Source organism: Paenibacillus sp. SEL3, assembly GCF_054602585.1.
In genome coordinates, this window is the sequence record NZ_CM137725.1 from 2,323,185 (window position 1) to 2,420,000 (window position 96,816).

The following is a 96,816-nucleotide window of genomic DNA, read 5'->3' on the forward strand; positions in this document are numbered from 1 at the left end:
GTGGTGGATTTTTCCCTTTCATTTTGAAAAAAACACCCGGCAGGATGCGTACCGAGAAAAATACGGCATACACCCAAGCCGGGTAAGGGATTAGAAAATAATATCAATGGCCTCTAGCACATCTTGCTCCTGTTCGGATTGCCCGTTCAGGGAAATATCCTTCAACAGCACCGAAGGCTGTTCGCAAATTTGGGTGATGATCACGAGCAGGTCCTGAGCGAAATTGTCGATCAGATTGCGCGTAAACAACTTGGTAGCATATTCAAACTGCCCGTTCATTCCCTCATCCAGCAACGAAATGACCAAGGTAAGATCAAATTGGGAAACCGTATGAGTTTCCGGATAAGATTCGATCTTGATATCCCCGAAGCTTTGAACGTTATCTTCCTTGGTTTCCAGAACAAACATGACATCGAATACAGGATTGCGGCTTTGATCTCGCGGCGCCTGCAGCTTTTTCACAAGCTCCTCGAACGGATAATCCTGGTGGTCGTAGGCCCCCAGCATCGTTTCTTTGACTTCATTCAAGTAAGCGAGGAACGTCTTCTCCCCGGACGGATAATGGCGAATCGCCAAAGTGTTGACAAACATTCCGATGAGCGGCTCTAGGTCGGCATGTGTGCGGCCCGAAACCGGCATGCCTACAATGAAGTCTTCTTGTCCCGAGTACTTGCTGAGCAGGATTGAATAGGCCGCCAATAACACCATATAAAGGGTGGCGCCGTTCTCATCGGCGATGCGCTGCAAGCTGTCGGTCATCTGCTTGTCGATGCTGAAAGGCAGCACATCTCCCTCAAAGCTGCGAGCGGCAGGTCTGACAAAGTCCGTAGGCAGTTCAAGCGTCGGCAGTTCGCCTTCCAGCACGTCCAGCCAGTAGGCTTCCTGACGTTTCAGTCGCTCTTTTACAGGTTCGGACTGCTGCCAAGCGGCGAATTCCTTGTATTGAATCCGAAGCGGTTCCAGAGTCTCGCCGTTATACAGGCGCAGCAGCTCTTCGACAAAGATGCCCATCGACATGCCATCCGTGACGATATGATGAATGTCCAGCATGAGCAGTTGCCGTTCCGCTTCCCATTCGACTAAGCCCACACGCAGCAGCGGCGGCCGCTCCAAATCAAAGACGCGCACAAAGCCGTCTACGATGCTCTTCGTTTCACTTTCCGTCGCTTTCGTATACTCGACGGCAAACTTCAAGTCCGGATAAATCCGTTGTACCGGTTCGCCGTCGACCATTTCGAAGCCGGTTCGCAAAATTTCGTGACGAGCTATCAATCCTTTGAGCGCCGCCTCGAATTGATTCCGTTCCAAGCGCCCGACGAGAACCGTCATGCCGGACATGTTGTAGCTAAGCTCGGCGCCTTCCATCTGCTGCTGGATGTACAGCCGTTTTTGCACGGAGGAAAGCGGATAGTAATCCCTCTCTTCCAGAACCGGAATGGAGAGGTGTTCCTGCCGCTCCAATTGGCTGATCGCTTCGGCCATCGCTTCGATGGTCGAGTGCCGGAACACATCGCGCAGCGGCAGGTCCACGCTCAGCTCCTTGTGCACCTTGCTGACCAGCGTCGTCGCCCGCAGGGAGTGCCCGCCGAGGTCGAAGAAGTTGTCCGTCACGCCAATCGTGACCGGCCCGAGCACGTCCTGCCAGATGGCGACCAGTTTCGCCTCCAGTTCGGTGCGCGGCGCCACGTATTCGCGGCCTGCGCTTGCTCCCCCTTCCGGCGCCGGCAGCGCCTTCCGGTCGATTTTCCCGTTCGGCGTCAGAGGCAGGCGCTCCAGCTCGACGAAGTACGACGGGATCATGTAACCCGGCAACTCGCTGGAGATCGCCCGTTTCAGGTCCGCCGCCGTCAAGCCTTCTTCCGCTGTATAATAAGCGCACAAAGCTTTCTGACCTTCTTGATCTTCCCTGACGACGACGACCGCTTCCTTCACGCCACCTACACTCAGCAGCTGCGACTCGATCTCGCCCGTCTCGATCCGGTACCCCCGGATTTTCGCCTGGTTGTCGATCCGGCCGATGAAGTCCACGTTCCCGTCCTCCATCCACCGCGCCAAGTCGCCCGTGCGGTACAGCCGCTCGCCCGCGGCGAACGGGCTGTCTACAAACTTCTCTTCCGTCAGCTCCGGACGGTTCAAGTACCCGCGCGCCACTCCGACTCCGCCGATGACCAGCTCGCCCAGCACCCCGACCGGCACCGGGTTCAGATGCGCGTCCACGATGTAGAATTTCGCATTCAGCCACGCTTTGCCGATCGGCACATGGCCTGTCTGCGGCAGCTTCGTCAGCGGCTCGTCGTAGAAGCTGGAGTCGATCGCCGCTTCCGTCACGCCGTATGCGTTGATGATCCGGAACAACGAGCCGAAGCGTTCCTGCAAGGTCCGGTAATCCCCCACGCTGCAGCTGTCCGAGCTCGTGATCAACAGCTCCATCCAGCTCATATCCAGTTGCTGCTCGTGCACGTACTCCAGGAACGGCACGATCAGCGCCGGCGTCGATTCAAAGATGGTGACCCGTTCCCGCTCCATCCAGTGGTGCAGACGAGACGGATCGATCCGGTCGTCCTTCGGCACAATCACCATCGTGCCTCCGTTGTACAGCGTCCGCGCGATATCTCCCACGAACACGTCGAACGAGAAGCTGGCCAGCTGCAGCAGCCGCACCGGGAACTGATCCAACCGGTATTCCCGCCGGTAGCCCGCCGCCGTGTTCACCAGGCTGCGGTGCTCGATCATCACGCCCTTCGGCTTGCCCGTCGTTCCCGACGTATAAATCACGTACGCCAGATCCTCCGGACGGGCTTCATGGAAGCTGTCGGCATTCGTCCGCTCCTCGCTGTACGACGCTTCGTCGTCCAGGTACAGCACCGCCGCCAGCGCCAGCTCCTCTTCGCCGAGCCAAGCTTCAGCACGCTCTCGCAGCGGCGTTTGCGTCAGCAGCACCTTCGCTCCGCTGTCTTCAAGCATGAACCGCACGCGCTCCGCCGGATAATCCGGGTCGAGCGGCACATACGCCCCGCCCGCTTTCCAGACGGCCAGCACGGCCACCAGCAAGTCCACCGAACGCTCGGCGAGAATGCCGACGATCGCCTCCCGGCCGATGCCGCTTGCGCGCAGCATAGCCGCCAAGCGGTTCGCCCGCTCGTTCAGCTCCGCATACGTCAGCCGGTCGTTCTCGTACACGACGGCCGCCTCTTCCGGCGTGCGCTCTGCCTGTTCCTCAAACAGCCGGTGGAATGCGACTGCAGGAGCCGCTTCCGGCTGCGCCGGGTTAAACGCGCCGAGAATTTGCTCTTTTTCCGCCGCCGTCAAAATGCCCAGCTCGGCAATAGTCGCCGACGGGTTGCGGAGAATGGATTCAAGCAGCTGCAAGTAGTGAGCGGCCAATTTCTCCACCGTTTCGGTTTTATAAAGAGCAGTGGCGTATTCAAACAGATATTCCAAGCCTTCCTCGATCTCCGTGACGTCCAAGCTGAGATCGAATTTAGAAACAATTTCTTCGCTGGCATACGTCGACAAATGGAGTCCGGGAAGCTGGATTTCCAAATTCTCTGTATTCTGCAAAGCAAACATCGTATCGAACAGCGGATTGCGGCTTAAATCGCGAGCTACGTTCACCTTATCCACCAGTTCCTCAAACGGATAATTCTGATGTTCAAAAGCGCCCAGCGTCGTCTCCTTGATTTCCTTCAAGTAGTCAAGGAACGTTTTACCGGCAGCCGGATAACTGCGGATGGCCAGGGTATTGACGAACATCCCAATCAGCGGCTGAACGTCGCTGTGATTTCTTCCCGCAATCGGCGTACCGACCACCACGTCTTCTTGCCCTGTATACTTATGCAATAATATTGTATAACCAGCAAGCAGAACCATGTAAAGCGTTGCGCCGTTCTCGGCTGCAAGCCGTTTCAGACCCTCGCTTTTCTCGCTATCCATAAACAATTGCAGCGTGCGGCCCTCGTAGCTCTGCATAGCCGGGCGCGGATAGTCCGTCGGCAATTCCAAAACCGGCAGCTCTCCGCGGAACATGTCGAGCCAGTAGGCTTCCTGCTTGGCAAGCTGAGCTTTCTGCTCGTCCGATTGCTGCCATACCGCATAATCTTTGTACTGAATGCGGAGCGGCTCCAACTGCTCCCCGCTGTACAAGCGGACGAACTCTTCGATCAGTACGTCAATCGAAACGCCGTCGGATACGATATGATGCGTATCGAACATTAGAATGTGCCGGTCCGGCGCCAGTTCGGCAAGGCCTACCCGCAGAAGTGGCGGCTTCGCTAGATCAAACGGACGAACGAATTGGCGCACCGTTTCTTCCGCCTGCTCCCCGCTGATCTGCACATATTCCACCTGGAAGGCAGCTTCTTCGTAAATCCGCTGAACCGCTTCGCCTTTTACCATCTCAAAGCCAGTACGCAGCGTTTCATGACGAGCTACGAGCCCGCGGAACGCTTCTTCAAACCGCTGCCGGTCGAGCTTTCCTTCGAGCAGCATAGCTCCCGGTATGTTATAGCTCAGCTCGGCTCCTTCCAGCTGGTTCAAGATATAGAGACGTTTCTGAGCGGAAGAGAGCGGATAATACTCGCTAGGTTCCGCAGCCGGAATAGCCGTGAACGAGCCGATCTCTAGCCGCTCCATAGCCGCGGCCATTTCCTCAACCGTCGAGTAGCGGAATACGTCGCGAAGCGGGAATTCAACACCTAGCTCCTTATGCATTTTGCTGACCAGCGTCGTCGCCCGCAGGGAATGACCGCCGAGGTCGAAGAAGTTGTCCGTTACGCCTACCGCCTTCTCCCGAACAAGCACATCCTGCCAAATGGCGGCCAGCTTCGCCTCCAGTTCGGTGCGCGGCGCCACGTATTCGCGGCCTTCGCCTGCTCCCCCTTCCGGTGCCGGCAGCGCCTTCCGGTCAATCTTTCCGTTCGGCGTCAGAGGCAGGCGCTCCAGCTCCACGAAGTACGACGGGATCATGTACCCCGGCAGCTCGCTGGCAATCGCCCGCTTCAGGTCCACCGCCGTCAAGCCTTCTTCCGCTGTATAATAAGCGCACAAAGCTTTCTGACCTTCTTGATCTTCCCTGACGACGACGACCGCTTCCTTCACGCCACCTACACTCAGCAGCTTCGCTTCGACTTCACCCGTCTCAATCCGGTACCCCCGGATTTTCGCCTGGTTATCGATCCGGCCGATGAAGTCCACGTTGCCGTCTTCCATCCACCGCGCCAAGTCTCCCGTGCGGTACAACCGCTCGCCCGCGGCGAACGGGCTGTCTACGAACTTCTCTTCCGTCAGCTCCGGACGGTTAAAGTACCCGCGCGCCACTCCGACTCCGCCGATGACCAGCTCGCCCAGCACCCCGACCGGCACCGGATTCAGGTGCGCATCCACGATGTAGAATTTCGCATTCAGCCACGCTTTGCCGATCGGCACATGGCCTGTCTGCGGCAGCTTCGCCAATTCCTCGTCGTAGAAGCTGGAGTCGATCGCCGCTTCCGTCACGCCGTAAGCATTGATGATCCGGAACAACGAGCCGAAGCGTTCCTGCAAGGTCCGGTAATCCGCCACACTGCAACTGTCCGAGCTCGTGATCAACAGCTCCATCCAGCTCATATCCAGTTGCTGCTCGTGCACGTACTCCAGGAACGGCACGATCAGCGCCGGCGTCGATTCGAAGATGGTGACCCGTTCCCGCTCCATCCAGTGGTGCAGACGAGACGGATCGATCCGGTCGTCCTTCGGCACAATCACCATCGTGCCTCCGTTGTACAGCGTCCGCGCGATATCTCCCACGAACACGTCGAACGAGAAGCTTGCGAGCTGCAACAGCCGCACCGGGAACTGATCTAACCGGTATTCCCGCCGGTAGCCCGCCGCCGTGTTCACCAGGCTGCGGTGCTCGATCATCACGCCCTTCGGCTTGCCCGTCGTTCCCGACGTGTAGATCACGTACGCCAGGTCCTCTGGACGGGCTTCATGGAAGCTGTCGGCATTCGTCCGCTCCTCGCTGTACGAGGTTTCGTCGTCGAGGTACAGCACCGCCGCCAGCGCCAGCTCCTCTTCGCCGAGCCAGGCTTCGGCGCGCTCTCGCAGCGCCGTTTGCGTCAGCAGCACCTTCGCTCCGCTGTCTTCGAGCATGAACCGCACGCGCTCCGCCGGATAATCCGGGTCGAGCGGCACATACGCCCCGCCCGCTTTCCAGACGGCCAGCACGGCCACCAGCAAATCCACCGAACGCTCGGCGAGAATGCCGACGATCGTCTCCCGGCCGATGCCGCTTGCGCGCAGCGTGGCCGCCAAGCGATTCGCCCGCTCGTTCAGCTCCGCATACGTCAGCCGGTCGTTCTCGTACACGACAGCTGCCGCTTCCGGCGTGCGTTCCGCCTGTTCCTCGAACAGCCGGTGGAATGCGGCCGCAGGAGCCGCTTCCGGCTGCGCCGGGTTAAACGCGCCGAGAATTTGCTCTTTTTCCGCCGCCGTCAAAAGCTCCAACTGATTCACGCGGATGTTCGGGTTAGCCGCAACCATCTCCAGTGCCCGGGCAAAATGACCGTGGATCAGCCTGATGTCTTCCTCTCTGAACGTCAGCGCATTGTACGTAAACCGCAGCAAAATATGCTCTTCCGGAATGACGGTAATGTCCAGGTCGTAGTTCGTTTGCTCCGGCGAATGGATATTAGCGATTTTCAGCGCTTCTTTGTCTCCGCCGACGACCTGCTCAATCTGTTCTTCCATCGGATAATTTTCAAAGACCATGATATGGTTGATCAAGTCGCGCTTTTGCTCGCTCAGCGACTGAATCTCGAACAGCGGGAACGTTTCGTAAGCTCCCGATGCCAGCGCTTGGTCCTGGGTTTTTCTCAAGATATCGGCTACCGTCTCCTCGGCTTTGCCTTGAATACGGACCGGGATCGTATTAATAAACAGGCCGATCATGCTTTCGATGCCCGGAATTTCCGCCGGACGCCCGGATACGACGGAGCCGAATACAACATCCTCGCTGTTGTTGTATACCTGCAGAACCAGTCCCCATACGGTCTGCATGAACGTATTGAGCGTCACCTGCTGCTGGCGCGCCACCCGCTCGATTTGCCCGGTCAGTTCCTTGCTGAGTTCCACATCGATTTCAGCTGCTTCAAAAGCGCCCTGCTTCAGCTGCGTTTTCTCCTGGGGCAGCTTGGTCTGCTGATCGTAACCCGCCAAATACTCGGACCAGTAACGCGAAGCTTTCGCGGCATCTTGAGCTTCCAGCCATTCGATATACCGGGAGTACGAGGTAACCGGAGGAAGCTCCAGCGTCCGCTTCTCGTGGAACGCGAAGTAGGTGTCGAACACTTCCTTGATCATGAAGGACATGCACCAGCCGTCCATCAAAATGTGATGGTGACTCCAGATCACATGGTAGGACTCGTCGCCCGTGCGCAAAACTGTCACGCGCATAAGAGAGCCTCGGGCAAAATCGAACTTGTTCGCTTTATCTGCGCTGACAAAATCGGCTATCGTCTTCTCCGGGTCTTCATCGCTTACCGAGCGAATATCTTTGAAGTACACTTCACACTTCCGCTCGCGGAATACCACTTGAAGCGGCTCGTCTCTCCAGCCAGTAATAAAGTTGGTCCGCAGCGCCTCATTCCGCTGCACCAGCGTATCCAATCCTTGGGTGAAGGCTTCGACATTCAGGCTTCCGTACAGATCGAAGGTCACCTGTTCGAAGTAAGCTTCCGAATCGGCATCCAGCAGGCTGTGGAACAACATCCCTTTTTGCAGCGGAGTCAAGGTGTATACATTCTCCAGTTCGCCGAGCGCCGCCGTATGTTCGGACAGCCGCTCCAGTTCTTCCACCGTCACATCTTGAAGCAGTACGTCGCTAGGCGTAAGCTCCGGCCGCTCTTTCGATACGCAATGGCTGATGACTTCACGCAAGCTCGATTGAAGCAGGGTGCCCAGGCGCTCTACCGTTTCCCGTTTATACTGGGTTTCCCCATAACGGATCGTGAGTTCCAGCACTCCTTCCGACACCATACCGTTAATATCGAGGACAAAATCCATCACTGCATTCGGGCTTGAATCGGAGCCCGGGCTGAACGGAGACGGCTGCGAGTCGCTGCTTTCGTAATCCTGGTCGAACTGACCCAAATAGTTAAAGCTGATCTCCGGCTCCAAAGCGAAGCGCTCGCCGTCACGCGACGCCGACAAATAACGCAGGATGCCGTAGCCGATTCCTTTGTTCGGAATGCGGCGCAAGCTTTCCTTAACCTGTTTCACCTGATGACCGAGCGCCTGGGCGTGACCCGGCTCCAGAACGACAGGGAATTGGCTTGTAAACCAGCCTACTGTGCGCGTAATGTCCACATCCGGCAAAATATCTTCCCGGCCGTGGCCTTCGAGATTCACCAGCACGCGTTCCCGGCCGCTCCAAGCTTGTACCGCGAGGCCAAGCGCAGCAAGCAGCAAATCGTTCATTTCCGTATGGTAAGCACGGTGTGCCTGCTTCAGCAGCTGTTCGGTTTCCTCTGCCGTCCAGCGAACGGTCACGAGCCCGCTGTCCTTCAGCTTGGATCTGCCTTGTTCAAAATCCTTCGGAAGCGGCTCATAGGTCAATTGCTCGATATGTTGCCAATACTCTCTCTCGCTTTCCATCGCCGGACCGTTCGCATAATCAGCGAGCTGTTTCGCCCACGTTTGGAATGAATCCGTTTTGAGCGGCAGACGGATCGGCTGCCCTTGCAGCGCCTGCTCATAGCCGGCAGCAAAATCCTCAAGCAGAACCCGCCAGGATACGCCGTCTACGACCAAGTGATGGATCGCGATGAGCAGGTGGTCGCCGTCGTCGCAGCGGAACAAGCCGAGCTTCACCAGCGGACCGTTTTCCAGATCGATGCTCGCTTGAATGTCATTCGCCTTAGCCTCTACCGCTTCTTTCACGTCGCCGACTCCTTTGAAATCGACAACTTCCAGATCGAACAGTGCTTCGTTCTCCCCGGCGCCACGGTTCCATGCGGTATAGCCGTTCTCGGTTTGGCGGTAAACCGTACGGAGAGCATCGTGATGCACAACAAGCTGACGCACCGCTTGGCGTAAAGCTTCTTCGTCAAAGCCTTGCTTGGAGAACTGCATGAACGCCTGGTTGCTGTGATGTACGTCAGCCGGATTTTGTTCAAAGAACCAGCGCTGAATCGGGGTCAAGATGACCTCTCCCGTCACTTCGGCCTGGCTTGCCGTTCTCTCCGCCGTTTGCAGATGCAAACTAAGGGCGGAAATCGTCGGGTAATGGAACAAATCTTTCATGACCAGCTTGTACCCCGTTTGCAAAAGACGGGACGATACCTGCAAGGCCTTGATCGAATCGCCGCCGAGCGCAAAGAAATTGTCCATCGTGCCGACCTGATCCACGCCCAGCACCGACTGCCAGACCGACGCAAGTGCTTGCTCGGCAGGAGTACGAGGCGCCGTGTATGCAGCCTCGGCACGAATGCTTCCTTCCGGCACAGGCAGCGCTTTACGGTCGATCTTCCCGTTCGGCGTAAGCGGCATTTGATCCAGGCGCATGATGCGCGAAGGCACCATATGGGAAGGCAGCGCGGCGTCCAGATGGGCCACAAGCCTTTCCAGATCGAAGCTGGAATCCGCTACGACATACCCGCACAAATATTTCTGCCCCCGCTCGTCCGTCCGGTCGATGACAAGCGCTTGACGCACGCCGGCAAAATTTTTCATGGCCGCTTCAATTTCACCAAGCTCGATCCGATAGCCGCGAATTTTAACCTGGTTGTCGATCCGGCCGATGAAGTCCACGTTGCCGTCTGGCATCCAGCGCGCCAGGTCGCCCGTCCGGTACAGCCGCTCCCCAGCGGCGAACGGGCTGTCTACGAATTTCTCCGCCGTCAAATCCTGGCGGTTCAAGTAACCGCGGGCCACACCCGCTCCGCCGATAACCAGCTCGCCCAACACCCCGATCGGCACCGGCTTCAGATTCGCATCCACGATGTAGAACTTGGCGTTCAGCCACGCTTTCCCGATCGGCACGCTGCCCGTCTTCGGCAGCTTCTCCAGCGGCTCGTCATAGAAGCTGGAGTCAATCGCCGCTTCCGTTACGCCGTAGCTGTTAATAATACGGAACTGCGAGCCGAAGCGCTCCTGCAAGGTGCAGTAATCCGCTACGCTGCACGCATCCGAGCTTGTGATCAGCAGCTGCATCGAGCTGAGGTCCAGACCCTCGGCATGCACATGCTCCATGAACGGCACGATCAACGCCGGAGTCGATTCGAACACCGTCACGGCGTAGTCGCGAATCCAGCCATAGAGGCGGATTGGATCAATTCGGTCGTCCTTCGGCACGATGACCATGGTGCCGCCGTTGTACAGCGTCCGCGCAATGTCGCCGACGAACACGTCGAACGAGAAGCTCGCGAGCTGCAGCAGCCGGATCGGGAACTGATCCAGGCGGTATTCCCGCCGGTAGCCCGCCGCCGTGTTCACCAGGCTGCGGTGCTCGATCATCACGCCCTTCGGCTTGCCCGTCGTACCAGAGGTGTAGATGACGTAAGCCAAATCGCGCGGCTTGTTCACATTCGCCGGATTCGATGCGAGATCCGCCGCTAGTACGTTCTTCTCGGCTTCTGCCGTGGCGGACATTTCGGCAGAAGCCGTTTCCGCTTGCGCCAAAGCCTCCGCCTCTGCGCCTGCTTCGCCCAAAGCTTGTACACCCACAGCCGCTCCGAGGCTGTACGTCGCGGCGTCGTCAAGCGCAAGCACCGTTTGCAGCACTAGAGCTCCTTCGCTGCGCCAAGCTTCCGCCTGCTCCAGCAGGCAGGTCTGCGTGAGCAGTACCGACGCCCCGCTGTCCGCGAGCATGTACTCGATCCGCTCCGTCGGATAGTCCGGGTCGAGCGGCACATAAGCGCCGCCCGCTTTCCATATGGCGAGCACCCCGATCAACAGCTCCGCCGAACGACCGGCCAGAATGCCGACCACCTGCTCCGGCTTCACCCCGCACGCCCGCAGTGCATACGCTAGACGATTCGCTTTGGCGTTCAGCTCCGCATACGTCAGCTTGCTGTCTTCGTAGACAACCGCCAGCGCTCCCGGAGTGCGCTCCGCCTGCTCCTCGAACAGCTCGTGGAAAGTTCTCTCTCTCCACGACTCATTCGCTTCCAAACCTGTACCCTCTGCGGCGGGTTGCTTCGCAAGAGCCGAAGACGACATGTCAAACCCGACCAGCAAATCATGCTTTTCGCTGTCCGTCAAGATATCCAAATCCGAAATCCGCGCACCCGGCTGAGCCAGGATCGACGCCAAAAGCTGCTCGTAATGACCCGCCAGCCGTTCCATCGTTTCCTGTCTAAACAACGAAGTAGCGTACTCAATCTTGCAAACCAGCTCGTTATCGGATTCCACGATATCAAGGCTAAGATCAAACTTTGCCGTCTTTTCCTCGATGTCGAACAGCGACCATTGCAAGCCTTCCAGGGTTAAATCCAAGCTTTCGTGCTTTTGCAAAGAAAACATGGTGTCAAACAGAGGATTCCGGCTTAAATCCCGGCTCACCTGAAGAGCTTCCACCAGCTCCTCGAACGGATAGTCTTGGTGCTCGTAGGCTCCAAGCGTCGTTTCCTTCACTTCCTGCAAGTAATCCAGGAACGTCCGCTCCGCCGCCGGACCCAAGCGAAGGGCCAGCGTATTGACGAACATACCGATAATCGGCTGCAGGTCGGCGTGAGAACGGGCGGCAATCGGAGTGCCGACCACTATATCTTCCTGTCCCGCGTATTTATGAAGCAATACGGAGTACGCAGCCAGCAGAAGCATGTACAGCGTTGCCCCCGAATCGCCGGCAAGCCGTTTGAGAGCTTCGCTTTTCTCCGCATCCAGCGTAAACGTGAGCGTTTGACCGTCAAACTGCTGAACGGCCGGGCGGGAGAAGTCGAGAGGCAGCTCAAGAACCGGAAGCTCGGAGCTGAATACCCCGCGCCAGTATTCCTCCTGCCGTTTGATGCGCTGGCGCTGCTCCTCGGATTGCTGCCAAACGGCGTAATCCTTGTATTGAATCCGCAGCTCCGGCAATTCTTCCCCATTGTAAAGCCGCACGAATTCGCGCAGCAGCACGTCCATGGAAAGGCCGTCGGAACCAATATGATGAATATCCAGCGCGAGCAGGAATTTCTCTTTCTCCAGTTCGATCAGCAGGGCGCGCAGCAAAGGCGGCTGGGTCAAGTCAAAAGGCTGAATGAAGCCTTCAAGAATGGCCGCAACCTGATCTTCGCTTGCTTGAAGCTTCTTGACCTTGAAAGCTACGAGCGGATGAATACGCTGAACCGGCTCCCCATTCACGATTTCAAAACCGGTGCGCAGCATATCGTGCCGGGCCACCAAAGTAGTCAGCGCCTTTTCCACTTTGACCTCGTTCAAAGCGCCTTCCAATTGCAAGGCGCTTGGGAGGTTATAATTCAGCTCCGAACTATCCAGCTGGTGCAGGACGTACAGCCTTTTTTGCGCGGAGGAAACCGGATAGTACGCTTTCTCTTCCGCTTTCGGAATCGAGCAGTGCCGCGTTTCTTCCAAGCTGGCAATAGCCCCGGCCATCGACTCTACCGTCGTATAGCGGAACACATCGCGCAGCGGAAGTTCGACGTTCATTTCCTTCTGAATCTTGCTGACAAGGTTCGTCGCCCGCAAGGAGTGGCCTCCGAGCTCGAAGAAATTGTCCAGGACTCCAATGCCGGAGTAGCCCAGTACTTCCTCCCAGATCTTCACAAGCTGGGACTCCGTCCGGTTACGCGGCGCTACGTATTCGACGCCCGTTTGTATGCCGCCTTGCGGCTCCGGCAGCGCTTTGCGGTCCACTTTACCGTTGGTCGTCAGCGGCATGCGCTCCAGCTGCACGAAGTACGACGGGATCATGTACCCCGGAATTTCCTGGGCCAGCGAGGTTCTCATTTCGCTGACCGTCAGCATCCGGTCCGCCACAAAGTAGGCGACAAGCGCCTTCTCGCCCCCGCCGTCCTGACGAGCGAGCACCACCGCTTCTTCCACGCCCTCGACGTTCAGAAGCTGCGTCTCGATTTCGTCCAACTCGATCCGGTACCCGCGGATTTTCACCTGGTGGTCGATCCGGCCCAGGTATTCGATGTTGCCGTCCGGCAGCCATGCCGCCAAGTCGCCCGAGCGGTACAGTTTCTCCCCCTCCGCAAACGGGGAATCGACGAACTTCTCCGCCGTCAGATCCGGGCGGTTCAGATATCCTCTCGCAAGGCCTTCCCCGGCCACGTACATTTCGCCCGCTACTCCAATCGGCACAGGGCGGCGGTTTTCATCCAGGACGTACACCCTCAGCGTCGGGATCGGCTTGCCGATATTGCTCTTCGCCGCCTCCATTTCGACCCACGTGATTTCCTTATACGTCACGTGAACCGTCGTCTCGGTAATGCCATACATATTGATCAGCTTCGTCTCCGGGTACTTCGTCTTGAAGCCCTTGAGCTGCAGCGGACTCAGCGCTTCGCCCCCGAAGATGACGTTGCGAATCCGCAGATCGTACGGATGGTCCGCCAAGACCTCACGCAGCAGCTGGTAGAAGTACGTTGGCGTCTGGTTCAAAATCGTGACCTGTTCGCGGCCCAGCAGCGCCAGGAAATCGGCCGGATTTTTCGCCGTCAGCGGCGGTACGATGACCAGCTTGCCTCCGTACAGCAGCGCTCCGTACATTTCCCAGACGGAGAAATCGAAGCAGAACGAGTGGAACAGCGTCCACGTGTCGGACGGCCCGAAGTCGAACAGGTTCTTGTCGTTGAACAGGAGGCGCACGACGTTCTTATGCTCGATCAGCGTTCCTTTCGGTCTGCCGGTCGTTCCCGACGTGTAGATGACATATGCCAGGTTGCTCGGCCCGGAAATCGGCTCCAGGTTCGAAGCGTCCAGCGCACCTTCGGAGTCCGCCCCTCTGTCGCCCCAAACGAAATCGTCCAATTCGAGGCGCGTTCCTGCGAAATCGGTCTTCTCGTGCAGATGCTTTTGAATCAGCAATAACGGCGCGCCCGAATCCTCGATCATGAAGCGGATACGCTCCTCCGGGTAGTCGGGATCGACAGGCACGTATGCTCCGCCCGCTTTGAGAATCGCCAGAATGCCAACGACCATATCGAGCGAGCGTTCGGCCAGAATCGCTACCAGCTGGTCCGCTTCTACTCCCGCCTCCCGCAGCTTCCGCGCAAGGCGGTTGGATCGCTCGTTCAGCTCGCGGTAGGTCAGCTGCCGCTCGTTCATGACGGCGGCCACGTTGTCCGGGTAAAGCTCCGCCTGTTCTTCGAACAAGCCGTGAATCGTCTGCTGCCGCGGGTAGTCCGCCTCCGAATCGTTGAAACCGCGCACCAGCTCGCGGATTTCCTCCTCCGTGAGCATTTCCAGCGAGGCAATATCCCCGTCCGGCGCTGCTGCGATGGTTTCGAGCAGCTTGTCATAATGTCTGGCGAACCGCTCCGCGGTCTCTTGTTTATACAAAGCCGTAGCGTACTCCAACCGGCATTCGAGCTGACCGTCCAGCTCCGAAATATCCAGGAGTAGCTCGAACTTGGATGTTTGGTTTTCCAGTGGATAAAACGATTGCTCCAGCCCCTCGATGACAATTTGCTCGCTCTCTGTATTTTGTAGGGAGAAGAACGTGTCAAAGAGCGGATTCCGGCCAGTCGCGCGCGGAATGTGAAGACTTTCTACCAAGTCTTCGAACAAATAATTTTGGTGCTCGAAAGCCCCGAGCGTGATGTCCTTGATTTCTTCCAGGTACGAAAGGTACGGCTTGGAACGCTCCGGACGGCTGCGAATGGCCAGCGTGTTGATAAACATCCCTACGATCGGCTGCACTTCTTCCTGCGTTCTTCCGGCAATCGGCGTTCCTACGATCAGATCTTCCTGACCCGAATATTTATGCATAAGGATGGTGTAAGCCGACAGCAGCACCATGTACAGGGTCGTCCCTGTCCGTGCCGCCAGCTCTTTCAGCTTCTCCGTCCGATCTTTCTCGATATAAAACTTCACGGTTCGGCCGTCAAAGCTTTGCACCGCAGGCCGCGGGAAGTCCGTCGGTAGCTCCAAGACCGGCAGCTCGCTCGACAGCTGTTCCAGCCAATACTCCTTCTGCGGCTGGAGCATCTGCCCATAAGCTTCGGAATGCTGCCAAACGGCATAATCTTTGTATTGAATGCGCAGCGGGGCCAGCTCCTCGCCCCGATACAGGCGGCTGAACTCATCGAAGAGCAGCGCTGTCGAAATGCCGTCCGAGACGATATGGTGCATATCGAACAGCAGAATGTGGCGATCCTCGGCGACTTCGATCAGGCCGATGCGGAGAAGTGGCGGCTTGGTCAGATCAAACGGGTGATAGTAAGCTTCCACCACTTGCTCCACTTCCCGCTCGCTCGCCTGGAAATAATCCACAGCAAACTCCACCTCGTCATAGATGCGCTGGACAAGCTCGCCTTGAACCTGCTCGATTCCGGTACGCAGCGTCTCATGGCGCTGAATCAGCGCACGGAACGCGTGCTCGACGCGCGTGCGGTCCAGCTTGCCTTCGAGAAGAAGCGCCGCCGACATATTGTAGCTGCGCTCGGCTCCGTCAAGCTGGCGCAGGACGTACAGACGCTTTTGTTCGGATGAAACCGGATAGTACTCGGCCTCAGCCGCCTTTGTAATCTCATACGTCTCCTGCTGCCTTAAACCGCCGATTCTTTGGGCCAACTGTTCGATCGTGGTGTAGCGGAAAACTTCCCGCAGCGGAACCTCGACTTGCAGATCTTTCCGAATCTTGGAAACCAGCGTGGAGGCCCGCAAGGAATGACCACCCAAGTCAAAGAAATCGTCTTGGACTCCAACTCGCGCAATACCCAGCACCTGCTGCCAAATGAGAGCAAGTCTTGTTTCCAGCGTTGTGCGAGGAGCCACATACTCACGGCCTGCTTCTACCTCTCCGGTCGGTTCAGGCAGCGCCTTACGGTCAATTTTACCGTTCGGCGTGAGCGGAAGCTTATCAAGAGACACCAGCCGGGCCGGGACCATATGGGCCGGCAGCTCTTGCTTCAATTGGGACAGCAGATCGCTCAGCTGCACGGAAGCATCCGCCGCCACGTAGCCGCACAAATACTTTTGCCCCTGCTCATCCGTACGGTCGGTCACCACAGCCTGCTTGACGCCCGGGAAACGCAGCAGGGCCGTTTCAATTTCGCCGAGTTCGATCCGGAACCCGCGAATTTTCACCTGATAGTCGATCCGGCCGATGAAGTCGACGTTGCCGTCTTCCAGCCAGCGGGCCAAATCGCCTGTCCGGTACAGACGTTCGCCCGGTACAAACGGGCTGTCCGCAAATTTCTCGGCGGTTAGGTCTGGACGGTTCCAGTACCCGCGCGCCACCCCGGCGCCGCCGATGACAAGCTCGCCCGGAACCCCTACAGGAACCGGCTTTAACGCGGCATCGACAATGTAAAACCGGGCGTTCAGCCAAGCTTTGCCGATCGGCACATGACCCGACGACGGCAGCTTATCCAGCGGCTCACCGTAAAAGCTGCTGTCAATGGCCGCTTCGGTAACTCCATAGCTGTTGATGATGCGGAATTGTCCGCCGAATCTTTCCTGCAGCAATCGGTAATCGGTGACACTGCAAGCATCCGAGCTGGTAATCAGCAACTGCATGGAGCTAACGTCCAGCCCTTCTTCATAAATATGCTGCATGAACGGCAGGATGAGCGCAGGCGTCGATTCGAATACCGTAATGTTTTGGTCCCGAATCCAGCCGTATAAGAGGTTCGGATCAATCCGGTCATCCTTCGGCACAATCACCATCGTGCCTCCGTTATACAGCGTCCGCGCGATGTCTCCGACGAACACGTCAAACGAGAAGCTGGCCAACTGCAGCAGCCGCACCGGAAACTGATCCAACCGGTACTCGCGACGGTACGCATCCGCCGTATTCACGAGACTGCCGTGCTCGATCATGACGCCTTTCGGGCGTCCCGTCGTACCCGAGGTGTAAATCACATAAGCCAAGTCTTGCGGGGCGCTGTTGGCAGATTGAAATTCCACGGCTAAGGCATCCCCGTTATAAATCTGTTCATCGTCCATGGCATAGACAGCTTGAAGCTTCAGCCGGTCATCGGCCAACCAACCTCCGGCCCGCTCCAACAGATGACGCTGCGTAAGCAGCACCGATGCATCGCTATCGCTGAGCATGTACTCAATCCGCTCCGCCGGATAATCGGGGTCCAGTGGTACATAGGCTCCGCCGGCTTTCCAAACGGCGAGCACCCCGACCAGCAGTTCCACCGAACGCTCCGCCCAGATCCCCGTAATCGTCTCCCTTCCCACGCCCTGTTCGCGAAGGAGAGAAGCCAGCCGCTCGGCGCGTTCGTTCAATTCGCCGTAGGTCAGCTGTTTGTCCATGTAGACGACTGCCGGATGATCTGGAATTTCTCGAGCAAACTTTTCAACATACCGATGAAACGCTTCTCCCTCGCTCAGCCCTGCCACCGGCGGGTTAAAAACGTTGAGAATGCGGTGTCTCTCCTCATCGCTCAGCAGAGAAATCTCGCGTACCGGCAGTTCGGGAGTCTGAAGAAACTGGTCCAGAACGGTTACATACTGTTCCATAATCCGATCAATCTCGGCCGTCTCGAACAAGCCGGTACGATAGGAAGCATGGAGAATGACATGTCCTTCATTCAGCATATGGTCGAAGCGCAGCAGCAAATCGTCCATCTCGTGCCTAGCGAAGTGAGCCTCCAGGCGTACCTTGATTTCTTCGTACTCCACGATTTTCAAAGGCAGATATTCCAGAGACGTGCGGAACAGCCCCGAAAGATCGTTGCGGCCGTGTTGTTCGCGTAAATCCTGGATCAATTGGTTATAAGGGTATTTCTGATACCGCAGATCCGCCGTATTTTCCTTGGAAACCGTTTGGATCAAGGAAAGCACGTTCCTGTCTGGATTCAGACGAATCCGCGTAGCCACGGTGCTGACGAACATGCCAATCGTTTCTTTTTCCTTCTTGCTGGTGCGATTGGCAAAAACCGTGCCGACCGGAACATCGGTGCTGTCGGTCAGCTTGTACAATAAGGCGTACATGGCGGACAGAAATAATGTATATAAGCTGACCTGATATTGTTCGCTGAAGGCCAGAATGCGTTCATACCGGGAACCGTCCAAAGTGATGGACAGTTTATTGGATTCGCTGCCGATCGAGAATGGCGGATACGATTTAATGCCGGTCGTTTCAGGCAAAGTGTTGTACTTCGTCAGCCAGTATTCCTTGCCTTTCTGATAACGCTGCGATTGCTCATATTCACGCTCCGCGGAAATATAATCTAGATAGGAAGGGGGCTGGTAACTGCTGGAGATGCCTTTGCGCAGTTCCAGGTATTTTTCCATCACCGCATGCAGCAAAGCATTGACGGACAAGCCGTCGGCGATAATATGGTTTACCGTCAAATTGAGCCATACTTGGCCGTTCGCAAAATGAATAATCGTAAATTCGTAGAGGTGTTCGTCGAACACGCTGGCCGGTTTTTCGCTTACTTCCTTCACCCAAGCATAGAATTGTTCGATTGTGCCTATTTCGAGGCGGCTTATCCTAGCTTGGACATTCTCCGGCTCTTCGAACCACTGCGTTGGATTTTGCAAATCCCCGCTAATGCGGATTCGGAAAACGTCATAGGTTTTGACGATCTCTGCCGCCGCTTGCTTCAGAAGCTGTGTGTTGATCTCGCCCGTAATCTGGTAGGTCGCGGAAAGCATCGTGATGGACGTTCCCGGATTCATAATTTCCATGAACCATATTCGGCGCTGGGCTTGCGTTAATCCATATTGCTCGTTGGTATTCTCTGTCACATCGACACACTCCCGGTTTAGAGATTCTTTATAGATAGGCTTTGTACCTAGATGTCACTTAGTCACTCTTAGAAGAACCGCGCAGGCCATTCCCGGAACGGCTCCATCGGACTCTTCCTCATTTTTCGTGTCTACGTTTTCTGGTAACTACCGGTTATAAAGTCATACCTTGGATTACTAAAAGACTCTGTCGCATTCGCGAGCAAGAAGCCGCCCGCCGTAAAGCGGGTCTAGCCGTACAGCCGGGCGTAAAAACCTCCGAGCGCCAGCAGGTCCTGATGGCGGCCCCGCTCGACGACCGTCCCTTGGTTCATGACGGTAATCAAATCCGCATGTTCCACGGTGCTGAGTCGGTGGGCGATCAGAATGGTGGTGCGCCCCTTCATCAATACGTTCAAGGCCTGCTGTACCCAATGCTGGGATTCGTTATCCAGCGCGGAAGTCGCTTCGTCCAGCAGCAGAATCGGGGCGTTTTTGAGAATCGCCCGTGCGATCGCAATTCGCTGCCTTTGTCCGCCCGACAACGACGCTCCTCTCTCTCCCACCGGCGTTTTATACTGTTCAGGAAGTTCCTGAATGAAATGGTGAGCGTACGCCGCTTTGGCCGCTTCGATCACTTCTTCATCCGTTGCATCCGGGTTGCCGTAGCGGATGTTTTCCTCAATCGTGCCGGTAAACAAGAATGGCTCCTGCGGAACGTATGCAATCTGCCTGCGGATTTCTTCCAGCGTGTAATGGCCGAACGGTTTGCCTTGGAGCAGGATTTCTCCGCTGTCCACAGGATAAAAGCCGAGCAGCAGCTTGATCAGCGTACTTTTGCCGCTGCCGCTGGTCCCCACGATAGCGGCGACCTGGCCGGGAAACACCTGCATGGAGATGTCGACAAGCACCTTTTTATCCGCCTGATAGGAAAATTCCACATCGCGAAACTCCACCGCAGCCTCCGACACGAGCTCGCTGTGAGGAGATCCCAAACGCTCCGGTTCCTCTTCCTCTCTTAGTACCTCTTGAATCCGATGAGCGCCCGCGAGCGAATTTTGGGTCATCGACAGAACCATCCCCAAGTTCAACAAGGCGTGCGTCAGATTCACTTGCAGAACCGCCAGGGCGGCGACGCTTCCCATTCCCATCAGTCCGTAGGCATAAAGAAGACTGCCGATGACGATGATGCCGCAGAACGTGACGTAGCTGATAAAATGATTCACCGCAGCCTGCATGCCATTCTTCTGCGCGGTTTGCCGAAGCGTCTGCGTCATTTGTTCGTTCAACGCCTCGTACTGGCCGTAAATCGTGCGGATGCGGAACAGCTTCACAATTTGAATGCCGCCCATAAAATCTTTGAATTTTTCGGTCATTTTACCGAGCGTTAGCAAGCCTTGTTCGGACAAGGCGCGAATATCCCGCGCAAATTTCAGGCTGACCACGGAGGACAGCAGCAGAATGACGAAGGATACGCCGGCAAACCGCCAATCGATCAACACCATGGAGACAATGGAGCCGATGCAAAAGACAACTTGAAGCAGCAAAACGAAGTAAACCTGCGAGAATGTAAACTCAACGGTCGTTACGTCGTTGTTCACCCGCGACAGCAAGTCCCCATGGTGCGTCTGCTCCAGGAATCTCGGCCGCACCCGGCACAGCTTGTCATAAAGACGTTCGCGGATATTCAGCACAGTCAGCTCGACACTGCGCTGGTTTAAGTAAATGAACCAGGGAGAAATCACATTTTCCAGGAACAAGACCGCGCCCAAAATAATAAAGGCTTCCACCATCAGGGACGTATCTCGGGACACGGCGAAATCAACCAAGTTATGTACGACCAAGCTGAAGGCGATCAGGAACAATGTCTGGGTGAGCGCCGTCACGGCCAGGCCAATGGCGTACTGGGTTTTGCGCTTGCGGTTCATAAACATCAGCAAGTAGCCGAGTTCTTTCACTTGCGAGAGCCATCCGCCCTTTTTCATGTGTACGCCACCTCCCTGCGTTCGGCAGACTCAGTAAATTCCTGATAGTACGACTGGGCGTACAGTCCCTTCATCTTCAACAATTGTTCATGAGTGCCCTTTTCAACAATACTCCCCTGTTCCATGACCCAAATTTCGTCGGCGTTTTGTACTGTAGAAAGCCGGTGGGCAATAACCATCGTCGTTCTCTGCTTCATCAATACGCCCAGCGCTTCCTGAACCGCGCTTTCCGACTCCGGATCAAGAGCCGACGTTGGCTCGTCCAGCAGCAGAACGGGAGCATCCTTCAGAAAAGCCCGGGCCATTGCAATGCGCTGGCGCTGCCCGCCGGACAAAAAGCCTCCGCGCTCTCCGACATACGTCTGGTAGCCGTCGGGAAGCTGCATAATGAAGGAATGCGCCTGAGCGGCTTTGGCGGCTTCGATAATCTCGTCCATCGACGCTACTTCCCGCCCGTAGCCGATATTTTCAGCGATCGTGCCGCTAAACAAATATGAATCCTGGGTTACCACGGAAAAATGCGACCGAAGCTGCTCCGGATCGGCGCCGTGGATCAGGCTGCCGAACACGCGGATCTCGCCCTGGTCCTCCGGAAGCGGATAAAAGCCGTATACAAGCTTAAACACCGTGCTCTTCCCTCCGCCGCTCGCTCCGACAAGCGCGATCGTCTTCCCTTCCGGCACAGAGAAGCTAACATTCCGCAGGATCGGGGATCTCTCCTCATACCCGAAGGTTACGTTCTGAAACTCGATGGGGGAGGCGCTCGCTTTCGGAAGCGAACGGCCATTTTCCGTTTCGGTCGGCTGCTCGACGATTTCGGAGACCCTTCTCAGGGCACCGGCCATTTCGAACGTCCGCGTGATGAGCTCGGGAATATGCTCCAGCGGCTCCAGACACAGATTCAGCAAGTACAGGAAGGCGATCAGCTCCCCCGCGCCTAGCTGCCCTTTGTAGATCAAATAGCTTCCGTAACTGACGGCGAAAATGATCGGGCTGATCATCAGCGTGGAAAGCAGCGGGTTGACCCAGGCTTCCCGCTTTTTCACGGCCAGCTTTTTTTGAGCCGTCAATTGCAGCAGCACTTGGTAGGAGCGAGATAACATGCCGGATAGCAGGTAGCTTTTTACAATAGGCATACCTCCAAGTGTATCCTGGAGGTTGACGTTCATTCGGCCCATGTTCGCCTGGGCTTCCTCCGTCAACCGCTCCAACTGCTTGCCGATCCATTGGGAAACCAGCAGCGCTACGGGAAATAACAGCAGGCTGTACAGCATCAGCTCCCATTGGAGGTAGATCAAATAAGTGAAACAGCCGATGAACAACAGCGGATGATAAAACCACTGGGCGAGGTCCCGAATCATAAACTGCTGGATGAGCTGCAGGTCGTTGTTGATCCGCGACAATACGTCGCCGGAGTGCTGCTTTTCCAAATAGGAGACCGGGAGTTTGCCGATATGACGCATGACATGGTTGCGGATATCCTGCACCGCAGAGGCGCTGCTTCGCTCCACGCCGAAGCTCATGAAAAACTTCGCCGGCACACCGATCAAGATGACCACAAAGACCGTGTACACGATTTGCAGAACGATTGGCCCCGCCCCCTTCTCGGCCTGGGTGGTCAGCTGCTCGATCAAACTTCCCGTCCATATCTCAATAACGGCGGCGGCAATCGCGGACAAGACACCGACGATCATCCAGCCTTTGTGACGGCTTACATAGGACATCAACCAGCGGAACGCTTTCCAGGCGGCGTAAGCGGTTTGACGCTTGGAAGGCGCCGCTGTGCCTTGTTCTAGAACAGACGGCTGGCGGTCAGCTTCCATGCAGTACCCCGGCCTCCGCTTCGATCTGCCGCTTGACTTGCTCTAAGATGTCCCGGATGACGACGGCCGTTTCTTCCACGCGCGCGAGTTCCAGCAATTCCTCGTGCGCACCCTCCAGCCGGTAATCGGCGTAAGCTTGCGTCGTTGCCCCCCGCCAGGAAGGCAATTGGTGCTCCAGGCGGAACGCTTCGCTGTCCTTCGCAATCAGTTCGTAAATCCGGGCCGGGATCGTGCCGGAATTAATAAGCTGCGCTTCGTACGCCAAGGTCGCTTTGACCTTCCGATGAACCCGCTCCCGCACGAGCGGGTTGCTCATTAATTCCTTCTCTTCTTCGTCGAAATCGGCAAGCATTTCTTCAAGCTCTTTCTCCGACGTTTCGGAAGACGTCAGCGTGTCCTTAATCCACGAGTCCACCATGAGCACGTCCGTTACGGAATAGCCTCTTTTCTCCATCGTTTTGGCTACCTCGAACGTCAGGTTGCCTCCAAAGCAGTAGCCGAGCAGCACGTAAGGTCCTTCCGGCTGGATGCGGACGATCTCGTCCACATAACGGTTCAGCATGGCCTCGTAATCGACGGCATCGTCGATAAAATCAATGCCGTAGAGCACGACCCCGCCGTCGAGCCTGCTTGCAAGCTCTCGATAACCGATGCCAAAGCCGCTGCCTGGAGGGAAGCAGAACACGTTCAGATCTCCTGCTTTATTCAACTTAATGAAGGAGTCTCCCCCTTTATCCAGGCCCTGATCCCCCTCTCCGAAAGCCATGGCCTCAACGGTTACATGATGGAATTGGCGGTTCAGCGGTATCTCAATGCCCGTTTCATCGTAAACGGCTTGAACGAGCCTCATCAGACTTAACGAATTGCCACCCAACTCAAAAAAGTTATCCTTTACGCCGACCTGCGGAACGCCAAGCGTATCCTGCCAGACGCGGGCGATCTTCATTTCGAGCAGCGTTCTCGGCGCGACATATTCCGCTCCTCCGGCCGCGGCTTCCTCCGGCGCGGGCAGCGCTTTGCGGTCGATTTTCCCGTTCGGGGTCAGCGGCATCCGCGAAAGCTGCACGAGGTACGAAGGAATCATATAACCCGGAAGCTGCTTGGCGAGCTCCTCTTTGAGTTCATTCGCCGCCAGCCTCGTTTCTGCGACGTAATAAGCGACAAGTTGCTTATGGCCGTTCGCGTCGTCGCAGTCGAGCACCTTGGCTTCTTGCACGGCGGCGATCTTCAGCAGCTGCGTCTCGATTTCGTCCAGCTCGATCCGGTACCCGCGGATTTTCACCTGGTGGTCGATCCGGCCCAGGTATTCGATGTTGCCGTCCGGCAGCCAAGCCGCCAAGTCACCCGAGCGGTACAGTTTCTCCCCCTCCGCAAACGGGGAATCGACGAACTTCTCCGCCGTCAGATCCGGACGGTTCAGGTATCCTCTCGCAAGGCCTTCCCCAGCCACGTACATTTCGCCCGCTACGCCGATCGGCACAGGGCGGCGGTTTTCATCAAGGATGTACACCCTCAGCGTCGGGATCGGCTTGCCGATATTGCTCTTCGCCGCCTCCATTTCGACCCACGTGATTTCCTTATACGTCACGTGAACCGTCGTCTCGGTAATGCCGTACATATTGATCAGCTTCGTCTCCGGGTACTTCGTCTTGAAGCCCTTGAGCTGCAGCGGACTCAGCGCTTCGCCCCCAAAGATGACGTTGCGAATCCGCAGATCGTACGGATGGTCCGCCAAGACCTTACGCAGCAGCTGATAGAAGTACGTTGGTGTCTGGTTCAAAATCGTGACCTGTTCGCGGCCCAGCAGCGCCAGGAAATCGGCCGGATTTTTCGCCGTGAGCGGCGGTACGATAACCAGCTTGCCTCCGTTCAGCAGCGCTCCGTACATTTCCCAGACAGAGAAATCGAAGCAGAACGAGTGGAACAGCGTCCACGTGTCGGACGGCCCGAAGTCGAACAGGTTCTTGTCGTTGAACAGGAGGCGCACGACGTTCTTATGCTCGATCAGCGTTCCTTTCGGTCTGCCGGTCGTTCCCGACGTGTAGATGACATATGCCAGGTTGCCCGGCCCGGAAATCGGCTCCAGGTTCGAAGCGTCCAGCGCATCGGCGGAGTCCGCCCCACTGTCGCCCCAAACGAAATCGTCCAATTCGAGGCGCGTTCCTGCGAAGTCGGTCTTCTCATGCAGATGCTTCTGAATCAGCAATAACGGCGCGCCCGAATCCTCGATCATGAAGCGGATGCGCTCCTCCGGGTAGTCGGGATCGACAGGCACGTATGCTCCGCCCGCTTTGAGAATCGCCAGAATGCCGACGACCATATCGAGCGATCGTTCGGCCAGAATCGCTACCAGCTGATCCGCTTCTACTCCCGTCTTTCGCAGCTTCCGCGCAAGGCGGTTGGATCGCTCGTTCAGCTCGCGGTAGGTCAGCTGCCGCTCGTTCATGACGGCGGCCACGTTGTCCGGGTAAAGCTCCGCCTGTTCTTCGAACAAGCCGTAAATCGTTTTCCCCCGCTCGTACCCGGTTTCGGTGTCATTAAATCGCTTCAGCAGCGTCTCCCTCTCGTCTGGGGACAGCACATCGGCTTGTCCGAGCTCCAGATCCGGCTGAAATAAAAGCACGGACAGCAGCCGAACAAGATGGTCGGCCGCCTGGTCCACAAATGCCCGCTCGTACCGCTGCCCGTCAAAGCTTATTTCCAGCTCAATGGAGTGGTTTTGACGGTCGAAGCGAAAAACTGTATCGGCCGCCACCCGGTTACCCAGCGGTTCCGGATGAATCGGGGCGAAGGATGCGACGGTGTTGACGACCGGGAGGCCGTCCCCCGTATAGTCCAGATGGAGCGGCTCCACCATTTTCCGAAAAGGCAGGTGTTGATGCTCCAGCACCTCGCCGATGGAAGCTTTGATGCCCCCGAGCAGCGTTTTCAGCGTAGTCTGGCGGCTTACGGACGTCTTGATCACCAAGATGTCATGCGGCGGCGGAGTCTCGTCGGGGTCTGCGCTATAAGAAGGCATGCCGACCAGCACTTGGTCCCGCCCGGTATATTTGAACAGCAGGCTTTTTACTCCTGCCAAAACAATCATGTACAAAGCCAAATCCGAACCGTTGGCGAGGCTAATGATTCTCTCCGAGAGTTCACTCGGCAGAGTACGGTGAAGCAAGCCCGGCTCGGCCGCAGCTTCCCCGTCGGCGGATAATTTGGAGGATTGACTGTAGGGAAGGAAGCTCAGGCTGTCATCGGCGTCAAACTTGCCGCTCCAGTACCGTTCTTCCTTTTCAAACAAAGATTTCATTTGTACCTCCCCTAAAAATGAAGTGACCGCATGCCCCGGCGCAGGTCCGAAAAAGCTTGCTTTCGGCCTGCGCGTTTACGGGCTTGGATGTTGTTCGCCGTCTTCCTTGGGATGCGCGCCGCTTTCACTTGACGGCGGAGGCGCGCTTGTAGGATTAGAACGCGAATTCGATCGTATCGACGGCACTCTTTGCGCCTGCCGCCGGTTTATGACATTCAATCCGGCTTAGCTCGAGTTGTGGATTTTCCGCAATTTGAGACAGTACCCGCAGGTAATCCTCGGTCAAGGTGCGGATCATCGCTTCTTTGAACAGCTTGGTGGCGTAGAAGAAGCCCCCGCTCAGCGCCCCGTTGTTTTCATACATAAACAGCGTCAGATCGAACTTCGCTTCTTCCAAATGGTCAAGCTCGTAAGTCTTCAGGCTGACCCCTTCCAGCTCGGCGTCTCGTTCTTCGATATTTTGCAAGTCGAAAACGGCATCGAACAGCGGGAAGCGGCCCGGCTCCCGCTTCACATTCAAACGCTCCACCAGATCCTCGAATGGATAATCCTGGTTCTCGAAAGCACCCAAAGCCGTTTCCTTCACTTCTTCCAGATAGGACAAGAACGTTTTGTCGCCCGACGGACGATTGCGGATCGCCAGCGTATTGACAAACATCCCGATGACCGGTTCCAAATCGGCGTTCGTTCTTCCCGCCACCGGGGTACCCACGACCAAGTCCTCCTGCCCGCTGTACTTGGACAGCAGCACGGTATAAGCCGCAAGCAGCACCATGAACAGCGTGCTTTCACGCTCGGCCGCCAATTCGCGCAGCCGCGCAGAGAGAGAAGCTTCGACGTCGAACTCCAGATGCGCGCCTTCGTAGCTGCGAGCCGCAGACCGTTCGTAGTCCATCGGCAGGTCCGCCGTCGGCAGCTCGCCTTCGAAGGTTTGCAGCCAGTACGCTTCCTGCCGCCCGATCCGCTCTCGGTGGGCCTTCGACTGCTGCCAAACGGCATAATCCTTGTATTGAATGCGCAGTGGCGGCAGTTCTTCCCCGGCGTAGAAACTCGAGAACTCATCGATCACAATCGCCATCGATACGCCGTCGGACACCATATGGTGCATGTCGAAAAGGAGAATATGCAGGTTCGGCTCCAGCTCGATGACCCCGGCGCGCAGCAGCGGCGGCTTGCCGAGATCAAACGGACGAACGAAGCTGCGGACGATCTGCTCGATTAGAGCCGCATCCTCTTTATCCGCTTGATGATGCTCGATAGTAAAATCGACCTGCGGGTAAATCCGCTGAACCGCTTCGCCCTTCACGATTTCAAAACCGGTGCGCAGCGATTCATGCCGTGTTATCAATTTCCGCAAGGCGGCTTCCAACCGGTCTAAGTCAAACTCGCCTTCCACCTGCACCAGCTCCGGCATGTTGTAAAGCTGATCCGCTCCATCCAGCGTGTGCTGAATGAACAGCCGTTTCTGCGCGGAGGACAGAGGGTAGTACTCTCTCTCCTCCGCTTGAGGAATGGCCTCATGCTCCCGCCGTTCCATCCGGGCGATCGCCTCGGCCATCGCCGCAATCGTCGAGTGACGGAATACGTCGCGCAGCGGCAGGTTGACGTTTAATTCCTTAAATACCTTGCCCGCCAGCGTCGTCGCCCGCAGGGAGTGGCCGCCGATGTCGAAGAAGTTGTCGTGAACGCCAATCTCCTTCGCAAGCCCCAGCACCTCCTGCCAAATCGCCGCCAGCTTCGTTTCCAGCTCATTGCGCGGTGCGATGTACTCCGTTCCGCTTCCCGCTTCCCCTTCCGGCGCCGGTAGCGCCTTCCGGTCAATCTTTCCGTTCGGCGTCAGAGGCAGGCGCTCCAGCTCCACGAAGTACGACGGGATCATGTACCCCGGCAGCTCCTGCGCCAGCGCGCCGCGCAGATCGTTCACTGCCAGCTCCGCTCCGGTATCCGGTGTGTAATACGCGCATAGCGCCTTCTGCCCGTTCGCGTCACTTCGAACCAGCACCACCGCTTCGCACACGCCTTCCACCCGCAGCAGCTGCGACTCGATCTCGCCCGTCTCGATCCGGTACCCCCGAATTTTCGCCTGGTTGTCGATCCGGCCGATGAAGTCCACGTTGCCGTCTTCCATCCACCGCGCCAAGTCTCCCGTGCGGTACAACCGCTCGCCCGCGGCGAACGGGCTGTCTACGAACTTCTCTTCTGTCAGCCCCGGACGGTTCAAGTACCCGCGAGCTACCCCGACTCCGCCGATAACCAGCTCGCCCAGCACCCCGACCGGCACCGGATTCAGGTGCGCATCCACGATGTAGAATTTCGCATTCAGCCACGCTTTGCCGATCGGCACATGGCCTGTCTGCGGCAGCTTCGTCAGCGGCTCGTCGTAGAAACTGGAGTCGATCGCCGCTTCCGTCACGCCGTAAGCGTTGATGATCCGGAACAACGAGCCGAAGCGTTCCTGCAACGTCCGGTAATCCCCCACGCTGCAGCTGTCCGAGCTCGTGATCAACAGCTCCATCCAGCTCATATCCAGCCGCTGCTCGTGCACGTACTCCAGGAACGGCACGATCAGCGCCGGCGTCGATTCGAAGATCGTCACTTGCTGCTGGCTGATCCAGTAGTGCAGACGAGACGGATCGATCCGGTCGTCCTTCGGTACAATCACCATCGTGCCTCCGTTGTACAGCGCCCGCGCGATATCTCCCACGAACACGTCGAACGAGAAGCTTGCGAGCTGCAGCAGCCGCACCGGGAACTGATCCAACCGGTATTCCCGCCGGTAGCCCGCCGCCGTGTTCACCAGGCTGCGGTGCTCGATCATCACGCCCTTCGGCTTGCCCGTCGTTCCCGACGTATAGATCACGTACGCCAGATCCTCCGGACGGGCTTCATGGAAGCTGTCGGTGCCAACATTCTGATGGCTCTCATCGCCGTCGTCCACAGTATCCGTCAGCTTGCCGGAGACTATGCCCGAGCCAATCGGCGCATTCGCCCGCTCCTCGCTGTACGACGCTTCGTCGTCCAGGTACAGCACCGCCGCCAGCGCCAGCTCCTCTTCGTCAAGCCAGGCTTCAGCACGCTCTCGCAGCGCCGTTTGCGTCAGCAGCACCTTCGCTCCGCTGTCTTCAAGCATGAACCGCACGCGCTCCGCCGGATAATCCGGGTCGAGCGGCACATACGCCCCGCCCGCTTTCCAGACGGCCAGCACGGCCACCAGCAAGTCCACCGAACGCTCGGCGAGAATGCCGACGATCGTCTCCCGGCCGATGCCGCTTGCGCGCAGCGTAGCCGCCAAGCGGTTCGCTCGCTCGTTCAGCTCCGCATACGTCAGCCGGTCGTTCTCGTACACGACGGCCGCCTCTTCCGGCGTGCGCTCCGCCTGTTCCTCAAACAGCCGGTGGAACGCGGCCGCAGGAGCCGCTTCCGGCTGCGCCGGGTTGAACGCGCCGAGAATTTGTTCTTTTTCCTCTGCCGTCAGCAAGTTCAGCTCGGCAATCTTCGCATCCGGACGGCTTACGATCGTTTCGAGCAGCTGCTCGTAATGTTTCGCCAGCCGTTCGATCGTCTCCCTTTTGTAGAGAGCCGTCGCATATTCGAAGCTGTAATCCAAGCCGCCGTTCTCCTCGCCCACATCCAAGCTGATATCAAACTTCGCGGTATCTAATACGCTCGGATAAGGAATCAGGCGAAGCCCTTCCAGCTCAAATTCCTCGTTTTCCGTATTCTGCATCGTAAACAGCGTGTCGAAGAGCGGATTGCGGCTTAAATCACGGGTGACTTGCACCTTGTCCACCAATTCTTCGAACGGATAGTTTTGATGCTCGAAGGCATGGAGGGTCGTTTCTTTGACTTCGTTCAGGTATGACAGGAATGTCTTTTCCGAAGCCGGATAACTGCGGATAGCCAGCGTGTTTAAGAAAATCCCGATCAACGGCTGCACATCTCCATGATTCCTTCCGGCAATCGGCGTACCGACGATCACGTCTTCCTGACCTGAATATTTATGCAGAAGGACGTTATACGCCGCAAGCAGCACCATAAACAGCGTCGTGCCCGTTTCCGAGGCCAGCTGCTTCAGGCCGTCGGTTTTCGAAGCGTCGAAGGAAAACTCCAGCGTTTGGCCTTCGTAGCTCTGCACGGCCGGACGCGGATAGTCGGCCGGCATTTCCAGCACCGGCAGCTCGCCTTGGAACATGTCCAGCCAGTACGCCTCCTGACGCTGAAGCCGTTCTTTCTGCTCCTGCGAATGCTGCCAAACGGTGTAGTCTTTGTACTGAATGCGCAGAGGCTCCAATTGCTCGCCGCCGTACAAGCGGACGAATTCTTCAACAAAGATTTCCATCGAGACGCCATCGGAAATAATATGATGCATGTCGTACATTAGAATATGACGTTCCGGAGCCAGCTCGACAAGGCCTACCCTCAGCAGCGGAGGCTTCGCCAAGTCAAACGGACGGACGAAACGGCGAACCATCTCTTCGGCCTCTTGCTCATCCACTCGATAGAACTCCACGGCAACATTCACGTCCTGGTAAATCCGCTGCGATGCTTCGCCGTCCACCATTTCGAACCCGGTGCGCAGCGTTTCATGCCGCGCCACGAGCTTACGGAACGCTTCTTCGAACCTTGCCCGGTCCAAAGCACCCTCCAGCAACATCGCTTCTGGCATGTTATAGCTAAGCTCCGCGCCTTCCAGTTGATTCAGGATAAAGAGACGTTTTTGAGCAAAAGATTGCGGGTACACCTCTCGGTCATCCGCCACCGGAATGGCAACGAATGTCTGCTCATCCAGCCGGGAAATGGCGGCGGCCATGCTCTCAATGGTGGAATGGCGGAACACGTCGCGCAGCGGCAGATCCACGCTCAATTCTTTATGAATCTTGCTGACCAGCGTCGTCGCCCGCAGGGAGTGACCACCGATGTCGAAGAAGTTGTCGTGAACGCCAATCTCCTTCGCAAGCCCCAGCACCTCCTGCCAAATCGCCGCCAGCTTCGTTTCCAGCTCATTGCGCGGTGCGACGTACTCCGTTCCGCTTCCCGCTTCCCCTTCCGGCGCTGGCAGCGCCTTCCGGTCAATCTTTCCGTTCTGCGTCAGAGGCAGGCGCTCCATCTCCACGAAGTACGACGGGATCATGTAGCCCGGCAGCTCCTGCGCCAGCGCGCCGCGCAGATCGTTCACTGCCAGCTCCGCTCCGGTATCCGGCGTGTAATACGCGCACAGCGCTTTCTGCCCGTTCGCGTCACTTCGAACCAGCACCACCGCTTCGCGCACGCCTTCCACCCGCAGCAGCTGCGACTCGATCTCGCCCGTCTCGATCCGGTAGCCCCGGATTTTCGCCTGGTTGTCGATCCGGCCGATGAAGTCCACGTTGCCGTCTTCCATCCACCGCGCCAAGTCTCCGGTGCGATACAGCCGCTCGCCCGCGGCGAACGGGCTGTCTACGAACTTCTCTTCCGTCAGCTCCGGACGGTTCAAGTACCCGCGCGCCACTCCGACTCCGCCGATGACCAGCTCGCCCAGCACCCCGACCGGCACCGGATTCAGGTGCGCATCCACGATGTAGAATTTCGCATTCAGCCACGCTTTGCCGATCGGCACATGGCCTGTCTGCGGCAGCTTCGTCAGCGGCTCGTCGTAGAAACTGGAGTCGATCGCCGCTTCCGTCACGCCGTATGCGTTGATGATCCGGAACAACGAGCCGAAGCGTTCCTGCAAGATCCGGTAATCCGCCACGCTGCAGCTGTCCGAGCTCGTGATCAACAGCTCCATCCAGCTCATATTCAGTTGCTGCTCGTGCACGTACTCCAGGAACGGCACGATCAGCGCCGGCGTCGATTCGAAGATGGTGACCCGCTCCCGCTCCATCCAGTGGTGCAGACGAGACGGATCGATCCGGTCTTCCTTCGGCACAATCACCATCGTGCCTCCGTTGTACAGCGTCCGCCCGATATCTCCCACGAACACGTCGAACGAGAAGCTTGCGAGCTGCAGCAGCCGCACCGGGAACTGATCCAGCCGATATTCCCGCCGGTAGCCCGCCGCCGTGTTCACCAGGCTGCGGTGCTCGATCATCACGCCCTTCGGCTTGCCCGTCGTTCCCGACGTGTAGATCACGTACGCCAGGTCCTCTGGACGGGCTTCATGGAAGCTGTCGGCATTCGTCCGCTCCTCGCTGTACGAGGTTTCGTCGTCGAGGTACAGCACCGCCGCCAGCGCCAGCTCCTCTTCGCCGAGCCAGGCTTCGGCGCGCTCTCGCAGCGCCGTTTGCGTCAGCAGCACCTTCGCTCCGCTGTCTTCGAGCATGAACCGCACGCGCTCCGCCGGATAATCCGGGTCGAGCGGCACATACGCCCCGCCCGCTTTCCAGACGGCCAGCACGGCCACCAGCAAGTCCACCGAACGCTCGGCCAGAATGCCGACGATCGTCTCCCGGCCGATGCCGCTTGCGCGCAGCGTAGCCGCCAAGCGGTTCGCCCGCTCGTTCAGCTCCGCATACGTCAGCCGGTCGTTCTCGTACACGACAGCTGCCGCTTTCGGCGTGCGCTCCGCCTGTTCCTCGAACAGCCGGTGGAACGCCGCCACAGGAGCCGCTTCCGGCTGCGCCGGGTTAAATGCGCCAAGAATTTGCTCTTTTTCCTCTGCCGTCAACAAGTTCAGCTCGGCAATCTTCGCATCCGGACGGCTTACGATCGCCGCAAGCAAATGTCCGAAATGAGTCGACAGCCGCCGGATCGTGCTTTCTTTATAAAGAGCTGTTGCGAATTCAAAGCTGCACTCCAGGCCGCCGTTTTCTTCCGTAACATCCACACTCAGGTCGAACTTGGCCGTGCCGTATTCGCTAGGGTACGGGGACAATTTCAGTCCTTCCAGCCCAAACTCTTTGTCCTCCAAGTTTTGCAGGGAGAACATCGTGTCAAACAGCGGGTTGCGGCTCAAATCCCGGCTGACCTGCGCTTTATCGACGAGCTCTTCGAACGGATAATTCTGATGCTCGTAAGCGCCTAAGGTCGTTTCTTTCACTTCTTCCAGATACGACAGGAAGGTCTTCTCCGAAGCCGGATAATTGCGGAGCGCCAGCGTATTAACGAACATTCCGATCAAAGGCTGCGTGTCTCCGTGCGTTCTGCCCGCAATCGACGTTCCGACGATCAAATCGTCCTGACCTGTGTATTTATGCAAAAGCACGGTATATGCCGCAAGCAGCACCATATACAGCGTCGTTCCTCTTTGGGCCGCCAGTTGCTTTAAGCCTTCGTTCGTTGCCTCGTCCACGAAGGACGTCAGCGTTTGTCCCTCAAAGCTCTGCACGGCAGGACGCGGATAGTCCGTCGGCATTTCCAGAACCGGCAGTTCGCCCCGGTAACGGTCCAGCCAGTAAGCTTCCTCGTGTTTCAACTGCACTTTTTGCTCGTCCGACTGCTGCCATACCGCATAGTCCTTGTATTGAATGCGCAAAGGCTCTAATGACTCGCCGCCGTACAGACGAACGAGTTCCTCGACTAACACGTCCATCGAAACACCGTCGGATACGATATGGTGCATGTCGAACATCAGCAAATAACGTTCGGCTGCCAGCTCTACAAGCTCCGCCCGCAGCAGCGGAGGCTTCGCCAAGTCGAAAGGCCGGATGAAGGCCTGCACGACTTCAGGCGCTTCTTCCTCGCTCGCATGACGGTACTCGACAGCAAAGTCGACGCTCTCGTAAATGCGCTGTATTGCTTCGCCTTGTACGATCTCAAAGCCGGTTCGCAGCGTTTCGTGCCGTGCGATCAGTCCCCGGAAAGCCTTCTCCAGCAGGCTCCGGTCAATCGATCCTTCCAGCAGCAGCACGCCCGGCATGTTGTAGCTCTGATCGGCCCCTTCCAGCTGATTCAGGATAAACAGCCGCTTCTGAGCCGAGGAAAGCGGATAATATGCTCTTGCGCCTGCCAGCGGAATCGACGAGAACGACTGCTCTCCGATCCGGGAGATGGCCAGAGCCATCTCTTCGATTGTCGAGTAGCGGAATACGTCGCGCAGAGGCAGCTCAACGTTCAGCTCCTGATGCACCTTGCTCACCAGTGTCGTCGCCCGCAGGGAATGGCCTCCCAGGTCGAAGAAATTGTCTAGGACTCCAATGCCGGAGTAGCCCAGTACTTCCTCCCAGATCTTCACAAGCTGGGACTCCGTCCGGTTACGCGGCGCTACGTATTCGACGCCCGTTTGTATGCCGCCCTGCGGCTCCGGCAGCGCTTTGCGGTCCACTTTGCCGTTGGTCGTCAGCGGCATGCGCTCCAACTGCACGAAGTACGACGGGATCATGTACCCCGGCATTCCCTGGGCCAGCGAGGTTCTCATTTCGCTGACCGTCAGCGTTCGGTCCGCCACAAAGTAGGCAACAAGCGCCTTCTCGCCCTCGCCGTCCTGACGGGCGAGCACCACCGCTTCTTCCACGCCCTCGACGTTCAGCAGCTGCGTCTCGATTTCGTCCAGCTCGATCCGGTACCCGCGGATTTTCACCTGATGATCGATCCGGCCCAGGTATTCGATGTTGCCGTCCGGCAGCCAAGCCGCCAAGTCGCCCGAGCGGTACAGTTTCTCCCCCTCCGCAAACGGGGAATCGACGAACTTCTCCGCCGTCAGATCCGGACGGTTCAGGTATCCTCTCGCAAGGCCTTCCCCGGCCACGTACATTTCGCCCGCTACGCCGATCGGCACAGGGCGGCGGTTTTCATCCAGGACGTACACCCTCAGCGTCGGGATCGGCTTGCCGATATTGCTCTTCGCCGCCTCCATTTCGACCCACGTGATTTCCTTATACGTCACGTGAACCGTCGTCTCGGTAATGCCATACATATTGATCAGCTTCGTCTCCGGGTACTTCGTCTTGAAGCCCTTGAGCTGCAGCGGACTCAGCGCTTCGCCCCCGAAGATGACGTTGCGAATCCGCAGATCGTACGGATGGTCCGCCAAGACCTCACGCAGCAGCTGGTAGAAGTACGTTGGCGTCTGGTTCAAAATCGTGACCTGTTCGCGGCCCAGCAGCGCCAGGAAATCGGCCGGATTTTTCGCCGTCAGCGGCGGTACGATGACCAGCTTGCCTCCGTACAGCAGCGCTCCGTACATTTCCCAGACAGAGAAATCGAAGCAGAACGAGTGGAACAGCGTCCACGTGTCAGACGGCCCGAAGTCGAACAGGTTCTTGTCGTTGAACAGGAGGCGTACGACGTTCTTATGCTCGATCAGCGTTCCTTTCGGTCTGCCGGTCGTTCCTGACGTGTAGATGACATATGCCAGGTTGCCCGGCCCGGAAATTGGCTCCAGGTTCGAAGCGTCCAACGCACCTTCGGAGTCCGCCCCTCTGTCGCCCCAAACGAAATCGTCCAATTCGAGGCGCGTTCCTGCGAAGTCGGTCTTCTCGTGCAGATGCTTTTGAATCAGCAATAACGGCGCGCCCGAATCCTCGATCATGAAGCGGATGCGCTCCTCCGGGTAGTCCGGATCGACAGGCACGTATGCTCCGCCCGCTTTGAGAATCGCCAGAATGCCGACGACCATATCGAGCGAGCGTTCGGCCAGAATCGCTACCAGTTGGTCCGCTTCTACTCCCGTCTCCCGCAGCTTCCGCGCAAGGCGGTTGGATCGCTCGTTCAGCTCGCGGTAAGCCAGCTGTCGCTCGTTCATGACGGCGGCCACGTTGTCCGGGTAAAGCTCCGCCTGTTCTTCGAACAATTGAACGAGCGTCTTCTCGCGCGGAAATTCCGTGGTGGTGTCGTTAAAACGTCCGAGAAGGTCGGCCTTTTCCGCCTCCGTCACAAGTTCCAGCTCGCCCACTGTAATTTCCGGGTTATCCGTCACCTGCTCCAGCAGATGGACGAGATGCCCCTTGAGCCGCTCGATGCTGTCTTTATCGAACACTTCGGCGTTAAAGTCAAACCGGATTTCGATTTCGACTCCCGGCACCACGGTCACGTTGAAGTTATAGTTCGTCTGCTCCTCCATCTGAACGTCAGCGATCGTCAGGTCGCCGTGCTGCTGGTCGCCCGCCTGCTCCATCTGCTCGTCCACCGGATAGTTCTCGAAAGCGATGATATGGTTGATCAGGTTCTGCTTTTGCACGCTGCGGGCTTGAATTTCATACAACGGATAGTAATCATAACGCCCGGACTCCAGCGCCCACTCTTGGAGCTTCGCCATCAGGTCGGCGAACACGGTGTCCGCTTCGCTCGTGACGCGGACCGGCACCGTATTGATGAACAGCCCGATCATGGACTCGATACCCGGGATTTCCGCCGGTCTTCCGGCCACGACGCTGCCGAATACGGCATCGTTTGTTCCGTTATATTTTTGCAGCATAACGCCCCAAGCGGCTTGCAGCAGCGTATTGACCGTAACTAGGCGCTGTTTCGCCACCCGGTCCATCCGCTCGCTCAAGTCCTTGCCCAGCTCGGCGGTGACGTGATCAGCCGTAAATCTGCCGTTCGGCGCTGGTTCCTTTTGTCCCGGGAGTACGGTTTGCCCTTCATAACCTGCCAGGAATGCCGTCCAATAGCCGTATGCCGCCTGATCGTCCTGTTTCTCCAACCATTCGATGTAAGCGCCATAATCCGATCCCTTATCTCCCGCTGGCTGCTTGCCGGATGCCAAGGCCGAGTACGTCTCAAACAGCTCCTGCGTCAGCTGCGGCAGGCACCAGCCGTCCATCAAAATATGCTGGAAACTCCACAGCACATGATAGCTTTGCTCTTCGGTGCGCAGGATCGTAACCCGAACGAGCGCGTCATGTTCCATGTCGAAGCCGCGAAGTTTGTCATCCTCGGCCTTTTTATCCAAATACGCTTGTTTCTCGTCCGCCTGCAAATGAAGCAGCTCTTCATATTCAAAGCCGACCGGCTTGTCGCGGTATATGATTTGCAGCGGCTCGCCCGCCGGTCCTTGCACAAAATTCGCCCGCAGCACCAAATGACGTTTCGCAAGTTCCGTCCAGCTCCTCTCGAAAAGCTGGACGTCGAGTACTCCCCTCATCGTAAATTGCGTCTGCTCGAAGTAAGCGGCCGTTTGCCGGTCAAGCGCGCTATGGAACCACATGCCCTTCTGCATCGGCGTAAGCGAGTAAATATTTTCGATTTCCCCGAGATGGCCCGAACGCTGGGCAATTTGCTCTAGTTCGGCGATGGTCAAGCCTTTAAATTGCACGTCGCTAGGCGTCAATTCGGTATTTTCTTTGCCTGCGCAGTGGATAATGAGCTCTCGTAGACTTTGCTCAAGCCGCTGAGCGAAGGCTTCCATCGTTACCTTGTGATACTGCTTCCGGCTGTAGCTAAGATCAAGCGATAAAGCGCCGTCCAGCACCATGCCGTTGATATCCAGCACAAAGCTGCGGGCCTGCCGGTCGCTGGCCGGGCTGCCGCCGGAATAAGAAGATATACCGATCTCGTCCTGGTTGACATCATCGTCGAACTGGCCGAGGTAATTAAAATTAATTTCCGGCTCTGCGCCCCAAACAAAGCCATCCTCCGATTTGGAGAGATAGCGGCATATGCCGTACCCAAGCCCTTTGTTCGGAATGCGGCGCAAACTTTCCTTGACCTGTTTAATCTGATAGGCCAAATCCCGGTCGGTTTCCGGCTCTAGGACGACCGGAAACTTGGTCGTAAACCAGCCGACTGTGCGCGTGATGTCGATATCCGTTCCGATCGATTCGCGTCCGTGTCCTTCGAGATTGATCCGCACCCGTTCGTGTCCCGTCCACTTGCGAACGGCTATGCCGAGCGCCGTTACCAAAATATCGTTCATTTCGGTGTTGTAGGCCCGGTGAACCCGCTTCAGCAGCAGCTCCGTTTCTTCGGGAGTCAAACGCACGAACAGCGATTCGCTGTCCTGCTGCGTCGTAACGTCCGCCTCCAGATCCTTCGGCACGGCCGGAACCGCAATTTGTTCCACGGCCTGCCAATAGGCCCGTTCCTTCGCCATCTCCGCGCTTTGCGCGTAAGCGGCCAGCTGCTCGGACCAAGTGCGGTACGCATCCGTTTTGGCCGGGAAACGAATTTCCTCGCTTTTGCCGGCCTGCTCGTAACCCAGAGCGAAATCCTCCATCAAAATGCGCCAAGACACGCCGTCCACCACGGCATGATGAACCGCAAGCAGCAAATGATCGTCGTCCGCGCACCGGAACAGTCCCGCCTTCACGAGGGGCCCGTTCTCCAGATCGATGCCCGCTTGAATGTCCGTTGCCTTCGCTTCCACAGCCTGCGCGGTATTCTCCGCATCCTTGAAGTCGAACACGTCCAGCGTGAACAGCCCGCCTTCCTGAATCGCGCGGGTCCGCGCGCTAAACCCTTGTTCCGTCTTGCGGAACACCATCCGCAAGGCGTCATGATGCTCGGCCAGCTTTTGCAGCACCTGACGCACCGTCTCTTCGTCGAAGCGTTCCTTCCGGTACAGCATCACCGACTGGTTGAAATGATGCGGGTCCGCAAAGGAGCTCTCGAAAAACCAATGCTGAATCGGCGTCAGCGCCATTTCACCCGTTATTTCGCCTTGATCGATGGTACGTCCGATCGGTTTCACATGCAGGCTGAGCTGTGAGATAGTCGGATATTTGAACAAATCCCGGATTTCCAGCTTGTACCCGGCTTGATGAAGCCGCGAAGATACTTGAATGGACTTGATCGAGTCTCCGCCCAGCTCGAAGAAATGATCCGTTACCCCAACGCGATCGGCGTTCAATACCGCCTGCCACACATCGGCAAGCGTCCGCTCCGCTTCATTGCGGGGAGCTACGTACGCGCCGCCGGTCAGTGCGTTTCCTTCCGGGGCGGGCAAAGCCTTGCGGTCGATTTTGTCGTTCGGCGTGAGCGGCATCCGCGGAAGCTGAACAAAATGCGCCGGAATCATGTAATTCGGCAATTTTTGCGCCAGCTCGCTTCTCAGCTCGCCGAGCGTAAGCGGGCGGCCCGCGACCAGGTAAGCGCACAGTTCTTGCCCGCTTTTGCCTTCCCGTGCGATTACGATCGTCTCCTGCACGGAGTCGATCTTCAGAAGCTGCTCTTCAATCTCGCCGATCTCGATCCGGAATCCACGGATTTTCACCTGATGGTCAATCCGGCCCAAGTACTCAATATTTCCGTCCGGCAGCCAGCGGGCCAAGTCGCCCGTCCGGTACAGTCTCTCTCCGGGCTCAAACGGGTGTTCGATGAATTTCTCCGCCGTCAGATCCGGCCGGTTCCAATATCCCCGGGCGAGGCCGACGCCTGCGATGCATAATTCTCCCTCCACTCCGATAGGCGCTAGCTGATTCTGTGCGCCCAGTATATACAAGCGATGGTTCCAGATCGGACGTCCGATCGGTATCGCTCTGCGTTCGGTGTCATACGTAGACGCCGCCCACACGGATGTGGCGATCGAGGCTTCCGTCGGACCGTACGCGTTATAGTACTGTACCTTGTCTTTCCACTGCTGCACGAATTCGGCTGAAACGGCGGAGCCCGCCGTGATGAGCCTGCTCAGACTCGGCAGGCGGTCTGAATTCAAATAAGCCGCATAAGTTGGCGGCAAAGTGGCGATCGTAATTGCATGCTCGTTCATGAAACGTTCGAACAGCTGATCATCCAAAACCGTCTCGGTTGACGGTATATATAAGGTCGCCCCGAAATACAGGGCGTTGAACATCTCCCAGCACGACGCATCGAACGATAGGCTGGCGAATTGCAGCACTCGATCCTGTTCGGTCGTGTGAAGCGTATGGGCAAACGTCAGTTTCAAGCTGACCAGCCCGCGATGCTCCAGCATGACCCCTTTGGGTTTGCCCGTCGTACCTGATGTATAGATGACATAAGCCAGATCGTTCGGACCGCTGGCCGGCTCCAGGTTCGAGCCATCGTCGCTGTAGGCCTGCTCGTCATCCAGCGCCACCACGGTCCCTTCGAACGGCACCTGCAGCAGCAGCTCCCTTTGAGTCAGCAGCAACTGCGCGTTCGAGTTCTCCAGAATGTAGCGGATGCGTTCTTCCGGGTATTCCGGGTCGATCGGCACGTAGGCACCGCCAGCTTTCAGAACCGCCAGAATGCCAACGACCGTCTCCAGCGATCTCCTGGCCATCAAGCCTACTAGCTGATTGGGCAGCACGCCGACCGATCTCAGCGTCCGCGCCAGCCGGTTCGCCCGTTCATTCAGCTCCGCATACGAAAGCCGCCGCCCCTCAAAGACAACCGCCGTCGCTTCGGGCACCCGCTTCGCCTGCTCCTCCACGAGCTGATGAATCGTCCGATCACGGGGATAGTCCTTCTCGGTATCGTTAAAGCTTTGCAGCAATTGAAATTTCTCGTCCTCCGACAGCATGTCCGCCCGCACGATGTCCAGCTCCAACTCGTGGAGCCCCACGGCCAGCAGGCGATTCAGATGACCGACGACCCGAGTCATGAACTCGGAGTCATATAAGTGCTCGTTATATGACAGCGCTAGCTGTATCGTCCCACCGGTTAAGCTGAATTCAAAGGAACAATCCGTGACCACGTTTTGCCCGATTTCGTCCAGATGCAGCTCCTTAAGAGATACTAGCGTATGGATGACGGGTATCCCGTCTGCATATTGCAGGTCCAGCTTCTCCGCCATTTTCAAGAACGGAATATGTTGGTGCTGAATCGCTTCCGGCAAGGAAGTCCTCAGCTCGCTCAGAAGCGTTTTAAAAGTCGCACCCACCGAAAGCGAGTTTTTCAAAATGACCGTATGATTAACGGATCGGCGCGTCTCCGTCGGTTTCCGTACAACCGGCATGCCGACCAGAATGTCAGAAGCGCCTGTATATTTATGCAAGAGCGACTGAACACCGGCGAGCAAAATCATAAAAGTGGCCAGCGGAGCGCCCTTGCTCATTTGAAGGACGCGCTGCGCCACTTCCTCCGAAAGCGAACCGCCGACGGTTGTCATAATGGGCGCCAGGGAGCTTGGAGCTTTGCTGTAAGGCAGACGCGTCAAGGTATAATCGTCGCTACCGAATTTTTCGTTCCAAAACAACGTTTCTTTTTCAAAAGCCATCTGGATCGTTCCCCTTTCTTCATCGGCAAAAGCAATCCGGCGGAGCATATGCCGCAGCAACGCTCCAGCCTCGCTCCCCGCCTTTTCAAACATGTGACAACAATGTCAATGGCTCTCGCCAAGTCACCGCTTCGCTTGCCCGGTTGATCGCATGCGGCAATCCTCTGCCTAGCAGCTGTCCCGCTCGGCTCCCATGCGTGAAAGACAACAAAGAGCATCGTTCTATGCAAGAGATGCGGCTGCTTTCGGCTCCTCTGCTTCAATATGCTTGCTGCGGACGAGCCGCCCGAAGACGGGCTTTGGTTTAACATTGGGTTCGGAATTGGATTTGGGGGTGGACAAGGGATGTTCCTCCCATCGATGTAAGACTTGCTGTAGGGTTCCGGCCGGCCAGCACAAAGTCGGCCGTACCTCCGGATTCGGCACCGGAGCTGCCTTTGTCGAAGCTTATGTTTAAGGATATTGATACACTCTATGTACAATTTGTGTATTCCCCCGCCTGGTGTGGATAAGTAAAGATCCGGCTGCGGGGTAGTGAGCCTTTCCTGACGATTAGATGTGACGATGGTGCTGCATGAGGCTCAAAGAATGCTCCGTATGGCATGAACGGGACAGCCCTTGGATTGGCGGTGAATTCCAGCTTTTCAAAAATGCTCACGCGCTTCATCTTCCATCGGAATTGGGATAAGGTTGGCTTCATCCTTTCTGAACCTTCTGACGTCATGGAGCAACATATTCTCGACTGTCATTTTCCACAATTGTCGGTCTCCGCATGCCAGCTTGCTGGGTTGCCAGTGGACTGGTCTCTCGCGGCACAGCTTGGACAGGTATAAAAACCATCCAATTCTATTTTCTATCATAATTGGAAGGTTGACCTAGGTAGAATTATATCAAAATTTCCAATAATGTATAGTAAAACTTTAGTTAAATTGGGTCTTCCCAACATAAAGTGTTAATATTTTGCCTAAAAAGAGCGAATGGAGAAGAAACACTGGGAATGGCTTGCCATCAATCGGGGAATTCGACGCGTGTCGACACTGAGGCGGGGTGCCGGCCAATTTGGGAGATCTTCCCTGTATACATTCTCTGCTGGTGCTCCGAATCCTTGCGCTTGCGTCTATTTTCTAAAATAATCATGGATTGTAGAGTAGGCTGTATTAGATGAGTCATATCCAGTACCCACTTGGTAAACCAAATAATTCATCTTGTTCTCTTGTAACTTTCGCAAATGGTTTTTCACTTTGTTGAATAGCATAATAGAGATTATCTTCGAGACTATTTATATGGTGATTTGACAACTTATCGTTGTTTTTAGCATTATGAAGCCATTCGACATTCCTGAATAAATTGTAGTTTATCTGCCTTTCCGTAATAAGTGCCCACTCTATCTTTTGGTCTTTAAAGAACTCTTTTTCAATCTGTAATTTCTCTACAACTCGTTTTGTCAACTTGTTAGAAGGTTTGATAGAATGTGCAATAAATTTTATACTTTTTTCTTGTTTTACTGTAAGTAACATATCTGTAGTCATAATGATGGGAAGCTTATTCTTGGGGTCAGTTGGATGTTTAACTTTTATGCAATATAGAGGGTTTTATCTAGGGGTAATAAAGGAAATTGTTCGCGAATATCAATCACTTGCTCTGACCACTTCCATTTGGCAATGATGTGCCAATTCAAAGTGTTCAGACAGATAATGGTGAAGTCGACCACTTTTCCAACCAAGAATTCGAGTAACTATCCCTATTGAAGGTACATCATGTACCGTCAACCAAGGTTTATATTCCGAAAAGTGGCCTTGACCTCTTCCTTCTTTGATTTTCCGTTGAATAGATGCTATAGAGTTACTTGATCGAATTTTGCTCATTATTCACCTTCTTTTTAGAACTACTAAATCAGAGTAAAGTTCAGTTATCTTTTTCTACTCCTAAGATATATTTTAGTTTTACTTCAAAATACAAATGTAGAATATAACAACTCACAGCTTTATACAATAGCAAAGTAATATTTTTTAGCTATATTTTACTTCGTAGCCTATTCATAGGCTACTCGTAGGGTACAGTAGGGTATGAATAAGCTATAATATGGGCTATAAGTAAGTATAATTAGTAAGCAGATGGGTCGGGTAAAAGCTATTTGATTTTCTCAATAGAGATGAATTCATGAATACTTTGGAACAGCGATGTAAAAATTCGAGACTACTCCATGAATGGATACAAAAGGAAATTTCTAATAAAATCGGGGTAACTAAACAGGTTGTTTCTAATTGGGAGCGAAACGTAGCACGGCCTAAAATTAATCATTTAATATCTTTAGCAAAGGTTTTTGACGTTACAACTGATTATTTACTTTGTATTGCTAATCGAATGACGTTCCCTACTGTGTGGGCTCAATTGATACAGGTGTATCTCCAAAGATTAACCATTCTATATGGGAATTGAAGCTTTCCTTAATTGCTATAATTAAATCAAGAGAGGGTCTATATTTATCTTGCTCCAGCTCACTCAACGTTCCTTGAGAAATTCCAATTATACTTGCAAACTTTATTTAATTTAAGTTGTTTGTTTTTCTAATAGTTCGAATTCGTTGGCCTATTGTAGACATAATTGCCCTCCTAAGCTAAAAAGATCCCGATATATCATCGGGATCTTTCTTGATGTTTGTAAAATGACCAGTTCCAGACTTTTTTTACTGGTTCCGTACTTTTTTATCACCAGACAATTAATGTCGGGTGATAAAAAAGTACGGAACCAATTTTGTTGGTTTTATTGGGTTTGCCGCGGCACGTGATAAACACGAGAAATAAAAAGTCTGGAACCACCACAAATTACCATGAAAAGAAAGTTGGAAACCGACTCCCAAATGCGGTCTTCCGCTTAGTTTATTCCATAATCCGCTGGTTCGCTTACATCATTATAAAGTTTAAACCCACAAACTGTCTTACCCAATTTAAGTAATGCTCTCCCTTATTAAGTTGTGAGGAGAAGAATATTTTATATCGTGATAAAGAAAAGGAGTGTCGTTTCTGCATCAAAACAAGTTTTTTTGATTATTTTGATATCGTGTAATTGGCATTATTAAATCTTCTTCATAAATTTGTTGTAGAAGATTGCCGACTGGTTTTTGATATGCTTGACGAAATTAGCAAGCTCGTCCATATTTTCAGAATCATATTCAAGCACATCCTCCCGCCGTATAAGGACTATGTCGTATCTAAAGGAGATGCTTCATTGATTCACCCTGCCTACCGCTGCGGCGGTAGGTTCTTGCTGCTCTTCACTTCCATCATAAGATATATGCTTCCTGTTCATCGTAGCCGAAGCGGGTGAGGGAATTAGTGTAGCAATAAACAAGCAACTACGAAACCTCTCAAGAGATATCATACAGAACGACAAACGCCCGATGTGTTAGCCCAAACTTTTGAATGCAGTCTTTTACAGGATGATATAAACGATTTCTCCTTTCGAGATATTTCCCCTTATATGGTAGACACTCTATAGGTAGGAATCACACACAGAAGCATAGGGCGATTATTTAATTTTGAATATGTCCATCGGAATAATATATCAATTCAATCTTAGCAGGAGTAAGAATAATCGAATTTGCTTGGCTTCGTTATCTAACGCCTGCTTAATCCAAGGAACATATCATCAAGTGGTTAGGTAGAACTCTTTACGTAATTTTCTACACTGGCAAAGTAAAAATTACCTCAAGTGGATCTTTACCTGCGAAAAAATCTTCATACAATTTTCTAACTTCCATCGAATCTAATTCTTTTTCCTGCTTATTGATTAACCTATCCAACTCTTCTAAAATACTTACTTCCTTTGATGACAGCACCTTTGACTTAATAAGCGTGTCTTTCATATTGGGAAGTAACCCTCTTGGCCAGCAATCCTCATACACACCTCTGTATGAATCGTATAAGAATGTGATCTGACTTATTCCCGCATATTTCCGAACGTGTGGATGCACTAATAATAAAAATTGAGCGATAATTCCAGAACGCTGGATTAAATAATAAGCTTCTTGTACTTCCTTCATCAAGTAAGATTTGGCTTCTACAGAATTAGCAAGAAAATTGATGTACATTTTTGAGAGTACGTTTATTAAGTGTTCTTTCTCTAAATTCTCTTCCAACTTCTTAATTATTTCTTTTTCACTAATTCCCGCTTGTATAAACCCTATTAAACAAGCTGACATTCCTTTCACATTAACAGCTTTTTCAGCTACACATAACATATATTTATCAAAGATTTCCTTAAGGTAGTTTTCACTAAATGTGTAAATGTCTAAACATTCAATGATTGTTTCTATTACTGAAGCTTGATCATACTTATCTTCTATACGCGGGAGAAGGTCTATCAAATGTTCAACAAATTCTTCTCCGTAATATTCTAGCAAGCTAGGATTATATTTTACTTTTTCTAGTAGAGCAAAAAACGTTTGATATTCTTTTGTATCATTATTTTGTGTTAGATATTTGAATAGCTCATTAATATATTTAACTTTCTCGTCCACTAGACTTTCTCCCTTTCTATTGTTAGTGTTACTTAATTTAACTTTTTACACGACTTTATATCAGATTAATGGCAATAAAAGCAATTCTACCATAGAAAGCCTAGTGCCATTGTACTACATGCCACTCAATCCCTTTAGGAGTTTGCTTATAAATAATTCGCATTACACCATTGTTTCCATGTTCATCTCGTATATATACAGAATTCCACCCTGCGTAATTCTGCCCATTACGCCTATTATCAAGAACATGATCGTTTAATGCCTCTAAACGCGCTTTAGCGCTTTTGTCACCCCGAGCTTGCGCTGAAATATCATCAAGAATTTGATTAGCTAAATTTCTCTCATGTTTAGTTAAATGACGACTTTCTGTTTTTCCTGATATACCGCCTCTTACTGGAATTTTTTGATTTAAAGAATCTCTTGGATTTAGTATATTTGCATGTTCAATTCCTAATAATTTCTCAGGCGGTATAGATTCTGGCCCCTCAGAGAGATGATCATCCTTCTTATGCGATCCTCCTGGTGAAGCACCGTCATCTTTGGAATGTTTCTTTCCTTCCTTTCCTTTCTTTCCTTTCCTTCCAACTACAAACGCAAATGCTGCTTCTACTAACAGATGGGCATTTTCTTGTTTGGAGCTATTTTTTGCTTTTTCATAAACAGCCTCTGGTTGCGTTATGACTTTAACAATTTTATCTGCTACGTCTTGTTTTCCTTTAAAGTTATCGACTACCATTTGGCTAATATCTAGATTAGGAAAGTTACGTATTCGCTCCCATGTTGCCTCTAGATATTCATGAGAGGAGTTTTTGATTTCACTCAACACAATCCGCTCAGTCTTATCCAGATCTTTCATAAAAGGACTTTCCCTAAACGGCCCATACTCTTTTCTATAATCGTCAATTGAATTCAGAAAATCAATCAAATATTTTTTCTGTTCCGTCGTGTATCCTTTCATATCGTCCCGATACTTGGAACTCATCAAAGCTCTGTCACTATATCGAAAATGGTTGTCTGTCTGCCGCTGATGCTCCATTAATGCAATTATATCTGTGGAGAGATCCTGATTATTATAATAAGCATCCAGCGCATCCTCAAACTGTTGATCCACATTTCTTTGATACCAGCGTTCCCGTATATCAGAAGGAATATCACTATAGGCTTGGACGGAAGCCTGATTGACTCCTTTTACATAGTTGATGAAATCCGATATGGATTGTACTCCTCCATATCCTCTGGCACTCGTCCACACCTTGCCCAGGAAATCCATCATCGCATGTTGTTCACGCGCCCTCTGTTCCTCCGCATGCGCCTGTAAGGTTTGGGCAGCAACCTTGGCGGTCTTCCCCAACACCACTCCCCAACCATGGGAAGGTACACTGGCGATCATGGACAAGCCTGCTGCCGCATATTTAACTATGGATGACGGTCCGGAGGAAGCGACCTCGGAACGAATCGAAGCTATTTTTTGACTTGCTGCTTTTGGAATGGCTCCCAAGACAGGAATAGACCCAGCCACATCACATACTTTCTGGGCTAGTCCCAATACACCATCCAGTAGACTGGCCTTCGGTGAGCTGGGAGTGTTTACGGCTGACTTAACGGCTCCCTCATCTTTCGATGTAGCGCCTGAATTGGAGCTTCCTCCTGTACTGCTGCTTGCTGTACTTTTCGCCGCCTGCGCCTCTGCATAGGCTTTTACAGACATTAATGGCGGTTCCCAGACCGGAGCCAGTTCGGCTACAAAAACCGGTTTTTTAACCGTCCCTTCCAGTTGAACTTTAGCGGATCGGATATCCGTTTCACCGTCCAGCATCAAACTGCTGCTGCCTGCTTTGAAATAGATGGCCTCGGCAGCTTGAATATTTAGTTCCCCATCTGCATGCAATGAAAGTGTATTGCCCGCCGACAATGACAATTCATGCTCACTGACGACCTGAACACCCGATGCATTCAATTGAATGTAAACCTGCTCCGACTTGGCCGTCATCTTCAACTCACTGGCACTTAGCTTGATATCCTTGTCATGAGGTGTCCCCCAATACTTGGTGGCTGGGTCAGCGAGCTTTGGCGAGTTTCTCCTTGTCGTATGGAGCTTGCCGCATATCCATCCGCCTCCTGCTCTGTAGGGAACCGGACGGATACCCTATCTCCTCGTTCCGGCATGACGTACAAACCGCTATTCCCTTCGGCTGTATAACTGCTAGCATATGGAAACCACCATGCCGTTTCCCGATCCTGCTTTTCATCCACTGTAAGATGAACACGTATTCGGCCTGACTGGACCTCTAATACATGCCCTTCCAGTGAGGCTCCGGTGAGGTTCGAGTACAAAATCTCTGTTTGCTGAATCCCCTGTTCGTGAACCAGTTCATACTCGTGTAGCAGTACTCCTTTTTGCAATTCAGAAGTGACTTCCGCTACCATCCATTGCTCGCCATTCCAATCCGTCAGATCCCCGGGCCGGGCAAGCTTTTCACTCTGCAGCAAGTAGCTAAATTTTGTTTTGCTGTTGGGATCAAAACTGCGCCGAGTACGGTAAACGGGATGCTTCATTTCAACGTATTGTCCCTCCGGCATACCCAACCAGAATTTGGGCCCGTTTAGTGAAATTTCCGGGACCAGCATAGCTCCAAATCGGGAAGCGACCCGTTTGAGAAAGGCCCAATCCGTCTCCTGATACTGTAAAGTAAATGCATGCAGGGTAGCACCATTTGTTACGTTATCAATAACATCGGCCTGGCTGTACTTCTGTATGATTTGCTTGATCAAATTTCCGTAGGGCATTAAAGTATCCTGATAAGAACGAGTTACAGGTGTGATATCCAACTGAATTGTATGAGATACGGCTTCAAGCTCCACATAATAGATGCCACGCACCATCCGTGTTTCTGCATGGACCAGTAAACCATGGAACAAAATGCGTTCAGGCTGATCATTTTCTGTTTTGGTACGGATAATGACCGGTTCGTTATCCTGATCCTGTTCTATGTAATGATCTCTCTGTTCCTCATCTATCCATCCACTGATCTTTAACCGGACGTGGTCATTTAGTTTTCGTTCGATACGCAGTTCGTTTATCGTTTGAAGAGGATATGGACCTGTACATTCCAGTTCCTTATACGTTAACATCGTTTGTATGTGATCCAACTTGTACCTCCTTACTCCAGCGTCTGGCCATCGTCTGTAATCCGAATCATTCCCCCGTATAGGCACGCATTCGAGCATTGGTCCAGCAAGGCCGGTTCTCCTTCCACAAGCACATCGCTTTTGCCCCCGATCCAGGGTCCGGTGATCACCGGAACACAGTTCGCTTTTTTGACCCCATAAATATCGACCATGTCACTGCTTTTGACCGCTGGATTGGCTGGGCAGGAGCAACGGCCAAAATTGCTGATATTGGTGCCGGGCAAGTAATCTCCAACATTCATTTGGGCTTTCTCCTTCACATATACGCCGTGACTGAACGGTCGTTTGAGCCGTGTCGGCTGCGTACCAAAGCTGCAGCTCAAGATGGCCCCGGCAACTACGTAGCCCTGCTTGCTTCCCCGTCCAGCCTGAATAGTTTCCTCTTCCGAATGAGATTTTTTTGCCATTCTTCTCTTCCCCTTCCCCATGTCCTTTCTTAGTTTGTTTTCACTTCGCTACCCAGAACATTGGTTATTCCACCCAACGATACGGTACTGCCTTTGCTCGTCATTTGAATTTCATCCCCGGCCGTGATTTTCACTTTACTGCCGGAATGAAGGGAGATATTCCCTCCTGCTGAAAATTGAATCTGTTTATCGCTTACAATGTGAATTCCATTTTTCTCATTTAACTGGATATACATCGTCCCCTCTTTACTGGTGATGATAATTTCATCAGGGGTTAATTTGATTTCCTTGCCGTGCGCGGTACGAAACAATTTGATGTCAGGATGTGCAAGAGCGTGTTGCCCCGCACTCCGATTCTTTTCGCGCAAAGATGTACTTGCCATGCCCTCTTCTTCTCGATGGGTAGGGAAATAGAGCAGAACGGTATCCCCGAGCTCAGGCATTACGTACCATCCGCTATGTCCTTCTGCAGTATAAGGAGAAACATAGGTAAACCAGTGGGCCTTTGTAGGGTCCTGCGCAGCATCGATATGTAAATGTAGTTTGATACGATCTCGCTCTACCTGAATGACTTTACCAGGTAAAGACAGACCGATAAGCTGCTCGTTTAACACCTCTTGGTGTCTCAATCCCTTGTGGGAAGTCAGGGTATACACGTGCTGCATCATTCCTTTTTGCATATGAGTGTCTACCTTGTACACATACAGATTTTTACCCTTAAAGGTAACGGTGCTGCCGAGCTCTAATACCTGCTCCGCCTCAACCCGGTAATCAATAAAATCATGCTCGTTTACATGTGCTGTATCATTGCCGTTAAAATAACGATAATCTCCAACTCGCTTGCTGACGGTATAATGATAATTGGTTAAGTCCAGTCCAGACTGGGTTTCCTCGACTCCAAAATAGCACTTTGGCACATCAAATACCGACGCAGGTGTGAGTGAAGTATGGTAACGCGAAGCGATCCGCTTGAGGAACTCCCAATCGGTTTCACGATATTGGACTGCTATACGGCCTAAAGCCGCTCCCCCTGTAGCGGAATCAATGATATCAAAACCGGGATAATCTGCTCCTACAGCCCGCAGCAATTCCTCAACCTTCATATTTTTGTCCTGAAACGACCTGTTCTTTTTATGAATATCCAGTTTATACGTGTGTGATATCGCCTCAACCTCCAGGTAATACACATCTCTGACCACTTTGACTTCCATATGGAGCACCGTTCCGTTAAATAGCGGTGTTGGAGTGCCTGCTTCATCTAGTTGCGACACACAAACCGGGGAATCGGCTTCGATCAACTGGACATAGCTGTCCTGTAATTCTTCAGGTAAAATAGCGGTAAAAGAGAGCCGGGTGTGCTCATTCAGCCGCTTGGTCATATGGAGTTCCTGAATGCTAACCAATTCAAATGGTGTAATTTGCAACCGATCATATGTAATGTGGGTTAATGTCATAAGAGTTGATTTTCCTTTCGCTCAGACTCTATTTTCAACGTTAGCAGCATACTGCGGGCTATTGGCTGCCAGGTTGCCATCTCTTCATCCGTACAGTTAAAAGTACACATTAGCGCACGTCCTTCCAGCACCGTAAAGAAGGATAAATTATATACACGTGCGTTCCATACTGGTGTCATAAATTCGCAGTATCCAATCCGACACTCTTCGTTCTCCAGCACTTCATGGCCAAACCATTCAGTCAACTTCTGGGTTTGCTTTACCACCTGAGCCATCTCATCCGTAAAGTACTCCAACTCTTCGGTTTGTAATGGACTCTCGGTATGCTTGAAGGTTAAGTTAATCGTGCCTGTGTTATTGGTAAAAATAAAATCCGGACGATGATGAGAAGGATATTTTAATCGTTGCTCGTGCATGGGCATATCCCGAAAGCTATTTGGCATCGTAATACAAATGCGTTCATCCAACAAATGTCGCTGAGCAAAGACCAGTCTTTCTCCGCCAATTTGCATAAGTGTTTGTAGCGGCTGTCCAAACGGCTCCTTCCCGTGAGCGTGATTCAACCCTTCATGCTCAATTAAAGATTGATCATTTTCGATATTTTCTACAGCTACTGTGTGTAGCATCGAGACTATTTTCTGATCCAGATGTTCCATACATTATCCACTCCCATCTTTATTACTGCATGACGACTTCCTGAAAGGTGATGCCACTTGTCCCCCTCCGCAGCAGACTTTCCGCCAAGGTCAGATTGACCAACGTGCAGGTTTCACGCAACCCTTGAACTTGCAATAGGGATTTCCCCTCGGTACGTTTTCGATCTACGACTAGCTTCATCAATGTTCCTCCAGGATGAAATTGACTTTGCTCACCCAAACAATCCACTAACGGGGGTTGAGTCATCCAATACAACTTTTGCTGCGAACGTTCCATATCCCGAAGCAAAGCCATGCGGCTAAACAAGCCCGGCACAAAGACCTGTAACAATTTATGCACAGCATCAGATACCATCATCCTGGAACCCATTAGAATATCAGGGTAAATTGTATAATCGTGACCATTAACCTTAAACTGTGCAGCATAAGATAGAGGCCAATTCGTCCAGCCATTTAGGTCCATCATCTCTGCATTTGCCTCTTCATCCCACACGGGTACAGCAGCATTCAACATCCGATCATCCTGCTGACAAAGGAAATACTCCACTATGCCACGCTCCCTCCATTCCCTTTCCGTTTGTCCCACATTGTGTTATCCAAATTAAGTTAGACTCTGAACGGCTGGATGCATACCTAAACTAAACCGGCTTCCATCCAGCACCGCTCCTTTGAAGCAGGCTCCCTCAAACGTTGCACCCATAAAGTCAGCCCCCTGCAATATGGCCCCGGTGAAATCTGCATCCTTCAAGTAGGCTCCCTGAAATTGAGCTCCTGTAAGATCCGCTCCTGCAAAACTTACGGGTTGAAAACCGGGTCTTTCCCATCGTTTAGACTGGTAAATTCCAGGTACAGCTATTGCATCCCGGAAAGATGCTCCCTTTAAGTTGGCTTGTTCAAAACGGGCTTCCTGAATCAAACAACCGCTAAAATCCGCTTCTTGTAAACAGGCTTTATTCCAACGGGAACCGATCAGATTTCCTCCTGTAAAAACACTATTGTTAAAAGAACTTTCACTCAAATCGGCATATTGCAGACGTATTCCCTCATAATCTCCTCGAGATCCGTCAATTCCCCGAAAAACTTCATGTATGTAGTCATATGGCTTCTTTTCCTCAAGCCAATCTTTCGTCACCGTCGAATCTTTGACACGCACATCCCGTTTATAAACGACTTCACTTTGGTCCCAATATTCTCCGACTCTCAGCTCGAACACATCTTCCAACTGTATTTCATGAGCAAACTGTATTTCATCCAACCATTCTTCTGTGATACTAAAACGCGCCAAAGCAATGATATATTGGTGAATATGTATTGCCGCGCGCAATTTCATCCTTTGAATATCATCCAAGCCGATTCTTCCACCATATTTCTTAGCATGCTTACTTAATTCCGTCTCCCACTCGTCCAAATAGCGAAAGGCCCATTCTGCATCATAAGTATTTCGGCAAGGATGGCGATCCATAAACCACGTCTTGTCCATGGCCTCCACCAAATAGGTCGCCCTTCCGTTTGCTAATTCGGTACGAAGCATGGAGTAAGATATATATCCCAACGCCTGCTTGGTACCTTCTCGCTGCATCTGCTTGACTTTCCCGAGTAGTTGCTCCAGTGAATTACGAAATGTCTTCACCAAAGCATGCTTACGATTTTGAAAAGAGGCTTCCAACGTAAATAACATTTGATGCTTTAACGGTTCGTGGACCTCATTTGCAAAATGTTGAAGAATTTCCTCACGATTCACGTTCCATCTCCTTTCTGGTTGCTGCATTTATATACTACCGTACATATTAAAATAGCTGGTTATCTTAAACCGAAATCTAATATAAATGATATGTGAAATCATAATTTTCAAGGGTATATTTAACAATAAAACATCCTTATGTATGTATCGGACAGATTAGTGATTTTGTTTACAGAAAGAACCATAATAAGTGTTATTTTCAATGTAAACAATAAAGACTTGCTATACAACTAATCTATCAAATCGTATATCTTAGGAGAGTGAGTAAATATAATTAATTCCCCCCATCTTTCCTCGTTTCATATGATGTTTACAAATCATAGTGAACCTTTAAGACTTAATAATCTCATTTCTATACTCTACTCAATAAAAAGCAAAAACCCGCTCAGAGAGCAGGATGAGCAGGTAGAGCAACGGGAGTCAAACCTCTTCCAAGAGGCAAAGAAACAGATTCTGCGGGTGTAGTGACAGGCTTCCCTTTCCCTGTCACTGAATAACTTCGAGTCTCCAGCTAGCCGCACTAGGAATCCCCCTTTGGAGACAGACGTTTGAGAATGACGTCTCTTTTGTTCATTTTATTGAATTAGCTCCGACACTTGATAAACACGAGAAAAAAAGTCTGGAAACACCAAAAATCGCCATACAAAGAAAGTTGGAAACTACTCCATTAGTGGATTTCACCAGTTAACTCAATAAGGTATAGATCAACGTTTGAATAGTACTTCTATCTGTATCCTATAATGGTTACTTCAAAATAATTCCATTTGTAACGCCTGATCTTGCGCGTCGTGCTTTTTGTCAATTGACCGTTATTACAATAGGGATTTGTACTCCAAAGTAAGAGAGCTCGTTTGTGACTTGTATGTACCAAAATTAAAATGAGTATTTCTAAGACATATCATTAAGGAGCTCTCGTGAAAGATTAGTACCGAACAATCTTCAGTTTTATAAAATCAATAATTTTATCTCTATCTTCTTTAGTAAGTTCTCGAAACAAAGAAATAAGTTCTAATTCCTGAGCTTCAATGGCTAAATTAAAAATAGCGTTTTTTGATACAGGCGTATCTCCAAAGATTAACTACTCTATATGGGAATTGAAGTTTTCTTTAATTGCTATAATTATATCAAGAGAGGGTCTGTATTTATCTTGCTCCAGCTCACTCAACGTTCTTTGAGAAATGCCAATTATATTTGCAAACTTTATTTGATTTAAGTTGTTGTTTTTCTAATAGTTCGAATTCGTTGGCCTATTGTAGACATAATTGCCCTCCTAAGCTAAAAAGATCCCGATATATCATCGGGATCTTTCTTGATGTTTGTAAAATGACTAGTTCCAGACTTTTTTTACTGGTTCCACAGTTTTTTTATTGGTTCCGTACATCTTTTACTGGTTCCACACTCTTTTATCACCAGACAATTATGTGTACATACAATAAAGTTGTGTACTAGCTCCCCTTGGTGTATCAACATTTTTTCCGATTTTCCGATTTTGTAATATACAATAAAGTTGTGTACTAACGAGTAAAATGCAACTTTTTTCACCTGTACGATATACAATAAAGTTGTGTACTGAAGTCCAGTATTTGTAATTTATTCTTCAAAAAAATAGTACTAATAATATTATTAAAGTACCTGATTTTAATTTCATTTTTTATTAATAAGTGCGTCCGTCTTTATATTTTCTAATATCTCTTTTGAATACAATTTTTTTAATAGAAGTTCTAAACCTAGGTCTTCGTACTTTTTAAGTTCTTTTTCTATCCAATAAAAAGTAGTACCTAAAATTTCTTTCATGTCATCAAAAGATATATCTTCTCTATAAAGGAGTTCCTTAAATTTTGCTTCCCACAAATGACCTTTAGATATAATATCTAAAGTCCCTAAATTGTCTCCATCACATTCGGAGTAGGCATACCCGCATGTAGGACACATAAAATAGCCATAAATATCACCAGATATCATTTCACTATTCACCAATTGAACGACTAGTTGTTTATAATTAGGACACACTTTATTAGGGCATGGCCAAGATTTCATATTTTTCCACGGTAGATATTTATCCTCATGTACAAAGTTAGTTATTGAGCCTGAGAAATATATCATGTACAGTACATAGAATATAGGGTGAATAGATTGTTTTTTCCATATGGAATTAATTTTCAAACTTTGAATGGAATCTTCAATTCGTTTCACATATTCCTCACTAAATTTAGCCTGGAATTTTTGGTTTACTTTTATATTCCTTGATGTATGTTTATTCGAAATATGCTCTTTGTAGAGTAATATTCCCTTCATTTTCTCTTCAATTTCTATGACATCAAGATTCACTTTTTCGTCTAGTAACAAACGATTTTCACATGCAATTGTTAAGAGGATTTTGTTTTGGTTAGGAATAACACATTCAAGGGAATGTCCGGAGGAGCAAAATAAAGAAGGAACCTTAGGGATTTTCTCCGTACTTGTCGCCAGTACTTCACCACATACAGGGCATTCAGATAGGAGCATAATATTGTGGGTGTCGCACACGAGGGTACCCGCTAATTGATGTGATCTATGCCAATAAGGATCACCATATTTATGCATGTCTTCAATGAAACAAAGGGGACATAGGCACAGATCTGGGTTAGTTATTTTAAAGCCCATGCTGTTTTCTAGATTGGTTAGACGATCATTCATGATCGTATTTTTAATTTCCTTCTTTTTGTGATTTGGAATAAAATGATTAAAATAGGGATGGAGCGTGTGCGTTTGTAGCAAATACGCAGCATCTATTAACGATTTTGATGGAGTTATGGGTCGCATTAAATGACACATATCTAGCAAAGTCGAATATGATTTGATTAATCTAGAAGCACTTCTTAGTTGTGTACCTAGATAAAAATGAAATCGCGCGCAGATACTATAGATATACTCATCAGGATACAAATTGATAATCAATATGTCTCCCCCTCACCCTGCATAAAGGATCATTCACTAAAAGTTATCAATGTAATTATCCGATTTGCTTTTCGCAATTTAAACATGCAATTTGCTCAAAGATATAATCATCTAGAGTTCTGAAATTAGAATTGTTCATCCCTGCTTTCTTAAGTATAACCCACTTCTTTAGCGTCACTTTGTTATTTACACATTGTTGGATCGCCCAATGGATCTTCCTTTTTTGATATTGTTGAATAGGCTCTACATGCTTTGCAAGTGTCGCCTTACAGCAAGGTAATTTATCTAGATGCTTCTCCAACAGTCCAGAATACCCTATTATTCTTCCTACTCGAGTCTTGGTTATCCTTATAGGTTTGTCCTTACTATTCTGTAACTGATGAATGGCATGTAGCATTCGGTCGTTTATTTCCAAATCCCGTCGTTTCCAATCGACTCTATCATAAGATAGTGGTAAATTCTCTTTGCAGGTAAGAGGCTTTATTTTCTGTTTTCTTCTTGAATGATTTTCAGGCATCGGGTCAACCTTATTTTCCTCAGCATTTCTTTTGAGTTTGTAATTCATGACTGTTTTAGAGTCGCATTTCATCAAACGAGCAATTGCTCTTACGCTTAACGAATCCTCCTCTAATAAAACATTTAATTGGTTTTCCCAAACAAAACCGAAATTTCTGATGGTGCTTATTTCACTTACATGCTCTTTCTTTCTGTCTGGTCCTTTTCTGGAGTAAGTAAATCCACAAATAGGGCATTCAAAAATACCTACTGGTTTTCGGGTTTTTGAACATGCCGTTATTTTCACCTTGTTTATGGACTCAACATATTCATGATCGGATACCTTGTTTAAACATGGCCAGGGGCCTGTGCCAAAAGGTGAGCTACTCTCTTCCTGCAATAAGTCCTCCGGTTGATCCCATAGTAATTGAATACATAGTATATATAAAAGAGGATGTTGTGATTGTCTTGGTTTTCGAAGAATAGTGGATAACCAACTAAATTCGTTTGATATTGGAAGGGGTACCCCTATGCGACTTAAAAATGTACTATTATATTTACTAAAAAATCGCTCTCTTACTTCCCTTTGCCTCACCCTTCCAGCTACTGTACATAAGTCTAAACGGTGTAATTGGTTCATAATTCGACTATACATTAACGTATGATTAAGCTGACTATATCCCCCGTGTAGGATAAACCTACTTGTCTTTGCGAGTTGTAAAATATCCATATCTTTCTCGGGACATATAAAATGAGCTAAGGAATGTTGATTTTTACAAAATCTATTCAGTAACGTTGGATACTGAATACGGTGATCCAAAAAGTCATCACCACATTTAAAACATTTGTCGATCAGTACGCAGTGATGTGTAGGACAAGCCCATACGCCTGGAAGTTGGTGAACTCGATGCCAATAGGGTTCTCCATACCTTTGTTCATCCTGTTGTATACATAAAGGACACAGCTTGAGTTGCTTATGGGTTTTAATTACACTGGCCATTACTCCTGAAACTAGGTGCGTAATCTGACTTTTATCGGATAACATCTCTTTTTTTACACGCATTCTTTGCTGTTCTGACCAAAAAGGTTGGTAATAAGGATATAATGTGTGGGAATAAATTAATTCCTCCACACTACATTTAAACTTGAATTTTTGCATGAATGTCATCAATCCACTGGGTAAATCATGAACTGGTCTACCTGCTCTTAATTCAAGCAAGTTATTGTATGTAGCCCGGATGCTTTTATGACCTCTTGTCCAATGCATTCTAGCCATAAAACTACTGATTAATTCATCAGGATAGATCTCCATGCTCATGAGTTTCACTCCAATTTCAAAAAATTGAATGGATCTTGAATATAACCCGCTTCTTTTAAAATATCATAACTGGTACTAGTGGCTTTTTTCTTTTTGTGCTTGTTTAGGACTGAGACCAGACCTACTTGTCGCACTTGTTTTTTTTCTCTTTTTTGAGGCCGAACAGCATTAACTTTATCGTTTTGCTCATTTTTCGTAGGTAATATCGCCTCCTGAAACGAAGCAGCTCTCCACTTGTCTTTATCTTCGCATTTACTTTTCTCTGCTACTTTTCTAGCCACATCTTCTGTGATACCGGCATCCATTAACCATGTTACAATTTCATCTAAATCATTCTCTTCCTCTTGCTCAGAAAGAAGCGTATCCAAATCCATAGAAAATTGTTTCTCAAATTCTTTTTTGTCCGACAATGATATTACTCGTTTCGGGGAATCACTAAGGAATATATCCAGAAATTTAACCAACTCTCTCTTTTTTCCACTTCGCAGAGCATTAAGTGCGGGCTGTAATATTTTAAATTGCTTCTGTGCCACAGAACTTATGATGGAAGGAGTTAATTTTTCTCCCTCTTCAATCGCTTTCTTTTGAGACTCAATATATATCTTCACGGCAACGTCTGGAATTCCCTGACTTTCTTCATACATAATCCTATTGAATTCTTCTGTTAGTTCCACTTCAATCTGTGTCCATTGATGTTTCCATAGTTGCGACAAAAAAATAGTCCAGTCTGTACTGTCCATTTGAAGTCGATCCCAATAAATGCTGCCCTGATTGGTCACTCGCTTGGTGTTTCTGAATTCCTTTGCAAAAATATCTTTGGCTTTTGGCGTACCTATTAAAACAACCGGGACTCCAATCGTATTAATTAGTGTATTAAAAAAATTTAACATCAGCGCTGCGCCACCACTTCTTGCTTCATTTAAATATTGTATTTCGTCTATAACCAGAACGCCCAAATGATATCGCATCGCTAATGAAGCCAACAAAACAATTAACTCATCCGTTCGATATCGGGCATAATTTTCATAGTGTACCTCGCCAAATAGGTCACCCATCTCTTTAATTAATCCAAGACAAAGTTGCTTAACGGTACCAGTGACGGGACAATCAACTTTTACCCACACGAGTTGCTTTTCTTCATATTCAGGATGAATAATGATCTGTGGATACAAGTTCAGGACTCTATTGATTCCTGTCGTTTTGCCCGCACCTGAAATACCAATAACAGCAATACCGGAAGAGGTAGCCGCAGGAACAAAAAATCTTTTTTTCTCAAGATTAGCTATAGCCTCGTTTTTAAACCCCATCATCACATTTCGCATGCGACGAATATCATCATTCGTTCTTAAATTTCGTGATACATACCCTTGCCTAATCAGTTCGGAAATATCCTGCTGTAAATCAATATGATAGCTTAACGGTACCACAAAGCTTCTTAAACGCTCGATACAATGTCTTCTTTTACTCGGACTCAACAACCGTTCATCTGGGTTGAATTTCCTGATGTTCTTTATCATCCGGATTGCCTCCTCGTCCTCTAAAATAGGAGGAAGACATTCAATGAGCGGATGTCCTTGATAATCCTGTATCCCTGTATCATGATATTCAGCGACTTCAACTCTTCCTCGAAAAGGATGTCTGGTGTTCACTCCTCTTCATCCTCCTCCAAAATCTTTTGAAGTAAACGACTTTTATCTGTGTGAGGCACGTCGTGGGAGGCACCATGCAAAGGAATCACATTGCCCCCCTTCCTTTTGGTATCCCCACTACGATCTGTCCAGCTCTTTTCCTGTCTTTCCTGTTCTTTATCATTTGAACGATTTTCCCGCATATTCTTCAGTCTTGCATGAGGGGTTATTCCCTTCATAGCTTCGTTTGTTTTCAATTTAGCTTCTTCTACAATGGCTGCATTTTTGGTACGAAGAATAATCCGTTCCTGAATGTTTTCATCTTGACCCACCCTGGATTCTCGTTCTTCATACGCTTTTTTGTCTATTTCTTCTTCATAACGATAGTTATTCGACGTTTGTTTTTGTTCATACTGATCGTCCAATCGGTAACATTCTTCGAAGCGACCATTTTCATGTCTTAAAAAAATGACAGAAATATCTCTTGGATCATAACTATATTCAATCTCAATGACTTCCTGATTCTTTGCCCGAAACCTCCAAGATTCTGTCTCGGCGGTGACGCAAGTATAAGAATGTCCCGCGAAACGAATCCCTTTGGCAGTATAACGTCCTTTTTGGGAAGGCAGGAGATTCATCCGAAGTTCTTCTTTAGTCGCCCACCGTAGTGAACCATGCCCCTTACGAACACCCCAATTCCATAAATGTAAAGGAGTTGCTTTGACTTCGTCCTCAATCATCGGCTGGGAACGCTCATAAGAAGGTAAAAAACGTTTATTATGATAACGCACACACTCAATTAAGATCATTTCGAATTCATGAATATCAAGAACAGCTTTAGAACGATAGTCGGATTCGCCTCTTTCTTTTTCTCGTTCAAGAACAGCACCTGGAGTCCATTTTATAGCCATTCCCTGAATTAAATCGAAGGTTTTTTCTACTACCGGTTTCCAATCGGGACGATATGGAGGTAACGCTTCCAATTCTACATTTAATGTTCTTTTTAAATGCTTAGGATACTGGCTGGTATATTCCGTTCCTCGATCTGTTGATAAAATCTCTGGTAATCCAATAGCCGGCCATTCTCCTTCTGTAAGTTCAATGCCAAACCGCCTGCAGTACTCCGCTTTATCTGAAGCAGCATTCTCTAAAGCAAGCATCGCACCAACCCAACTGGGACCTTCTAAGCCCACATATATTCCTGCAATCAAAGAACTGAATGAATCAGATACAATATATATCACCGGTCTGCCGATCACCCACTTTCGATTAATGCGACTAACCACATAAATATCAGCGACTGTAGAATCGATCTGATATACAGAACCAGGCCCAAAATTGCGATGCTTTAAACTACCTTCTACTGCTCTGTATCTGATGTTATATCTTCTTCTACCTTCACGGTTTAAGATCATATCCTTGGGGTTGTTCTCTTTCTGGTAAAAATATTGAAATTGACGATGAGTTGGTCTTTCATGGCTAGGTTTAAGGATGGGAACCTGTTTCCCTTCAATGAGTTCAAACCCATCATTAAAAAATCGGGCTAGCATGAGTTCGTAGACTTCCTGAAACGTTCGTTTTTCACGTTTATGATACCATCTCGCAATGGAGACTCTAAAAATATGTTTGACTTCATCCGTAACATTAATTCCCACTACATCCTCGTCAAGCCGGCTTTGCATATTCGGTCTGCCCAGCTTCTGATTTGTACCCGCACGCTCCTTACCCTTTCCACCACAGCGATCATAATCAGGCAGTAATGTATTTTCGACCATCCCGCGTTGCCAGTACCTTCTAAGAATGCGCCAGATCAGGACTTTAGATATTCCTGTTTGCTTATGCAAGTTAGATACAATACAACCACGTTCATGTTTGTAAAATATATGGGGTACATTCTCCTTACTTACTAACCTGTTCAAATAACTCCACCTTTGATTCCGGATTTGTTTGTCCTTAGGGCTCAGTTGGTGCTCCAGGTAATGGATTCTAGGAATAGATATAACCGTCTTTTCTATATTGCCAGCCTTCATCTCTTCCTGAATCATAGAATATGAAAACATTTCAGGATACGGGTTATACCCCTTTTCTTCTTTCGTATTGATCATAATCACCAAGTCTTCGTTGCGCTGCACCCAAAGGACACGGTATAAATCAGGATCATCACGTTCTTCCTCTTCTTCTTCCGTTTCACCTTGCCATACCACCAAAACTGTATTTACGTAAATTTCATTATGCATGACGCATTCCCCCTTGTTGGCTGGAATTATCATAATTGAAACCTACTATCTCCAAGGGGCGATTAGGATCTATTCTTGTCTTCATATTCACTTTCCATTGTTTAGTCATAATCAAGTGCCTTACAATGACTAGACTGTTTCCAGGTTTTAGTCCTAACGCATCATCTACTTGATCGGTTATATCAGTTAATTTGTGAGATAGATCTGTAATCCTTTGTTCCATTAACGCTCTAGCCTTCATTACATGCTGATCTGTAATATGGTACGGAGCTAGATTATGAGCTTTATGAACGTATTGAATATTCATTGCGTAGGGCACAGGGATATCTTTATTGGTTACTAAACTCCATCCTACATTCCGTGCTTCCCAGTACTGTCTTTCAATTTCCATCTTCTCCACTTCACGTAATGTAATCTTATTGGCTGGTTTAATATTCACAACATCAACAGGGTTATCTTCCTGGTCAATTACAAAATCTGTAGTCATCACCTTCAGCTCGCGTTTCTGCGGATCAATGGGATGATCAACACCGAGGTTTTCCGCAATCTGAATCGTTTCTTCTATGGGCAAGAGTGGATATTGTTCACGATACCCTTCTATGACATCAGACCATTCCAATAAATAAAAGTAATACCATTCTAGATCCGAAAGAAGTAAGTGCTCTCTTCCTGATTTAATTCCTTTTGCGGTATGCGTCCGTCCTTGTGAAGGTACCTGCCTTGCTGTAAACCAAGGTACATAATGTTTTCCCATGCCCTGACCTTTACCTTGTTTTATCCATTTTTCTATCGTGGTGGGAATTGGATATGCTTGAGCCATAGTGCCCCTCCATTCACCTCGTAGTAAATGCAAAAAAAGCCCCACTGTAAAAACAAGGTGCCTGACTTTTAGATGTGTGATATCTAATTTTTCTAGAGAGATTTCTGGACTACTCCAGCTTTTTAGTAATATAACTTTCGACAAAATAGCGTAAATTATAAAGGTTGCGTATTTGGTGAGATTATACCACCCAATCTCTCTGAAAAACAACACTGCTGTAGATAATGTCGTGTTAGAGTTATCTTAAATTAGGTTGCTTTCATTCTTATGTTGTATTAATGTAACTGAAAACACCTGCAACAGAACAGACCTCATTATTCGTGAATATCCGCAAGCTATCAGTCGTCTATGATTTCCATAAACTTTCTTGACTAAGTTGTGATAATCGAAGTTGCTTTCTATGAAGAAATTCATGCATCCATTCGTCTTTCTCCAGCTTGGTCAGTATATATTTACTCGTTATATTTTTTAACTGACGCAACCGATCGATCTCAGACTTTTTAAAGAAACCTTTTGCAGCATAGTCCATCACTAGCTCGTAATTAATACGTCCAGCACAAACTAAAGAATCCACACTTAATTGATCCAGTGCATCGATGACTTTAAGCTGCGGACTTGGGATCACTACATTCAAACTTCCAAAAGAAAGCTCTATTCGTTGAATTCCCTTGTTTATTTCTCGTACCGTGCCTTTCCGCAACGCATTCCACCGTTGTAATTCCTGATCATAAAAGAGGCGGATTCTTTTCCACTCCTCAATCAGCTGTACAATGTCTAGTTGTTTAATGGCTGTCTCAAAATCCCTTAACTCCCCAGCATCGATCCATAATGATTTTTTAGGTGAAAAACGTAAGTAAGGCTGTTTTAGAGTTGAAGGCTGTTCAAGCTTCTTTTGTTCCTCGGGTAGAAGTTTGTCCCATGAAATGTTTAAAACCAGAGGAAGCAATCCATAGCTATTCAAAAAATCGAACAGATTTCTCTTGTCTTCTTCATAGGTATGTACCGAGCAAAACGTTCCGACAACTCTCTGCTCTAACCATACCATGCGTTTCAAACCTAGACTCTCTTGATGATTCATCACACTATTACGTAATATCGCCAGCTTCTTTTCTCCCCGTTTTAGATTTTTATAGTTCCCCTCCTTAATAAACCGCTCAAGTTGATCTAAATACACTGGTACATCGCTCCTTGTATAAATGCATATCTGCGGTTATCAATTACTTGCTCTACAAAAAATGGGACCCTACTCGTTATTTTTTATGATCTGCTTAGCTAGTTTCATCAGTTGGACACTCTGTACATACTCATCCAAGTTAAGACCTTGCAATGACTCTCTTACAACAATTCTGCATTCTTCAAGCTCTTCAGAATCCGTTTCTAGGTAAATATGCTTCAAGTCAGTTGGGGTATATTGAATGCGAATATTCCACCCCCCGTCTCTTTGAGCAATCTCAAACCAACGTTCTCGTATGGCCTTGGAACACGTGTAATAAAGATGCTGATATTGGATACCCAAAGGTGTCACTGAAGCAAAATCATACATTTTCAAAGAATCTGATATCAGGGCCATCATCATTCCTCCCTTTAGCTTATATCTTTATTTATTGACAATAAGATTTTTTATATTCATTGCATAACTAAATATCCTAATGTCAATAATGTTGAATAGACTTCACCTTAGAAACGTACTCAACACTTCATTCAGGTAGAGTCAGCTTTCACACTGAGTTTCGTCTTTTAACCGAGTTTTGCGTATGATAAAACAACATTCCAAAAGGAGGAACTCCGGATTGTACTATTCAATCGTTCATAACAGTAGATACTGTGTGGTGTTAAGAGATGGGGTCGCTGAAGCATTAATCATGGAGCTTCCAACTGAAGCACTTGCGGACGAAGTCGCTTTTCAACTCCAAATAGCGTGGTACGATGGAGAGTCTTGTGGAAAGGATAAGATGAAAAAACAACTTGATCCAGATGGCTATCATTTAGAAATCAGTAACGCCATTAAACACATTAAGAATAAGAGTCAACGTGAGCGGAAACAACATCATGACGACATGGAAGAACAACGTAGATCGCAGCAAAAGGAAGTCAGACAACAAGTATTACGTTTGAAGAGATAATTTCCTATTGGGTCCGTCATTAAATCTCGAATGCTAAAAATAGCATTAATACATGCTTCTTGAAAGAAAATAAGGACAATCTCCCTTAGGAAATTGTCCCTGTACTGTATCGATTAAATTACTTGGATGGATAAAAACCTTTCAACACATCACGCATTTCTTGCTTGATATTGATATCCGGACGTTTTTCTTTGGCCAAGGCTTCCGCCTCTTCCACTGTGGTAGCCAAACCCAGCTCAAGTAACACTCCAGTTGCTACGGTTCCTGTACGATTCCGTCCACCGGCGCAATGGAAATACACGGTCTTCCCGCTGTTCACCGCTTCTTTAACAGCCTGAATAGCGGCTTGCACAGAAGCCTCCTGGCCAGTCTCATCTTCCACAATCGGATAATGATGACGCGTTACCTTTGCCGGAAATCCTTCTGCCTCTGTGCCGTTATCTCTCAGATCAAAAACATCTGAGATCTCTTGCTCTTGAAGTGCTTGGACCAATGCACTCTCTCCACCAATATATACTTTGTTTTCAACAAGCGTATGATAATTCGCCATCATCGTTGTCCTCCTATCGGCTTAACAGCAGCTGCTGCCGCCACTCATCGTTAGTCCTGCACCTTGCTCATCTTGAATGTATCCAAGGGTAAGTCCACTGACCTGGTCAGCCACCTGTGGGTCAACCGCCACCTCGACCTCATTGACTAGACTTACCGCATCGTTCTCTTGTGGCTTCTCAAGGGACAACTGGTAGCTGGGCCCACAGCATCCTGCTCCGGCATATCCAATACGCAAGGTAGACACTCCAGCTTCCTTCATCATCTTTTCAATAAATTCTCTCGCTTCATCGGTAATTGTCATTCTAGTACCTCCGGTATCTATTCCAAATTTGCTTCTCCGAGGGCTTTGAGCTGTTCATATCCTGTAATCTCATGGGGTACCCAGGGAATAATAACGGCATGTGCATCTGACATGTGGTTCACGCGGTTAATCCATTCCAGCTCCGCTTGGGCCCGTCCGTTCAGGACTGGATCTGTCGTTCCAGCAGCCGCCAAGCTTTGATTGATCGTCCACCACTTGACTGGAATCCCTGCCCGGTCCAGATCGCTCTCCAACCGTGACGCTTCATGCACTGGCGTTGCCTCCGCCAACGTTACAATAACGACACTCGTCTCCTTGGGATCACGCAGCCGGGGCAGCAGATGCTGCACAGAGGCCGGAATGACACCGGAAGAACGGGAGATTTCCTTGTGATACTCCTCTGTCGCATCCAGCAGTAACAGTGTGTGTCCGGTCGGAGCCGTATCAATCACTACGATCTCTTCTTCGGCTCGTTCTACTAGATCAGCAAATGCCCGAAATATGGCAATTTCTTCTGTACAAGGTGAACGCAAATCCTCTTCCAGGAAGGCTATCCCTTCCTCATCCAGAGCATCCGCATTCTCGCTCATCACCTGCGCCTGGTATCTCTCCAGTTCCAGCTTCGGATCTACCCGGCTAAGCGAGATCCGTTCAGTGGCTTCACCGAAAACATACTCCAAATGAGCGGCCGGATCTGTCGTGCTCAGATGGACACGGTGTCCCCGTTCAGCCAGCCCAACCGCAATGGCAGATGCGACCGTAGACTTCCCTACGCCCCCTTTGCCCATGGTGAAGATGACCCGGATGTTATCTGCCTCCAGATCCTGAATTAAGATGTCCAGTGGGGCCATCGCAAGCTTCTGATCTGCGGAAGCCGTAGCGGCAACAGCCGTACCTGAAGGGGACGATTGGAAAAACTCTCGCAAATGCTCAATCCCAGTCACGTTAAACGGAGCAAGAGGGATGGAGTAACTCGGAAGCTCTTGTAGTTCTTTAGGCATTCGCTCTAGCGCCTGCGCCTGCCTGTTATAGAAAGCTACCGCTACCCTATCTTCCACGGAATAGTGGGTCAATAAGCCGTTAATGACGAGCAGTTGATTCGCAATCCCCGTTCCTCTGAGTTCCGATGATGCACGTCCTGCTTCCACTAAAGGAGAGGCTTCCGGACGGGTGACCAAAATAAGTGTGGTCTGTTCTCCATCTGACAGCGTTTGAACCGCATCCCCATACAAAGCCTGCTTGGACTCCAAACCGGCCAGCGGTCCAAGACACGAGGCGCCGTGAGTGCTCTCCTCCAGGAACCCGCTCCAGGCCGAAGGCAATTGAAGCAGACGCAGCGTATGACCCGTAGGTGCGGTGTCAAACAGGATATGGTCGTACTGAGCTCTTACCTCTTTGTTTGTCAGCAAGGATGTGAATTCATCAAAGGCAGCAATCTCCACCGTACAGGCACCAGATAGCTGCTCCTCCATGGTTTGAATCACTGCATCTGGCAGAACGCCTCGGTAAGGATTGATAACCTTATCCTTATATTCTGCCGCAGCGGTTTCAGGGTCCAGATTGGCTACATCCAGATGAGGCACTCCCTCAATGGAGACGGGATGATTGGAAAGCTTCATATCAAAAACGTCCTGCAAATTGGAGGCAGGGTCGGTGCTCACAAGTAACACACGTTTGCCAGAGTCAGCCAGTGCTACTGCCGCTGCGCAAGCTGTTGACGTCTTGCCGACACCCCCCTTTCCTGTAAAGAATAGATAAGGTGTACGCAAGATCGTATGTGGATCGAACGGGATAGACATATTAGCCCTTCTTTCCATTATTATAATTTCGTCTTTATCTCCAGGCGTATCCGGGGCTTGGCGGTCAGTTCAGAAACAGCGATTCCTGTCCACTGCTCCCATTCTTCATTGGTAGGATAGCTTTGCTTCTTAACCACTTGTCCGTCTACAACAATAACAGGTAGGACCTTCGGTCCTTCATCGGTCAATAATTGTCTGACTATGACGTTCGATACAAAGGCGTCTGGCTCACTGGCCAGATTATATCTAGATACGCTCACTTCTTGCTTCTGCAAGTTATGAACGACTGAGGACGTGCGAATTAATTCAGGATCAACACCGGGCCCACATACGCCTGAGGAGCAGCACATGGCTGGATCATAGATCTCAATAGATTTCATACATAAGATCTCCTTCCTTGCACTCTTTTTAGAAAATAAGCCGGGATGGCTCCCGGCTGGACATTCTATTATTCGCCGGTTTCCGCAAATTGTTTAATGCGTTCCCCCACCTGATTACGAACCCGCTGGAAGACGGCCCACTTTTCTTCTTCCGTTCCCTCTGCTTTGGCCGGATCATCAAATCCCCAATGCTCACGGCGAACTTGTGGAGGTGTGATGGGACATTTATCGGCAGCATCTCCGCACAAGGTCACAACTAAATCGGCGCTGTTCAGCAAGACTGGATCTATAATATCCGAAGTTTGACTAGAAATATTGATACCTACTTCATTCATTGCTTGCACCGCTTTAGGATTAAGACCATGCGCTTCAATGCCCGCACTGTACACATTCCAACGGTCTCCCAAGTATTTTTTGGCCCATCCTTCTGCCATTTGACTCCGACAAGAATTACCAGTGCACAAAAAGTAAATTGTCTTTTTTTCCATCATAAACGTCTCCTTTAATGTTCAATTATGAAATAGCTAACCACAGATATAAGCCCAACAGGGTAATAAAAAGTGTAGGAATCGTTAAAACAATGCCTGTTTTAAAATAAGTTCCCCAAGAAATTTTCACGTTTTTTGAACTGAGCACATGTAGCCACAACAATGTGGCTAATGAACCGATCGGAGTTATTTTGGGTCCCAGATCCGATCCAATCACGTTAGCATATATCAATGCCTCTTTGACCATACCGGTTGTATGAGTGGCATCAATGGCAAGTGCATCAATCATGACCGTAGGCATGTTATTCATCACTGACGAGATAACCGCAGCGATAAAACCCATGCCCATGGTAGCCACAAACATACCTTGATCGGCAGCTGCTTGAATCACATGAGCCAGAAGATCCGTCAAACCGGCATTACGCAGGCCATACACCACAACATACATCCCGATGGAGAAAAATACGATAGCCCATGGAGCGCCCTTAATGACTTCTTTCATGGGTACCGCAGGGCTTCTTCTCGCCATCAATAAGAAAAAGATTGCAATAATGCCGGCTACCACGGAAACGGGAATGTTAAAAAATTCGCATGCAAAGTAGCCAACCAGCAGAATTGCGAGAACGATCCAGGACATGCGGAACATCTTTGGATCTTTAATCGCTTCTGCAGGCGTTATTAATTGTGCCGCATCAAACGTTTTTGGAATCCTTTTGCGGAAAAAAAGATACAGTACCCCTATACTAGCTGCTAAGGAAAACAAATTAGGGACGATCATGCGACTCGCATATTCCATAAAGGTGATCCCAAAAAAATCGGCTGATACAATATTCACCAGGTTGCTGACTACAAGTGGAAGCGACGTCGTGTCCGCAATAAATCCGCTCGCTATGATGAAAGGGAAAACCATTTTCTCATTAAATTTCAGTGCCCGAACCATCGCTAGAACAATCGGTGTCAAAATTAGGGCCGCTCCGTCATTCGCAAAAAAAGCAGCAACAACGGCGCCAAGAATGCTCACGTAAACAAACATCCGAGTCCCGCTTCCCCGCGCAGCTCGTGCCATGTGAAGCGCCGCCCATTCGAAGAAGCCGATTTTATCGAGCACTAACGAAATCAGAATGATGGCCACAAAAGCCAGTGTCGCATTCCAGACAATCTGAGTAACTTCCCAAACATCATGCAAATCGACTACACCCACCAGCAAGGCGAGTATTGCTCCGCCGCAGGCCGACCAGCCGATAGACAGATTTTTAGGCTGCCAGATCACCAACACTAAAGTAGCCAAAAATATAATGCATGCCAACAAAACCAATGATCAAAACCTCCATTACCCATGATATCCCTAGTGCTCCATCTTCTCGTTTTGCTACTTCCTCCCTTTCCACCTATCACCTTATAAACATGTACTTATATAAAGAAAACATTTATCCCCGCAAGGAGATAAACTGAACAACCTTTAGGAGGAGCAAGCTGGGGAATCCGGTCCACAAGATGCTATGGGTTCCTCTTTATTCATCCATTTTAATATTTGCTTAGAATCTGGCATACACTCAAGCACAGCTTGAATATGGGGCTTGTCGTCTACGTTTAAAGAATAGTATACCCACTGACTTCGTCTTTCTTCTTTTACGATCCCTTGCGACTTTAATTTTCTCAAATGTTGGCTAATGGCAGGCTGCGACATATCGAAGATATCTACAAATTCGCAAACACACCATTCTCTTTCTCTTAGAAGGGAAAGCATGGCCAAGCGGGTTTTATCCCCCAGTAGCTTTAAATGATCGGCTACATAACCAAGTTGCTCCAATGTGTAACCCCCTTTCGATTATATAAATGTATGCTTATATACTAATTGAGCTCCATTCTAAAATCAAGAATGAATATTACTTGCATTTTGCAAATATATAATGTATAACTAAGGCATGAGGTGAAATATACATGGAAAATACACGAGAGTTATTTCAAAACATGACACGCCGTTTAGGCTTACTAAACAAAAACTGTTGTACCGTGGGTGGACACGACATTTCACCAGTTCAAAGCCATATACTTTATGAAATTGACCGTCAGCATAAACCTTCCATGCAGCAAATTGCTGAAACCCTTGGAACAGACATCACAACATTCAGTAGACAGGTTCAGAGCTTGACCAAGATCAATCTGGTTGAGAAAACGCCGGACCCTAGCGATCGTAGAGTCTATACCCTGTCCCTCACCGTGGAAGGTAAATATGTAGCAACCACCATTGATGCACAAATGAATGAATACTTAAACGAAGTTTTTTCGTATTTGACTGATTTTGAAAAAGAAACCGTGATTCGATCTGTGAAACTTTTTAACGATGCCATGGCCCAATCCAGCAAATGTTGTTTTCCGGTAACAGGATAATACTCTCTTTCAATACTTGCATTTTACAAATTTAAATCCAATCATATGGAGGTTCTAATAATGTACGAAAACATTTACGCTGCGGAATACTTGATGAAAGCTCGCGAATTGGAAAAACAGCACCAATCTCAATCCGTATGGAAATGGTCAAATCCTAATCCTAAAAAAGGCCGTCGGTTGTCTTTTGACTTTTTTCTTCCCAATCCAGGGCAAACCTCTATCTGCTGCGCGCCTTGCTGCTAACTTAAACATAAGAGCTGTTCAATCCACCTATCCCATCCAATTAAAGGAGTGTTTTGATATGAATAAACTAACAAATGACCAAATCCGCCAAAATGTACGGAACCACTACCAACAGATTGCTGTTAAGGAAGTCAACCCCCCCGTAGCAGGCAGCTGCTGTGGATCTCCGTCAGATGCGGATAGCCTCTCATCGCAAATGGGTTATTCGACTGAGGAGTTAACAGCTGTACCTCAAGGAGCAAATCTCGGACTTGGCTGTGGTAACCCGCAAGCTATTGCAGAACTGAAAGCAGGAGAAGTTGTTCTTGATCTGGGCAGCGGCGGCGGATTTGATTGTTTTTTGGCTTCTCGCCAAGTAGGGAACACTGGCAAGGTCATCGGGGTTGATATGACTCCGGATATGATCAGCCGCGCCCGCAGTAACGCAGTCAAAGGAAATTTCACAAATACCGACTTTCGTCTAGGTGAAATCGAGCATCTACCAGTTGCGGATGGTAAAGTAAATGTTATTATTTCCAACTGCGTGATTAACCTTTCACCGGATAAACAGCAGGTGTTCAATGAAGCCTTTCGTGTTTTGCAATCTGGCGGCAGATTAGCGATTTCCGATATCATTACAACCACAGAACTTCCTCCTGAAATAAAAAACGATCTAAATGAGTTGTATTCCGGCTGTATTTCCGGCGCCTCCTCATTGGAAGAAGTAAAATCCATGCTGCAACAAAGTGGATTTACGAGTATTAGTATCGAACCTAAAGATGAATCCAAATCATTCATCAAGGATTGGGTGCCTGGCGCAAACGTGGACGATTATATTGTTTCCGCAGTTATAAAAGCCAAGAAAGCCTAATGTTTATGAGCGGGAGATCAGTATGCCAATATTAAACGTTCGAACAGCAACCTCAGAGGATTTAAACCGTATTCTGGACATTTACAATCAAGGAATTGAAGATCGGATAGCTACACTAGAGGCGGAAGCCAAGGACCTCGACTACATGGTTGACTGGTTTAGAGAACATCAAAATCGTTATACCATTTTGGTCGCAGAATCCGACGGGGTCGTGGTTGGCTGGGCTTCTTTGAATCGCTATTCTCATCGTTGTGCTTATGATGGCGTTGCAGACCTTTCAATTTACGTAGACCGAACCTTCCGCAGTAAAGGCGTTGGTAGTGCGCTTCATTCGGAATTAGAGAAAGAGGCCAAGAAAAACAATTTTTATAAGATCGTCCTGTTCACTTTCCCCTTTAATGAAAACGGTCAGATGCTTTATCGGAAGATCGGTTACCGTGAAGTCGGCGTTTTTGAAAAGCAAGGGGTTATGGACGGCCAATATATAGACGTTATGATTATGGAAAAATTGCTCTAGACTATAAAGATAGCAAGACCCGCTCAAAAAGGTCTTGCTATCTTTTCTTTAACAAAACATTGTGCGTTACCTAAAATGGAGCAAACAGTAATAATTTTAATTAGCGGTCATTCGTAAACGAGGAATATAACTTTATTGGGGTAGTACCAGCGAAGCTGACACACCCGCAAAGTAAATGGTAATTAAATGGGGAATTTATTTATGGCCTCATTGTACTTATGCTGGTCATCGGTGATTGCCAGTTTGGAATAGACTTTCAACTTTTCAACGACTTACGGCTATCGTGACCCGAATAAGGCTGTATGAGTGCGTCATCGACGTCCTGCTTTTTAAGCCAGGTCAACAGGAAATGTCTTAGCTTATGCGGCGACAGATTTTGTACAAGACCGGCTTCCTCCGAATATTTGGCTAATATCTTTCGTATTCCCCGATCCGTATATTTTTTCTTCCATGATGATTCGAACAGGTAAACCGCCTGGTTCTTTTTCATTGAATCATCGGCGTGCATGGCCAGCATTTCCTTGAACGATTGAGGGAAAGGGACAATGCGATCCTTGCTACCCTTGCCCTTATTAATCCGGATTTGGTAGTCGTGGAAATCAACATCGGGTAATTTGATATTGATCAGCTCGCTTACCCGAACGCCTATATATAGCAGCGTCTTGACGATCATCATGTCTTGAAAGTTCTTCGCTTGCCAAACCACATTGTAGTAACGCTTAAGCTCCTCTTCTGTGGGTACATAGGGGAGCTTCTTCGCTATTTTTTGAACCTCTACCTCCAGCTCTGCCCGAAGATGCTGAAACAGGCTTTTGAGATAGGCATAATCTGGCCGTTCTCCCCGCAGATACTTGGCCAACTCCTTGCTTTGCGACAGTCGTTTTCCCCTGTGACTACTACGCTGGTATTATCAGTTAAGCCTACCTGGGTTCCGGGCCGGGACGAAATAAAGTTTTTAATTAGATTTATCTATCTTTCAGCAGACATGGCACTTTCTTTTGTTTGATGAACTGTACCAAATGGATGCTCAGGCGGTGCGTAGATAACGTATATTTTAAGGGGTGTATTTCCTGTGTTAGTTAGATTATGCCATTTCCCAGCAGGTATCATAATTGCATAGTCATCATAGGCCATCATTTGAAAATCTAATTTGTCTTTCCTATTACCCATTTGAACAAGTCCCTGACCTTCTTCAATGCGTATGAATTGATCAGTTGTCGGATGGACTTCTAAACCGATATCATCGCCAACATTAATTCTCATCAGAGTCACTTGAAAATATTTCCCTGTCCATAAAGCGGTACGGTAAGTTTTGTTTTGCTTTGCTGCATGGTCAATATTCACTACAAATGGACTTTGGCCATAATCTCTTAATATTATTCTTCCATCGAGATTACTGGCGTTATTATACCAATTGTAATAATGAGGATTATAACCCCGATAGTTGTAGTTCCAGCTATTATACATAGGACAATGCCATTGATAATGATGGCATGATTTATGGTACATACCCATTCTCCTCTTATGATCAGTATTTACTTTTACCATATGCAACTGCCTATATAGGAGCGCAAAACCCTCAACAATGGGCAAGAGCCTAAATGATGACAAGACAAAAATACTTACAAACGGTTTCGTCCTTCGCTTAGCACTTCAAATTACTTTTAATTCCATCCACCTTGCGGGTGGTGTCAGCTTCGCTGGTACTACCCCTTATTGGGAGGAGATGATGAAAATTTAACAGAAGCCGATGACCCACTGCCTGGCAAGAAAGGCTTCGTCAGTTGAAAGTGATGGGAGTTACGTACCGGGAGAAGATACTAAACGTAAGTCGTGTTGAATCAGCGTATTTGGTGTTGCGAAATATGCCGGGAACATGATATTGTTGATGTGTACCATCATTAATGGAATGGAAATAACTAAATATATGTAATAAATGGAGGAGCCTGCACACAGCGGGCTCTTTTTGTCTTTTTTTGGGCACTCTAATCTTGTTCGTATTTACTACTCTCAAGGAGGTATTACATGTTTTTTTTTGACGATTCTCATCATTCTGCTTGCAACCAAAATTGCCGCAGATCTCAGCGTACGATTTGGACAGCCAGCTGTAGTCGGAAAACTGTTAATTGGGGTTGTGATCGGTCCTGCCATGTTGGGCGTGATTGAAACTTCAGAAATCATTGATGAAATGAGTGAAATAGGAGTTTTACTTTTAATGTTTATTGCCGGTCTGGAGACTGATATAGACGAGCTAAAACGTCCGTTCAAATCTTCAACAGCCGTCGCTTTAGGTGGCATCATCCTTCCCTTTTCAGGTGGGTACCTGGTTGGTATGGCCATTGGAATGGAGACCTCACACGCCATTTTTTTAGGATTGCTACTGTCCGCAACATCAGTCAGTATATCAGTTCAATCCTTAAAGGAACTCAAAATGCTGAAGAGCAGGGAAAGCACCACCATATTAGGCGCGGCGATCCTTGACGGACATAATAGTAGTAATTCTGCTTGCGTTCGTCATGAGTATTTATGGGGGAGAAGAACTCAACCTGACTCTTGTAATCAGCAAGAAATTTGTCTTCTTCGTCGTCGCTGGTTTGATGATCTGGAAGGGTGCAAAATGGTTTATGAAATGGTTGGCGCCGCTTCGTGTGACAGAGTCGGTGATAAGCGCTTGATTAATCGTCTGCTTTTTCTTGGCCTTTGTTGCTGAGAAGTTTGGTGTTGCCGGAATTATCTAAATAAATGAAATTTAACACTCGACTTATCAGATCATCATATCGTTCCAGCTAAGAGTGATAAACACGCCATGTCAGACACGATTCAGGGCTTAGCATATGTTTTTGTTAAAGTGTTGGCGGAGCCCCAAATAGGTGTTGGCAGTTGTTTGAGTAAATAAGGAATCCCACCAATATGATCTTAATGGCCATGAGTCAGGAACAATGCCTTAATGTTTTTTCGCTTTTGGAGAAGGTAACTTAAATCCGAAACAATATAATCAACGCCACTCATGTCCAAGTCCGGAAATTTGAGACCCGCATCAATGATAATGATTTTGATAATCAACTTAAAAAAACGAGACCTAAGCCAAAGGCCTAGATCCTGCTTAATTCAGTGTTTACTTTACAACCATTACTGGGCATTGAGCTCTCTTCACCACTTTATGACTGACACTTCCTAACACAAACTCTTGCAATGAGTTAAGACCGCGGCTCCCTATAATGAGTAAATCTACCTTTTTCTTTATCGAATACTCAACAATGGTTGGTCCAGGGTCACCGATCACAATAGTGATGTGATAATTCACATTTTTGTTTGCAAGTTCTTCTGTAACCGGCAGTAACTTTTGATTACGTTTAAACTCAATTTCTTCGTGGTTCTGTGAATGAAGAACCTCTTCCTTTACTTTTGATGGATCTACCGTAAACAAGACCTCAACGGTGGCTTCTTCAACAAGGGATGCCAATTTTGCAGCCTCACCTGCAGCACGAACCGAGTTTTTAGAACCGTCTGCAGCAAGCAAAATATGTTGATACATAAGAATCTCTCCTATTCTAATGTGATTTTAACTGTGCGTTGGAATCATGATAAACAGCTAATTTATTTATAATTTTCTCACTGGATGCATTAAGTCCTATTATGGTGACATGATTAGAATTGGTACGGTATCTAATAACTACTTTATCTACAGCGCCGACTCCTGAGTCATCCCAAATGTGAGCATCCGAAAAATCAATCACGATATCCTTATTTTTAATGTTAAAATCAAAAGCCTCCACAAAACTCTCAACGGAAACAAAGAAGAGCTGACCACTAATCTTATAGGTAACTTTATTTCCCGTGAAGTGACTTGTGACGCCTACTTTAGATATTTTAGCGGCAAAGAAGATGGCACTTAGAATAATTCCTGTAATGACACCAATCGCAAGATTATCGGTTACGACGACCACAATAACGGTAGCCAGCATGACGATGGCATCACTCAGAGGAGCCTTTCTTAAATAGGAGAAGGATGACCAATCAAAGGTTCCAATGGATACCATAATCATAATCCCGGCTAAGACTGGCATTGGAATCTGTACCACCAAGCCTCCTAGAACAATAATCAAAAACATTAAAAATAAACCTGCAACCAACGTCGACAATCTACCGCGTCCACCAGATTTAACATTAATAACAGACTGTCCGATCATAGCGCATCCCGCCATGCCGCCAAAGAAGCCTGTAATGATGTTTGCTATCCCCTGACCTCTAGCTTCTTTGTTTTTATTACTGTCGGTACTAGTCATGTCATCAACTATCGAAGATGTTAAGAGGGATTCAACCAATCCTACAATGGCCAAAGAAATCGAGTAAGGAAAAATGATCTTGAGTGTCTCGAAATTAAATGGGACATTTGGAAGCAGGAACGTTGGTAAGGATTGGGTTATCGTCCCCAAGTCTCCCACGGTACCCAAATCCCATTTTCCCCAGATAGCGGCCGCCGTCAACACAATTATTGCGATTAACGGAGCAGGTATGGCTTTGAAAAAGCGTGGTAATACATATACAATAATTAAAGTTACGGCAACAAACACATAGGTAAGAGTGGAAATGCCAAAAAAATGAGGAATTTGAGCCATAAATATAAGAATGGCCAGCGCATTAACAAAACCGATCATGACCGCTCTAGGAATAAATTTCATGAGTTTGGCAATTTTAAACACACCGAAGAGCAATTGTATGATCCCTGTTAAGATAGTAGCTGCCAACAAGTATTGAAGCCCATGCTCTTTCACAAGAGGAATCATGAGTAGTGCCATGGCACCAGTAGCTGCGGAAATCATGGCCGGGCGCCCGCCAATAAATGATATGATTACGGCGATACAAAACGAGGCGTATAGACCAACCATTGGATCGACTCCGGCGATAATGGAGAAAGATATCGCTTCAGGAATTAGTGCCAATGCCACCACAATACCTGCCAAGAGATCGCCTCTTATGTTTGAAAACCATTGCTGTTTAATTGTACTAAGCACGTTTTACCTTCACTCCTCGTTTTATCTTTTTTTATTTTATCCGTTTGCCAATTAGCTTTGGGGCACAGCACTGCCCCCATGCCTTTTGACACATAGGTACTCTTCTGCACTTATAAAGGTATCTAATTTATTCAAAGTATATACAGAAAAAGACTTTGTCATCCACTTGGGTTTTTTATACTCCTGCTTCGTGCCACTTAAAATGGCGGGAAGTATTATGTAAGTGATATTATCACGAAAAGCACCAAAATGGAACCCTTTTTGGTACTTTATTGTGCTACTATTTAGGTAAGCCATAAAGTGAGTTAGGAGATTTGTTATGCTAATTGGGTATATGAGACCATACCAAGATGATATAAATTGTACAAATCAGCTAAAAGAGCTAAAGAAAATTCCTTGCGACTTATATCACTCAGAGGAACACGCCTCTCCAAAAAAAAGAGTAATTCTTCAAAACATGATGAACCAGCTTCAATCAGGAGACACTGTAGTTGTAACCAGACTTTTTTCTATCGCCGACTCGACAAGACACCTTGCTGAATTGTTAGACCAAATAAATGAGCAGCAAGCTTTCTTGTTTTCCCTTCACGAAAAAATTGATACCAGAGAATTAGCTGGTCAGTTATTTTACGGAAACGTAAAATCTCTGCTGAATTTCCAGAGTGATATTATTAGTGAAAATACAAGAAAGGGTATATACGAGGCTAAAGAAAAGGGGACAAGACTGGGACGTCCCCGAAAGCTTGACGAAAATGTAAAAAAGGCTATTCACATGTATGAAAGTAAAGAATATAGCCTTGCGCAGATACGTGAGGAAACAGGGATCAGTAAAACCACACTATACCGATATTTAGAGAATTAATTAAAAAAAGACAGCCGTTCTGGATACGGCTATCTTTCTAAGCATTAAACCGTCCAGTCCATTATCTTAACGTCTAAAGCTTTATTCCAATATCAGTGTGCGCTTATTCCCGTAATAATTGATGCTCCGTTTTTATTTTGACATGATGTACATATCAGGTAGCGCCTATTTTGTACATCAAATGATTTAGGAAGATGGTTTTTAAACTTTTCGAGTCTACATGGAGCGTGCCGCTTTCTTCATCCTTCCTTGCCATTTTTTCTTTACCATGCAATTTTGATCTTTCTTGGGGAATGGTCTGGTATCAGACCATAAAGCAAAGAAGCTAAGGATGAGCAACTAACATCGCCCAACATATGCCAGCATCAGAAAGCAAAGCAAGGCAGTTCGTGATTAACCTCCAAAAAATTCTAAGACCATAATCCCCGATGTAATCACGAGGGCAAATCCTTTCTTCTCATTTAGTGTGTGGGAATGATTATTATTTCCATCTATAAAAAAACTCTTTTGCCATTATTGTGAACGGGGGTGGAACTCTTTTTCCTGTACGAATCCGACATCTTCATTCACGCCAAGAACCAGATTACTGCCCGATATGGCAAAGAAGGCGGTTTTTTGTACGCTGTAAATGCCACTGATATTCATCTCGCCTTGTTTTGCTTCTTTAATATCCTCAACAGGAACGAGATTCCCAAAGTTGATTATCGGCAATCGGTTGAACAATATTCGTGCCTATTGAGATATACCCCTATTATATAAGAGTTCATTCAAGAGAAATTGAATCCATAATACTGATCGAAAGTTTCAGAAAATTTATTTACGGATGAAATTCAAATACCCAGCTTGCATATAGCAAGCTGGGTTAGTCATCTCCACTTCTCGTTAAAAAAACTGAGTTCTCTTTAGCTACTTCATCCTTTTAGATATTGGGTTATCTTCTTTTGTTTTCAGTAAGTCCCATATGTTTCCGTATAGATCCCTAAATACTGCCACCAATCCATATGATTGTTCCTTTGGCTCTCTGACAAACTCTATTCCTTTTGAAATCATTTCTTTATAATCTCTCCAGAAGTCATCAGTGTTTAAAAAAAGAAAAACCTTCCACCTGATTGCTTCCCTATGATCGACTCTTGCTCAGGTTTTGAAGCTCTAGCAACTAAGAGGGTTGTCCCAATGGAATCAGAGGAGATACGACGACCCATCGCTTATCTTGTTCGGGCTGATAAATATCTTCAACTAACGTAAAGTTTAGCTTTTTAGTATAAAATTCTATTGCTTCGTCATAATCTTTCACAACTAGAGCAATATGAACAATGGATTGAATCATATTTCTCCCCCACTTCCTACGCATTAATTTACTCTACATATCCATTTACTTCTATTGTTTAGTCTATGTCAATGCTCTTCAAATTTAGAGTAACATATTTCTAATTCCTTACATCCACGACACTGAGTGTATAGCTGAACCGTGCCTTTTGCTTGAATGACCTATTAACAAGAGTGATTTGATCCAATTCGCCATAATTCTCTGTAATTCGAATCGTTAATTGATGTTCACCAGCAGGGAGATCATAGTATGGGGTATCTCCATTCCAGGGTGGAGCAAGCCATGTCCCTCCATCCGGATTAAAGGAGTTGTGGCTCAGTCTTATTTCACTCTCCTCAATTTTTATCTTCAGTAAATAAGTACCTTCATTTCTAAAACGTATATAAGCTGATGGTCCTCCGCTCCATTGAGTTCCCAACATACCCATTCCGTGTAAGGAGACAAATGAAGTATCTCCAAATGGATTAAATTCCATTTTTGTTTTCCCTCCCTCGGGGATTAGGGGTATCTTCGCGGAGACTCTTAACGGTAGCTAGGGTTGTCCCTTCAGGAATTGAAATTAAGTGGCTCTTGGATACCCCGATCAGTTGGGAGGTATAGATACCGGTATGTCCGGAAAATAAAAAACTCACCATACAGGCAATAAACATATAGATTCCACCGCTTGAACCGAATAATTCAATTCCCATGATAAAACAGGCAATTGGCGTATTGGTTGCTCCGCAGAATACTGCGATAAATCCAAGTGAGGCCAAGAAAGGCCCATACAGGTGCAAAACTCCGGCCAAGCTATTTCCTAACATGGCTCCTATAGCGAATAAAGGCGTAACCTCCCCACCCTGATAACCTGTTCCAAGCGTAAAGACAGTAAAAATAAGCTTCCACAAGAATGCAAACGGTGGAACTTCTGTCTGAAAAGAGTCGCTGATCAGCGGAATCCCAAGACCTAAATAATCCCTAGAGCCTGCAACATAAACTAGAACGATAATAATAAATCCACCTACAGCACTCTTCAACATAGGATTTACAAAGATGGAGGTAAAAGTTCGCTTTAAAAAATGGGTCAACTCGCTGAACAAAATACTGACTAAACCAAACAATATCGAAGCTATGATTACTTTAACAACAACCAGAGCATCTATTGCCGGGAAAACATCAACCTGATAATGGGTATGATGAACTGCCCATAAACGTGTCGTCACCAGATCGCCAACGAAACTAGCCGCGAAGCAAGGCAACAGCGCTTTATGACTAATTAATCCTATGGCAATAACCTCAAGTCCGAAGATCGTACCAGCTAACGGAGTGCCAAATATGGAGCCAAAACCACCGCTAATCCCACACATTAGAAGAATTTTTCGATCCAGTGGGCTAATCTTAATCATCTTTCCAAACCATTCGGCCAAGCTTCCGCCCATTTGCACTGCTGTTCCTTCTCGGCCGGCTGAACCACCAAAGAGATGAGTAACGAGTGTGCCAAACAGAACCAAGGGGGCCATCCGAAGTGGAATAGTCTCCTTCCCTTCACCGATTTGTTCCAGAATCAGATTATTACCTTTAGAGCTATTTTTGCCGTAACGCATGTATAAATAGCTTACCAGTGCCCCTCCCATCGGCAGTAGGAAAAGCAACCATTCATGCTCCAGACGAACGTCCGTTACATAGTCCAAGCTTTTGAGAAAAAAAGCTGAGGCTGTTCCTGACAAAATGCCGACAATACTGCCCAGCACAATCCATTTAATAAAAGTGCTCCAAAGCGCAAGGTGAGACCTCCCTTCTGCCAGCATCATCCATTTTGCATACACCTTTTTTTTCATTATTTAGCCCCCGTTTTAAAATGAGTCCCTAAAACAAAACAGACCCCTACCAGTAGAAATAACTGGTAGGAGTCATTAGTCTCAAGAGACGGTTTTGGCGAACTCCATCGCCTTATCGAATTAAATTAATCATAAAGGTTACTAAATCAAAAGTCAATGTTCCTTACCAAAGTCAGCTAACATCAACCAGCGCTCTCAGCAGCACATCTTATGATGATCCTTCAAGTAAGGATATCAACGCCCTGTTGATCCTAGACGTTGCCATGATTTCGCTGTCTACCTTTAAAAAGGGGAAGATGCGCTACTCAATCACCCCTGTTTTGCTCAATGCATGTGGGAACTGGGAGTTCTCATGTTAATGGCGAAGAACTTCGTTACGCGCCATAGCGGTAAACACTTGAATTTTAATCTGTCGTAGTGTGTTGCGGTATACAACGCTATTTTCAATAAGTAGTTGGTTCAATTGCGCTTCTTTTCTCATTGCTTCACGCACATCTGTTTTCACAAGTTCCATTATAGCTTCTTCCAACTTTCTCGCTCCCGTCCTCGCTTCAGATACAATTACCTTACTAGATTTATATTGATATCCTTGTGCCCATCTCAATCGGATAATCATATGTCTAATGTGGACTTAAATCATAACTACAGAAGACTTTGCGATACCGAGAACCCCTTCATGGTTCCTCCAGGGTTCATTTATCTCTATACCGCTTTAACTTTAAATTTACGATCTCCTCAATTTCCTGTTTGTCACCCAGGTCTAACCTTCGAAACCCTGAGATTAATTTTGATTCAAGATCATCTAATTTAACGTGAAATAATCCGCTATAAGAAATTACCGCCTCATCAAGTAACAACCAATCTAAATCAACATCGAAATTTAGTTTTAGGGCGATTACGGTTTCTAAGGATGGTTTGTACTTATCTTTTTCCAATTCACTTAATGTCCCCTGAGAAATACCAATAGTTGATGAAAAGTCAGTTTGATTAAGCTTATTTAGTTTCCTTATGCTCTTTATCTTTTCACCCAAAGTTTTCATTACTTCACCATCCATCCATTAAATACATAAAAATACTTAATTTATTAATATTATATCTATAACGGAAAATTTGTTGCACCGAGAGATAAAAACATTTTTTTGACTAGTCTTCTCATACTGTTTTCAACAGTTGCTTGAAATTATCCTGCTTCAATTACTTGAGAGAAACCAATACAGGAACAGGTTCTAATTCCTTTGAGTTGTTATCATGCAATTATACTCGTTCTATTTGAACCAAAGCAGTCGCTTCCTGAATTTAATAAAAAAGCCCGATGATACTTGCTCATCGGGCTTTTGTAAAAAACTTACTAAGAAGTTATATTCTTAATATTTGTCATTAATAATTAGTACACAACTTTATTGTCTATTTCTCGATTAGTACACAACTTTATTGTTCAGTACACAACTTTATTGTCTGTAGACAAATTAATTTAGAATTTTACTAAAGCTTATTCTACGGTAACACTTTTCGCCAGGTTACGTGGTTTATCAACATCATGACCCAGCGCAAGAGAAGCGTAGTAAGCCAACAGTTGGAGAGATACAACCGAAATTGCAGCAGACAGAATTGGAAGTGTTTTCGGAATGGCAAATACCTGATCCACGGACTTCAACAACTCAACTGCGTGCTCTTCGTACGTAATCGCAAGAACATCTGCACCACGAGCCTTGACTTCCTTAATGTTGCTCACGGTTTTCTCCAACACGGATTCCTGTGTTACCAAAGCGATAACTGGAATTCCCTCTTCGATCAATGCCAGTGTACCATGCTTCAGCTCACCAGCAGCATATGCCTCGGAATGAATGTAGGAGATTTCCTTGAGCTTCAGGGAGCCTTCCTGTACTACAGCATAGTCCTGACCGCGACCAATAAAGAACAGGTGCTTGTGGCTTGCAATTTGCTCAGCATAGGATTTGATCGCATCTGCTTTACCCAGCATCTCTTCCACTTGCTCTGGCAGAGATTCCATAGCAGCCAGCACATGGGCTACTTGCTCATCTGTTTGTGTGCCACGCACTTGAGCGAGATACAAACCAAACAGATAGAACGCAATCAACTGCGAAGAATAGGCTTTAGTGGAGGCTACGGCAATTTCCGGTCCTGCCAGTGTAACCAACACATCATCTGCATCACGAGCGATGGAGCTACCGACTACGTTTGTAATCGCCAGTACATGAGCGCCGTTTGCTTGTGCTTCACGCAGTGCTGCCAACGTGTCAGCAGTTTCACCGGATTGGCTCACCACGATCACCAATGTCTCAGGCGTTACGATTGGTGAACGATAACGGTATTCGGAAGCCACATCATTTTCTACCGGTATACGAGCCAGACTTTCAATAACGGTACGACCAATCAAACCAGCATTGTAAGCTGTACCACACGCAACAATTTGAATGTTGCGGATATTTTTAATTTGTTCTTCTGTCAGCTTCAGCTCAGGAAGAACAACTTTTTTAGTATCTTTATCGATACGGCCCAACATTGTGTCACGATAAGCCTTAGGCTGCTCGTGAATTTCTTTCAGCATGAAATGCTCATAGCCGCCTTTTTCCGCTGTTACAGCATCCCATTCGACATGAATCATTTCCCGAGAAATAAATTGGCCTTCGATTGTCATTAATTCGACAGCATCACTGGTCAAAACAGCCATTTCGCCATCGTTCAAAATAAATACATTGCGTGTATATTTCAGAATAGCCGGAATGTCGGAACCGATAAAGTTCTCGCCTTCTCCCACACCAATAACCAGCGGGCTAGCTTGACGAACAGCAACCAGCTTATTAGGCTCATGCTCTGTCAGCACACCCAGTGCAAAAGCACCGCGCATAAAGGTAATTGCTTTTTGTACTGCTTTAACGATATCCCCTTTATATTCACGCGCAACCAGATGGGAAATAACTTCGGTGTCCGTTTCGGAAATAAAGGTATGACCTTCGCTGATCAGCTGCTCCTTCAGCTCCAGATAGTTCTCAATAATTCCGTTGTGAACTACAGAGAACTTTTGGCTCTCATCCAAATGTGGATGGGAGTTTTCATCAGAAGGCTTACCGTGCGTTGCCCAACGTGTATGTCCGATGCCTGCATGGCCTACCAACGGCGTACCATCCAGTTTAGCTTCCAGATTCGCCAGACGACCTTTAGCCTTGGCTACTTGCAATCCTGAATCAGTAAACACGGCAATACCCGCAGAGTCATAACCGCGATACTCCAGCTTCTTCAATCCGTCAATCAATACCTCTTGCGTATTCTGATTACCAATATATCCTACAATGCCACACATATTCGTTATCCTCCCGATCATCATTTCACAAGACGACTCATCACAGGACTAACGTGTGCGGTAGATTGTGGAATAAAGTTCATTCATCTATGAAGTTGTCAATGATAACTATAGAATTTACAGGCATCTCTTCACGAATGTAACGAAATTCCCAAACCGCGCACGCCAATGATGATGGCCGCACATTCATGAAATGAATCTTATAATTTAGGTTATAAAATAATAAAGGCATCTACCGGTGCGTTGTGTAAACAGTTGCCTGTTCATTTTCCGCTGCCGGTTTACGGCTTGATGCTTCACCGGAAGGTCCCCGCCGAATGTTTCGAACACCTTCACCTCGTCAGCTTGTTTTGTCGTGAACCGATCTGCAAGCAACTTTATTTCAACTGAATCCGTTGCTTCTCCACCAAGTTCCCCCGCACAAAATCAAGCTCTGGCGCTTGTATTACGTTACCTTACAACCCTCGCTTTCTCTATCTGAGTCACAGCATCCCTATATTATATTCAGCTAAGTATCATTTGGCAATGACACTTTATTCATAATTACACCATGAAGGCAATAAATCGTTAGTAAATAACCGCAAACGCCGTTGCCTGCTTCTTTTTCACAGGCAACCGACGTTTACAAAATTTTAAACTAATTCTTTCTTCACGACATCTACGATCTGACCGACAAATTGCTCCAGCTCATCTTTATCCGGGCCTTCGGCCATCACACGAATGAGCGATTCTGTGCCTGAAGCACGAACCAGTACACGCCCATTATCGCCCAATTGTTGTTCCACCTGCTCAATTGCTTCTGCAATAGCAGGATTCCCCTCGTAATTGCGTTTGTCCTGCACACGCACATTTACGAGCACTTGCGGATACTGTTTCATGAGCGACTTTAGCTCACTCATTTTCTTGCCGGAAGCTTTCAAGGTATCTACCAGTTGAATCCCAGTCAGCATGCCATCGCCTGTCGTATTGTGATCCAGAAAAATAACATGACCAGACTGCTCACCGCCTAGGTTAAATCCACCCCGACGCATTTCTTCCATCACATAACGGTCCCCGACCGCAGTTTTTGCAGTCTTGAGTGCCAGCTTTTCAGTAGCTTTATAAAAACCGATATTACTCATCACTGTCGATACAATAGTACTGTCCTTGAGTTTTCCAGCGCGGTTCATTGCATCTCCGCAAATGCAGAGAATATAGTCGCCGTCTACCTCTTCCCCGTTCTCATCAATTGCGATCAGACGGTCGGCATCGCCGTCAAAGGCCAGACCAATATCCGCTTTCAAGCGACGCACTTCCTCTTTCAGCTTTTCAGGATGAGTCGAGCCGCAATGATCATTGATGTTCAAACCGTTCGGCTCGGCACCGATAGTGTGTACCTCAGCTCCCAGTTCTGCAAAAAGCTTCGGCGCCAGCTCATAAGCTGCTCCGTTTGCACAATCCAGTACAATTTTTAACCCTTCAAAAGAATGGCTAATTGTTGTTTTCAAGAACTCCAGATAATCGTAACGAGAATGCTCGTCTACAACAACCGTTCCCAATCCGCCGCCAATCGGACGAGGCAGTTGGTCTTCTTTTGCATCCATGAGCTCTTCAATTTTCAATTCCGTTTCGTCTGTCAATTTAAAACCGTCACCGCCAAAAAACTTAATGCCGTTGTCTTCAACTGGATTGTGTGATGCTGAGATCATTACACCAGCGTCAGCTTTCAATTGACGTGTGAGATATGCCACCCCAGGTGTCGAAACAATACCTAGACGAACCACATTAGCCCCAATGGACAGCAAACCAGCTACAAGAGCCGATTCCAGCATCAGTCCGGATATCCGTGTATCCATACCAATAACAACTGTCGGTTTCTCTACATTACCTGCTAAAACATATCCGCCGCAGCGGCCAATGCTATATGCCAGTTCGGCTGTAAGTTCCTGATTAGCAACGCCTCGTACACCATCTGTACCAAAATATTTCCCCATGTAAAATGACTCCCTTTTTTTGTCTAATAAATCTTGATTATTTACTACAGATAAAGCATGTTATGGCTGACTGTTCTCCGAGGTTCCATTCGCAGTAGAATCTGCGCCGTTATGAGGATTTGTTTTATCCTCCGCAGCTGCGTTGTCCCCGGTCTTAGCGTCAGAGTTTCCACTTTGATTACCTTGCCCCTCCTGTGGCCTCTCCTGCCCCTTTTCGCCACTACCAGAGGGGTTTGATTCATTCTCACTATTCGGATTCGTTACAGCAGGCGTAGAAGGGCTCTCAATGTTGATCGTTGCCTTTAGTTGGCCTGCATTTCCGGCTTGCGTAATATATTTAGGCAAGCCTACTTTCAGAGTTACCTCGTGTTGACCAGCCGCGAGGCCACTTACATCTGCCACCAAACTAATATCATCATTGGTTAAATTGTTTACCAGATCCTGCGGGCCCTTCACAGTAACATCCATCGTCTTGCCTGCGGGCGCTGTAACAGTCGCAGTCGCTCCATCTCCTGCACCTTGTAAAACGATTGGGATGCCTGACAGCGTCCGTTCCGTATCTGTGACTTCATTGGAAGGAACAACAGTCACCTGAATTTGTATGGACCCTGGCTCGATTTTATCAGAACCTGAGGGGGCTGCCAAATTAGCTTGAACTGTACGAGTCCCCGCTTCCGTAAATTGGCTTAAATCCAATGTAGCCGTGACGTAAGAGCTAAGGCTGCTCAATACATCCTGCGATGCATATACCGCCGCTTCCTTCACGTTTGCATTCACTTTAGAAAGCACCAGTCCGTCTGGCAACTCTCCGGAATAGACAATCTTAACAGGCACAGACTTCGCCTGCTGAGTTACCGGAATTTCAACGGACACAGTAGACGGCTCAATGACCGCTCCCGTAAGTTCCTGTCCCTTTTTATTATAAGCCTTCAGTTTTACACGCTTCTGTTCAAACTTTTCTGAGATGCCATCCGTATTAACAGCCCCCAGAACGGCAGTGACGGTACTCAACTGGCTTTTGGGCAAGGTGACCTTTACGGTCTGAGGAGCAATCACAGGCTTACCAAGCTGCAGTCCCGCATCTGGGTTTCCTTTAGGAACTATAGATACATTAAATGATTTCGTTTGTTTTTCCTCAATCGTCACTGTAACACGGTTAGGAGTCATAGATACCAACTCCACTCCATCCGGCAAGTCCGGTTCGAGTGACAATGTTTTAGTACCTGCTCCTAAGCCGTTTAAGTTTAGCTTTGCTTGATAATTATCCGCAAAAAAGGAAGTCAACACAGAACGCTGTCCTCTGACCTCCATCTTAACATGATCAGTATCCATGGTTGACAATACATATTTTGAATCATCCAGACCACTGGCCTGAATGGCTACATTATCAATTACTTTATTATTATAAGAAACGGTCAGCGTAGATGAAGGTGTACCTGTATCTAGATGGACCATTCCCCACAGCAGGACAGCAACCGCAAGCGCCAATATCTTGGAAATCGTATTATTGTTAATCCATTTGTCCATCATGAATTTCCACGGCCTCCCCTCCGATTCCAGAATGAGCCGCGTTTTTCCTTCAAAGACGGTGTTGGCCGCAACTCCTCATACAGCTTGGAGATTAGGGATTCTTCCTTAATGTCGCGCACGACCTGTCCATTAATGGCCAAAGAAATTTGCCCTGTTTCCTCCGATACCACGACAGTTACGGCATCCGTTACCTCACTCACTCCAATCGCAGCACGGTGACGGGTTCCCAACTCCTTGCTGATGAACGGATTTTCCGATAATGGCAAATAACAGGCCGCAGAAGCAATCTGTTTATTTTGAATAATCACCGCACCATCATGCAGAGGTGTATTAGGAATGAAGATGTTAATTAGCAGTTCAGAACTGACTACGGCCTGTGTCTTGATACCAGACTCCGTATATTCGTTTAGCCCGGTCTCGCGCTCAAATACGACCAAAGCTCCTATTTTCCTACGTGATAAATAATTCAGCGCCTTAATCATTTCTCCGATTAACTTGTTAATCTCTTCATCATCCGCAGACGAACGCCCAAATAATTTGCCACGCCCCAATTGCTCCAGTGCACGACGCAACTCAGGCTGAAAAATAATAAAGATAGCCACCACACCAAAGGTGAACATCTGATTCATCAACCACTTGAGCGTATACAAATCAAACCAGGTGCTAACCGCCCAAATGACAACCAGAAACAGAATCCCTTTCAACAATTGAACTGCACGCGTTCCGCGAACAAGTAAAATAAGCTGATACATAATATAGGTTACGATCAAAATGTCGATAATATCTTTAATGGACTCTTTCCAAGTCAGGTCCGCAAAATAATCCAACATGCGCATGCCCCCGCAATTTTCTGTAGTGAGTGGGTGTAATATGTACACAGTGTGCTCTCTCTATCTAGGTTATAACGATCAGGCTCACGTTGCAAGCTGTGTGACAAAAGAACCGCCAAAATCAGTAAAATACAGTACAATTCGCCAGCTTCATATACAAAAAAACGCCTTTTCCAGCGGAAAGAGGCGCTCGATATCGTCCTTGCCATTTCAAGCTTCTTTTATGGAGAAGAAGGTCCCCCGAATAAATCAGTAACCTTGTACCAAATCCAATCCAAGGTTTGATCAATACTTTTAACCTGTCCTGCAATATGGGCGGTGGACGCTTGATAATAAGAACCATCAATTACAGTGACATTTCCTTCCACTTCACCGTATACACGGGCTTCACCATTTTGCACTGTTAAATCTCCGGCAATGGATTTCCCCTCAGGCACAATCACAGTATCGCCCTGAATAACAACTTGATCCAGATGACTTCCTTTGACTACCAATTGATGGTCCGTGCCAGAAAAGCTGGCCATGCTTGAGCATATAACAATAAGGAAGAAGGCGGCGGCTGTTACAGCGGGATGCCTTTTCACCCAGGTCAGCATAGGCACCGCAGTCTGTCTTTTATGCGGCGGCAAAGCATTCATAATGCGAAATGTCAGCTCATCCGATACACACGGCACTTGATGATAGCGTGTACCGTAAAGCATCGCATCCGTCCGCTCCAGCTCTTTAAAACGCATGCGGCATTCCGGGCAGTCTAACAAGTGCTGTTCCAACTCATGTTTGTCCTGCTCAGACAGGTCGCCATCTAGATAGTCATGCATAAAAGAGACGGCTTGTTTGCAATCCATATGAGCCAATCCTTTCTAATATTCTTCCGTGTTTCTCAACATAACATGCTCCGGCTTAGAAACTTTGCTCATCTTACATACGTTACAACGAGCATTATGTTTCATAAAAACATCTACGCAGACTCTTTTCCTAGAATCTATGCGCATGATCTATAGCTTGTGCTCCAGTTTTTTGCGCAGAAAATCCCGTCCCCTGTGTACTCTTGTCTTAATAGTGGTGACTGGGAGATTGAGCACATCGCTGATTTCCTGTAAGGAAAGCTCCTGCAAGTACCGTAAAACCATAATCGTTCTGTATTTATCCGGAAGGCTGTCGATGGCGTCATGAATCAAGGCCTGTGTTTCAGACAGAAGCGTGCTCCCCTCAGGGGTAAGCTCTTCACTGGCGAGCATGGCGTACCCATCGACACCTTCCTGATCATTCATTTCAGCATCAAGTGAGTATGTAGGTTTTCTCCTTCGCAGACGATCAATGCACAGATTTGTAGCAATTCGATAAATCCAAGTTGAGAATTTCTGTCCATGATCGTATTTTTCCAAATTACGATACACACGCAAAAAAGTTTCCTGCACCAGATCCTCCGCCTCATGGCGATTACCTAGCATCCGGTAGGAAAGATGAAAAATCCGATCTTTATATAACTCGACTAACTCCGCAAAAGCTCGCTGATCGCCTTTCTGTACCAGCCTTACCAAGCGGCTTTCCATATTATCCACTCTATACTCCCCCAGACTTGCTGATGGGTTACTTATTATATGTTTATGATTATTCATCGTAGTTTAATTTTATCCGGAAATCAACTGTAGTATTGTTACTAACTGCGAGCACGCCAGCCTTCAATATACAAACAGCACAATCGGGTACCCCATGAGTACCCGATTGCCTGTATTCGTACAACCGCACTATATCAGCCCGTATTTCTCAAGCCTGCGGCAATTCCGTTAATCGTCAACAATACCTCACGTAGCATCTCCGTATCATCACCGTTCTGATCCCGCAACTCCCGTAGCTCACTTAGCAATTGAACCTGCAAGTAACTTAACGGATCGACATAAGGATTACGCAAGCGGATAGATTCCTGAATAACCGGCACGTCGTCCAAAATCTCGGATTGTCCGGTTATTTTCAAAATCAACTCAGATGTCAGCTTAAACTCCGCTGAAATCTGCCCGAAAATACGCTGCCGGGCCTCTTCATTATCCGACATCCCAGCGTACTCTTCTGCAATCAGTAAATCCGCTTTAGCGATTGCCATTTGCAGTGTATCAATAAGTGACCGGAAGAAAGCAGAGTCCCTAAACATCGTTTGCAGCACTTTAAGGTTATCCTCATTGTTTTGATAGAAGCTTTGCAAACCTGTTCCAGCCGCATACCATGCAGGTAACAAGTAACGGCTTTGTGTCCATGCAAAAACCCATGGAATGGCGCGCAAGTCCTCAAAACGTTCGCTGTTCTTACGCTTGGACGGACGAGATCCAATGTTGAGCTCGCCCACCTCAGGCAACGGTGTAGATTCTTTGAAGAAGTTGAAGAAATCTGGATCTCGGAAAATCAAATCCTGATACTTATCCAGTGATACTTGGGAAATGCGGGCGATAATCTCCTCCCAGCTCTCCTCAAACACTTCCTTCTTCCCGGAACGATGATATGCTACAGCCGTAATCAGCGCCGATGTTGCCTGCTCCAAGCTCCGGTACGCGATACCTCTGAGCGAGTATCGGGATGATAGTACTTCACCTTGCTCCGTAATCTTTATTCCGCCTCCAATCGTATGAGGAGGTTGAGCCAAAATACTGCGATTAAGTGGCATTCCTCCACGACCCAGCGCACCTCCACGACCGTGGAAAAACTTCACTTTTACGCCAAACTCATTAACTACTTCCGTAATGCTGTTCATAGCGACTCGAAGTTCCCAGTTCGCTGTAACCACACCGCCATCTTTATTGCTGTCCGAGTATCCCAGCATAATCTCCTGAAGCTGGTCCATCGCAGCCACAGATTGTCGATATACAGGCAAGTTCATCAATCTTCTCATAATATCAGGTGCAGCGTGCAGATCATCTATCGTTTCGAACAAAGGGACAGATTGCAGCGTACAGATAACAGTGCCATCCTTCTCGATGCGGAACAGGCCTACCTCTTTGGATAAGACCATAACCTCCAGTAAGTCACTAGCTCCCTGAGTCATACTGATCAAGTAGCTTGTAATGGACTGCTTGCCGAATTCCTCCTGAGCCAAATAAATCGTACGATATACATCAAGACATTCCTGTGTGCTATCGCTATATTTTAAATAAGGTGAAGTAATCGGACGAGGTTCATTCAGCAGCTTTTCCAGCAGATTAATTTTTTCTTCTTCTGACAGCTTACTGTAATCCGACACAATATTCATTTTAGAAAGAATTTCAGTCATCGCATTTTCATGTTCCTGACTATGCTGACGGACATCCAGCGTAGCTGTATGGAATCCAAACAACTCTACCTGGCGAATCATCTTTTGAATATACGTGTTTGCCACATAATCGGCAAAATGATGACGCAGACTGTGGTCAATAACATTTAGGTCTGCAATGAGCTCTTCCGCAGAATTGTAACGCTCATTGGTACCCTGTTTGCTTTCATCCAGGATGTTGTTCACTTTAGCAATCATATATGCCAGTTTAATGCGGTAAGGCTCTTTTTCGTTATGCCATACTTCCATCTTTTTAAGTGTAATGTGAGTACGGTCTTCTTCAATAGAAGCCAGCAGAGCATCGGAAACTCGCACAATGCTGGTGCTGAAACTCAAGTAACCCATGAGTTCCTTTAACGTGTGCTGATATTCTCTCAAAGCCAACTTGCGCTGCATACGTAACGTTTCCCAAGTCACATGAGATGTCACAGACGGATTGCCGTCCCGGTCTCCACCGATCCAGGAACCAAATCTCAGATAAGTGGGTATGTGCCATTTTTGTTCGGGATAATATTTGTCTAAACATCGTTCCAATTCTTGATATACATCTGGCAGTACATGAAACAAGGTCTCGTGAAAATAATACATTCCATTTCTTACTTCATCTAATACAGTTGGCTTGCGATCACGCAGCTCATCTGTCTGCCACAGCGTAATTACTTCGTTTAGCAGATTCTCCCGTACCTGTTCCCGCTCACGCAAGGTAAGCATCGGATTATCCAGCAGCATGACGTCCTCAGAAATGCGCTTATGGATATCAAGTATTACTCGTCGTGTCGCTTCTGTAGGATGTGCGGTCATGACCAGCTCCAAAGAGAGCTCATTCAGCAAGTTACTAACGTCCTCAGCGGAGAAGCCCCCTTGTTTAAGCTCCTGAACGGAACTTTCAATGGAACCAGGTTGAACATCTTCACCAGCCGAATGCTCATAATCCCGCTTACGACGAATACGATGGTTTTGCTCAGCGATATTCACCAACTGAAAATAAATCGCAAACGCGCGAATAACCTGGTGACGAATATCCGTATCCAGTCCGCTGACCATTTGTTTGAAATTCTCATACAACTCCGGCTGATACCCGGCACGTAACGATTTACTTGTCTCACGTATTTTCTCCACGATATCCAAAAGTTCGTTGCCACCCTGATGAACCAATACCTCACCAAGAATATTCCCTAGAAAACGAACGTCCCGCCGCAGCAGATTGTTGGATTGGTTTTTGTTAGCGGTTAACGTAAGCTCAGTCATGCTTTTCCCCCCATCTGATCTGTTCCACACCATATACAGTTGTAGAAAAGGTACGTATACACACGAAATTTGACACTTTCTTAACATCATACAATAAAACCGCATGAAAAGCTGCAAAATTTACAGTAAAAAATCATGTTTTTGAAATACTTCTTTTGAGAAAATATTGGATTGTTATGAAAAAAGATGAAATTAATAAATAGAAATTAATGTATACACTAGTGATACGTGAAACATTATGCACAGTCTCTTATAAAGAGTGTGTTTTTAAAGGTACAAATTCATGCAACGTAGTGTGTATATGTTTATTATTTGTTGACAAAGTCAACTCCATTAGCCTTCTATCCACAAAGATATACACAAATTAGCCATTTTCTCAGTGTTTCTAAGGTATTTCCTCATTAACACTCCGATTTTTACCCACATAAATAAAGGGAAATGTGCACAACCCAAGAGCAACTGTTGAGTTATCACCATAAATTCGCACCATAATAGCTATAGGATTCCTATATTTAAAGGATTTGATCACGAAATTAGCCTTACTGCAGGAGAAAGGGGTACGTTAGAGGAGGAAATTCGAGATCTAGGTGTCAAAAGTAACAAGAGCCTATGTACAATATACACAAGTCATCCCCAACTGTGCATGACAGGAGACATATTTGCATTGGCCTATATACATAGAAGTAAATGTAATGTGGACAAAATAAAAAGAAGCCTTTCGGCTTCTAGGTAATCGGTAAGCGGGTGATGGGAATCGAACCCACGCTATCAGCTTGGAAGGCTGAAGTTCTACCATTGAACTACACCCGCAAATTAGTATCGGGATGACACGATTTGAACATGCGACCCCCTGGTCCCAAACCAGGTGCTCTACCAAGCTGAGCTACATCCCGATATTATACTTTTTTAAATATGGCGCGCCCTGAGAGATTCGAACTCCCGGCCTTTTGATTCGTAGTCAAACGCTCTATCCAGCTGAGCTAAGGGCGCAAATATGGAGCGGACGACGGGAATCGAACCCGCGACCCTCGCCTTGGCAAGGCGATGCTCTACCGCTGAGCCACATCCGCAAAAACAATATGCGCGTGGAGGGACTTGAACCCCCACGTCAAAGACGCTAGATCCTAAGTCTAGTGCGTCTGCCAATTCCGCCACACGCGCATGTAATACAATGGTGAGCCATGAAGGACTCGAACCTTCGACACCCTGATTAAAAGTCAGGTGCTCTACCAACTGAGCTAATGGCTCTTAATGGCTGGGGATATAGGATTTGAACCTATGCATGACGGAGTCAAAGTCCGTTGCCTTACCGCTTGGCTAATCCCCAATATGCATATGATTCACAATTCCCCAAGAATTCATCCAGGTAAGAGGATGAAAAATGGTGGAGGCTGAGGGGATCGAACCCCCGACCCTCTGCTTGTAAGGCAGATGCTCTCCCAGCTGAGCTAAGCCTCCATACTACCCAATGACCCGTAGGGGATTCGAACCCCTGTTACCTCCGTGAAAGGGAGGTGTCTTAACCCCTTGACCAACGGGCCATCCTATAACAAGCTCTCAACCGGGTTCGAACCGGTGACCTCATCCTTACCATGGATGCACTCTACCTGCTGAGCTATGAGAGCAAATGGCTCCCCGAACAGGACTCGAACCTGTGACAACTCGATTAACAGTCGAGTGCTCTACCAACTGAGCTATCAGGGAATATTAAGCATAAAGCTCTGCTTGGCCACGTCCTACTCTCCCAGGACCCTGCGGTCCAAGTACCATCGGCGCTGGAGGGCTTAACGGTCGTGTTCGGGATGGGTACGTGTGGAACCCCTCCGCTATCGCCACCAAACATGAATTTGCTATGCAAATTCTACCGTATTGAAACTCGGTTCATCACAGCTGTGTGAATGAATTTCAATGCGTATTTCGTATGTATTTCTACATACCTTCAAGGTTACACCCTGAAAACTGGATCCGAAACTTATTTGCGTTTTATCTTAGGATAAGCCCTCGACCGATTAGTATTGGTCAGCTCCATGCATTACTGCACTTCCACCCCCAACCTATCTACCTCGTCGTCTTCAAGGGGTCTTACTAATTGGGAAATCTCATCTTGAGGGGGGCTTCACGCTTAGATGCTTTCAGCGCTTATCCCTTCCGTACATAGCTACCCAGCGGTGCTCCTGGCGGAACAACTGGTACACCAGCGGTACGTCCATCCCGGTCCTCTCGTACTAAGGACAGCTCCTCTCAAATTTCCTACGCCCACGACAGATAGGGACCGAACTGTCTCACGACGTTCTGAACCCAGCTCGCGTACCGCTTTAATGGGCGAACAGCCCAACCCTTGGGACCTACTTCAGCCCCAGGATGCGATGAGCCGACATCGAGGTGCCAAACCTCCCCGTCGATGTGGACTCTTGGGGGAGATAAGCCTGTTATCCCCAGGGTAGCTTTTATCCGTTGAGCGATGGCCCTTCCATGCGGTACCACCGGATCACTAAGCCCGACTTTCGTCCCTGCTCGACTTGTAGGTCTCGCAGTCAAGCTCCCTTCTGCCTTTGCACTCTTCGAATGATTTCCAACCATTCTGAGGGAACCTTGGGGCGCCTCCGTTACTCTTTAGGAGGCGACCGCCCCAGTCAAACTGCCCACCTGACACTGTCCTCGCACCGGTTCACGGTACCAAGTTAGAACCTAGATACGATCAGGGTGGTATCCCAAGGATGCCTCCCCTCAAGCTGGCGCTCAAGGCTCAACGGCTCCCACCTATCCTGTACAGATCGTACCCAAATTCAATATCAAGCTGCAGTAAAGCTCCATGGGGTCTTTCCGTCTTGTCGCGGGTAACCTGCATCTTCACAGGTATTAAAATTTCACCGGATCTCTCGTTGAGACAGCGCCCAAGTCGTTACGCCATTCGTGCGGGTCAGAATTTACCTGACAAGGAATTTCGCTACCTTAGGACCGTTATAGTTACGGCCGCCGTTTACTGGGGCTTCGGTTCATAGCTTCGCCCCGAAGGGCTTACCACTCCCCTTAACCTTCCAGCACCGGGCAGGCGTCAGCCCGTATACTTCGCCTTGCGGCTTCGCACAGACCTGTGTTTTTGCTAAACAGTCGCTTGGGCCTTTTCACTGCGGCCCCCTCGGGCTATTCACCCTACCGAGGCACCCCTTCTCCCGAAGTTACGGGGTCATTTTGCCGAGTTCCTTAACGAGAGTTCTTCCGCGCGCCTTAGAATTCTCTTCTCGCCTACCTGTGTCGGTTTGCGGTACGGGCACCTTCTCCTGGCTAGAGGCTTTTCTTGGCAGTCTGAGATCATGACCTTCGCTACTATAATTTTCGCTCCCCATCACAGCCCAGCCTTAATGATATGCGGATTTGCCTACACATCAGCCTCACTGCTTAGACGGACATCCATCAGTCCGCGTCACTACCCTACTGCGTCACCCCATCGCTCATAGCGGATTACGGTGGTACAGGAATTTCGACCTGTTGTCCTTCGACTACGCCTATCGGCCTCGCCTTAGGTCCCGACTTACCCTGAGCGGACGAACCTTCCTCAGGAACCCTTAGGCTTTCGGCGGATCTGATTCTCA

54 protein-coding genes, 11 tRNA genes, 2 rRNA genes, 2 pseudogenes and 1 riboswitch (1 of these 70 cut by a window edge) are annotated in these 96,816 nt (G+C 48.7%); of the genes and pseudogenes, 9 read left to right on the forward strand and 60 right to left on the reverse strand.

All coding sequences use genetic code 11. From position 1 onward, the window contains the following. Positions 1 to 90: 90 nt before the first annotated feature. The 6 genes from ACYCS5_RS10935 to ACYCS5_RS10960 form a co-directional block, all read right to left on the reverse strand. The gene (locus ACYCS5_RS10935; protein ID WP_459761038.1) at positions 91 to 18,858 is read right to left on the reverse strand and encodes a non-ribosomal peptide synthetase; all 18,768 of its coding nucleotides are present in this window, start codon (positions 18,856 to 18,858) and stop codon (positions 91 to 93) included. 230 nt (positions 18,859 to 19,088) lie between these two features. Continuing rightward, positions 19,089 to 20,822 carry an ABC transporter ATP-binding protein gene (locus tag ACYCS5_RS10940; protein WP_029517531.1) on the reverse strand — a complete coding sequence of 578 codons (1,734 nt, stop codon included), beginning with the start codon at positions 20,820 to 20,822 and terminating at the stop codon, positions 19,089 to 19,091. Beyond that, positions 20,819 to 22,645 carry an ABC transporter ATP-binding protein gene (locus ACYCS5_RS10945; RefSeq protein ID WP_029517530.1) on the reverse strand — a complete coding sequence of 609 codons (1,827 nt, stop codon included), beginning with the start codon at positions 22,643 to 22,645 and terminating at the stop codon, positions 20,819 to 20,821. The genes ACYCS5_RS10940 and ACYCS5_RS10945 overlap by 4 nt, the downstream gene beginning before the upstream one ends. Further along, positions 22,635 to 25,943: a non-ribosomal peptide synthetase gene (locus ACYCS5_RS10950; protein ID WP_459761039.1), complete on the reverse strand. Its 3,309-nt coding sequence runs from the start codon at positions 25,941 to 25,943 to the stop codon at positions 22,635 to 22,637. The genes ACYCS5_RS10945 and ACYCS5_RS10950 overlap by 11 nt, the downstream gene beginning before the upstream one ends. A 154-nt stretch (positions 25,944 to 26,097) precedes the next feature. Further along, positions 26,098 to 41,049 carry an amino acid adenylation domain-containing protein gene (locus ACYCS5_RS10955; protein ID WP_459761040.1) on the reverse strand — a complete coding sequence of 4,984 codons (14,952 nt, stop codon included), beginning with the start codon at positions 41,047 to 41,049 and terminating at the stop codon, positions 26,098 to 26,100. Next, on the reverse strand, positions 41,042 to 41,167 hold the full coding sequence (locus tag ACYCS5_RS10960; protein ID WP_340886507.1) for a hypothetical protein: 126 nt from the start codon (positions 41,165 to 41,167) through the stop codon (positions 41,042 to 41,044). Before ACYCS5_RS10960 ends, ACYCS5_RS10955 begins: the two co-directional genes overlap by 8 nt. A gap of 391 nt (positions 41,168 to 41,558) precedes the next feature. Here ACYCS5_RS10960 and ACYCS5_RS10965 point away from each other — a divergent pair, with 391 nt between their 5' ends. Continuing rightward, positions 41,559 to 41,789, forward strand: a complete 231-nt coding sequence (locus ACYCS5_RS10965) for a hypothetical protein (RefSeq protein ID WP_340956976.1) — start codon at positions 41,559 to 41,561, stop codon at positions 41,787 to 41,789. A 333-nt stretch (positions 41,790 to 42,122) separates the two neighbouring features. Here the strand turns inward: ACYCS5_RS10965 and ACYCS5_RS10970 are convergent, their stop codons facing one another. Next, entirely contained in the window at positions 42,123 to 42,485 is a 363-nt protein-coding gene (locus ACYCS5_RS10970; protein WP_230585215.1) for a TnsA endonuclease N-terminal domain-containing protein, read from the reverse strand. Positions 42,486 to 43,116: 631 nt separating this feature from the next. Between ACYCS5_RS10970 and ACYCS5_RS10975 the strand changes: the two genes are divergently transcribed. Then, positions 43,117 to 43,395: a helix-turn-helix domain-containing protein gene (locus tag ACYCS5_RS10975; RefSeq protein ID WP_069012438.1), complete on the forward strand. Its 279-nt coding sequence runs from the start codon at positions 43,117 to 43,119 to the stop codon at positions 43,393 to 43,395. 1,243 nt (positions 43,396 to 44,638) lie between these two features. On the opposite strand, the gene ACYCS5_RS10980 is transcribed toward ACYCS5_RS10975, so the two are convergent. The 16 genes from ACYCS5_RS10980 to ACYCS5_RS11055 all read right to left on the reverse strand — a co-directional run bounded on the left by ACYCS5_RS10980 (position 44,639) and on the right by ACYCS5_RS11055 (position 63,927). After that, positions 44,639 to 45,475: a hypothetical protein gene (locus tag ACYCS5_RS10980; protein WP_341163034.1), complete on the reverse strand. Its 837-nt coding sequence runs from the start codon at positions 45,473 to 45,475 to the stop codon at positions 44,639 to 44,641. Positions 45,476 to 45,575: 100 nt separating this feature from the next. Further along, the gene (locus ACYCS5_RS10985) at positions 45,576 to 47,465 is read right to left on the reverse strand and encodes a hypothetical protein (protein ID WP_459761041.1); all 1,890 of its coding nucleotides are present in this window, start codon (positions 47,463 to 47,465) and stop codon (positions 45,576 to 45,578) included. A gap of 17 nt (positions 47,466 to 47,482) precedes the next feature. Continuing rightward, a complete protein-coding gene (locus tag ACYCS5_RS10990) occupies positions 47,483 to 48,625 on the reverse strand; it encodes a phage baseplate assembly protein V (RefSeq protein WP_459761042.1) in 1,143 nt (380 codons plus the stop codon). Between the two features lie 11 nt (positions 48,626 to 48,636). Then, positions 48,637 to 49,071 (reverse strand): DUF4280 domain-containing protein, encoded by a 435-nt coding sequence (locus ACYCS5_RS10995; protein WP_094153718.1) that lies wholly within the window; start codon positions 49,069 to 49,071, stop codon positions 48,637 to 48,639. A 29-nt stretch (positions 49,072 to 49,100) separates the two neighbouring features. After that, complete coding sequence (locus tag ACYCS5_RS11000; protein WP_069012442.1) at positions 49,101 to 50,525, reverse strand: phage baseplate assembly protein V; 1,425 nt, start codon at positions 50,523 to 50,525, stop codon at positions 49,101 to 49,103. Then, positions 50,522 to 51,181 (reverse strand): hypothetical protein, encoded by a 660-nt coding sequence (locus ACYCS5_RS11005; RefSeq protein ID WP_069012443.1) that lies wholly within the window; start codon positions 51,179 to 51,181, stop codon positions 50,522 to 50,524. The genes ACYCS5_RS11000 and ACYCS5_RS11005 overlap by 4 nt, the downstream gene beginning before the upstream one ends. Positions 51,182 to 51,203: 22 nt before the next feature. After that, positions 51,204 to 51,728, reverse strand: coding sequence for a hypothetical protein (locus tag ACYCS5_RS11010; protein ID WP_256026119.1), 525 nt, complete (start codon positions 51,726 to 51,728; stop codon positions 51,204 to 51,206). Positions 51,729 to 51,782: 54 nt separating this feature from the next. Beyond that, positions 51,783 to 52,922 (reverse strand): pentapeptide repeat-containing protein, encoded by a 1,140-nt coding sequence (locus ACYCS5_RS11015; protein WP_459761043.1) that lies wholly within the window; start codon positions 52,920 to 52,922, stop codon positions 51,783 to 51,785. A gap of 1,078 nt (positions 52,923 to 54,000) precedes the next feature. Beyond that, on the reverse strand, positions 54,001 to 54,087 hold the full coding sequence (locus ACYCS5_RS11020) for a hypothetical protein (protein ID WP_459761307.1): 87 nt from the start codon (positions 54,085 to 54,087) through the stop codon (positions 54,001 to 54,003). Positions 54,088 to 54,566: 479 nt separating this feature from the next. Continuing rightward, a complete protein-coding gene (locus ACYCS5_RS11025) occupies positions 54,567 to 55,859 on the reverse strand; it encodes a TnsD family Tn7-like transposition protein (protein WP_459761044.1) in 1,293 nt (430 codons plus the stop codon). Between the two features lie 55 nt (positions 55,860 to 55,914). Then, entirely contained in the window at positions 55,915 to 57,672 is a 1,758-nt protein-coding gene (locus ACYCS5_RS11030; protein WP_459761045.1) for a TnsD family Tn7-like transposition protein, read from the reverse strand. A gap of 5 nt (positions 57,673 to 57,677) precedes the next feature. Continuing rightward, a complete protein-coding gene (locus tag ACYCS5_RS11035; RefSeq protein WP_459761046.1) occupies positions 57,678 to 59,321 on the reverse strand; it encodes an ATP-binding protein in 1,644 nt (547 codons plus the stop codon). After that, positions 59,318 to 61,537 (reverse strand): Mu transposase C-terminal domain-containing protein, encoded by a 2,220-nt coding sequence (locus ACYCS5_RS11040; RefSeq protein WP_459761047.1) that lies wholly within the window; start codon positions 61,535 to 61,537, stop codon positions 59,318 to 59,320. The genes ACYCS5_RS11035 and ACYCS5_RS11040 overlap by 4 nt, the downstream gene beginning before the upstream one ends. Next, on the reverse strand, positions 61,530 to 62,357 hold the full coding sequence (locus tag ACYCS5_RS11045; protein WP_459761048.1) for a TnsA endonuclease C-terminal domain-containing protein: 828 nt from the start codon (positions 62,355 to 62,357) through the stop codon (positions 61,530 to 61,532). The genes ACYCS5_RS11040 and ACYCS5_RS11045 overlap by 8 nt, the downstream gene beginning before the upstream one ends. A gap of 346 nt (positions 62,358 to 62,703) precedes the next feature. Then, on the reverse strand, positions 62,704 to 63,531 hold the full coding sequence (locus tag ACYCS5_RS11050) for a hypothetical protein (protein ID WP_459761049.1): 828 nt from the start codon (positions 63,529 to 63,531) through the stop codon (positions 62,704 to 62,706). Between the two features lie 69 nt (positions 63,532 to 63,600). Beyond that, positions 63,601 to 63,927 (reverse strand): hypothetical protein, encoded by a 327-nt coding sequence (locus tag ACYCS5_RS11055; protein WP_459761050.1) that lies wholly within the window; start codon positions 63,925 to 63,927, stop codon positions 63,601 to 63,603. 220 nt (positions 63,928 to 64,147) lie between these two features. Between ACYCS5_RS11055 and ACYCS5_RS11060 the strand changes: the two genes are divergently transcribed. Then, entirely contained in the window at positions 64,148 to 64,480 is a 333-nt protein-coding gene (locus ACYCS5_RS11060) for a hypothetical protein (RefSeq protein WP_459761051.1), read from the forward strand. Positions 64,481 to 64,598: 118 nt separating this feature from the next. Here ACYCS5_RS11060 and ACYCS5_RS11065 read toward each other — a convergent pair whose 3' ends face one another. The 7 genes from ACYCS5_RS11065 to ACYCS5_RS11095 all read right to left on the reverse strand — a co-directional run bounded on the left by ACYCS5_RS11065 (position 64,599) and on the right by ACYCS5_RS11095 (position 69,810). Beyond that, positions 64,599 to 65,030, reverse strand: coding sequence for a protein-tyrosine phosphatase family protein (locus tag ACYCS5_RS11065; RefSeq protein ID WP_459761308.1), 432 nt, complete (start codon positions 65,028 to 65,030; stop codon positions 64,599 to 64,601). A gap of 21 nt (positions 65,031 to 65,051) precedes the next feature. Next, the gene (locus ACYCS5_RS11070; RefSeq protein ID WP_134912428.1) at positions 65,052 to 65,333 is read right to left on the reverse strand and encodes a HesB/IscA family protein; all 282 of its coding nucleotides are present in this window, start codon (positions 65,331 to 65,333) and stop codon (positions 65,052 to 65,054) included. 17 nt (positions 65,334 to 65,350) lie between these two features. Beyond that, the gene (arsA, locus tag ACYCS5_RS11075) at positions 65,351 to 67,132 is read right to left on the reverse strand and encodes an arsenical pump-driving ATPase (RefSeq protein WP_459761052.1); all 1,782 of its coding nucleotides are present in this window, start codon (positions 67,130 to 67,132) and stop codon (positions 65,351 to 65,353) included. Between the two features lie 20 nt (positions 67,133 to 67,152). After that, positions 67,153 to 67,512: an arsenite efflux transporter metallochaperone ArsD gene (gene arsD / locus ACYCS5_RS11080; RefSeq protein WP_459761053.1), complete on the reverse strand. Its 360-nt coding sequence runs from the start codon at positions 67,510 to 67,512 to the stop codon at positions 67,153 to 67,155. A 68-nt stretch (positions 67,513 to 67,580) separates the two neighbouring features. After that, positions 67,581 to 68,000: an arsenate reductase (thioredoxin) gene (gene arsC, locus ACYCS5_RS11085; RefSeq protein ID WP_459761054.1), complete on the reverse strand. Its 420-nt coding sequence runs from the start codon at positions 67,998 to 68,000 to the stop codon at positions 67,581 to 67,583. Positions 68,001 to 68,025: 25 nt separating this feature from the next. Further along, positions 68,026 to 69,315: an arsenic transporter gene (locus tag ACYCS5_RS11090; RefSeq protein ID WP_459761055.1), complete on the reverse strand. Its 1,290-nt coding sequence runs from the start codon at positions 69,313 to 69,315 to the stop codon at positions 68,026 to 68,028. A 144-nt stretch (positions 69,316 to 69,459) separates the two neighbouring features. After that, positions 69,460 to 69,810, reverse strand: a complete 351-nt coding sequence (locus tag ACYCS5_RS11095; protein WP_134912418.1) for an ArsR/SmtB family transcription factor — start codon at positions 69,808 to 69,810, stop codon at positions 69,460 to 69,462. 131 nt (positions 69,811 to 69,941) lie between these two features. Here ACYCS5_RS11095 and ACYCS5_RS11100 point away from each other — a divergent pair, with 131 nt between their 5' ends. The 4 genes from ACYCS5_RS11100 to ACYCS5_RS11115 are packed head-to-tail and all read left to right on the forward strand — an operon-like array spanning position 69,942 to position 72,001. Then, entirely contained in the window at positions 69,942 to 70,391 is a 450-nt protein-coding gene (locus ACYCS5_RS11100) for a MarR family winged helix-turn-helix transcriptional regulator (protein WP_459761056.1), read from the forward strand. Positions 70,392 to 70,451: 60 nt separating this feature from the next. Then, a complete protein-coding gene (locus ACYCS5_RS11105; RefSeq protein WP_459761057.1) occupies positions 70,452 to 70,634 on the forward strand; it encodes a hypothetical protein in 183 nt (60 codons plus the stop codon). A gap of 58 nt (positions 70,635 to 70,692) precedes the next feature. Beyond that, on the forward strand, positions 70,693 to 71,484 hold the full coding sequence (locus tag ACYCS5_RS11110) for an arsenite methyltransferase (RefSeq protein WP_459761058.1): 792 nt from the start codon (positions 70,693 to 70,695) through the stop codon (positions 71,482 to 71,484). A 22-nt stretch (positions 71,485 to 71,506) separates the two neighbouring features. Further along, on the forward strand, positions 71,507 to 72,001 hold the full coding sequence (locus tag ACYCS5_RS11115) for an arsinothricin resistance N-acetyltransferase ArsN1 family A (RefSeq protein ID WP_459761059.1): 495 nt from the start codon (positions 71,507 to 71,509) through the stop codon (positions 71,999 to 72,001). Positions 72,002 to 72,257: 256 nt separating this feature from the next. Here the strand turns inward: ACYCS5_RS11115 and ACYCS5_RS11120 are convergent, their stop codons facing one another. Both ACYCS5_RS11120 and ACYCS5_RS11125 read right to left on the reverse strand, forming a co-directional pair. Next, a complete protein-coding gene (locus tag ACYCS5_RS11120; protein ID WP_459761060.1) occupies positions 72,258 to 72,860 on the reverse strand; it encodes a tyrosine-type recombinase/integrase in 603 nt (200 codons plus the stop codon). Positions 72,861 to 72,970: 110 nt separating this feature from the next. Continuing rightward, a complete protein-coding gene (locus tag ACYCS5_RS11125) occupies positions 72,971 to 73,510 on the reverse strand; it encodes a cupin domain-containing protein (RefSeq protein WP_459761309.1) in 540 nt (179 codons plus the stop codon). 427 nt (positions 73,511 to 73,937) lie between these two features. Between ACYCS5_RS11125 and ACYCS5_RS11130 the strand changes: the two are divergent. After that, positions 73,938 to 74,736: pseudogene (locus ACYCS5_RS11130) on the forward strand (cation:proton antiporter); the annotation flags it as partial. 380 nt (positions 74,737 to 75,116) lie between these two features. Here the strand turns inward: ACYCS5_RS11130 and ACYCS5_RS11135 are convergent. Continuing rightward, positions 75,117 to 75,536 (reverse strand): universal stress protein, encoded by a 420-nt coding sequence (locus ACYCS5_RS11135; protein ID WP_459761063.1) that lies wholly within the window; start codon positions 75,534 to 75,536, stop codon positions 75,117 to 75,119. Positions 75,537 to 75,552: 16 nt separating this feature from the next. Further along, positions 75,553 to 77,016 carry a SulP family inorganic anion transporter gene (locus ACYCS5_RS11140; RefSeq protein WP_459761064.1) on the reverse strand — a complete coding sequence of 488 codons (1,464 nt, stop codon included), beginning with the start codon at positions 77,014 to 77,016 and terminating at the stop codon, positions 75,553 to 75,555. Between the two features lie 319 nt (positions 77,017 to 77,335). Between ACYCS5_RS11140 and ACYCS5_RS11145 the strand changes: the two genes are divergently transcribed. Beyond that, positions 77,336 to 77,878 (forward strand): recombinase family protein, encoded by a 543-nt coding sequence (locus ACYCS5_RS11145; RefSeq protein ID WP_459761065.1) that lies wholly within the window; start codon positions 77,336 to 77,338, stop codon positions 77,876 to 77,878. A gap of 513 nt (positions 77,879 to 78,391) precedes the next feature. Here ACYCS5_RS11145 and ACYCS5_RS11150 read toward each other — a convergent pair. From ACYCS5_RS11150 to ACYCS5_RS11275, 26 genes and pseudogenes are all read right to left on the reverse strand, one after another. Further along, positions 78,392 to 78,589, reverse strand: coding sequence for a hypothetical protein (locus ACYCS5_RS11150; protein WP_459761367.1), 198 nt, complete (start codon positions 78,587 to 78,589; stop codon positions 78,392 to 78,394). A 195-nt stretch (positions 78,590 to 78,784) separates the two neighbouring features. Beyond that, positions 78,785 to 79,205: pseudogene (locus ACYCS5_RS11155) on the reverse strand (VOC family protein). A gap of 100 nt (positions 79,206 to 79,305) precedes the next feature. After that, the gene (locus tag ACYCS5_RS11160) at positions 79,306 to 79,680 is read right to left on the reverse strand and encodes a hypothetical protein (protein ID WP_459761066.1); all 375 of its coding nucleotides are present in this window, start codon (positions 79,678 to 79,680) and stop codon (positions 79,306 to 79,308) included. Further along, the gene (locus ACYCS5_RS11165; RefSeq protein ID WP_459761067.1) at positions 79,670 to 81,022 is read right to left on the reverse strand and encodes a voltage-gated chloride channel family protein; all 1,353 of its coding nucleotides are present in this window, start codon (positions 81,020 to 81,022) and stop codon (positions 79,670 to 79,672) included. Before ACYCS5_RS11165 ends, ACYCS5_RS11160 begins: the two co-directional genes overlap by 11 nt. A 59-nt stretch (positions 81,023 to 81,081) precedes the next feature. Beyond that, a riboswitch (Fluoride riboswitch) is annotated at positions 81,082 to 81,143 on the reverse strand. A 234-nt stretch (positions 81,144 to 81,377) separates the two neighbouring features. Continuing rightward, on the reverse strand, positions 81,378 to 81,551 hold the full coding sequence (locus tag ACYCS5_RS11170; RefSeq protein WP_459761068.1) for a hypothetical protein: 174 nt from the start codon (positions 81,549 to 81,551) through the stop codon (positions 81,378 to 81,380). 163 nt (positions 81,552 to 81,714) lie between these two features. Then, positions 81,715 to 82,062, reverse strand: coding sequence for a helix-turn-helix transcriptional regulator (locus ACYCS5_RS11175; RefSeq protein ID WP_459761069.1), 348 nt, complete (start codon positions 82,060 to 82,062; stop codon positions 81,715 to 81,717). Positions 82,063 to 82,511: 449 nt separating this feature from the next. Then, complete coding sequence (gene glmS, locus ACYCS5_RS11180) at positions 82,512 to 84,344, reverse strand: glutamine--fructose-6-phosphate transaminase (isomerizing) (protein WP_029516807.1); 1,833 nt, start codon at positions 84,342 to 84,344, stop codon at positions 82,512 to 82,514. 632 nt (positions 84,345 to 84,976) lie between these two features. Then, positions 84,977 to 86,317, reverse strand: a complete 1,341-nt coding sequence (gene glmM / locus ACYCS5_RS11185; RefSeq protein ID WP_013312125.1) for a phosphoglucosamine mutase — start codon at positions 86,315 to 86,317, stop codon at positions 84,977 to 84,979. Between the two features lie 60 nt (positions 86,318 to 86,377). After that, the gene (locus ACYCS5_RS11190; protein ID WP_459761070.1) at positions 86,378 to 87,847 is read right to left on the reverse strand and encodes a CdaR family protein; all 1,470 of its coding nucleotides are present in this window, start codon (positions 87,845 to 87,847) and stop codon (positions 86,378 to 86,380) included. Next, on the reverse strand, positions 87,844 to 88,677 hold the full coding sequence (cdaA, locus tag ACYCS5_RS11195; protein ID WP_013312127.1) for a diadenylate cyclase CdaA: 834 nt from the start codon (positions 88,675 to 88,677) through the stop codon (positions 87,844 to 87,846). Before cdaA ends, ACYCS5_RS11190 begins: the two co-directional genes overlap by 4 nt. A gap of 221 nt (positions 88,678 to 88,898) precedes the next feature. Continuing rightward, positions 88,899 to 89,522 carry an anti-sigma factor gene (locus ACYCS5_RS11200; protein WP_069011562.1) on the reverse strand — a complete coding sequence of 208 codons (624 nt, stop codon included), beginning with the start codon at positions 89,520 to 89,522 and terminating at the stop codon, positions 88,899 to 88,901. 150 nt (positions 89,523 to 89,672) lie between these two features. Continuing rightward, on the reverse strand, positions 89,673 to 90,239 hold the full coding sequence (gene sigW, locus ACYCS5_RS11205; protein WP_016818747.1) for an RNA polymerase sigma factor SigW: 567 nt from the start codon (positions 90,237 to 90,239) through the stop codon (positions 89,673 to 89,675). A 191-nt stretch (positions 90,240 to 90,430) separates the two neighbouring features. Then, entirely contained in the window at positions 90,431 to 93,223 is a 2,793-nt protein-coding gene (gene ppc / locus ACYCS5_RS11210; protein WP_029516811.1) for a phosphoenolpyruvate carboxylase, read from the reverse strand. 739 nt (positions 93,224 to 93,962) lie between these two features. Further along, positions 93,963 to 94,033, reverse strand: a tRNA-Gly gene (locus ACYCS5_RS11215). Between the two features lie 9 nt (positions 94,034 to 94,042). Next, positions 94,043 to 94,116: transfer RNA gene (locus ACYCS5_RS11220), tRNA-Pro, on the reverse strand. Between the two features lie 20 nt (positions 94,117 to 94,136). Then, positions 94,137 to 94,213, reverse strand: a tRNA-Arg gene (locus ACYCS5_RS11225). 5 nt (positions 94,214 to 94,218) lie between these two features. Then, positions 94,219 to 94,293, reverse strand: a tRNA-Gly gene (locus ACYCS5_RS11230). 10 nt (positions 94,294 to 94,303) lie between these two features. Beyond that, a tRNA-Leu gene (locus tag ACYCS5_RS11235) sits at positions 94,304 to 94,384 on the reverse strand. Between the two features lie 11 nt (positions 94,385 to 94,395). Further along, positions 94,396 to 94,471 (reverse strand) — tRNA-Lys (locus tag ACYCS5_RS11240). A gap of 4 nt (positions 94,472 to 94,475) precedes the next feature. After that, a tRNA-Gln gene (locus tag ACYCS5_RS11245) sits at positions 94,476 to 94,550 on the reverse strand. Positions 94,551 to 94,605: 55 nt separating this feature from the next. After that, positions 94,606 to 94,681, reverse strand: a tRNA-Val gene (locus tag ACYCS5_RS11250). A gap of 11 nt (positions 94,682 to 94,692) precedes the next feature. Then, positions 94,693 to 94,764: transfer RNA gene (locus tag ACYCS5_RS11255), tRNA-Glu, on the reverse strand. An 11-nt stretch (positions 94,765 to 94,775) separates the two neighbouring features. Next, positions 94,776 to 94,848, reverse strand: a tRNA-Thr gene (locus ACYCS5_RS11260). A 3-nt stretch (positions 94,849 to 94,851) separates the two neighbouring features. Then, positions 94,852 to 94,927 (reverse strand) — tRNA-Asn (locus tag ACYCS5_RS11265). Between the two features lie 19 nt (positions 94,928 to 94,946). Further along, positions 94,947 to 95,063 (reverse strand): 5S ribosomal RNA (rrf, locus tag ACYCS5_RS11270). Between the two features lie 149 nt (positions 95,064 to 95,212). Continuing rightward, positions 95,213 to 96,816 (reverse strand): 23S ribosomal RNA (locus tag ACYCS5_RS11275) (it continues 1,324 nt past the right edge of the window).

Excerpts from the sequence above, each read along its gene's own strand:
- ACYCS5_RS10940 (WP_029517531.1), bottom strand. The coding sequence starts at position 20,822 with ATGAAAAAGGGCGGATGGCTCTCGCAAGTGAAAGAACTCGGCTACTTG.
- ACYCS5_RS10945 (WP_029517530.1), bottom strand. The coding sequence starts at position 22,645 with ATGGAAGCTGACCGCCAGCCGTCTGTTCTAGAACAAGGCACAGCGGCG.
- ACYCS5_RS10950 (WP_459761039.1), bottom strand. The coding sequence starts at position 25,943 with ATGAAATCTTTGTTTGAAAAGGAAGAACGGTACTGGAGCGGCAAGTTT.
- ACYCS5_RS10955 (WP_459761040.1), bottom strand. The coding sequence starts at position 41,049 with ATGTTTGAAAAGGCGGGGAGCGAGGCTGGAGCGTTGCTGCGGCATATG.
- ACYCS5_RS10965 (WP_340956976.1), top strand. The coding sequence starts at position 41,559 with ATGAACGGGACAGCCCTTGGATTGGCGGTGAATTCCAGCTTTTCAAAA.
- ACYCS5_RS10970 (WP_230585215.1), bottom strand. The coding sequence starts at position 42,485 with ATGACTACAGATATGTTACTTACAGTAAAACAAGAAAAAAGTATAAAA.
- ACYCS5_RS10975 (WP_069012438.1), top strand. The coding sequence starts at position 43,117 with ATGAATACTTTGGAACAGCGATGTAAAAATTCGAGACTACTCCATGAA.
- ACYCS5_RS10985 (WP_459761041.1), bottom strand. The coding sequence starts at position 47,465 with ATGACGGCCAAGTCGGAGCAGGTTTACATTCAATTGAATGCATCGGGT.
- ACYCS5_RS10995 (WP_094153718.1), bottom strand. The coding sequence starts at position 49,071 with ATGGCAAAAAAATCTCATTCGGAAGAGGAAACTATTCAGGCTGGACGG.
- ACYCS5_RS11000 (WP_069012442.1), bottom strand. The coding sequence starts at position 50,525 with ATGACATTAACCCACATTACATATGATCGGTTGCAAATTACACCATTT.
- ACYCS5_RS11005 (WP_069012443.1), bottom strand. The coding sequence starts at position 51,181 with ATGGAACATCTGGATCAGAAAATAGTCTCGATGCTACACACAGTAGCT.
- ACYCS5_RS11030 (WP_459761045.1), bottom strand. The coding sequence starts at position 57,672 with ATGAGCATGGAGATCTATCCTGATGAATTAATCAGTAGTTTTATGGCT.
- ACYCS5_RS11040 (WP_459761047.1), bottom strand. The coding sequence starts at position 61,537 with ATGCATAATGAAATTTACGTAAATACAGTTTTGGTGGTATGGCAAGGT.
- ACYCS5_RS11045 (WP_459761048.1), bottom strand. The coding sequence starts at position 62,357 with ATGGCTCAAGCATATCCAATTCCCACCACGATAGAAAAATGGATAAAA.
- ACYCS5_RS11055 (WP_459761050.1), bottom strand. The coding sequence starts at position 63,927 with ATGGCCCTGATATCAGATTCTTTGAAAATGTATGATTTTGCTTCAGTG.
- ACYCS5_RS11065 (WP_459761308.1), bottom strand. The coding sequence starts at position 65,030 with ATGGCGAATTATCATACGCTTGTTGAAAACAAAGTATATATTGGTGGA.
- ACYCS5_RS11070 (WP_134912428.1), bottom strand. The coding sequence starts at position 65,333 with ATGACAATTACCGATGAAGCGAGAGAATTTATTGAAAAGATGATGAAG.
- arsA (WP_459761052.1), bottom strand. The coding sequence starts at position 67,132 with ATGTCTATCCCGTTCGATCCACATACGATCTTGCGTACACCTTATCTA.
- arsD (WP_459761053.1), bottom strand. The coding sequence starts at position 67,512 with ATGAAATCTATTGAGATCTATGATCCAGCCATGTGCTGCTCCTCAGGC.
- arsC (WP_459761054.1), bottom strand. The coding sequence starts at position 68,000 with ATGGAAAAAAAGACAATTTACTTTTTGTGCACTGGTAATTCTTGTCGG.
- ACYCS5_RS11100 (WP_459761056.1), top strand. The coding sequence starts at position 69,942 with ATGGAAAATACACGAGAGTTATTTCAAAACATGACACGCCGTTTAGGC.
- ACYCS5_RS11105 (WP_459761057.1), top strand. The coding sequence starts at position 70,452 with ATGTACGAAAACATTTACGCTGCGGAATACTTGATGAAAGCTCGCGAA.
- ACYCS5_RS11110 (WP_459761058.1), top strand. The coding sequence starts at position 70,693 with ATGAATAAACTAACAAATGACCAAATCCGCCAAAATGTACGGAACCAC.
- ACYCS5_RS11115 (WP_459761059.1), top strand. The coding sequence starts at position 71,507 with ATGCCAATATTAAACGTTCGAACAGCAACCTCAGAGGATTTAAACCGT.
- ACYCS5_RS11125 (WP_459761309.1), bottom strand. The coding sequence starts at position 73,510 with ATGTACCATAAATCATGCCATCATTATCAATGGCATTGTCCTATGTAT.
- ACYCS5_RS11135 (WP_459761063.1), bottom strand. The coding sequence starts at position 75,536 with ATGTATCAACATATTTTGCTTGCTGCAGACGGTTCTAAAAACTCGGTT.
- ACYCS5_RS11145 (WP_459761065.1), top strand. The coding sequence starts at position 77,336 with ATGCTAATTGGGTATATGAGACCATACCAAGATGATATAAATTGTACA.
- ACYCS5_RS11160 (WP_459761066.1), bottom strand. The coding sequence starts at position 79,680 with ATGGAATTTAATCCATTTGGAGATACTTCATTTGTCTCCTTACACGGA.
- ACYCS5_RS11165 (WP_459761067.1), bottom strand. The coding sequence starts at position 81,022 with ATGAAAAAAAAGGTGTATGCAAAATGGATGATGCTGGCAGAAGGGAGG.
- ACYCS5_RS11175 (WP_459761069.1), bottom strand. The coding sequence starts at position 82,062 with ATGAAAACTTTGGGTGAAAAGATAAAGAGCATAAGGAAACTAAATAAG.
- glmS (WP_029516807.1), bottom strand. The coding sequence starts at position 84,344 with ATGTGTGGCATTGTAGGATATATTGGTAATCAGAATACGCAAGAGGTA.
- glmM (WP_013312125.1), bottom strand. The coding sequence starts at position 86,317 with ATGGGGAAATATTTTGGTACAGATGGTGTACGAGGCGTTGCTAATCAG.
- ACYCS5_RS11190 (WP_459761070.1), bottom strand. The coding sequence starts at position 87,847 with ATGATGGACAAATGGATTAACAATAATACGATTTCCAAGATATTGGCG.
- cdaA (WP_013312127.1), bottom strand. The coding sequence starts at position 88,677 with ATGTTGGATTATTTTGCGGACCTGACTTGGAAAGAGTCCATTAAAGAT.
- ACYCS5_RS11200 (WP_069011562.1), bottom strand. The coding sequence starts at position 89,522 with ATGGATTGCAAACAAGCCGTCTCTTTTATGCATGACTATCTAGATGGC.
- ppc (WP_029516811.1), bottom strand. The coding sequence starts at position 93,223 with ATGACTGAGCTTACGTTAACCGCTAACAAAAACCAATCCAACAATCTG.